The 109,183-nt window shown below is 69.4% G+C and carries 126 protein-coding genes, 2 tRNA genes and 1 pseudogene (2 of these 129 only partly in view); 59 read left to right on the forward strand and 70 right to left on the reverse strand.

Translation table 11 applies throughout. From position 1 onward, the window contains the following. Positions 1-762: the 5' portion of a gamma-glutamylcyclotransferase family protein gene (locus tag ACFFQA_RS11460; protein WP_377851758.1), read on the reverse strand. The gene continues 291 nt to the left of window position 1, outside the view; 762 of the gene's 1,053 nt are visible here — the first part of the coding sequence; it begins with the start codon at positions 760-762; its stop codon lies off the left edge, out of view. Between the two features lie 21 nt (positions 763-783). Here ACFFQA_RS11460 and mtnA point away from each other — a divergent pair, with 21 nt between their 5' ends. Continuing rightward, entirely contained in the window at positions 784-1,791 is a 1,008-nt protein-coding gene (mtnA, locus tag ACFFQA_RS11465) for an S-methyl-5-thioribose-1-phosphate isomerase (protein WP_377851759.1), read from the forward strand. A gap of 176 nt (positions 1,792-1,967) precedes the next feature. Here the strand turns inward: mtnA and ACFFQA_RS11470 are convergent, their stop codons facing one another. Further along, positions 1,968-3,164, reverse strand: coding sequence for a cytochrome P450 (locus ACFFQA_RS11470; RefSeq protein WP_377851760.1), 1,197 nt, complete (start codon positions 3,162-3,164; stop codon positions 1,968-1,970). Between the two features lie 73 nt (positions 3,165-3,237). Between ACFFQA_RS11470 and ACFFQA_RS11475 the strand changes: the two genes are divergently transcribed. Continuing rightward, positions 3,238-4,437, forward strand: a complete 1,200-nt coding sequence (locus tag ACFFQA_RS11475) for a cytochrome P450 (protein WP_377851761.1) — start codon at positions 3,238-3,240, stop codon at positions 4,435-4,437. Here ACFFQA_RS11475 and ACFFQA_RS11480 read toward each other — a convergent pair. The 13 genes from ACFFQA_RS11480 to ACFFQA_RS11540 all read right to left on the reverse strand — a co-directional run bounded on the left by ACFFQA_RS11480 (position 4,420) and on the right by ACFFQA_RS11540 (position 15,851). Next, positions 4,420-5,475 carry a LacI family DNA-binding transcriptional regulator gene (locus ACFFQA_RS11480; RefSeq protein ID WP_377851762.1) on the reverse strand — a complete coding sequence of 352 codons (1,056 nt, stop codon included), beginning with the start codon at positions 5,473-5,475 and terminating at the stop codon, positions 4,420-4,422. The two genes, ACFFQA_RS11475 and ACFFQA_RS11480, sit on opposite strands and share 18 nt — an antisense overlap. Before the next feature lie 428 nt (positions 5,476-5,903). Continuing rightward, complete coding sequence (locus ACFFQA_RS11485) at positions 5,904-6,572, reverse strand: ceramidase domain-containing protein (RefSeq protein ID WP_377851763.1); 669 nt, start codon at positions 6,570-6,572, stop codon at positions 5,904-5,906. 15 nt (positions 6,573-6,587) lie between these two features. Beyond that, positions 6,588-7,136 carry a PEP/pyruvate-binding domain-containing protein gene (locus tag ACFFQA_RS11490; protein ID WP_377851764.1) on the reverse strand — a complete coding sequence of 183 codons (549 nt, stop codon included), beginning with the start codon at positions 7,134-7,136 and terminating at the stop codon, positions 6,588-6,590. Continuing rightward, the gene (locus ACFFQA_RS11495; RefSeq protein ID WP_377851765.1) at positions 7,136-7,831 is read right to left on the reverse strand and encodes a hypothetical protein; all 696 of its coding nucleotides are present in this window, start codon (positions 7,829-7,831) and stop codon (positions 7,136-7,138) included. The genes ACFFQA_RS11490 and ACFFQA_RS11495 overlap by 1 nt, the downstream gene beginning before the upstream one ends. An 832-nt stretch (positions 7,832-8,663) precedes the next feature. After that, positions 8,664-9,116 (reverse strand): flavodoxin family protein, encoded by a 453-nt coding sequence (locus ACFFQA_RS11500; protein ID WP_377851766.1) that lies wholly within the window; start codon positions 9,114-9,116, stop codon positions 8,664-8,666. Positions 9,117-9,126: 10 nt separating this feature from the next. Next, positions 9,127-9,366, reverse strand: a complete 240-nt coding sequence (locus ACFFQA_RS11505; protein WP_377851767.1) for a hypothetical protein — start codon at positions 9,364-9,366, stop codon at positions 9,127-9,129. Between the two features lie 48 nt (positions 9,367-9,414). Further along, complete coding sequence (locus tag ACFFQA_RS11510) at positions 9,415-10,083, reverse strand: TetR/AcrR family transcriptional regulator (protein WP_377851768.1); 669 nt, start codon at positions 10,081-10,083, stop codon at positions 9,415-9,417. Positions 10,084-10,251: 168 nt separating this feature from the next. Continuing rightward, on the reverse strand, positions 10,252-10,752 hold the full coding sequence (locus tag ACFFQA_RS11515; protein ID WP_377851769.1) for a GNAT family N-acetyltransferase: 501 nt from the start codon (positions 10,750-10,752) through the stop codon (positions 10,252-10,254). A 24-nt stretch (positions 10,753-10,776) separates the two neighbouring features. Beyond that, positions 10,777-11,418: a response regulator gene (locus ACFFQA_RS11520; protein ID WP_377851770.1), complete on the reverse strand. Its 642-nt coding sequence runs from the start codon at positions 11,416-11,418 to the stop codon at positions 10,777-10,779. Next, the gene (locus tag ACFFQA_RS11525; protein ID WP_377851771.1) at positions 11,415-12,500 is read right to left on the reverse strand and encodes a sensor histidine kinase; all 1,086 of its coding nucleotides are present in this window, start codon (positions 12,498-12,500) and stop codon (positions 11,415-11,417) included. Before ACFFQA_RS11525 ends, ACFFQA_RS11520 begins: the two co-directional genes overlap by 4 nt. Positions 12,501-12,518: 18 nt before the next feature. Further along, on the reverse strand, positions 12,519-13,925 hold the full coding sequence (locus ACFFQA_RS11530) for an alpha/beta hydrolase (RefSeq protein WP_377851772.1): 1,407 nt from the start codon (positions 13,923-13,925) through the stop codon (positions 12,519-12,521). A gap of 352 nt (positions 13,926-14,277) precedes the next feature. Beyond that, entirely contained in the window at positions 14,278-15,039 is a 762-nt protein-coding gene (locus ACFFQA_RS11535; RefSeq protein WP_377851773.1) for an SDR family oxidoreductase, read from the reverse strand. A 5-nt stretch (positions 15,040-15,044) separates the two neighbouring features. Continuing rightward, positions 15,045-15,851 carry an alpha/beta fold hydrolase gene (locus ACFFQA_RS11540; protein ID WP_377851774.1) on the reverse strand — a complete coding sequence of 269 codons (807 nt, stop codon included), beginning with the start codon at positions 15,849-15,851 and terminating at the stop codon, positions 15,045-15,047. Between the two features lie 71 nt (positions 15,852-15,922). Between ACFFQA_RS11540 and ACFFQA_RS11545 the strand changes: the two genes are divergently transcribed. Both ACFFQA_RS11545 and ACFFQA_RS11550 read left to right on the forward strand, forming a co-directional pair. Then, positions 15,923-17,248, forward strand: coding sequence for an aminotransferase-like domain-containing protein (locus ACFFQA_RS11545; RefSeq protein ID WP_377851775.1), 1,326 nt, complete (start codon positions 15,923-15,925; stop codon positions 17,246-17,248). A 147-nt stretch (positions 17,249-17,395) separates the two neighbouring features. After that, positions 17,396-17,749, forward strand: coding sequence for a VOC family protein (locus tag ACFFQA_RS11550; protein ID WP_377851776.1), 354 nt, complete (start codon positions 17,396-17,398; stop codon positions 17,747-17,749). A gap of 235 nt (positions 17,750-17,984) precedes the next feature. Here the strand turns inward: ACFFQA_RS11550 and ACFFQA_RS11555 are convergent, their stop codons facing one another. Further along, positions 17,985-18,905: an erythromycin esterase family protein gene (locus ACFFQA_RS11555; RefSeq protein WP_377851777.1), complete on the reverse strand. Its 921-nt coding sequence runs from the start codon at positions 18,903-18,905 to the stop codon at positions 17,985-17,987. A 141-nt stretch (positions 18,906-19,046) separates the two neighbouring features. Between ACFFQA_RS11555 and ACFFQA_RS11560 the strand changes: the two genes are divergently transcribed. From ACFFQA_RS11560 to ACFFQA_RS11570, 3 genes are all read left to right on the forward strand, one after another. Further along, complete coding sequence (locus tag ACFFQA_RS11560; RefSeq protein WP_377851778.1) at positions 19,047-19,622, forward strand: TetR/AcrR family transcriptional regulator; 576 nt, start codon at positions 19,047-19,049, stop codon at positions 19,620-19,622. 20 nt (positions 19,623-19,642) lie between these two features. Next, complete coding sequence (locus tag ACFFQA_RS11565; protein WP_377852248.1) at positions 19,643-21,595, forward strand: ABC transporter ATP-binding protein; 1,953 nt, start codon at positions 19,643-19,645, stop codon at positions 21,593-21,595. 139 nt (positions 21,596-21,734) lie between these two features. Continuing rightward, complete coding sequence (locus ACFFQA_RS11570; protein WP_377851779.1) at positions 21,735-22,232, forward strand: DUF4232 domain-containing protein; 498 nt, start codon at positions 21,735-21,737, stop codon at positions 22,230-22,232. Between the two features lie 271 nt (positions 22,233-22,503). Here ACFFQA_RS11570 and ACFFQA_RS11575 read toward each other — a convergent pair whose 3' ends face one another. Next, positions 22,504-22,926 carry a hypothetical protein gene (locus tag ACFFQA_RS11575; RefSeq protein WP_377851780.1) on the reverse strand — a complete coding sequence of 141 codons (423 nt, stop codon included), beginning with the start codon at positions 22,924-22,926 and terminating at the stop codon, positions 22,504-22,506. 43 nt (positions 22,927-22,969) lie between these two features. Between ACFFQA_RS11575 and ACFFQA_RS11580 the strand changes: the two genes are divergently transcribed. The 3 genes from ACFFQA_RS11580 to ACFFQA_RS11590 all read left to right on the forward strand — a co-directional run bounded on the left by ACFFQA_RS11580 (position 22,970) and on the right by ACFFQA_RS11590 (position 24,373). Beyond that, a complete protein-coding gene (locus ACFFQA_RS11580) occupies positions 22,970-23,152 on the forward strand; it encodes a GntR family transcriptional regulator (RefSeq protein ID WP_377851781.1) in 183 nt (60 codons plus the stop codon). A gap of 132 nt (positions 23,153-23,284) precedes the next feature. Next, on the forward strand, positions 23,285-23,557 hold the full coding sequence (locus tag ACFFQA_RS11585) for a hypothetical protein (protein ID WP_377851782.1): 273 nt from the start codon (positions 23,285-23,287) through the stop codon (positions 23,555-23,557). Between the two features lie 666 nt (positions 23,558-24,223). Next, a complete protein-coding gene (locus ACFFQA_RS11590) occupies positions 24,224-24,373 on the forward strand; it encodes a hypothetical protein (RefSeq protein ID WP_377851783.1) in 150 nt (49 codons plus the stop codon). Between the two features lie 127 nt (positions 24,374-24,500). Here ACFFQA_RS11590 and ACFFQA_RS11595 read toward each other — a convergent pair whose 3' ends face one another. Further along, positions 24,501-25,319, reverse strand: a complete 819-nt coding sequence (locus ACFFQA_RS11595; RefSeq protein WP_377851784.1) for a glycosyltransferase family 2 protein — start codon at positions 25,317-25,319, stop codon at positions 24,501-24,503. A gap of 101 nt (positions 25,320-25,420) precedes the next feature. On the opposite strand from ACFFQA_RS11595, the gene ACFFQA_RS11600 reads away from it, so the two are divergent. Further along, positions 25,421-25,615, forward strand: a complete 195-nt coding sequence (locus ACFFQA_RS11600; RefSeq protein WP_377851785.1) for a site-specific integrase — start codon at positions 25,421-25,423, stop codon at positions 25,613-25,615. Between the two features lie 135 nt (positions 25,616-25,750). Here the strand turns inward: ACFFQA_RS11600 and ACFFQA_RS11605 are convergent. After that, a tRNA-Arg gene (locus ACFFQA_RS11605) sits at positions 25,751-25,826 on the reverse strand. 142 nt (positions 25,827-25,968) lie between these two features. On the opposite strand from ACFFQA_RS11605, the gene ACFFQA_RS11610 reads away from it, so the two are divergent. Together ACFFQA_RS11610 and ACFFQA_RS11615 are read left to right on the forward strand one after the other, a co-directional pair. Then, positions 25,969-26,619: an N-acetylmuramoyl-L-alanine amidase gene (locus tag ACFFQA_RS11610; protein WP_377851786.1), complete on the forward strand. Its 651-nt coding sequence runs from the start codon at positions 25,969-25,971 to the stop codon at positions 26,617-26,619. A gap of 164 nt (positions 26,620-26,783) precedes the next feature. After that, positions 26,784-27,431 carry a response regulator gene (locus ACFFQA_RS11615; protein WP_030427006.1) on the forward strand — a complete coding sequence of 216 codons (648 nt, stop codon included), beginning with the start codon at positions 26,784-26,786 and terminating at the stop codon, positions 27,429-27,431. Between the two features lie 22 nt (positions 27,432-27,453). Here the strand turns inward: ACFFQA_RS11615 and ACFFQA_RS11620 are convergent, their stop codons facing one another. From ACFFQA_RS11620 to rpmB, 6 genes are all read right to left on the reverse strand, one after another. Next, on the reverse strand, positions 27,454-28,989 hold the full coding sequence (locus tag ACFFQA_RS11620; protein WP_377851787.1) for a tetratricopeptide repeat-containing diguanylate cyclase: 1,536 nt from the start codon (positions 28,987-28,989) through the stop codon (positions 27,454-27,456). A 79-nt stretch (positions 28,990-29,068) separates the two neighbouring features. After that, positions 29,069-29,716 carry a 5,6-dimethylbenzimidazole synthase gene (bluB, locus tag ACFFQA_RS11625; protein WP_377851788.1) on the reverse strand — a complete coding sequence of 216 codons (648 nt, stop codon included), beginning with the start codon at positions 29,714-29,716 and terminating at the stop codon, positions 29,069-29,071. A gap of 26 nt (positions 29,717-29,742) precedes the next feature. Next, on the reverse strand, positions 29,743-29,973 hold the full coding sequence (gene rpsR, locus ACFFQA_RS11630; RefSeq protein ID WP_377851789.1) for a 30S ribosomal protein S18: 231 nt from the start codon (positions 29,971-29,973) through the stop codon (positions 29,743-29,745). 4 nt (positions 29,974-29,977) lie between these two features. After that, the gene (gene rpsN / locus ACFFQA_RS11635; protein ID WP_377851790.1) at positions 29,978-30,283 is read right to left on the reverse strand and encodes a 30S ribosomal protein S14; all 306 of its coding nucleotides are present in this window, start codon (positions 30,281-30,283) and stop codon (positions 29,978-29,980) included. Position 30,284: 1 nt separating this feature from the next. Next, complete coding sequence (rpmG, locus tag ACFFQA_RS11640) at positions 30,285-30,449, reverse strand: 50S ribosomal protein L33 (protein WP_030427001.1); 165 nt, start codon at positions 30,447-30,449, stop codon at positions 30,285-30,287. After that, positions 30,449-30,685, reverse strand: a complete 237-nt coding sequence (gene rpmB, locus ACFFQA_RS11645; protein WP_377851791.1) for a 50S ribosomal protein L28 — start codon at positions 30,683-30,685, stop codon at positions 30,449-30,451. Before rpmB ends, rpmG begins: the two co-directional genes overlap by 1 nt. A gap of 105 nt (positions 30,686-30,790) precedes the next feature. Here rpmB and mrf point away from each other — a divergent pair, with 105 nt between their 5' ends. Genes mrf through rpmF form a run of 3 tightly spaced genes read left to right on the forward strand, consistent with a single transcriptional unit; the run spans position 30,791 to position 32,441 of the window. Next, positions 30,791-32,017, forward strand: a complete 1,227-nt coding sequence (gene mrf, locus ACFFQA_RS11650) for a ribosome hibernation factor-recruiting GTPase MRF (RefSeq protein ID WP_377851792.1) — start codon at positions 30,791-30,793, stop codon at positions 32,015-32,017. After that, on the forward strand, positions 32,014-32,280 hold the full coding sequence (locus tag ACFFQA_RS11655) for a type B 50S ribosomal protein L31 (RefSeq protein WP_377851793.1): 267 nt from the start codon (positions 32,014-32,016) through the stop codon (positions 32,278-32,280). Before mrf ends, ACFFQA_RS11655 begins: the two co-directional genes overlap by 4 nt. Beyond that, positions 32,280-32,441 carry a 50S ribosomal protein L32 gene (gene rpmF, locus ACFFQA_RS11660; RefSeq protein WP_377851794.1) on the forward strand — a complete coding sequence of 54 codons (162 nt, stop codon included), beginning with the start codon at positions 32,280-32,282 and terminating at the stop codon, positions 32,439-32,441. The genes ACFFQA_RS11655 and rpmF overlap by 1 nt, the downstream gene beginning before the upstream one ends. Positions 32,442-32,508: 67 nt before the next feature. Here rpmF and ACFFQA_RS11665 read toward each other — a convergent pair whose 3' ends face one another. Continuing rightward, the gene (locus tag ACFFQA_RS11665) at positions 32,509-33,171 is read right to left on the reverse strand and encodes a histidine phosphatase family protein (protein WP_377851795.1); all 663 of its coding nucleotides are present in this window, start codon (positions 33,169-33,171) and stop codon (positions 32,509-32,511) included. A 23-nt stretch (positions 33,172-33,194) separates the two neighbouring features. Beyond that, positions 33,195-33,659: a GNAT family N-acetyltransferase gene (locus ACFFQA_RS11670; RefSeq protein WP_377851796.1), complete on the reverse strand. Its 465-nt coding sequence runs from the start codon at positions 33,657-33,659 to the stop codon at positions 33,195-33,197. A gap of 62 nt (positions 33,660-33,721) precedes the next feature. On the opposite strand from ACFFQA_RS11670, the gene ACFFQA_RS11675 reads away from it, so the two are divergent. From ACFFQA_RS11675 to ACFFQA_RS11685, 3 genes are all read left to right on the forward strand, one after another. Beyond that, positions 33,722-34,327 (forward strand): trimeric intracellular cation channel family protein, encoded by a 606-nt coding sequence (locus tag ACFFQA_RS11675; RefSeq protein WP_377851797.1) that lies wholly within the window; start codon positions 33,722-33,724, stop codon positions 34,325-34,327. 90 nt (positions 34,328-34,417) lie between these two features. Then, positions 34,418-35,113 (forward strand): response regulator transcription factor, encoded by a 696-nt coding sequence (locus ACFFQA_RS11680; protein ID WP_377851798.1) that lies wholly within the window; start codon positions 34,418-34,420, stop codon positions 35,111-35,113. A gap of 14 nt (positions 35,114-35,127) precedes the next feature. Further along, positions 35,128-36,525 carry a sensor histidine kinase gene (locus ACFFQA_RS11685; protein WP_377852250.1) on the forward strand — a complete coding sequence of 466 codons (1,398 nt, stop codon included), beginning with the start codon at positions 35,128-35,130 and terminating at the stop codon, positions 36,523-36,525. Positions 36,526-36,621: 96 nt separating this feature from the next. Here the strand turns inward: ACFFQA_RS11685 and ACFFQA_RS11690 are convergent, their stop codons facing one another. Together ACFFQA_RS11690 and ACFFQA_RS11695 are read right to left on the reverse strand one after the other, a co-directional pair. Then, complete coding sequence (locus ACFFQA_RS11690) at positions 36,622-36,984, reverse strand: alpha-galactosidase (RefSeq protein ID WP_377851799.1); 363 nt, start codon at positions 36,982-36,984, stop codon at positions 36,622-36,624. Next, a complete protein-coding gene (locus ACFFQA_RS11695) occupies positions 36,951-37,091 on the reverse strand; it encodes a hypothetical protein (protein ID WP_377851800.1) in 141 nt (46 codons plus the stop codon). Before ACFFQA_RS11695 ends, ACFFQA_RS11690 begins: the two co-directional genes overlap by 34 nt. A gap of 271 nt (positions 37,092-37,362) precedes the next feature. On the opposite strand from ACFFQA_RS11695, the gene ACFFQA_RS11700 reads away from it, so the two are divergent. The 5 genes from ACFFQA_RS11700 to ACFFQA_RS11720 all read left to right on the forward strand — a co-directional run bounded on the left by ACFFQA_RS11700 (position 37,363) and on the right by ACFFQA_RS11720 (position 41,557). Further along, on the forward strand, positions 37,363-38,169 hold the full coding sequence (locus tag ACFFQA_RS11700) for a DeoR/GlpR family DNA-binding transcription regulator (protein ID WP_377851801.1): 807 nt from the start codon (positions 37,363-37,365) through the stop codon (positions 38,167-38,169). Between the two features lie 14 nt (positions 38,170-38,183). Next, on the forward strand, positions 38,184-39,272 hold the full coding sequence (gene galT / locus ACFFQA_RS11705; protein WP_377852252.1) for a galactose-1-phosphate uridylyltransferase: 1,089 nt from the start codon (positions 38,184-38,186) through the stop codon (positions 39,270-39,272). A gap of 70 nt (positions 39,273-39,342) precedes the next feature. Continuing rightward, positions 39,343-40,713: a S1C family serine protease gene (locus ACFFQA_RS11710; protein WP_377851802.1), complete on the forward strand. Its 1,371-nt coding sequence runs from the start codon at positions 39,343-39,345 to the stop codon at positions 40,711-40,713. Between the two features lie 171 nt (positions 40,714-40,884). Then, on the forward strand, positions 40,885-41,382 hold the full coding sequence (locus tag ACFFQA_RS11715; RefSeq protein ID WP_377851803.1) for a MogA/MoaB family molybdenum cofactor biosynthesis protein: 498 nt from the start codon (positions 40,885-40,887) through the stop codon (positions 41,380-41,382). Between the two features lie 7 nt (positions 41,383-41,389). Continuing rightward, positions 41,390-41,557 (forward strand): hypothetical protein, encoded by a 168-nt coding sequence (locus tag ACFFQA_RS11720; protein WP_377851804.1) that lies wholly within the window; start codon positions 41,390-41,392, stop codon positions 41,555-41,557. Positions 41,558-41,682: 125 nt separating this feature from the next. Here the strand turns inward: ACFFQA_RS11720 and ACFFQA_RS11725 are convergent, their stop codons facing one another. The 5 genes from ACFFQA_RS11725 to ACFFQA_RS11745 all read right to left on the reverse strand — a co-directional run bounded on the left by ACFFQA_RS11725 (position 41,683) and on the right by ACFFQA_RS11745 (position 44,231). Next, positions 41,683-41,976, reverse strand: a complete 294-nt coding sequence (locus tag ACFFQA_RS11725; RefSeq protein ID WP_377851805.1) for an antitoxin — start codon at positions 41,974-41,976, stop codon at positions 41,683-41,685. 29 nt (positions 41,977-42,005) lie between these two features. Beyond that, a complete protein-coding gene (mscL, locus tag ACFFQA_RS11730; RefSeq protein WP_377851806.1) occupies positions 42,006-42,407 on the reverse strand; it encodes a large-conductance mechanosensitive channel protein MscL in 402 nt (133 codons plus the stop codon). Between the two features lie 48 nt (positions 42,408-42,455). After that, positions 42,456-43,085 carry an SAF domain-containing protein gene (locus ACFFQA_RS11735; protein ID WP_377851807.1) on the reverse strand — a complete coding sequence of 210 codons (630 nt, stop codon included), beginning with the start codon at positions 43,083-43,085 and terminating at the stop codon, positions 42,456-42,458. Between the two features lie 117 nt (positions 43,086-43,202). Next, on the reverse strand, positions 43,203-43,550 hold the full coding sequence (locus ACFFQA_RS11740; RefSeq protein WP_377851808.1) for an FmdB family zinc ribbon protein: 348 nt from the start codon (positions 43,548-43,550) through the stop codon (positions 43,203-43,205). 96 nt (positions 43,551-43,646) lie between these two features. Beyond that, positions 43,647-44,231, reverse strand: coding sequence for a 5-formyltetrahydrofolate cyclo-ligase (locus ACFFQA_RS11745; RefSeq protein ID WP_377851809.1), 585 nt, complete (start codon positions 44,229-44,231; stop codon positions 43,647-43,649). Between the two features lie 37 nt (positions 44,232-44,268). Here ACFFQA_RS11745 and ACFFQA_RS11750 point away from each other — a divergent pair, with 37 nt between their 5' ends. The 5 genes from ACFFQA_RS11750 to ACFFQA_RS11770 all read left to right on the forward strand — a co-directional run bounded on the left by ACFFQA_RS11750 (position 44,269) and on the right by ACFFQA_RS11770 (position 48,149). After that, a complete protein-coding gene (locus ACFFQA_RS11750; protein ID WP_377851810.1) occupies positions 44,269-45,159 on the forward strand; it encodes a UTP--glucose-1-phosphate uridylyltransferase in 891 nt (296 codons plus the stop codon). A gap of 6 nt (positions 45,160-45,165) precedes the next feature. Then, positions 45,166-46,389 (forward strand): molybdotransferase-like divisome protein Glp, encoded by a 1,224-nt coding sequence (gene glp, locus ACFFQA_RS11755; RefSeq protein WP_377851811.1) that lies wholly within the window; start codon positions 45,166-45,168, stop codon positions 46,387-46,389. Continuing rightward, complete coding sequence (locus tag ACFFQA_RS11760) at positions 46,382-47,041, forward strand: GNAT family N-acetyltransferase (RefSeq protein WP_377851812.1); 660 nt, start codon at positions 46,382-46,384, stop codon at positions 47,039-47,041. The genes glp and ACFFQA_RS11760 overlap by 8 nt, the downstream gene beginning before the upstream one ends. A 150-nt stretch (positions 47,042-47,191) precedes the next feature. After that, positions 47,192-48,016: a divisome protein SepX/GlpR gene (gene sepX / locus ACFFQA_RS11765; protein ID WP_377851813.1), complete on the forward strand. Its 825-nt coding sequence runs from the start codon at positions 47,192-47,194 to the stop codon at positions 48,014-48,016. Between the two features lie 60 nt (positions 48,017-48,076). After that, positions 48,077-48,149 (forward strand) — tRNA-Ala (locus ACFFQA_RS11770). A gap of 75 nt (positions 48,150-48,224) precedes the next feature. On the opposite strand, the gene ACFFQA_RS11775 is transcribed toward ACFFQA_RS11770, so the two are convergent. Continuing rightward, positions 48,225-48,350, reverse strand: a complete 126-nt coding sequence (locus ACFFQA_RS11775; protein WP_377851814.1) for a hypothetical protein — start codon at positions 48,348-48,350, stop codon at positions 48,225-48,227. Between the two features lie 369 nt (positions 48,351-48,719). Between ACFFQA_RS11775 and ACFFQA_RS11780 the strand changes: the two genes are divergently transcribed. Further along, complete coding sequence (locus ACFFQA_RS11780) at positions 48,720-49,088, forward strand: hypothetical protein (protein WP_377851815.1); 369 nt, start codon at positions 48,720-48,722, stop codon at positions 49,086-49,088. A 136-nt stretch (positions 49,089-49,224) separates the two neighbouring features. Here ACFFQA_RS11780 and ACFFQA_RS11785 read toward each other — a convergent pair whose 3' ends face one another. After that, positions 49,225-49,908, reverse strand: a complete 684-nt coding sequence (locus ACFFQA_RS11785) for a tyrosine-type recombinase/integrase (RefSeq protein ID WP_377851816.1) — start codon at positions 49,906-49,908, stop codon at positions 49,225-49,227. A gap of 287 nt (positions 49,909-50,195) precedes the next feature. Between ACFFQA_RS11785 and ACFFQA_RS11790 the strand changes: the two are divergent. From ACFFQA_RS11790 to ACFFQA_RS11800, 3 genes and pseudogenes are all read left to right on the forward strand, one after another. Continuing rightward, a pseudogene (locus ACFFQA_RS11790) lies at positions 50,196-50,360 on the forward strand (winged helix-turn-helix domain-containing protein); the annotation flags it as partial. A 36-nt stretch (positions 50,361-50,396) separates the two neighbouring features. Continuing rightward, positions 50,397-50,894: a GntR family transcriptional regulator gene (locus ACFFQA_RS11795; protein WP_377851817.1), complete on the forward strand. Its 498-nt coding sequence runs from the start codon at positions 50,397-50,399 to the stop codon at positions 50,892-50,894. Positions 50,895-50,905: 11 nt separating this feature from the next. Continuing rightward, positions 50,906-51,568: a YdcF family protein gene (locus ACFFQA_RS11800; RefSeq protein WP_377851818.1), complete on the forward strand. Its 663-nt coding sequence runs from the start codon at positions 50,906-50,908 to the stop codon at positions 51,566-51,568. Positions 51,569-51,711: 143 nt separating this feature from the next. Here ACFFQA_RS11800 and ACFFQA_RS11805 read toward each other — a convergent pair whose 3' ends face one another. Next, a complete protein-coding gene (locus ACFFQA_RS11805) occupies positions 51,712-52,302 on the reverse strand; it encodes a DUF3558 domain-containing protein (protein ID WP_377851819.1) in 591 nt (196 codons plus the stop codon). Then, on the reverse strand, positions 52,302-52,727 hold the full coding sequence (locus tag ACFFQA_RS11810) for a hypothetical protein (RefSeq protein WP_377851820.1): 426 nt from the start codon (positions 52,725-52,727) through the stop codon (positions 52,302-52,304). Before ACFFQA_RS11810 ends, ACFFQA_RS11805 begins: the two co-directional genes overlap by 1 nt. Before the next feature lie 1,040 nt (positions 52,728-53,767). Here ACFFQA_RS11810 and ACFFQA_RS11815 point away from each other — a divergent pair. Further along, the gene (locus ACFFQA_RS11815) at positions 53,768-54,499 is read left to right on the forward strand and encodes a hypothetical protein (protein WP_377851821.1); all 732 of its coding nucleotides are present in this window, start codon (positions 53,768-53,770) and stop codon (positions 54,497-54,499) included. A 1,069-nt stretch (positions 54,500-55,568) separates the two neighbouring features. Then, positions 55,569-56,021 carry a hypothetical protein gene (locus ACFFQA_RS11820; protein WP_377851822.1) on the forward strand — a complete coding sequence of 151 codons (453 nt, stop codon included), beginning with the start codon at positions 55,569-55,571 and terminating at the stop codon, positions 56,019-56,021. Between the two features lie 366 nt (positions 56,022-56,387). Here ACFFQA_RS11820 and ACFFQA_RS11825 read toward each other — a convergent pair whose 3' ends face one another. Next, a complete protein-coding gene (locus tag ACFFQA_RS11825) occupies positions 56,388-57,023 on the reverse strand; it encodes a TetR/AcrR family transcriptional regulator (protein WP_377851823.1) in 636 nt (211 codons plus the stop codon). An 81-nt stretch (positions 57,024-57,104) separates the two neighbouring features. On the opposite strand from ACFFQA_RS11825, the gene ACFFQA_RS11830 reads away from it, so the two are divergent. The 3 genes from ACFFQA_RS11830 to ACFFQA_RS11840 all read left to right on the forward strand — a co-directional run bounded on the left by ACFFQA_RS11830 (position 57,105) and on the right by ACFFQA_RS11840 (position 60,342). Beyond that, entirely contained in the window at positions 57,105-57,941 is an 837-nt protein-coding gene (locus ACFFQA_RS11830) for an NAD(P)H-binding protein (protein WP_377851824.1), read from the forward strand. A 108-nt stretch (positions 57,942-58,049) separates the two neighbouring features. Continuing rightward, entirely contained in the window at positions 58,050-59,054 is a 1,005-nt protein-coding gene (locus ACFFQA_RS11835; protein ID WP_377851825.1) for a hypothetical protein, read from the forward strand. Between the two features lie 109 nt (positions 59,055-59,163). Further along, complete coding sequence (locus ACFFQA_RS11840) at positions 59,164-60,342, forward strand: MFS transporter (protein ID WP_377851826.1); 1,179 nt, start codon at positions 59,164-59,166, stop codon at positions 60,340-60,342. On the opposite strand, the gene ACFFQA_RS11845 is transcribed toward ACFFQA_RS11840, so the two are convergent. Next, positions 60,293-61,849 (reverse strand): dolichyl-phosphate-mannose--protein mannosyltransferase, encoded by a 1,557-nt coding sequence (locus ACFFQA_RS11845; RefSeq protein ID WP_377851827.1) that lies wholly within the window; start codon positions 61,847-61,849, stop codon positions 60,293-60,295. The two genes, ACFFQA_RS11840 and ACFFQA_RS11845, sit on opposite strands and share 50 nt — an antisense overlap. Before the next feature lie 103 nt (positions 61,850-61,952). On the opposite strand from ACFFQA_RS11845, the gene rsmI reads away from it, so the two are divergent. Further along, entirely contained in the window at positions 61,953-62,819 is an 867-nt protein-coding gene (gene rsmI / locus ACFFQA_RS11850; RefSeq protein WP_377851828.1) for a 16S rRNA (cytidine(1402)-2'-O)-methyltransferase, read from the forward strand. A 4-nt stretch (positions 62,820-62,823) separates the two neighbouring features. Here rsmI and ACFFQA_RS11855 read toward each other — a convergent pair whose 3' ends face one another. From ACFFQA_RS11855 to ACFFQA_RS11880, 6 genes are all read right to left on the reverse strand, one after another. After that, positions 62,824-63,192, reverse strand: a complete 369-nt coding sequence (locus ACFFQA_RS11855; RefSeq protein WP_377851829.1) for a DUF8711 family protein — start codon at positions 63,190-63,192, stop codon at positions 62,824-62,826. 41 nt (positions 63,193-63,233) lie between these two features. Continuing rightward, positions 63,234-64,223, reverse strand: a complete 990-nt coding sequence (locus ACFFQA_RS11860; protein WP_377851830.1) for an ABC transporter ATP-binding protein — start codon at positions 64,221-64,223, stop codon at positions 63,234-63,236. Beyond that, positions 64,220-65,017 carry an ABC transporter permease gene (locus ACFFQA_RS11865; RefSeq protein ID WP_377851831.1) on the reverse strand — a complete coding sequence of 266 codons (798 nt, stop codon included), beginning with the start codon at positions 65,015-65,017 and terminating at the stop codon, positions 64,220-64,222. Before ACFFQA_RS11865 ends, ACFFQA_RS11860 begins: the two co-directional genes overlap by 4 nt. Beyond that, on the reverse strand, positions 65,010-65,804 hold the full coding sequence (locus ACFFQA_RS11870; RefSeq protein ID WP_377851832.1) for an ABC transporter permease: 795 nt from the start codon (positions 65,802-65,804) through the stop codon (positions 65,010-65,012). The genes ACFFQA_RS11865 and ACFFQA_RS11870 overlap by 8 nt, the downstream gene beginning before the upstream one ends. Positions 65,805-66,156: 352 nt before the next feature. Further along, a complete protein-coding gene (locus tag ACFFQA_RS11875) occupies positions 66,157-66,342 on the reverse strand; it encodes a hypothetical protein (RefSeq protein WP_377851833.1) in 186 nt (61 codons plus the stop codon). A 454-nt stretch (positions 66,343-66,796) separates the two neighbouring features. Next, entirely contained in the window at positions 66,797-67,795 is a 999-nt protein-coding gene (locus ACFFQA_RS11880; RefSeq protein ID WP_377851834.1) for a medium chain dehydrogenase/reductase family protein, read from the reverse strand. A 91-nt stretch (positions 67,796-67,886) separates the two neighbouring features. Between ACFFQA_RS11880 and ACFFQA_RS11885 the strand changes: the two genes are divergently transcribed. Continuing rightward, positions 67,887-68,549, forward strand: a complete 663-nt coding sequence (locus tag ACFFQA_RS11885) for a TetR/AcrR family transcriptional regulator (RefSeq protein ID WP_377851835.1) — start codon at positions 67,887-67,889, stop codon at positions 68,547-68,549. On the opposite strand, the gene ACFFQA_RS11890 is transcribed toward ACFFQA_RS11885, so the two are convergent. After that, positions 68,523-68,960, reverse strand: coding sequence for a winged helix-turn-helix transcriptional regulator (locus ACFFQA_RS11890; protein ID WP_377851836.1), 438 nt, complete (start codon positions 68,958-68,960; stop codon positions 68,523-68,525). The genes ACFFQA_RS11885 and ACFFQA_RS11890 overlap by 27 nt on opposite strands. On the opposite strand from ACFFQA_RS11890, the gene ACFFQA_RS11895 reads away from it, so the two are divergent. Continuing rightward, a complete protein-coding gene (locus ACFFQA_RS11895; RefSeq protein ID WP_377851837.1) occupies positions 68,946-69,296 on the forward strand; it encodes a YybH family protein in 351 nt (116 codons plus the stop codon). The genes ACFFQA_RS11890 and ACFFQA_RS11895 overlap by 15 nt on opposite strands. On the opposite strand, the gene ACFFQA_RS11900 is transcribed toward ACFFQA_RS11895, so the two are convergent. The 6 genes from ACFFQA_RS11900 to ACFFQA_RS11925 all read right to left on the reverse strand — a co-directional run bounded on the left by ACFFQA_RS11900 (position 69,297) and on the right by ACFFQA_RS11925 (position 75,595). Further along, entirely contained in the window at positions 69,297-70,127 is an 831-nt protein-coding gene (locus ACFFQA_RS11900) for a metal-dependent hydrolase (protein WP_377851838.1), read from the reverse strand. It abuts the gene before it with no gap. 321 nt (positions 70,128-70,448) lie between these two features. Next, positions 70,449-71,087 carry a response regulator gene (locus ACFFQA_RS11905; protein WP_377851839.1) on the reverse strand — a complete coding sequence of 213 codons (639 nt, stop codon included), beginning with the start codon at positions 71,085-71,087 and terminating at the stop codon, positions 70,449-70,451. After that, positions 71,084-72,346 (reverse strand): sensor histidine kinase, encoded by a 1,263-nt coding sequence (locus ACFFQA_RS11910; protein WP_377851840.1) that lies wholly within the window; start codon positions 72,344-72,346, stop codon positions 71,084-71,086. Before ACFFQA_RS11910 ends, ACFFQA_RS11905 begins: the two co-directional genes overlap by 4 nt. A 5-nt stretch (positions 72,347-72,351) precedes the next feature. Then, positions 72,352-73,095, reverse strand: a complete 744-nt coding sequence (locus ACFFQA_RS11915) for an ABC transporter permease (RefSeq protein ID WP_377851841.1) — start codon at positions 73,093-73,095, stop codon at positions 72,352-72,354. Then, the gene (locus ACFFQA_RS11920) at positions 73,092-73,994 is read right to left on the reverse strand and encodes an ABC transporter ATP-binding protein (RefSeq protein WP_377851842.1); all 903 of its coding nucleotides are present in this window, start codon (positions 73,992-73,994) and stop codon (positions 73,092-73,094) included. Before ACFFQA_RS11920 ends, ACFFQA_RS11915 begins: the two co-directional genes overlap by 4 nt. A 98-nt stretch (positions 73,995-74,092) precedes the next feature. Next, positions 74,093-75,595: an FAD-dependent monooxygenase gene (locus tag ACFFQA_RS11925; protein WP_377851843.1), complete on the reverse strand. Its 1,503-nt coding sequence runs from the start codon at positions 75,593-75,595 to the stop codon at positions 74,093-74,095. A 94-nt stretch (positions 75,596-75,689) separates the two neighbouring features. Here ACFFQA_RS11925 and ACFFQA_RS11930 point away from each other — a divergent pair, with 94 nt between their 5' ends. The 5 genes from ACFFQA_RS11930 (at position 75,690) to ACFFQA_RS11950 (ending at position 79,527) form a co-directional block, all read left to right on the forward strand. Beyond that, positions 75,690-76,181: a MarR family winged helix-turn-helix transcriptional regulator gene (locus ACFFQA_RS11930; RefSeq protein ID WP_377851844.1), complete on the forward strand. Its 492-nt coding sequence runs from the start codon at positions 75,690-75,692 to the stop codon at positions 76,179-76,181. 114 nt (positions 76,182-76,295) lie between these two features. After that, positions 76,296-77,513, forward strand: coding sequence for an NADP-dependent isocitrate dehydrogenase (locus ACFFQA_RS11935; protein ID WP_377851845.1), 1,218 nt, complete (start codon positions 76,296-76,298; stop codon positions 77,511-77,513). Between the two features lie 183 nt (positions 77,514-77,696). Then, positions 77,697-78,011: an SH3 domain-containing protein gene (locus tag ACFFQA_RS11940; RefSeq protein ID WP_377851847.1), complete on the forward strand. Its 315-nt coding sequence runs from the start codon at positions 77,697-77,699 to the stop codon at positions 78,009-78,011. Between the two features lie 27 nt (positions 78,012-78,038). Continuing rightward, positions 78,039-78,680 (forward strand): LysE family translocator, encoded by a 642-nt coding sequence (locus ACFFQA_RS11945; protein ID WP_377851849.1) that lies wholly within the window; start codon positions 78,039-78,041, stop codon positions 78,678-78,680. A gap of 46 nt (positions 78,681-78,726) precedes the next feature. Further along, positions 78,727-79,527 carry an exodeoxyribonuclease III gene (locus ACFFQA_RS11950; RefSeq protein ID WP_377851850.1) on the forward strand — a complete coding sequence of 267 codons (801 nt, stop codon included), beginning with the start codon at positions 78,727-78,729 and terminating at the stop codon, positions 79,525-79,527. 486 nt (positions 79,528-80,013) lie between these two features. Here ACFFQA_RS11950 and ACFFQA_RS11955 read toward each other — a convergent pair whose 3' ends face one another. Then, positions 80,014-80,610 carry a hypothetical protein gene (locus ACFFQA_RS11955; RefSeq protein WP_377851851.1) on the reverse strand — a complete coding sequence of 199 codons (597 nt, stop codon included), beginning with the start codon at positions 80,608-80,610 and terminating at the stop codon, positions 80,014-80,016. 134 nt (positions 80,611-80,744) lie between these two features. Between ACFFQA_RS11955 and ACFFQA_RS11960 the strand changes: the two genes are divergently transcribed. The 4 genes from ACFFQA_RS11960 to ACFFQA_RS11975 all read left to right on the forward strand — a co-directional run bounded on the left by ACFFQA_RS11960 (position 80,745) and on the right by ACFFQA_RS11975 (position 85,855). Then, positions 80,745-83,252 carry a bifunctional FO biosynthesis protein CofGH gene (locus ACFFQA_RS11960; RefSeq protein ID WP_377851852.1) on the forward strand — a complete coding sequence of 836 codons (2,508 nt, stop codon included), beginning with the start codon at positions 80,745-80,747 and terminating at the stop codon, positions 83,250-83,252. 168 nt (positions 83,253-83,420) lie between these two features. Continuing rightward, a complete protein-coding gene (locus ACFFQA_RS11965; RefSeq protein WP_377851853.1) occupies positions 83,421-83,699 on the forward strand; it encodes a hypothetical protein in 279 nt (92 codons plus the stop codon). Positions 83,700-83,723: 24 nt separating this feature from the next. Beyond that, positions 83,724-84,758: a tryptophan--tRNA ligase gene (trpS, locus tag ACFFQA_RS11970; RefSeq protein WP_377851854.1), complete on the forward strand. Its 1,035-nt coding sequence runs from the start codon at positions 83,724-83,726 to the stop codon at positions 84,756-84,758. 56 nt (positions 84,759-84,814) lie between these two features. Then, positions 84,815-85,855, forward strand: coding sequence for a YhjD/YihY/BrkB family envelope integrity protein (locus ACFFQA_RS11975; protein WP_377851855.1), 1,041 nt, complete (start codon positions 84,815-84,817; stop codon positions 85,853-85,855). On the opposite strand, the gene ACFFQA_RS11980 is transcribed toward ACFFQA_RS11975, so the two are convergent. From ACFFQA_RS11980 to ACFFQA_RS12005, 6 genes are all read right to left on the reverse strand, one after another. Next, positions 85,830-86,552 carry an ESX secretion-associated protein EspG gene (locus ACFFQA_RS11980; RefSeq protein ID WP_377851856.1) on the reverse strand — a complete coding sequence of 241 codons (723 nt, stop codon included), beginning with the start codon at positions 86,550-86,552 and terminating at the stop codon, positions 85,830-85,832. The two genes, ACFFQA_RS11975 and ACFFQA_RS11980, sit on opposite strands and share 26 nt — an antisense overlap. 2 nt (positions 86,553-86,554) lie before the next feature. Continuing rightward, entirely contained in the window at positions 86,555-87,712 is a 1,158-nt protein-coding gene (locus ACFFQA_RS11985; protein WP_377851857.1) for a hypothetical protein, read from the reverse strand. 16 nt (positions 87,713-87,728) lie between these two features. Beyond that, positions 87,729-88,331 (reverse strand): DUF3558 domain-containing protein, encoded by a 603-nt coding sequence (locus ACFFQA_RS11990; RefSeq protein ID WP_377851858.1) that lies wholly within the window; start codon positions 88,329-88,331, stop codon positions 87,729-87,731. Continuing rightward, positions 88,328-88,717, reverse strand: coding sequence for a hypothetical protein (locus tag ACFFQA_RS11995; RefSeq protein ID WP_377851859.1), 390 nt, complete (start codon positions 88,715-88,717; stop codon positions 88,328-88,330). The genes ACFFQA_RS11990 and ACFFQA_RS11995 overlap by 4 nt, the downstream gene beginning before the upstream one ends. A gap of 133 nt (positions 88,718-88,850) precedes the next feature. Beyond that, positions 88,851-90,143 carry a D-alanyl-D-alanine carboxypeptidase family protein gene (locus ACFFQA_RS12000; RefSeq protein WP_377851860.1) on the reverse strand — a complete coding sequence of 431 codons (1,293 nt, stop codon included), beginning with the start codon at positions 90,141-90,143 and terminating at the stop codon, positions 88,851-88,853. A gap of 75 nt (positions 90,144-90,218) precedes the next feature. Further along, positions 90,219-91,520: a D-alanyl-D-alanine carboxypeptidase family protein gene (locus ACFFQA_RS12005; RefSeq protein WP_377851861.1), complete on the reverse strand. Its 1,302-nt coding sequence runs from the start codon at positions 91,518-91,520 to the stop codon at positions 90,219-90,221. 60 nt (positions 91,521-91,580) lie between these two features. Here ACFFQA_RS12005 and ACFFQA_RS12010 point away from each other — a divergent pair, with 60 nt between their 5' ends. Together ACFFQA_RS12010 and ACFFQA_RS12015 are read left to right on the forward strand one after the other, a co-directional pair. Then, positions 91,581-91,835 carry an SCO4848 family membrane protein gene (locus tag ACFFQA_RS12010; protein ID WP_377851862.1) on the forward strand — a complete coding sequence of 85 codons (255 nt, stop codon included), beginning with the start codon at positions 91,581-91,583 and terminating at the stop codon, positions 91,833-91,835. A 28-nt stretch (positions 91,836-91,863) separates the two neighbouring features. After that, positions 91,864-92,211 carry a hypothetical protein gene (locus ACFFQA_RS12015; RefSeq protein ID WP_377851863.1) on the forward strand — a complete coding sequence of 116 codons (348 nt, stop codon included), beginning with the start codon at positions 91,864-91,866 and terminating at the stop codon, positions 92,209-92,211. Here ACFFQA_RS12015 and ACFFQA_RS12020 read toward each other — a convergent pair. The 5 genes from ACFFQA_RS12020 to sdhC all read right to left on the reverse strand — a co-directional run bounded on the left by ACFFQA_RS12020 (position 92,208) and on the right by sdhC (position 96,371). After that, complete coding sequence (locus tag ACFFQA_RS12020) at positions 92,208-92,825, reverse strand: hypothetical protein (protein ID WP_377851864.1); 618 nt, start codon at positions 92,823-92,825, stop codon at positions 92,208-92,210. The genes ACFFQA_RS12015 and ACFFQA_RS12020 overlap by 4 nt on opposite strands. A 130-nt stretch (positions 92,826-92,955) precedes the next feature. Then, complete coding sequence (locus ACFFQA_RS12025; RefSeq protein WP_377851865.1) at positions 92,956-93,732, reverse strand: succinate dehydrogenase iron-sulfur subunit; 777 nt, start codon at positions 93,730-93,732, stop codon at positions 92,956-92,958. Then, positions 93,732-95,483 (reverse strand): succinate dehydrogenase flavoprotein subunit, encoded by a 1,752-nt coding sequence (gene sdhA / locus ACFFQA_RS12030; RefSeq protein WP_377851866.1) that lies wholly within the window; start codon positions 95,481-95,483, stop codon positions 93,732-93,734. The genes ACFFQA_RS12025 and sdhA overlap by 1 nt, the downstream gene beginning before the upstream one ends. 25 nt (positions 95,484-95,508) lie before the next feature. After that, complete coding sequence (gene sdhD, locus ACFFQA_RS12035; RefSeq protein ID WP_377851867.1) at positions 95,509-95,934, reverse strand: succinate dehydrogenase, hydrophobic membrane anchor protein; 426 nt, start codon at positions 95,932-95,934, stop codon at positions 95,509-95,511. Positions 95,935-95,936: 2 nt separating this feature from the next. Continuing rightward, positions 95,937-96,371: a succinate dehydrogenase, cytochrome b556 subunit gene (sdhC, locus tag ACFFQA_RS12040; protein WP_377851868.1), complete on the reverse strand. Its 435-nt coding sequence runs from the start codon at positions 96,369-96,371 to the stop codon at positions 95,937-95,939. 544 nt (positions 96,372-96,915) lie between these two features. Here sdhC and ACFFQA_RS12045 point away from each other — a divergent pair. The 6 genes from ACFFQA_RS12045 to ACFFQA_RS12070 all read left to right on the forward strand — a co-directional run bounded on the left by ACFFQA_RS12045 (position 96,916) and on the right by ACFFQA_RS12070 (position 103,909). Further along, positions 96,916-98,052, forward strand: a complete 1,137-nt coding sequence (locus ACFFQA_RS12045; RefSeq protein WP_377852254.1) for a BMP family lipoprotein — start codon at positions 96,916-96,918, stop codon at positions 98,050-98,052. A 144-nt stretch (positions 98,053-98,196) separates the two neighbouring features. Then, complete coding sequence (locus ACFFQA_RS12050) at positions 98,197-99,765, forward strand: ABC transporter ATP-binding protein (RefSeq protein ID WP_377851869.1); 1,569 nt, start codon at positions 98,197-98,199, stop codon at positions 99,763-99,765. Next, positions 99,762-100,874 (forward strand): ABC transporter permease, encoded by a 1,113-nt coding sequence (locus tag ACFFQA_RS12055; protein ID WP_377851870.1) that lies wholly within the window; start codon positions 99,762-99,764, stop codon positions 100,872-100,874. The genes ACFFQA_RS12050 and ACFFQA_RS12055 overlap by 4 nt, the downstream gene beginning before the upstream one ends. A 5-nt stretch (positions 100,875-100,879) precedes the next feature. After that, entirely contained in the window at positions 100,880-102,157 is a 1,278-nt protein-coding gene (locus ACFFQA_RS12060) for an ABC transporter permease (RefSeq protein WP_377852256.1), read from the forward strand. 74 nt (positions 102,158-102,231) lie between these two features. Then, positions 102,232-102,636: a cytidine deaminase gene (locus ACFFQA_RS12065; protein WP_377851871.1), complete on the forward strand. Its 405-nt coding sequence runs from the start codon at positions 102,232-102,234 to the stop codon at positions 102,634-102,636. Next, complete coding sequence (locus ACFFQA_RS12070) at positions 102,629-103,909, forward strand: thymidine phosphorylase (RefSeq protein WP_377851872.1); 1,281 nt, start codon at positions 102,629-102,631, stop codon at positions 103,907-103,909. The genes ACFFQA_RS12065 and ACFFQA_RS12070 overlap by 8 nt, the downstream gene beginning before the upstream one ends. Before the next feature lie 75 nt (positions 103,910-103,984). Here ACFFQA_RS12070 and ACFFQA_RS12075 read toward each other — a convergent pair whose 3' ends face one another. Then, the gene (locus ACFFQA_RS12075) at positions 103,985-105,211 is read right to left on the reverse strand and encodes a hypothetical protein (RefSeq protein WP_446681677.1); all 1,227 of its coding nucleotides are present in this window, start codon (positions 105,209-105,211) and stop codon (positions 103,985-103,987) included. Positions 105,212-105,585: 374 nt separating this feature from the next. On the opposite strand from ACFFQA_RS12075, the gene ACFFQA_RS12080 reads away from it, so the two are divergent. Next, entirely contained in the window at positions 105,586-106,674 is a 1,089-nt protein-coding gene (locus tag ACFFQA_RS12080) for an adenosine deaminase (protein ID WP_377851873.1), read from the forward strand. A gap of 67 nt (positions 106,675-106,741) precedes the next feature. Here ACFFQA_RS12080 and ACFFQA_RS12085 read toward each other — a convergent pair whose 3' ends face one another. From ACFFQA_RS12085 to ACFFQA_RS12100, 4 genes are all read right to left on the reverse strand, one after another. Beyond that, positions 106,742-107,995 carry a SatS C-terminal domain-containing protein gene (locus ACFFQA_RS12085; protein WP_377851874.1) on the reverse strand — a complete coding sequence of 418 codons (1,254 nt, stop codon included), beginning with the start codon at positions 107,993-107,995 and terminating at the stop codon, positions 106,742-106,744. 64 nt (positions 107,996-108,059) lie between these two features. After that, entirely contained in the window at positions 108,060-108,527 is a 468-nt protein-coding gene (locus ACFFQA_RS12090; RefSeq protein ID WP_377851875.1) for a YbaB/EbfC family nucleoid-associated protein, read from the reverse strand. Continuing rightward, complete coding sequence (locus ACFFQA_RS12095) at positions 108,524-108,856, reverse strand: hypothetical protein (RefSeq protein WP_377851876.1); 333 nt, start codon at positions 108,854-108,856, stop codon at positions 108,524-108,526. Before ACFFQA_RS12095 ends, ACFFQA_RS12090 begins: the two co-directional genes overlap by 4 nt. Positions 108,857-108,938: 82 nt before the next feature. Continuing rightward, on the reverse strand, positions 108,939-109,183 hold the end of the coding sequence (locus ACFFQA_RS12100) for a C40 family peptidase (protein ID WP_377851877.1). The gene runs 943 nt beyond the window's last position; the window shows 245 of its 1,188 coding nt (coding positions 944-1,188); the start codon falls outside the window, past its right edge; its stop codon occupies positions 108,939-108,941.

Consider the following 109,183-nt stretch of genomic DNA (forward strand, 5'->3'; position numbering starts at 1 on the left):
CCGCCACGCCGATGCGCCCGGCTGGAGCGTGCCGTAGACGAAGAGCCGGTTCGGCCACTCGTCAGGCTCCGGAACTCCATCCACAAAGGACACATTGAGCCCGTGGTGCCCGGTGGTTCCCCGGAGCGCGAGAGCCGCGTACTGGTCGACCTCCGCGCATCGCACCATCTCGCCGTCGCGCAGCAGCGGCATGCGGATCTCGGTCAGGCCGACGTAGCTCACCGCACCGTCCACAATGGAGCCGTTGTCGAGCGTGATCGTGCCGCTGCGCACGCGGGCGAGCCCGTACCGCTGGCCGCGCCCCTCGCACACGTCCAGCACCCTGATCTGTTCCGGCGTCGCCATCCACACCGCGTGCGTCTCGACGACGCCCGGCATGGCCGCCAGGGTGGCCGGGCGCGCCCCGTCGCGCTTGCGCAGGCCGTTCGCCCACACAGCGGCCAGGTCGCCGCACCTCGCTCGCAGGACGACGGCCGGACCCGGCAGCCGCAGCGTCTCGCGGAGCCAGGTGATCTTCGACGGGCACTGGTTCGAGCCGTAGACCAGCACGGGAACCCGCTCGGCCAGCGGTGCGTGCCCGCGGTCGGCCAGCCAGGCGTCCAGCTCGCTGTCCGAGTCACCGAGCAGCCACGATCCGGCACCCGGCCGCAGCATGACGCCGCGCCCGTTCTCCTCGTGCAGGAAGGAGCCGTCGGGGCGCGCGCCGGGGTAGGGATCGGCCGGGAAATCAGAGTCCCTGAAGGAGCTGAACGGCGGGGGCATCCCCGGTACCGTACGGAACCCGTGGAACGGACCACCATCACCTGGGTCGACGGGCACGTTGAGACGATCGACCAGACCATGCTTCCCGAACTCCGGCTGCTTCGACTGTCCACTGTGGATGAGTTGGTCGACGCGATCAAACGCCTGGTCATCAGAGGAGCGCCGTTGCTCGGCGCCGCTGGTGCCCTTGGCGTGGCGCTGGCGGCGGCCGTCTCGGAGCGGTCGGGCTACGACGCGGAGCGGGTGCGCCGCGACGCCGAGCTGATCGCGTCGGCCAGGCCGACCGCGGTGAACCTGCGCTGGGGTGTCGAGCAGGTGCTCCCCCTCGTCGACGAGGGGGCGGACGCGGTGCTGCTCGCCGCGCTGGACCTGGCCGCCGCCGACGTCACCGCGAACAAGGCACTCGGCAGGCGCGGCGCGGACTTCCTGCGCGAGCAGCTCGGTGATCGGCCGCTCGCACTGCACACCCACTGCAACGCGGGCGCGCTGGCCTGCGTGGGCTGGGGCACCGCACTGGGCGTCGTGCGCTCGCTCCAGGAGGACGGGCTGGTGCGCATGGTCTTCGCCGACGAGACCCGGCCGCTGTTCCAGGGCTCGCGGATCACCGCGACCGAGCTCGCCGAGCTGGGGCTGCCGCACCGGGTGGTCGTGGACGGCGCCGGGGCGGGGCTGATCGCGCGCGGCATGGTGGACGCGGTGATCGTGGGCGCGGACCGGATCGCGGCCAACGGCGACGTGGCGAACAAGGTCGGTACCTATCCGCTCGCGCTGGCCGCGGCCCGCGCGGGCATCCCGTTCGTCGTCGCGGCCCCTGAGTCCACTGTGGACGCCGCGACTCCCGAGGGCTCCTCGATCGAGATCGAGGAGCGCGACCCCGAGGAGGTGCTCGTCGTCGGTGGAACCCGGATGGCTCCCTCGGGCACCGGTGCGGTCAACCCCGCCTTCGACGTCACCCCCGCCGACCTGGTGACCGCGATCGTGACCGAGCGCCGGGTGATCCGTCCCGCGCAGGGAGAGCGGGCAAGCTGAACTTTGTCCGTATTTGACGCTTGACTCCGGGGGCCGCTCGGGTCACTCTATGAGAGCGCTCACACAGGGCGCGGCGGAGGCCCCGGTCCCAGACAGGGGTCACCACAAGGGTTCGGGGGGATTGGCCCCAAGGCGGCGGAGGCCAATCCCCCTGACCCCGCACCCGCCTCACCGCCTCACCAGGCGACGGGCAGCTCCCGGACCCCGTAGAACGGCGCGTCCATCTGGAACTCCAGGTCCCGCAACGCGACGCTGACCCGCAGTCCCGGTGCCCTGCGCACCAGCGTCCGCAGCACCACGTCCAGCTCCAGCCGGGCCAGGTGCTGCCCGATGCACTTGTGCATGCCCCAGCCGAAGGTCATGTGGTCACTCGCGGGGCGGCAGACCTCCAGCCGGTCGGCGTCGGCGAAGTGCTCCGAGTCCCGGTTCGCCGAGGACAGCGCGAGGATCACGCCCTCACCCGCTCTGATCGTGCGCCCACCGACCTCGACGTCGGCGACCGCGGCCCGCACCACCCCATGCTGGGCGAGTCCCAGGTACCGCAGCAGCTCGTCGGCAGCGCCCGCGGCGCGGTCCGGCTCCGCCAGCAGCGCGGCCCACTGCTCGGGCTGCTCGTGCAGCGCCAGCACGGAGAGCGCGATCGCGTTGGCCGTCGTCTCGAAGCCGCCGACGAGCAGCAGCACCGACATGCCGACGAACTCCTCCCGCGTCAGCTCCCCGGTGCGCAGGTGCCGCACGGCCAGCCTGCTGAGCAGGTCGGTGCCGGGATCGTCCACGCGCGAGAGGACCAGCTCGTCGAGGTAGCCCTCCAGCTCCGCGAGCGCGGTGCCCACCTGGTCGGCGGGCAGCGAGCGGTCGAGGTGGCGGCGGCTGCGGTCGATGAAGAACTCGCGGTCGGACTCGGGCACCCCGAGCAGCAGGCTGATCACCCTGGCCGGCACGGGAACCGAGACCCTGCGCACCAGGTCGGCGGGTCGCGGGTCGGCCAGCAGGTCGTCGACGCAGTCGTCGACGATCGCCGAGACCGCCGGGCGCAGCGCCTCCACCCGCGCCGCGCTGAACTCCGCGGCCAGGATGCGGCGGTACCTGGTGTGCTGCGGGGGATCGGTCACCAGGAAGCTGCCCGGCCTCGCCGCCTCGTCCACCACCGGCCGCAGCTGCGGGTAGCCCGGTTTCGCCGGGTCGGAGCTGAACCGCGCGGGATCGCTGAGCACCCGCCGCACGTCGGCGTAGCGGGTGACCAGCCAGGCCGTCTGCCCGTGCCGCAGGCGGACCGGGGCGACCGGCAGCTCCGCGCGCAGCCGCTCGTACTCGGCGGGCGGGTCGAAACCCGGGCAGCGCGCCATCGGGAAACGGGGGATCTCATCAGTCACGTCAGCCCTCCTGAAGTGATCCTCACACCCGGGACCGGCACCGTGGCCATGGGAAATCTCGCATGATGGCGAGGTGGGCGACGACGAGGCGGTGCTGGACTACCCGATGCGGCGCGGCGATCCCTTCGACCCGCCGCCGGACTACGTCAGGCTGCGCGCGGAGCTGCCGGTGTCGCGGGTCCGGCTGCGCTGCGGCCAGCTGGTGTGGTTCGTGACCAGGCAGGCCGACGCCCGCGTGGTGCTCGGAGACCCCGCGTTCAGCTCGGTGCCCAACGCGCCGGGCTACCCGCAGATCCGCCCGCTCCCCGAGGGCCCGCCGCCGCCGGGGGTCTTCCTGGCGATGGACCCGCCGGACCACACCCGCTTCCGCAGGATGCTGACGGGGGAGTTCACCGTCCGGCGCGTGGACGCGCTGCGCCCGGTGATCGACAAGGTGGTCGCGGAGTGCCTCGCCGACCTCACCGCGGTGGACGGTCCGGTCGACCTGGTCGAGGTCTTCGCCCGCCCGGTGCCGTCCCTGGTGATCTGCGAGCTGCTCGGAGTGCCCTACGCCGACCGCGACTTCTTCGCCGAGCGCAGCCAGGTCCAGCTCGACCGGTCCGCGTCGGCCGAGGACGTCGCGCGGGCCGTTGAGGACCTGCGCGACTACCTCGACGGCCTGGTTCGCGCCAAGACGGGGAGCCCGGGCGACGACCTGCTCGGTCGCCTTGTGGCACAACGGGTCCACACCGGCGAGCTCACCCACGAGGAGCTGGTCGGCATCGCCCGCCTCCTGCTCGTCGCCGGGCACGAGACGACGGCGAACATGATCGGCCTCAGCGTGCTGACCCTGCTGACGCAGCGAGAGCGCTGGGCGGAGCTGTGCGCCGACCCCGGCCTGGTGCCGGGAGCGGTCGAGGAGCTGCTGCGGTTCTCCAGCGTCGTCCAGCAGGGGGTGGCGCGCGCCGTGACCTCGGACGTCGAGGTCGGCGGGCGGCTGATGCGCGCGGGCGACGGGGTGATCGTGGCGCTGGCCTCCGCCGACCGCGACGAACGGGTCTTCCCCGATCCGGACACCCTCGACCTGCGCCGTCCGGCCAACCGCCACATCGCCTTCGGCTTCGGCGTGCACCAGTGCCTCGGCCAGATGCTGGCGCGCGCCGAACTGGTCGCGGCCCTGACCGCCCTGACCCGCGAACTGCCGGCGCTGTCCCTGGCGATCGACCTCGCCGACGTGGAGTTCCGCCAGGACATGGCCGTATACGGGATCTCCGCCCTACCCGTTGTCCGCTGACCCGTCGGGCGGGGGTGGCGCGGTCGAGGCCCTGACCACCAGGGTCGGCGGCGGGTCGGTGATCATCACGCGGCTGGGCTTGTCGCCGCTGAGCGAGCTCAGCAGCATCTGCGCGGCGCGGCGGCCCAGCTCGCGTTGCGGCGTCTGCACCGTGGTCAGCGGCGGGTTGGTGTGCTCGGCGACGATGTGCTCGTCTATCGCGATCACCGACAGGTCGCCCGGCACCGTGAGGCCGAGGTCGTGGACGGCGCTGAGCGTGCCGAGCGCGCTGATCAGGTTCGCCACCACCAGCGCCGTCGGGCGCTCCTCAGCAGGAACGTCGAGGATCTCGCGCGCCGCCTGCTGGCCGCCCGTCCAGTGGAAGCCGCCGTCGGCGATCCACTCCGGGCGGACCGCGAGCCCGTGCTCGCGCATGGCCGCGGCGAACCCCTCCTGGCGGCGCAGGCCGGTGTCGGTGCGCAGCGGCCCGCTGACGTGGCCGATCCGCCGGTGGCCCAGCTCGACGAGGTGCTGCACCATCACCGCGACGTTGCGCTGCTCGTCCATCACCACGGAGGCGGGGTAGCTCGGCGTGCCGCGCTGGACCAGCACCATCGGCAGCCGCTCGCGCTCCGCCCACTCCTGGACGTTCGGGTCGTCCATGCTGGCGAAGGCGACCAGGATGCCGTCGACCCGGCCCTCCAGGCCGAGCCGCTCGTAGCTGATGCCCCCGCCCTCGCCCGCGCCCGCGCCCGCCTCGACCAGCATGAGCGTGTACTCCTGCTCGGCGGCGACCTCCTGGACGCCGCGCAGGATCTGGGTGAAGCCGAAGTTGTCCAGGTCGGGCACGAGCAGCCCGATCGCCTGCTGCCGTTGCAGCCGCAGCGCGCGGGCCTGCTGGTTGGGGCGGTAGCCCAGCTTCTCCGCGGCGTCGAGCACGCGTTGCCTGGTCTCCGCCCGGTACGGCATGTCCTGGCCGCGCAGCAGCCGGGACGCCGTTGAGACGTCCACACCCGCCGCCGCCGCGACCTCGCGCAGCGTCGGCCTTCCGCGTCGCACCGCCGGAACCGGTGTCGCGACGCGATCGCCTTCCGGTCGGTCGGCCGCTGACCTGGTGCCCACTTCACAACCCCCTCGACGGCGCCGAACCGGTGCCACTCTAGGGGCTTGTCCGTGCCGGTCGCGGAATGCCGAACGCGATCACTCGGATGGCTGCCGGACATTCGGTTGTTCGATTCCGAAGTGCTGCACAAGATGGTCACGAGCTGGTCAAACAGCCGGACAAATAGCCGCGGCCGCGGCCACGGACATCCGGTCCCCCCGAACCGGACCGCGTCCGTGCCGCGCCGCGACTCCCCCTTGTTCCCCGCGCCCCCCGGCGCGTCCCCCCGGCCTTTGTCGGAGCGGAGGTGCGACCCCTCGGCGTACCCCCGCCCGCTGAGAGAAATCCTGCCGAAGCCGACCCCCCACAACATCGGGAGAAACCCCTAAACCTGGGGGAGGGGTTCGGTGGCGCGCGCCACGGCGGCGCGTCCCACCAGGTACAACACGCACGCGTTCATGGCGTGCCAGAGGAAGTGCGTCCCCGGGGTGAACGTGGGGCACACCGCGATGTCGACCGAGCGCAGCAGCAACGAGGCGGCGAACACGCCGGTCGCCGTGCCGAACCAGATCCGGTAGCGCGCCAGCGCCGCGTCGCGGCTCACCGACAGCGCCACGGTGAACCCGGCGAGCCCGGCGAGCGCGGGCAGGTAGGACGCTGAGCCCTCGCCGCCGGTCACCGCCGTCATCAGCAGGTTGAACAGCGCGAAGGCCGGTGCGCCGAGCCACGCCAGCGACCACCGCACGCCGTAGAACCAGTGGAGGAAGCAGACCACGTACACGTGGATGAACACGGCGATGAAGAAGACGTCGAGGAACTGCGCCCAGCCGGTCGCGACGGTGTGGAACGCGCCGCTGCCCAGCCCGATCAACGCCAGCAGGACGACCAGCAGGTGCAGGCTGGCCGGGCGCGACGGCGCGGAGCGGCGGACGGCGAGCCACAGTGCGAACGCGGCGGCCAGGAACGCCAGGTTGCTGATCGCGTTGAGCGGCTCGGCGAACAGGCCCGGCGCGGTTCGTTCGCAGTAGTCGTCGATGTAGTCGCTCCAGGCCATCGAACCCCCGGTTCGCTAGTGGCGGGCCACGGCGGTCCGCTGCACGCCGACCGCGACCCGGATGGCGCGCAGGTCCATTCCCCGGTGCCGGGCGTGCAGCAGAGCCTGTGGTGAGAAGACCGACGCGTAGCAGTCGGCGACCCGGTCGAGCAACTGGTGCCGGGGGATGTAGTGGTAGGTGTCGCTGATGCCTTCGAAGGAGTTGCCCGCGCTGTCGTGCCCGCCGAAGACACAGGCCCGGACCGTCACCAGCCCGTCGGCGCCGACGAGCCGGTCGAACTCGGCACGCAGGTCCACCGCGAGCTCGTCGTCGACACCGGTCGCCCTGATCTCCTTGCCCGCCGACTCCGACCAGGTCAGCAGGTCCGGGTAGCAGGGGGGCGGTGGCACGGCGAGCCGGTCCAGCACCGAGCCGATCACGTGCTCCAGCGCGGCGGCGGGCACGCAGAAGAAGGCCGGCACGCCGAAGCCCTGTCTGTGCAGCGCGGCCTGCCGGGCGAAGCGGTGCCCGACGACGGACGGGTCGAGCAGCGCGGGCAAGTCCACGGTGACCAGGCGCGGCATCAGGCGACCCGAGCCACGTTCCGCCAGCGGGGGACCGTGGCGCTCGCGGCCAGCCAGTCGAACCGGACGTGCCCCAGGCGCACGCCGCCCTTGCCGAGCAGGTGGACCGCACTCCCGACCCCGCCGGACTCCGGCTCGCAGGTCAGGGTGAGTGGAAGCCGGCGCGGCAGGCCCCTGTGCAGCTCGGCGCGCATCCCGAGCAGCACCGAGGCGTCCGGCTGGCACCGGACTCCGCCCTGGGCGATGGCGAACCGCCGCGCCGCGTCCACGATCTCGGTAACACCGAGCACGTCCTCGTCATGCCCGGTCGGCACGGTGACGGTGGCCTCGGTCAGCTCGACCGTTCCCGAACAGCCGACCCTGTTGTCCTGCACCGCGCGCACCGCCCACGACGCGCCGTCGAGAGCGGGGCGCACGCGGAGCTCGGTCGTGGTGCTCGCGCACAGCGGTCGGCGCATCCGCAGGTCGAGCAGCATGCGGTTGCGGTCCAGCCGCTCGAAGTCGGCGCCGGACACGCCGCGCACCAGGTCGAGCAGGCCGCCTGCCAGCACCGCGTCCGGCAGGCGCTCGGCGCCGGGCACCGGCGCGAGCGTGGCGACCCAGTCCGCTCCATCCATCTCGGGCAGACCGGCCAACGGGGTGCCGGTCGCGTGGTGGGCCAACTCCTTGGGAAACTCCTCGGCAACGGACGTCATCTACCTGCCCCCAGGTCATGACCTGGCGCACGGTCGCCCTCTGGGCCTGGCCCTCGCCGCCGCCCCTCAACAGCGGCGCGACCGGTCCTATTCGCTTTGGCACCTTTGCGCCTGCTCGGTGAACGAATTAACAGGGTATGACCTGGTGATGGCGAGTCAACCGATCACTCTCGCGCCCCGTTTGACAGTCCTGATGTGAAATCTGTCCACCTATCGTTCTACGAGCTCATGCATTTACTGATTCGGCTTGCATACGGCGCCTCACCGGGCTTGTTCGGGCAGAAGGGCGGCCGTCTCGGTGAGCGGGACCGGCGCTGCCCCGAGGAATCCGATGTCCGGTTCAGGGGATGCCGGATCGTTATTTCTCCTGGCCATGAGTAGCCGTGTCCGGCTTTTCCCACGTATTGAATTCGCGCCGCGCCGCTCTCCCCGGAGAGTGCGGTGAACCCGCCGACGTCAAGGGCGCGCAAGTCCGGTCAACCAGACCTTCGATGCAGGTGGGCCGGGCAGAGGAGCAACCTGTGCGGCCGAACGTCCTAGCGTCGCGTCGGGCCGGGCCGGTTGTTCGGGCATCAACCCGGTGGCCACTGCACGCCGAGAGGTGCCGGGGTGACGCGGTCGATCCGCCGGGGCGCGCCTGCGGGGGACGGCCGTGGTCGACGGGGATGGTGTCGTGGGCGTCGACGGCGTGCGCTCCCGCGTCCCCCGGGCTCCGCCAAGAACACGACCATGGTCAGGCTCCGGTTGCTGACCGCCTTGAGCAGCGGTCCTCCGTGGTGCTCCAGCCCTTGGTCACGGGCACCACGCCAACGCCCGCCGAGCCCCGAGCGCCTCAGGGCATCAGGGTGGCCGCGACCGTCGCGCCCAGCTCCCAGCAGGCGCGAAGCTCGTCCTTCGTCGGTCCCGCCGTGACCGAGACCGGTGCGGCGACGCGTTCCCACGCGAGCCCGGTGGTGATCTTCTCAACGCCCCGGACCGCGCCCGCCGTGTCGTCGTTGCCGTGGACGTAGAGCCCGTACGGCCGCCCGCGCGTGGCGTCCAGGCACGGGTAGTACGCCAGGTCGAAGAAGCACTTGAGCGCGCCGCTCATCATCCCGAAGTTCACCGGTGTCCCCAGGATGAAGCCGTCGGCGGCCAGCGCGTCCTGGGCGGTCGCGGCCAGTGCGGGCCTGCGCACCAGCTCCACGCCCTCGATCTCCGGGTCGGTCGCGCCCGAGACCACCGCCTCGAACATGGCCTGCAGGTTCGGTGAGGGCGTGTGGTGGACCAGAAGCAGCCGGCGCATCTGGCAGAGGCTAGGTCAGGTCGCGGGTCAGCCGCAGGCGCGCGGTGCGCACCCGCTGCGTGTACGCCGGGTCGAAGACGTCGATGACCTGGTCCTCCAGGGTGGCGGCCAGGCTGGAGAGGGCGACCCGCTCCGCGTGGTCCTCGGTCAGCGGGTCCAGACCGCCCTGGTCGTCGGTGCGGGAGATCCAGTCGAAGAGCACGAGCGCCTCGTCGGGGCTCAACCTGATGGTGACCTCATCACTCGTCACCCCAAAGAAGTTATCGACTACCCACCCGTTCGGGCGACCCCCGGTTGATCACCTGGTAGGCAGGTCCCGGGCACAGGGCACGCTCACGGCGATCCCGTCGAGCACGATCTCCAGCTTGCGGGCCGCCCACGGCCGGTGGTCCTGCCGCACCAGCCCGGTCACCAGCCGCAGCGTCTCCTGGTCCGCCGGGTCCGACCATGCCCGCGTCAACGCGTCTTTCACCTGGCCGGTCTTCGTCCGGTGCAGCCGCGCGGCGGTGCCGCCCGAGGCCCGCGCGAAGTCCACCACGATGTCGGCGACCAGCACCGCGGACTCCACGTCGAAGCCCGCCTCGCACAGCCGCCGGATCAGGGTGATCGTCCGGCCGACGAAGACCTCCCTCGCGGCGGGCACGGCGCAGAGCACCTGGTCGACACCGGGGTTGTCGGCGTACATGTCCCACAGCGCCCAGGTCTCGGTCTCCAGCAGTGTGCGCCAGTCGAGCGGGCCGGCGGGCGGTGGAAGCCCGGCGACCAGGCGTTCCACCGCGGCGACCACCAGGTCGTCCCGGTCGGCGACGTGCCGGTAGAGCGCGGCGTGGGTCGCGCTGAGCCGCTCGGCGACCGATGCCAGGGTCAGGTCGGTGAACCCGACCGCGATGGCTGCGTCGGCGATCAGCTCACGGTTCAGCCTCGGTGGTGGTCCCGGGCGGCGGCGCGACGACGGCTCACTGCTCACGAGGTCAACCTAGCTGGCCGCGAGGTGAGCTCGGATTGCCTCTTGGCTATCTGTTACAGGTTGTAATAATCTCGGGACAGATCGCCGTTCTGCTCGACCTGGGGGTGTGCAGAACGATCCGGTCGGCGCGGGTGACGCTGTCGGGGGACGGTGTGTTGCCCGCGCCGGTCAGGTCGACTCGCGCGGTCGGAGGTAGTAGTGGACCAGCGCCCGCTCACCATCGGGCAGCGTCCAGTCCATGCGGGCGCTGGCCACACGCCGCCAGCCGGTGCGCTCGTAGAAGGCGATCGCGTCCTGCCCGATGTCGGCGACGTCCAGGGCGACGCGCAGCTCGCCCGCCGCGGCGACGGCGGTGTCCACGAGGGCCTTCGCCACGCCTCGCCGCCGTGCCCGCGGTGAGACGAACAGCCTGGTGATCGCGGCCAGCTCGTCCGGAACCGCGACGTGGGCCCGTGCGCTGTCCGGGAAGCGTTGCAGCGCGACGTGCCCGAGCACCTCACCGTCCTCAACGGACACCCAGCAGCCGAGGAGCTCGTCCGGGGTCAGCCAGCGCTCCGGATCGGTGGGCCAGTTCGAGGGGTAGCCGTCCTCGGCGTGCACGTCGGCCATGGTCTTCACACAGGCGGGCAGGTCCTCCGGGGTTCGTCGCCGCACGACGGGAGTGGTCATCGCGCGAGCCTGGCAGGCAGGCGGTCAGTCGCGCATCAGGATTCCGTGCTCGTGGGCGTAGATCACCGCGTGCACCCTGGTCCGCAGCCCGAGCTTGGACAGCACGCGCACCACGTGGGTCTTGACCGTGCCCTCCTCGATCCACAGCTCGCGGGCGATCTCGGCGTTGCTCAGGCCGCGCGCGAGCTGGAGCAGCACCTCGTGCTCCCTCGGGGTGAGGCGGTCCAGCTCCTCGGTGGCCGGGCGCGGGCTCAGCCGGGCGAAGCGGTGGATCAGCTTGTGCGTCACCTGGGGGTCGATCAGCCCGTGCCCCCGGTGCGCCGCGCGGACGGCGTCCAGCAGCAGCCGGGGCTCGGAGTCCTTGAGCAGGAAGCCGGTGGCTCCCGCCCGGAGCGCGCCGAAGAGGTAGTCGTCGAGGTCGAAGGTGGTCAGCGCGATGATCTTCGTGCTGGAGCCGGCCAGCCTGGTGATCGCGCCGATCCCGTCGAGCCGGGGCATCCGGATGTCGAGCACCAGCACGTCCGGCCGCCGCTCCTCGGTCCGGCGCACCGCCTCCGCGCCGTCGGCGGCCTCGGCGACCACGTCGATGTCCGGCTCCGCGTCGAGCACCAGCCGCAGCGCCGCGCGGACCTCGGCCTGGTCGTCGGCGACGAGCACCCGGATCATCGCTGCCCCGCGCGCACCGGCAGCACGGCCCGCACCCGCCAGCCGTGCGGGACCGCCGCGCCGATCGTCAGGGTCCCGCCGAGCAGCCGTGCGCGCTCCCGCATCCCCCTGATGCCCGAGCCCTCGGCGACCCCGCCGTCCGGCGGCGTGCCGGGCCCGTCGTCCTCGACGGTGATCGTGACGGCGTCGGCGTCGCGCGCGACGGTCACCGCGACCGTGCTCGCCCCCGCGTGCCTGACCGCGTTCGTCAACGCCTCCTGCGCCAGCCGGTACCCGCCGTGGTCGACGAGCGCGGGGAGCCGGTCCAACCCGGACGGCAGCTCGACGGTCACCTTTCTGTCCGATGTGGACAGAAGATCGACCAGGTCGGCGACCTCGGTGATGCGTGACCCAGAGGGCCTGTCCCGCAACGTCTCCAGCATTTCCCGTACCTCACTCAGTGCCCGTGCGGCCACGTCGTTGATCGTGTCCAGCGTCGTGGTCGCCACCGGTGGCGCGTTCGTCAGCACGTGCCGCGCCGCTGCCGCCTGCATCCGGATCGCGGTCAGGTGGTGGCCAACGGCGTCGTGCACCTCGCGGGCGAGCCCCGCTCGTTCCTCGGCGACCGTTCTGGCCGCCTCCGCTCTGTGCAGCCGCGCCAGCTGCTCCGCTCGCTCGCCGCGCAGGCGCACCGCGTAGCCCACCACGGCGGGCGCGATCGCCGTGATGATCATTTCGGTCAGCACGGTGGTGGTGCCCATCGGTTTGGCCGCGACGAACGCGGGCACCAGCAGGAATCCCAGCACCGAGATCGCCAGCACCCCGGCGAGCCGGTTCGGCCGGTGGTAGGCGGCCGAGGCGCACGCCGCCATCGCCACGAGCTTTCCCGACCAGCCGGGCACGGCGAAGCCGAGCAGCGCCACCAGGACCGACAGCCCGGCCGAGGTGAGCGGCAGCGTCTTGCGTGCCATCAGCGGCGCCACCACGCCGACGCTGAGCACGGCGAGCGCCATCGGCTTGGCAGGGGAGCCCTCCGCGAGCGCCGCGCCGAAGACGAGTGCGGCGGTCGCTGTGCAGAGGAGGACGTCCCGGCTCGAAGGCATGCTCCGTTGGTACACCAGTCAGGCCGCGCAGTGGCTGCCGGGCGCGGGCAGCTCGCCGGAGGTGAGGTAGCGGTGCACCCGGTCGCGGACGCAGGCGTTGCGGCCGCCCCAGTACTGCGCGTGGCCGCCTTCGGCACTGAGGTAGCGCGAACCGGGCAGCTGCGCCGAAACCCGCTTCGCGTGCTCCGGCGTCGTGGCGTCGTCGTAGGTGCCGCTGGCGACCAGGATCGGGGGCAGGTTCTTCGCCTTGATCGGCTTCGGTGGGTAGACGCCGATCTTCGGCAGCCCGGCGCAGTGGTAGCCCATCAGCCACACCAGCCGGTAGCCCACCCGAGGCGCCCGCGCCTGTACGTCGCTCTCCACCCGCTTGAGGCCGTCGTAGCTCACGTCGTACGGGAAGTCAGAGCACAGCGCGATCCTGGACAGGTCGGGGTCCTTCGCGCCGCGCCGCTGCGTGGCGAACAGCGTCGCGTCGCCCTTGTCGGCCTGGGCGAGCGCCTTGGCGAAGTCCGGCCACGCGGCCTCGAAGCCCGATGGCGCGAGCGAGACGATCTCCGACGCGGTCACGACCCTGCCCGGCTCCGCGCCGGGGGCGGGGATCGGCTCGCGTTCCGCCGCCGCGATCACCCGGTCCCAGGTCGCGAGTACGTCCCTGCCGTGCAGCGCGGAGGTCGGCTCCCGCTCGGCCCACTTCGCGAAGCGGTGCAGATTCCCTTCCGCGACAAGGGCTCCCGACATCGCCCACGACCGGTGGTCACGGTTGGAATGGTCGAACACGCTGTCGAGATACATCCGGTTCACCTTGTCGCCGAACAGTTCCACGTAGTTCTGCGCGTAGACGGTTCCGAAGGAGTTGCCGTAGTAGTTGAGCTTGCGCTCGCCCAGCGCCATCCGGATCGCATCGAGGTCGTGTGCGCCTTGCCAGCTGTTCAGCTTGTCCCGCAACGCTCCCAGCGCCGGAGTGCAGTTCTCGGCGAAGTGCCGGTTCGCCTCGGCGTAGCGCTCGTAGGGGGTGCGCTCGGTCGGTGGCCAGTGCGCGAAGTCCGGGACCGGCGCCGGGGTCGGGCAGGACACGCCCTGACTGGCGCCGAACCCACGCGGATCGAAGATGATGACGTCGAACCACTGAGTCAGCTCGGCGAAGCTGTCCTTGAACTGCGGCAGGTACTGCACGGTCGGGCCGGGGCCGCCGAGGTTGGCGACGAGAGGACCGAGCTTGCGGGACTGGTCGCGCGCGGGCAGCTTCGCCAGCCCGATGGACGTCCGCGGGCCGTTCGGCCGGGCCCAGTCCACCGGGACGCTGACGTCGGCGCACTGGATGCCGTCCCCGCAGGTCCGCCAGGTCACGCGTTCCCCGGCGGTGGCCGCCGTGGCGAGCCCGGCCAGCAGGCCCGCGACGGCGGTCATGGTGATCATTGCCCTCATGACGTCGAGCCTGGCCTCGCCGAGGCGCTGAACTCGTCCATCTTTCGATAGATCCCGGCCACCAGCCGCGGCGCCGCCACTCCTCGACGTCCGGTCGCTCCAAGCCGGCCGTGGTGTCCGACCTCAAGCGTCTCGCCACCCGCGAGGTGCTGGTCGAACCGCCAGCAGTTCCCCGGTCGCCGTCCCCGCGTCGACGTGGCCGTTGACCCGGAGGAAGTCCAGCTCGTCCCTCCGTTGGGCCTCGTCCGCGCGGTGCCCGAGGACCGGGGCCCTGTGGCGGCACCGGGACCAGGTCGCCGTCCTCGCTGCCGAGTCGTGACACCACGCCGGCCCACCACCAGGGCAAGTGTCTCTAGCTCTCGCGGTGGACCTGGAAGGCCGCGAAGCTCTGCGCCACCGGCATGAGCTCGATGGTGTTCACGTTGAAGTGCGGAGGCTGTGCGGAAACCCAATGCACCGACTCCGCGATGTCCTCCGCGCTCAACGGCTTCATGCCCGCGTAGACGTTGTCCGCCTTGCTCTCGTCGCCGTCGAAGCGCACGACGGAGAACTCGGTGCCGCCGCACATGCCCGGCTCCACGCAGGTCACCCGGACGCCGGTCCCGTGCAGATCGCTGCGCAGGTTCAGGCTGAACTGGTGCACGAACGCCTTGGTCGCGCCGTAGACGTTGCCGCCGGGATAGGGGTAGGTCCCCGCGATCGACCCGAGGTTGATCACGTGGCCCCGCCCGCGCGCCACCATGCCGGGCAGCAGCGCGCGCGTGCAGTACACCAACCCCTTGCAGTTGGTGTTGACCATCTGCTCCCAGTCGTCCAGGTCCGCCTTGTGCGCCGGCTCAAGGCCCTTCGCCAGTCCCGCGTTGTTCACCAGCACGTCGACCTCGGCGAACTCCGCGGGCAAGGTGGCGACGGCGGCTTCGACGGCCGCGCGGTCCTGCACGTCGAGCTCGATCGGGAGCACGTTCGCGCCCAGCTCGTCCGCGAGTTCGGCGAGCTTGCCCGCCCGCCGGGCGGTGGCGACGACGCGGGCGCCCTCCGCGACGAATCGGCGCACGATGGCGGCCCCGAATCCTGCGCTGGCGCCGGTGACGAACACGGTCTTCTGCCTGGTCACAAAGATCACCGTTCTGTGCGGGCTGCGATGCGGTCGAGGAAAGTGTGCAACGCCTGGTTGAACACCTCGGTGCGTTCGAGGTTCGGCATGTGCGCGGCACCTTCCACGACGGTCAGTGTGGAGTCCGGCAGTCGCTCGTGCATGAGCCGGGCGTCGCCGATCGGGGTGTACTCGTCCTCGGTGCCGACCACGACGAGCGCGGGCACCGCGACCCGGCCGAGCATCTCGACGTAGTCCGGCCGTTCCGCCCGACCCAGCAGCGCCGCGGCGGCGCCCTCCGGCGGAGCGTTCAGCATCATCCGCAGCACGTGCTCGGCTGCGACCTCGCCGTTGCCGGGGGCGACCATCTTCCAGAGCACCTCCTCGGAGTATGGGCGCATTCCCTCTCGGAGCAATCGCGCTGCCATCTCGGCACGGTTGCGCCTCCCGTCCGACGTCTCCGCCTGCGCTGAGGTGTCGGCGAGCACCAAGCCGCTGATCCGCTCCGGGAACTGCCGGTGGCACTCCATCACGATCTGCCCGCCCATGGACAGGCCGCCGAGCACGAACCGCTTGACGCCGAGGTGGTCAAGCAGCGTCGCTATGTCCCTAGCGAACGTGCTGAGCAGCGTTTTTCCAGGAACAACCGTGCTTTCGCCGTAGCCGCGAAGGTCCGCCGCGATCACTCGGCGGCCCAGTGAGGAGAAGTGCTCGACCTGGGGCCGCCACATGCTGCGGTCGAAGGGGTGGCCGTGCACGAGGACGAGCGCCTGCTCGCCCTCTCCCAGGTCGTCGTAGCCGAAGGTGATGCCGCCGAGGGTTACAGTGCTCATGTCATCGACGCTAAGCAACGGCATAATCGAGTGCAATAAGAGCAATGTTCTCGAAGCAATAAGGCGGGGCAGTGGACGACTACCGGGTGATCGCCGACGCGATCGCGGCCGACATCGCCAGCGGCCGCCTCCGGCCGGGCGAGCGGTTGATCCCGCAGCGGCAGTTCGCGCGCAGGCACCGCATTGCGAACTCGACGGCGGCGCGCGTCTACGGCGAGCTCGTGCGTCGAGGGCTGGCCGTTGGCGAGGTCGGCAGGGGCACGTACGTCCGCGCGGGCAAACCACCACTGGAGACCGCGCTCGCCGAGCCCGGCGAAGCACGGGTCGATCTCGAACTGAACTTCTCGGTGTTGCCGGAGCAACCCGCGCTGCTCGCCCGCAGCTTGGAGCGCCTGATGCGCCCCGACGTGTTCGGCTCGGCGCTGCGACCCGTTGCCGCGACGGGGAATCCGGCCCTCAGGGAGGCTTCGGTCGCCGCGTTGAGCCGCACCGGCTGGGCACCGGACCCACAGAACCTGGTCTTCGCGGGCAACGGCCGCCAGGCGATCGCCGCCGCCGTCGCCGCACTCGTGCCAGTGGGTGAACGCCTCGCCGTCGAAGCGCTGACCTACCCGGTGGTCAAGGCGATCGCGGCGCGGCTCGGCATCACCCTCGTGCCGCTGCCGGTGGACGAGCACGGCATCGACCCGGACGCCCTGCGCTCCGCCAACGTGCGCGCGGTCTACCTGCAACCGACGCTGCACAACCCACTGGGCTTCTCGATGCCGGCCAGCCGCCGCCAGGAGATCGCGGAAACGTTGCGGCGCTTGGACATCCACGCGATCGAGGACACCATCTACACGTTCCTCCGTGACGAGGTCCCGCCTTTGGCGGCGTTCGCCCCGGAGCGCACGATCCTGGTCGACAGCCTGTCCAAGCGGATCTCGCCCGGTCTCACGGTCGGTTTCGTGGTCGCCCCGCAGGAGCTGACCGACCGCGTGGCCGGAGCCGTCCGCTCGGGCGTCTGGTCCGCCCCCGGCTTCGCGCTCGACGCTGCGGAGTGCTGGATGTCCGACGGCACCACGAAGGTGATCGAGGAGGCCAAGCGCGCCGACGCGGCGACCCGTCAGAAGATCGTCCGCGACCACCTCGCCGACTTCACGATCAGCGGCGATGCCCAGGCGTACCACTGCTGGTGGGAGCTGCCGGAGGAGTGGCGCGCCGAGACCTTCGTCGCCGCGGCGGCCCGCAGGGGCATCGCGGTCAGCCCCGCGGCGGCCTACACCGTCGGAGCGGGCCGCGCCCCCAACGCGATCCGCCTCGCCACCTCGGCCCCACCCCCGGACACCCTCGCCGCCGCACTCCGCACCCTCGCGGCCATAGCCCGCAGCTCGCCCGACTCCCTCGGCATCGACTAACCCCCGACCCTCGTTTTCGCGTTTTGTCACCTAAATGCGAAATGGGAGCGCTCTTTCGTGCATTTAGGTGACAAAACGCGAAGAACCGCGCCGGCCCAGGCCCTTCCGGGTAGGACCAAGATCGGGGAGAAGGGGGGCGGGGTTCCGATGAGGTTGCACCACGTGCAGATCGCGATTCCGGTTGGCGCGGAGGACGAGTGCCGCCGGTTCTACGTCGATGTGCTCGGAATGCGGGAGGTCGCCAAGCCCCCGGTGTTGGCCGCGCGGGGCGGATTGTGGGTGGGCTGCGCCGAGGTGGAAATCCACCTCGGCGTCGAGGAGGACTTCCGGCCCGCTCGCAAGGCGCATCCCGGCATCCAGGTCGAGGACGTCGACGCGCTCGCCGAGCGATTGAGCACAGCGGGGATCGCCGTTGCCTGGGACGAGAACCTTCCCGGCTACCGCCGGTTCCACGTGTTCGACTGCTTCGGGAACCGCTTGGAGTTCTTGCAGCCAGTCTGAGCCGGACGCTGGTGTGGCGTGACAACAGGAAGCCGAGCTGGTCGGTGACGATCTTCTCGTGCGCGCGTGGGCTGGCTGGCGTGGTCGGGGTTTGCGCGTTTTGTCACCTAAATGCGCGAAAGAGCGCTCTCATTTCGCATTAAGGCTACAAAACGCGAACCCCGGGGGGGCGGGGGGCGCGTGGGTGAGGGCGTCAGGGGGTGGTGAGGTGGTGTTACCACTTGCGGGACACGGCTTAGCCGATCAGTCGGACCGAAGATGCCTGGCGCACATGGAAAACGACGTCGAACCAGCCCGCGAACGAGCCACCGGCCAGGTGGTGGTCGGCGTCGTTGTCGAAGTCGTAGTGCGGTCCGATGAGCCGGGTCTTGGTCGGCGTGTGGAGCCACGCGTCCACCGGCGCGGGGTGGTCGCCGCGCAGGTCGAGGAAGAACGCGTCCAGGTCCACGTCGCCCAGGGCCGACTCGGCGAACTCGGCGGGCGGTGCGGGTACCCGGTAGGGCACGTCGCCGTGGTGGAACGTCATCCCGATCGACACGAAGCCGGAGCCGAAGCGCTCGCGGAGCCAGCCTCCGGCATTGCGGCTCGTTTCTGTTGGCGTTGAGGGAGAAACCGTTCTCGGATCGCCCTTCGAGACGTGTGCCGTGCCGCCCCAGTAGACGATCTTGTGCTTCGTGCTGTCGTGCCACTTGATCGTGTTCTGCGCCAGCAGGCGCTCGATCTCGGTGAGGCTGCCCAGCTCGGCGGGGAAGTGCGACGGGTGCGCGATGCGGACCGGATCGCCGGGATGCCGCTCGTTGTAGGAGCGCACCCAGCGGACCATGCCGAGGATTTCCTCGGTGCGCCAGAAGGAACGCGCTTCGGCGAGGATCTCCTCGGGGTCACCGACGCCGCTTCGCACGTAGTCGTCGAGGTAGACGCTCGACATGTCGTCACCTTCAAGCACCACTGACCGAAAACCCTTGTGCTCCACCAGGAATCTCAGGATTCGGTGAGAGAGAAGCGACAGCTCGCGGGCCTGGCGGCTGGACTGGCTCAGTGCCACGACGACGGCGTCACCCACCAGGTCGCCCAGCGGCAGCAGGTCGGCGGACTCCGCTGAAGGGGTCGGTGCGACAGGGTGGGCGTGCTCGTTGAGCCAGTCGGTGATCGTCATGGCCGCCAGCGTCGTACCTCAACAGCGGTTCAGGTCAAGGCGTGGCGCGGCCGGACGGGAATCTCATTGACGGAGTGAGCGCTCACTCCGCACACTGGTCGCATGACACCAGAGGAGAGCACCCGGCGGAGAGCCCCGGGCATGAGCGTCGAACAGCGGCGCTCGATGATCGTGCACGCGGTGCTGCCGTTGCTGATCGAGCACGGCGCGGCCGTCACCACCAGCCAGATCGCCCGCGCGGCCGGTATCGGAGAGGGCACGATCTTCCGCGCTTTCAAGGACAAGGACGAGCTGTTCGACGCGTGCACGCTGGAGGCGCTGCGCCCGGACTCCGTCCTTGACGCGATCGCCGAGATTCCCGTCGACCAGCCGCTGGCGGAGCGGCTCGTCGAGGCCGCGGAGGCGCTCGGCGCCCACCTGGAGCGGATGAGCGCGCTGATGGCCGCCCTGCACCCGACCGGTCGGGGGCGCCGCCGCGACCCGAGCCAGCCAGGACGCGGAACCGGTGGTCGCCGCGCGTCGATGACCGCGATGCGGGGAGCCATGACCGAGCTCTTCGATCCGGAGAAGGACCGTCTGCGGCTGCCCGCCGACCAGCTCGCGTCGCTGTTCCTGTCCCTGCTCTTCAGCCGCAGCAGGCTGAACCCCGATGACGGAGGCCCCAGCATCCGCCAGGTCGTCGATGTCTTCCTGCACGGCGCCGTGGAGGTCGCGTGATACCAGAGGGAGGCGGGGGACTGGAGTTCATGCTCGCGCGCCGCGGCAAGAGGCGCGCGGCGGCGACCGTCCCCGACAGCGGGCTGACCGGCCCGGTGGACATTCCGGAGGCGCCGTCCCCGGAGAAGCCGAAGGACCTGAAGTCGCGGCTTGCCCGTATGCGCACGTCGATCGCGGGCACGGTGCGCGGACTGCCGAAGGTTGCCAGGCTGACGTGGCAGGCGAGCCCCGCGCTGACGATCCTGATCACGCTGATCACGTTGCTGTCCGGTCTGCTGCCGACAGTCACCGCCTACGTCGCGAAGCTCCTGTTGGACTCCGTCGTCGCGGCGATCCAGCACCAAGCCACCACGACCGACATCGTGCGGGTCGCTGTGATCCAGTTCGGGGTGCTGGCACTGACGGCGATCAGCAGCGCGCTCACGACGGTCGCTCAGACACTGCTCCAAGAGCGCATGACCCTGACGGTTCGCCACCAGGTGATGGCGCACGCCAGTGAGCTCCACCTCGCCTACTTCGAGGGCTCAGCGTCCTATGACGTGCTCCGCCAGGCCGCGCAGGAAGCGCCGCGCCGCCCGCTGTCGATGATGAACTCCGCGCTGGGCCTGGTGCGCATGACGATCACGTTCAGCAGCATGATCGTGCTGCTCGTGGTGATCAGCCCGGTTCTCGCCGTCGTCGCGCTGCTGGCACCGATCCCGGCGTTCCTCTCGCAGTCCAAGTACGGCGCGCGCACCTTCTGGCAGACGTTCCTGATGTCGCCGATCAAACGCCGCATGGACTATCTGTCCTCTTTGGTCACAACGGACAACTACGCCAAGGAGACCAAGCTCTTCGGCCTCGGGCCGTACTTCGTCGACCGCTTCCGCAAGCTCGGCGAGGTTTCCTATGAGCGGCAACGGAAGCTGACGGTCAAGAGCAATGCGGCCTCGACAACGTGGGGGTTGCTGAGCACGCTGACGGGTTCGGTGATCGCCCTCTACATCGCACTGGAGGCGGTTGGCGGCCGACTCACCCTCGGCGACCTCGCGCTGTACACGGCCGCGGCGACGGCGGTGCAGACGTCCGTCTCCGGTCTGTTCACGGCTTTCTCCGGGATGTACGAGAACAACCTCTACCTCGACACGCTCTACAAGTTCCTCGACACCAAGCCGGAAATCAGCGCTCCCGCCGAGCCGCGGCCATTTCCATCCACAGTGGACGGTCACATCGAGTTCCGGTCGGTGACCTTCACCTACCCCGGAGCGGACGAACCGGCGCTCGACGGCGTGAGCTTCGAGATCCGGCCCGGCGAGACGGTGGCGGTGGTCGGCCGCAACGGCGCGGGCAAGTCGACCCTGTTCAAGCTGCTGTGCAGGCTCTACGACCCGACCAGCGGCCAGATCCTGCTGGACGGCGTGGACATCCGCGAGTACGACCCGGTCGAGCTCCGCCGCCAGATCAGCGCGATGTTCCAGGACTACGTGACCTACCAGGGAACCGCGGCCGAGAACATCGGCCTCGGCGACCTGGACCGCCTGGAAGACCGCCCCCACATCGAGGAGTCGGCGCGCCGCGCGGGCACGGACGAGCGGATCGAGCGCCTGCCTCGTGGCTACGACAGCCCGCTCGGCCGCTGGTTCGACCAGGGCGTGAGCCTGTCCGGCGGCGAATGGCAGAAGATCGCCCTTGCGCGGGCCTTCCACCGCGAAGCCCCACTGCTCATCCTCGACGAGCCGACCTCGGCCCTGGACGCCCAGGCGGAGCACGACCTGTTCTCGCGGCTGCGGGAACTGGCCTCCGGCCGAACCACGCTCTACATCTCCCACCGGTTCTCGACCGTGCGCCAGGCGGAGCGAATCCTGTTGCTGGAAAATGGAAAAGTCGCCGAGTACGGCACGCACGAAGAGCTGATGGCGGCGAAGGAGGGCTACGCCGAGCTGTTCACGCTGCAGGCCCGGGCGTACCTGGACGAGGTCCCAGCCGGTTGTTGATCCACGGGGGATCGCCTGCGTGCGACCGTCCGAAGTGGACCGTGTCGTGTGTTCTGGGTCACACGGATTCGTCCCAACTCTTCTCCCGGTGGCGGCATCGCACCTGATGTCAGCGTCACTGAGACCGAGGAGGAGTTCGATGAACCGTCCGATGCGGACCGCCGCGCTCGCCGCCCTGCTTGTCCCGATGTTCGGCCTGGGTGTGGGAGCTGCCTCGGCCAACGCCGCGGAGCTGCCGCGCTGCGAGGCGGCGGACGTCGAGGTCACGATGGGGATGACGGGGGAGGGCAACCAGGCCAGCGCCCAGTTGCTGCTCACCATCGTCGGCGAGCGGGCGTGCACCTTCGAGGGCTTCCTGACCGACCTGCGGTTCACCGGCGCAGACGGCAAGCCGCTGACCACCACGCCCATGGAGACCCAGAGCGGCCCGGTCGAGAAGGTCGGCGGCGAGCCCGGCTACGTCGCCGCGGTCGACACCACCTGGACCCGGGGCTTGGGGCAGGGCGACGTGGTCCCGGCGAAGCTGACGCTGCGCCTGCCGGGCGCCGAGCAGCTCAGCGAGGTCGCGTGGTCGGGCGGTGCGATCGGCAACAACGGTGCGATCGCGCACTCCGTGGTCGGCCCCGCCGTGGGCTGACCCCGGCGGGAGCTTGCTGCCGCGGCTTGCGCCTCGCCAACGGCGACGAAAGAGATCAAGCCCTGACCAGCTCGCTGGTCAGGGCTTGCTCTTGTGGCGCCCGTGGCAGGCACTTCAGGTTTTGATCTTCGACCTCGCCGTGCTCCGGCCGGCCACGGGCGGCAGCCGAAGTCGTTGGTCGAGGGGCGCGATGCGCGCTTCGGTGAGCGTTTCCGTCACCGGTCGGAGCACGGACTCTCCGGCGATGACCGCTTGCCGGTGGTACAGATCCTCATTCTCGCCCGACGGCGAGCGTCCGGCGAGCGCGGTTGCCGCGCGCGGACGCCAGTGCGAGCCACGCCATCCCTCGCACCACCAGGAATGCCACAGCGACCAGTACGACAACGGTGACGTCCGGCAGCGCTTGGAATGCCACGTCCAGCGGCAGCCAGCCGCCGTAGCCGAGTGCGCCGACCCCGCCGAACACCGCCGCGTACAGCACACCAGCCGCCACCACGTGTCCCACAAGAGAATGCACTGCCACGCGCCCGAACCCCTTGTCGTGCAAGGCATCTGGCAACCTTCGAGCGCGGCGGACCTGGCTGCGGGTGGCCAGCGCCATCGTGACAAGGACCACGAGGGCGACCGCGGCGATGATGCCGTAGGTCACCAGGAAGGCGTTGCCTGTCGCAGGGGTCGGTGCGCCCGCGAGCATTGCAGCGCGCTCGTGCGCGGGATAGCCGCGACGCGGGGACACAATGATCGGTGGGGAGCGCGCGATCCTCCGGAAGATCGCGGCGCAGCTGATCCGGCTGATCGAGGTCGGCGACCTTGCGCTGGGCGCGCCCATGCCGTCCGAGTCCGAGCTTGCCGCCCGGTTCGAGGTTGCCCACGACAGGCTGTTCGTCGTGAAGCCCGGTCGAGGCTGTTTCGGTTGTTGAATGTCCTTGACTTCGAGTCTTGCCCGGTCGAGTTTTGGCATGTTTCTCGCACGAGAGACTCAGCGGTAAACAAGGAGATTCATGTCTAAACTAACGCGAGTGATTATTTCGTTCGGGGCGATATCCGCTCTGATGAGCGGCGTCGTGGGCTTCAGCGGGTCTGCGGCCGCGGGCTCACAGCGCTCCGTGCTGGACTGTTACGGGAACCCGAAGTCCCCGAACGGTGCGACGGGAGTCTGCTACGGCGTCCCGGCCGGATGGCAGTACCGGACCTGGGTCAGGTGCGGCAACACGAACTACAAGAACGTCGGTCCGTGGGTGGTGAACCGCCAGTACAGCGACGCGTGGTGCAACTGGGACGACGAGCGTCGCGACCGCGGTGTCGAGGAGAGGTTCATCGGCTGACAAGACTCGTCCTGGCCACAAGCCAGGCAGCACAACAAAGCCCCCGCGACCGGTTCGTGCTGGTAACGGGGGCTTTATGCTACGAGTGGAGAATAGAGAACTCGAACCTCTGAAGTTTTCGCGACGGATTTGCAGTGCGCCGCACTGCAAGGCTCTTGCCAGCGAAAGTCGAGTCTTGAGACACCTCTTCGCATCGTTTCGGCACGCAGTCGTTGGACGCGTTGGGGGAGCCACGGCTGAGCCCACGCAGCCGCCCGACAGGTGTGGGCTGAAGCGCGTCCCTGGATATTGGGGCAGCCTTCGCATCATGCCCGCTTAGGTCAGGTAAGGGGCGGCCCGTCCTATCGTTGCTAGGTCTTACGCATGCTTACCATGCAGATTTCGCAGCAATACTTTTCGGCCGCTTGATGATCGCCTTGTCGGGCTGTCACTCAGAGAAACTCTTCTCGGCTCAGCTGTTGACTTCCCCGGCTGACATCAGTCCGTGAGGAAGAGTCGATTCCCAGCTGACGCGCTTCCTGTCCGGCAGGAGATCATCCGCCTGAGGTCTCACCGTCCACGTGGCACCGCGTATGGACGGGAGCACGTGAGCGCGCCTTTACGCCGGAAGTCGTTGCGTCTCCGCTCGCGGAGCGTCCCTACGACCTGCGGCATGCGGCGCTCTCCATGTGGCTGCTGACGACGGGGGACCTGGCGCTCGTGGCGAGCTGGGCGGGCAACTCGATCGCGGTGCTTCAGGAGGTCTACGCGCAGGTGTTGCACGGCCAAGACGCCCTGCGGCGCAAGAAGGTCACGGAGGCCCTGGGGTGGGGATGACCGTCCCGAACTTCGGGGCGTATTCGGGAAGAACGGCCGCCTAGGGTCGCTCGCGGCCGCATACAACCGCACAACACGACGAAGGCCCCTCACCGGGTTATGCCTGGTGAGGGGGCTATTTTTCGTTTCACGCCTTGGGCTGTTGTTTGATCGCCGGGCCAACGTCAACCGAATGCACGTCGTGACCGAAGCCTGTTGCTCGGTTGGTGCCGAACCGCGAATCCATTAGTCGCACTGCCTTCACGCGTTGCATTGCAAGGCGTCGGCAATGCTCGCTCAAGTGTCGCGTGCTGGCGGATCGGGTGATTTGCTGAGGGTGCTGCCGGTAGAGCCAGGTCACTCCATCGAAGTTGTACCCGTCTGCTATCTCGGAGAGCGCGGCAAACATGGCAATATCCTCATCTGAGGGCAAGCCGACCCATCCGCCAATCGCCCTCAAAGAAGTCGCGCGAAGCGCTAGTCCTGCACAGTGAATGGGCCAATTCCCCTCGTGCTTCTCGGCCCACTTGTTGACTTCACCTGCTGATACCAATCCGTAGGGGAGGGCCGATTCCCAGGAAACGCGCTTCCCGTCCGGCAAGAGATCATCTGCCTGGCCGACTGCCCAATGGACGCGATCGTCCTCGAAGCAGGGGATCACCGACGCGAGTGCCCCCGGAAGTAGTACGTCATCGGAGTCGAGTACCTGAATCACGTCACCCGATGCCCGAGACAGGGCCAGGTTTCTCGTCGCTGCAATTCCCAGCTGGGCACCGCTGGCCTCGTAGGAGACGTGAGGCACCCCGGCGAAATGGTGAGCGAGCGACGGGGTTGCACCATCCTCTTGGACAATCCACTCCAACGTCCAACCCGCTGGCAAATCCTGCTGTTCGACGCTGCTAATAGTTTCACCCAGGTAGGCCGCACTAGGAGCGTAGGCAGCCGTGATTATCGAGATCGTGGGCATAAAGCTTCCGTCCTGGAGGAGTTACAGTCTCGGCCTCGACGTGGCACCGGGTCTGGACGGGCGCCCGCAAGCGGACGTTCACCCCGGAGGTGTTCGCCTCGGTGCTCGTCGAGCGTCCGTACGACCTGCGGCATGCGTGCCTCTCCATGTGGCTGCTCGTGACGGGAGACCTCCCGTTGGTCGCACAGTGGGCCGGAAACTCAGTCGCGGTGCTGCAAGAGGTCTACGCGCAGGTGCTTGACGGCCAGGATGCCCAGGCGCGCAAGAAGATCACAGCGGCCTTCGATGCCCGCTGAGCCGCAGGACGTCCCGCGTCGTCCCTGCCGAACTTCGGCACGTATTCGGCAGGGACGACGCGGGACGCCGCTCAGGGCCGCACAGCACGACGAAGGCCCCTCACCGGGTTTTGCCTGGTGAGGGGCCTTCTTGCGTGGTGCCCCCGGCAGGAATCGAACCTGCGACACACGGTTTAGGAAACCGATGCTCTATCCCCTGAGCTACGAGGGCGTGCTACCGACTAGATCATACGACCGCCGCGAAGCCGGGTGGCGGGAGGGCTGTCCAGCCGCATCAAAGGTTGCTCATTGACCAAGAGGGCGCCGGGTGGGAAAAAGTTTGGCAACCTTGTTTCCGAACCGCGGAGGTTCCGATGGAGATCGAACTGTCCCGCCGCACCCTGCTCCGTGGCGTCGCAAGCGCCGGCCTGGTCGTGGGGGCCGGGCTGTACGCCGCGACCCCCGCACTCGCCGTCCCCGCCCCGAGCATCGCCAGCTGCTCGACCTGGGGAGCCCGGCCCGCCAAGTCCACGCCGCAGCTGCTCGACCACAAGCCGACCGTGCTGATCGTGCACCAGACGGAGGGGCCGAACTCCACCGACCACAGCAAGGCCCACGCCTACTCCATGGCGCGGTCGATCCAGAACCACCACATGGACAGCAACCGCTGGATCGACAGCGGGCAGCAGTTCACGATCAGCCGAGGCGGGCACGTCCTGGAGGGCAGACACCGCAGCCTGAGCGCGCTCAAGGGTGGCAAGCAGCACGTTCTCGGTGCTCACGTGGGCGGGCACAACGACACGCACATCGGGATCGAGAACGAGGGGACCTACCACACGGTCACGCCGCCGGACCAGCTGTGGGCCTCGCTGGTGACCATGTGCGCCTACATCTGCCAGCAGTACGGAATCAAGGTGTCCAACATCAAGGGGCACCGCGACTACAACGACACTGACTGCCCTGGCAACAAGCTTTACAGCATGTTGCCAAAGCTGAGGCAGGAGGTCGCCCAGAAGCTGGGATGACGCACGTGGCTCGCCGCTCGTAACACTCCGTTTGTCGCTCTTCCCCGACTGGGTGTCGCGCCGGAGCCCCTGACGTGGTGAGATAACCGGACCGTAACGCCGGTGGGTGATACTGCTCGCCGGTACTAGCCCGTGAACACGACGCGTCAGTCGGGGAGGCGTCCGTGATCAAAGTTCTGTTGGTGGATGACGAGGACCTCGTTCGATCCGGCCTAAGAATGATCTTGTCAAGTGCCGGTGACATCGAGGTTGTCGGAGAGTGTGACGACGGTTGCCTGGTGGTGGACCGGGTGCGGCAACTGCGCCCGCACGTGGTCCTGCTGGACATCCGCATGCGCACCACGGACGGCCTGTCCGCCCTGCGACGGCTGCGTGCGCTGCCGGACCCGCCTCGGGTCGCGATGCTGACCACCTTCGACATCGACGAGTACGTCAGCGAGGCCCTGCGCCTCGGTGCCAGTGGTTTCCTGCTGAAGGACACCGAGCCCGCCCAGCTCGTCCGGGCGGTGCGCGACGTCGCTCGGGGCGGCGCCGTGCTCGATCCCGGGGTGGCCGCGCGGGTGCTGGCCGCGGTCGCCAACGGCGAGCGCGCCGCCGAGCCCGCGCGGACGCTGCTCGGGTCCCTGTCCGAGCGCGAGCGGGAGGTGCTCGCGCTCATCGGGCAGGGCATGTCCAACGCCGAGATCGGGGGCGCCCTGCACCTGTCCGAGGCCACGGTGAAGGGCTACGTCTCCTCGGTGCTCGGCAAGATAGGAGCCGTCAACCGGGTGCAGGCCGCGCTGGTCGCGTACCGCGGAGGACTGATCGCTTGATCGGGTGACCCGTCGGTCTGGGCTACTCCAGGCCGGCGGGTTGCCCCGCTCCGGGCAGCGGTGCGGCCGTCCCGTCCCCGCCGCCCACCGTCGGGTGGACCTCCACCCGGTTCCTGCCGTGCCGTTTCGCCCGGTAGAGCGCGATGTCGGCGGCCGCGAACAGCTGGTCCAGCTTGGCCGGTCCCGCCGCGACGCCGATGCTCACCGTCGGCCTCCTGATGCTGCCGACCACCATCGACCAGTCGTGGTTGTCCACCGCGGCGCGGATCCGTTCGGCCACCACCGGGCCGACGTTGTGCCGGTCCTCGGTCGCGTCCACCAGCAGCACCACGAACTCGTCGCCCGCCCAGCGCGCCACCAGGTCGTCGGTGCGGCACTCGCGCCGCAGCAGCTGGGCGATCTCGCGCAGCGCCGCGTCCCCGGCCGCGTGGCCCGCGTCGTCATTGACGCCCTTGAACCAGTCCACGTCCACCAGGACCAGCCACGGCAGCCGTCCGCGCGCCGCCGTGCGTTCCAACAGCTGAGGCGCGGCGCGTTCCAGTCCGAGCCGGTTCGCCAGCCCGGTCAGCGGGTCACGGGCCGCCGCCTCCTGGGCCGCCATCGCCAGCCGCTGCGCCTGCACGGCGAGTCTGCGCTGCTCAAGGGCCTGGCCGAGCCCTTCCTGCAACGTCTCGACGGCCTTGCGGCTGGACTTGAGGCTCCTGCGCAGCGCCTCCGCCTCGCCGACCGCGTCGCCGAGTGAGTTGCAGATGTCGGCAAGGTCCAGGGAGAACCGGAACAGCAGCGAGGTGTCGTTGATCCGCTCCGCCTCGGTGACCGCCCGCGCGGCCAGCGTGCGCGCCTCCGACAGCTCGCCGCGCTCGCGCTGGACCGTGGCGAGCACCCAGTGGCTGACCGCCTGGCCCCACCAGTCCTCGACCCGCCGCGCCAGCTCGCCCGCGCGGATCGCGGTCTTCTCCGCCTGGTCCAGGTCGCCGATGCCCGCGAGCGAGCGGGAGTAGGCGCCGAGCAGCGCGCGGTGCACGTAGCCCTCGCTGATCAGCCCAAGGCCCTGCTCCAGCAGCGTCGCCGCCTCGCCGAAGATCTGCCTCGCCGTCTCCGGCGGGGCGTCGACGGCGCGGAAGTTGAGGGTTCCGCCCAGCCGTTGCAGGCAGTGGGCGAGTGTGTGGTCGTGGCCAGCCTCCCTGGCGACCTGCACCGACAGCCGCATCATGTCCAGCGCGGCGCGGCGGTGGCCGATGCCGTCGAGCAGGTAGCCCAGCATGCCGATGGTCTGCGCGGCCGGGGCGCCCTCGGGGCGCTCGGCGTCGAGCTCGGTCCAGCCCTCGGCGGCCAGTTCGAGCGCGAGCGGGATGCGGCTCAGCCGCCAGGCGACCACCGCGCGGTAGACCAGAACCGTCGCCCTGCGCCAGCGGTTGCCGCCCGCGGCCGGGGTGCGCGCGACGACGTCGTCGAAGAGCGTGTTGGCCTCCGCGACGCGGCCGGAGTCCAGCAGGAACCGCACCTCGCGGTCCTGTCGCGGGATCTGTCCCGCTGCCAGCGGCTCGTCGTGATCCACTACGCCCTCGGCATCCCCTGACCCCGGCTATCGCGACCGTCCTTGCCCTCACCAGGCGCGACCTGCCGACAGGCTACCTTCACAGTCGCTGCCCGTACCGCTCGTGGTGCACAACGTCATGAAGTGGTAGCCGGCTGCGCCATCCGTGGCGCTCCAGGTCGGGCGTGCCGGCGAGCCGGGCGACGGGGCCGAGGCACAGCCAGGCCACCGGCCGCACGGTCGCCGGAATCCCCAGGAGCCGCCGCAGGAAGTCCTCGCGGTAGAAGCTGACCCACCCCACGCCGAGGCCCTCCGCCGTCGCCGCGAGCCACAGGTTCTGGATCGCCAGGCACACCGAGAACAACCCGGCGTCGGCGATCGCGTGCCTGCCGAGCACCGCGGGGGAGCCCCGGCCGGCGTCGTAGGTGACCACGACGCCGAGGGTGGACTCCAGGACGCCCTCGACCTTGATCCGGGAGAAGGTCTCCGCGCGCTCGCCCTCCAGCGACGCGGCGAAGACGCTGCGCTCCGCCTGGACGTGGTCCCGGAAGGACCTGCGGGTGTCGCGGTCGCGCACCAGCACGAAGTCCCAGGGCTGGGACAGCCCGACGCTGGGGGCGGCGTGGGCCGCCCCCAGGACACGGTCGAGCACGTCCTCCGCGAGCGGTGCTCCGGTGAACTCGCCGCGGACGTCGCGGCGCCGGAAGAGCACGTCGTAGAACTCGGCTACCTCGGTCGGTGCGGACACCCGCACGACGCTACCCCTGTCCAGGCTTATCGCCTGGCCGGGCTGGGGTAGGGCAGCAGGGCCATCTCACGGGCGTTCTTGATCGCCTTCGCGATCGAGCGCTGCTCCCGCGGGGTCAGGCCGGTCACCCGGCGCGAGCGGATCTTGCCCCGGTCGGAGATGAACTTGCGCAGCAGCGCGGAGTCCTTCCAGTCGATCTCGGTGACCCCCTCGCGCTTGAGCAGGTTGGGCTTCTTCTTGCCGATGGCGCGCTTCATGCCGTCACCAGCTCGACTTGCTCACGCCGGGCAGCTCGCCCGCGTGCGCCATCTCCCGCAACCGGATGCGGGACAGGCCGAAGGCCCTGAAGTACGCGCGCGGCCTGCCGTCGACGGAGTCGCGGTTGCGGACCCTGGTCGCGCTCGCGTCACGGGGCTGGCGGCGCAGCTCCCGCTCGGCCGCGTCGCGCTCGGCGGCCGAGGACCTCGGCGAGCGCAGGATCTCCTTGAGCTCCGCGCGGCGCTCGGCGTAGCGGGCCACCACGACCCGGCGCCGCTCGTTCCTGGCGATCTTGGACTTCTTGGCCATCTCAGCGCTCCTCCTTGAACTCGACGTGCCTGCGCACCACGGGGTCGTACTTGGTGAGCCGCATGCGGTCCGGGTCGTTGCGCCGGTTCTTGCGGGTCACGTACGTGTAGCCGGTGCCAGCGGTCGACCGGAGCTTGATGATCGGCCGGACATCGTTGCGCGCCATCAGACCTTCTCTCCACGCGCGCGGATCTCGGCGACGACCGCCTCGACGCCGCGCTTGTCGATCGTCTTGATGCCCTTGGTGGACACCCGCAGCGAGACCCACCGGTTCTCGCTGGCCAACCAGTAGCGCCTGCGCTGGATGTTGGGGTTCCAGCGGCGCGAGGTGCGCACGTGGGAGTGCGAGACCTGCTTGCCGAAGCCGGGTTCGCGGCCGGTCACCTGACACCTGGCGGACACGGGGCCTCCTCGGGAATGAAAACGATACCGATTTTCGTTAGGACCGTCGCCAGGGTAGCCTGAGCCAGGTTGAAAGTGGAAATCGTTGTCAACAAGGGAGCCGACGTGACCGATCAGCGCGTGCCGGTGGTGCTGCTCTCCGGCCTCGCCGCCGACGCGGTGGCCGAGGTCGCCCGCCACGCCGCCGTGGACCCGGCGACCGCGGTGGTCCACCACGACCTGCGCGAGGTCGTCCAGGGCGTGGTGCGGCGGACGCTGACCCACGGGGCGTTCCAGGCCACCGAGGTGCTCGAACTGGCCCACGGTTGCGTCTCGTGCACGCTCCGCGAGGACCTGCTGCCGCTCGCGCTGCGGCTGGCGGACGCGCCCGACGTGCGGCGGATCGTGCTGCACCTGGACCCCTCGCTGGAGCCCGAGGCGGTCTGCTGGGCGCTGCACCACGTCGTGATCGACGGCCGGGTCGCGACCGAGCGGCTGCGTGTCGAGGCGGTGGTGAACACCGTGGACGCCGCGACCTGGTTCACCGACGCGACCGGTGAGGAGGCGCTGTTCGAGCGGAGCCTCGCCGCCAGCGCGGACGACGAGCGCACCGTCGCCCAGGTCGTCGTCGCGCAAGTGGAGTTCGCCGACGCGATCGTCCTGGCCGGGTCCGCGCCCGACGCGTGGACGGCGGCACGCGTCGACGCGGTGCTCGACCGGCTCGCCCCGGAGCTGCCGCGCGCGGATCTGCCAGGCCTCGACCTCGACGCCCTCGTTGCCGCCGTCCCCGAGCGTGCGCGCAGGGGCGAGGTCGGTGACGCGCACGAACCGCTGCTGCGCGGGCAACCGCCGCTGGAGCCGGACTGCGGGGTTTCCGTCGTGCTCTTCGACGAGCGCAGGCCGTTCCACCCGGAGCGACTGCACGACGCGTTGGACGTGTTGCTCGAAGGCGTCGTGCGCGCGCGGGGCCGCGTCTGGGTGGCCAGCCAGCCGGACGCCGCGCTGTGGCTGGAGTCGGCGGGCGGTGGCCTCCGGGTCGCCCACGCCGGTCCCTGGCTGGCGACCAAAGAGGACTGGTCCGATGTGGACTCCGAGCGCGTTGCGATGGCGTCGCTGCGCTGGGACCCCTACTACGGCGACCGCGAGCAGCAGCTCGTGGTGATCACGCATCTCGCGTCGCCGGAGGAGATCACCGAGGCGCTGCGCGCCGCACTGCTCACCGACGAGGAGCTGGCAGGGGGAGACGAGGTCTGGCGGACCTACGAGGACCCGTTCGGCTCCTGGCACTCCGATCCGTGTGAGGACTCGGGCGACCGGGACTCCGCGCTGCGAACAAGAAAGGAAGAAGGATGAAGACTGGGATCCACCCCGAGTACCACCCCGTGGTCTTCAAGGACTCCTCGACGGGGACGGCGTTCCTCACGCGGTCGACGGCGAGCTCCGACAAGACCGTCGAGTGGGAGGACGGCAACACCTACCCGTTGATCGTCGTCGACGTGACCAGCGACTCGCACCCGTTCTGGACGGGCAACCAGCGGCTCGTGGACACGGCGGGCCGGGTCGAGAAGTTCCGCCGCCGCTACGGCGACCGCGCCGGCCGGGGCGGTGGCAGCTGATGGCCGTCCCCAAGCGCAGGATGTCGCGCAGCAACACCCGCAGCCGCCGGTCGCAGTGGAAGGCCGCGCCGGTCGCGCTGGTCCCCGTCACCGTCGACGGCGAACGCCTGCTCGTCCCGCCCCATCTGGTCCAGGCGTTCCGCCGCGGATACGCGACCTGAGGGTTATTCGGGTGAATGGCCTGTTCGAGATCGTGAATGTCCCGAACAGGCCATTCCCTGTTTTCTTCTAGGCCACCTGGGTGATCTGCGTTTCGCCGTCCGGGGACTCGCGCCACTGCGTGAACGGGCGGTCCATGTGCCACCGGCCGGTGGAGTCGCGTTCGAGAACCCGGAAATCACAGGTCGGCGGGTTCGACAGCGATTCGAACAGCTCGATGCTCCAGTTGAACAACCGGCGGCACAGCAGTCGCATCGTGAGCCCGTGCGAGACGATCACCACGTTCTTCGGGTGCGCGGGGTCGTTGTCCACCCGCCGCTCCAGCTCGGTGAGGAAGCCCGCGACGCGGTCGTCGACGTCCGCGCCGGACTCCCCGTGGGCGAGCCGGAAGAAGAAGTGGCCGAAGGCATGCCGCTCCTGCTTCTGTCTTTCCTGGTCAACCGGGTCCTGGAGGTTGCCCCAGTCCTGCTCGCGCAGGCGCGGCTCCGGCACTATTCGCTCGATCAGGTGGCCGAGCTCCATCAGCTCGAAGGTCTGCCGCGTGCGCAGGTAGGGGCTCACGTAGGCGGCGACCGGCCCTGGTTCGAGCAGGCGGCGCATGCGCGGTGCGATGGCGCGCGCCTGTTGCACGCCCCGCGGTGTCAGCGGCAGGGCGTGGTCCGGTATGCGGCAGTAGGCAAGCTCATCGACGTTGCCGAGGCTTTCCGCGTGTCGCAGCAGGATGATCCGCACGTCTCTATCGTGCCTTTTTTCCTCTACTCCATCAGCGGGAACATCAGTTGACGCAGCGTCCGACCGGGTAAAGAACCTGATGTAACCACCCCAATAACCCGGGCTCCCATCGCGAAATAGAAGCCTTCGGCGTAGGGCTCGGCGTCCAGCACGAGCTCCGTCCATCCCAGAATCCGGGCGCGACGCACCGCGTCCGTCCACAACAGCCTGCCGAGACCGGTGCCGATGTGCGGCGGATCGACCCACAGGTTGCCGAGCTCGCCCCGGGGGCCAGCCCCGTCGAGGCTGTGGAACCCGAGCACCTCTCCGTCCCGCTCGGCGACGGTGAACCGGCGCGCGGCCACCTGATCGGGCGTGAAGGTCAGCTCCGCGCGGACCGCGGCCATGAACTCCGCGTCGTAGCCCCAGTGCGCCTTCGACCGCTGCGCCAGCTCGCTCAGCAGGCCGCTCTCGGCGGGTCCGGCCCGCCGCAGTGTGATCCCGTCCACCTGCCGATCTTCGCGGGCAGCATCACGTCGCCGCACGCCGTTTCCTGGGGGAGGATCACCGGGTGTTGCTCGTGGTCTTGGAGCTGGTCGGGATCGCCGTGTTCGCCGCGTCCGGCGCGCTGGCAGGGGTCCGCGCGCGGCTGGACGTCTTCGGTGTGGTGATCCTGGCGATGACCACCGCGCTCGGCGGCGGGATCATCCGCGACGTGCTGCTGGACGTCAGCCCGCCGACCAGCCTGCGCGACTGGCGCTACCTGCTGGTGACGGCGGTGACCGGCCTCGTCGTCTTCTGGTTCCACCCGCACATGGCGAAGCTGCGGCGCGCCATGCTGCTCGCCGACGCCGTGGGGCTGGGGCTGTTCACCACCGCGGGCACGATCACCGCGCTGGACCTCGGAGCGCCTCCCTACACCGCGTGCCTGATCGGGATGACCACCGGCATCGGTGGCGGGGCACTGCGCGACGTGCTGATCCGGGAGATCCCGGTGGTGTTGCAGCGGGAGATCTACGCGGTCGCCGCGCTGCTCGGCGCGGTCGTGGTCGTCGTGGGGCAGCGCGCAGGACTGCCGCTGGTGCCGACCGCCATCGTCGGGGCCGGGCTGATCCTGACGATCCGGGTACTGGCGCTGTGGCGGAAGTGGAACGCACCGCTGCCGCGCGAATCGTGACACCGGCGGTGTGAGCTGCGTGAAAAGAAAGTTTGTCGCCACTCAGCACCTTCTCAGGCACTTCTCAGGGCCGCCGGTCAGACTACGACCATGCGCATCCTCGTAGTCGACGACGATCGAGCCGTACGCGACTCACTGCGGCGGTCGTTGCAGTTCAACGGCTACCAGGTCGAGATGGCCAGCGACGGTCTCCAGGCGCTGGAACAGCTCAGCGCCAGCAGGCCCGACGCGATGGTGCTCGACGTGATGATGCCGAGGCTGGACGGCCTTGAGGTCTGCCGCAGGTTGCGCAGCACCGGAGACGACCTGCCGATCCTGGTGCTCACCGCCCGCGACGCCGTGTCCGACCGGGTCGCCGGGCTGGACGCGGGTGCCGACGACTACCTGCCCAAGCCCTTCGCGCTGGAGGAGCTGCTGGCCAGGCTGCGCGCGCTGCTGCGGCGCACCGGCCCCGGCCAGGAGGAGGCGGGCGCGGCCACCTCGGCGCTGCGCTTCGCCGACCTCGAACTCGACCCCGGCACCAGGGACGTGCGCAGGGGCGAGCGGCCGATCAGCCTCACCCGCACCGAGTTCTCGCTGCTGGAGCTGTTCCTCGCGCACCCGCGCCAGGTGCTCACCCGCGGCCGGATCCTGGAGGAGGTGTGGGGCTACGACTTCCCGACCTCCGGCAACGCGCTTGAGGTCTACGTGGGGTACCTCCGCCGCAAGACCGAGGCCGAGGGCGAGCCGCGGCTGCTGCACACCGTGCGCGGCGTGGGCTACGTGCTGCGCGAGACCGCTCCGTGACGCTGCCCAACGGGATGGCCCTGCCCAACGGGATACGGCAGCGCTTCTCGCTCCAGTCCAGGATCACCGCGCTGGCCGCGATCGGTGTCGGCATCGCGGTCGCGCTGGTCTCCCTCGCCGCGTACGTCACGGTGCGCTCCAGCCTGTACAACCAGCTGGAGACCAAGCTGGAGAACCAGGCGCGCCAGGCGATCAACACCACCATCGCGCAGAGCGACTCGATCGTGCGCATTCCCGGCGACCTGTTCACCGCGCTGGGCCTGAAGGTCGGCCTGCTCGAAGTGGACGCGACCGGCAGCGCCACGCTCAAGGTCGGCAGTGGTGGGAGGAGCACAGGTCCCGCCGTCGGCGCCGACGAGATCGCGGTCGCGGTCGGCACCATCGACTCCTACAGCCGGGTCGACACCAGGACCGACACGCAGATCGCCGCGGTGAACATCCGGCCCGGCCTTGCGATGGTCCTCGGCGAGCCGCTCGGGCCGATGAAGGCCACGCTCAACCAGCTCGGCGTCGTCCTCGTCGTGGTCGGCGGAGCGGGAATCCTGCTCGCCGCGGCGGCCGGGACGGCGGTCGCGCGGGGCAGTCTCCGGCCGGTGAAGCGGCTGACCGAGGCGGCCGAGCACGTCGCGCGCACCGGTGAGCTCCGCCCGATCCCGATCACCGGGGACGACGAGCTGGCCCGGCTCACCCAGGCGTTCAACTCGATGCTGGCCGCGCTCTCGGAGTCGCACGAGCGCCAGCGGCGGCTGGTCGCCGACGCCGGTCACGAGCTGCGGACGCCGCTGACCTCCTTGCGCACCAACCTGGAACTGCTGCTGGCCTCGCAGCGCGCCGACACCCCGAACCTGTCGGAAGAAGACCGATCCGAGATCTACGCCGACGTCCGCGCTCAGGTCAACGAACTGTCCACTTTGGTCGGAGACCTGGTCGAGCTGGCCCGCGACGACGCGCCGGGCGTTGTGCACGAGCCGGTGGAGATGGTGGACGTCGTGGAGCGGGCGCTGGAACGCGCCCGCCGCCGCGCGCCGAACCTGGAGTTCGACGCGCGGCTGCGTCCCTGGGTCCTCGACGGCGACGCCAACGCGTTGGAGCGCGCCGCGCTGAACCTGCTCGACAACGCGGCCAAGTGGAGCCCGCCGGGCGGCCGCGTCCGCGTCGAGCTCCGCCAGGCCGGGCAGGGCGTCGGGCTGCTGGAAGTCGCCGACGCGGGCAAGGGCATCGCCGAGGCGGACCTGCCGCACGTCTTCGAACGCTTCTACCGCTCCTCCGAGGCGCGCACCCTGCCGGGCTCCGGGCTCGGGCTGGCGATCGTCAAACAGGTCGCCGAGCGGCACGGCGGCACCGCCACCGCGGGCCACGCCCCCGAAGGCGGTGCCCTGATGTCCCTCTGGCTGCCCGGCCGCCCCGGCTGATCCGCGGACAGCGGTGCCAGACGAAGCGCGCCGAGACCGGCTCGGTCAGCGGGCGGCGTGTGGTCTCCGGGCCCCGCAAGCGGTCCGACAACGCACTCAGGCCGCCGTTGGCGCCGAGGTTGCGAGAGGTTGCCGGAGTCCGGTGCGTACTCCAGCGCGATGTCCGGGCTCACGCGCGCCGCGACCGAGCGGGTACGCGTCCGGCCCGATCACTTCGCGGATCAGCTCCACCCCTGGCGGTACGCCGCGATCCCGGAGACCTTCGACGGACTCGCCGTTCTCCTTGCGCACCAACCAGTCCGGGTGTTCGGCCGCCAGTTCGGAGCGCGCACCGACCAGAAGCGGCGCGGGCCAGATCCCGGCTCTCCGCCCGTGGTCGCGGATACGGGCGAACAGGCCCGGCACGTCGGCGAAGCGACCGGAGGTCAGCCAGTCGCCGACCTCCCGTCGGTGGCCCACTCGGCCGGCGCGCCGGGGACGTCGCCGGTGTGTTGCCGGATCTCCACCGAACCGTTGGCGGTGATCACCAACCGATCGCCGTGCCGGACCGCGAGGATGGTGGGCACCGCGGTGGCGCTGCTCGTCCGGCCTCTCTGTTCGCTTGTTCACAAGTCCGCTCGCCACCGAACGAACTCGAACAAATCACCCCACGTCGTGACGAGAGTCATGTTAGGCCGGAATCCTCGGGTTTCAGCGGCGTTTCCGGTTTCGTGACAATCATCTGACGTCGGCAAAGGGCACATTCTGCACAGAGCTTCATGTTGGACTGTGTTGACGTTCGGCCTCGGCCTGGGTCACGCTGGAAGCCGTTCGGCCGTCCGAGGGAAGAGGTGCGCGGTGCTGGCGCGGCAACGACAGGCGGTGATCCTCGAAGAGGTGCGCCGGACCGGCGCGGTCCGGGTCAGCGACCTCGTGACGAGGCTCGGCGTCTCCGACATGACGGTGCGCCGCGACCTCGACGCCCTCGCCCAGCGCGGGCAGGTGGAGAAGGTCTACGGCGGCGCGACCTCGGCGACCGGTCGCAGCACGGACGAGCCGGGCTTCGAGGCCAAGTCCGTGCGCCAGCTGCCGGAGAAGGAGGCCATCGCCGCGATGGCCGCTGGACTGGTCCGGCCGGGCACCGCGATCGGCCTGTCCGCGGGCACCACGACGTGGACGCTGGCCCGCTTCCTCGACGACGTCGCCGACCTGACCGTGGTCACCAACTCGATCCGGGTGGCCGACGTGCTCCAGCAGCGCGGCCGCACCGACCGGACCGTGGTGCTCACCGGCGGTGTCCGCACGCCGTCGGACGCGCTCGTCGGGCCGGTCGCGGTGCAGGCGCTGCGCTCGCTGCACCTGGACCTGGTGTTCCTCGGCGTGCACGGGATGGCGCCGAACGCGGGCTTCACCACGCCCAACCTCAACGAGAGCGAGACCGACCGCGCGCTGGTCGACGCCGCGAGCAACCTCGTGGTGCTCGCCGACCACACCAAGTGGGCCACGGTCGGCATCTCCACCATCGCCCAGCTCGACGAGGCGCACGTCCTGGTCAGCGACGAGGGCCTGGACCAGCACGCGCGCGAGGTCCTCGCCGAGCACGTCGACGAGCTGGTGCTGGCCCCGGTCCCCGCCCGCAAAGGACAGCCGGAGGTCGGGGAGTGAACGAGCTCGCCCGCGTGCGGCGCACCGCCAACCACCTCGCCGACGGCCGGGAGATCATCTACTTCGACGACACCGAGACCGCGCCGCGCACGGCGGTGGACTCGCGCGACCTGCCCGCGCAGGCGCCCCGCTCGGAGATCCGCCGCGACCCGCTGACCGGTGAGTGGGTCGGCATGGCCGCCCACAGGCAGACCCGCATCTACAAGCCCCCGGCCGACCTGTGCCCGCTGTGCCCGACCTCGCGGGGGCGGCCGACGGAGATCCCCGAACCCTGCTACGACGTCGTGGTCTTCGAGAACCGCTTCCCGTCCTTCGCGCAGGGCGTCCCGGCACTTCCCTCCACTGTGGACGGTATGCCCATGGTGGAGCAGGCCGGTGGGCTCGGTCGGTGCGAGGTCGTCTGCTTCACCTCCGACCACGACTCCTCCTTCGGCCGCCTCAGCCCGGCTCGCGTGCGCACGGTCGTCGAGGCCTGGGCGGACCGCACGGAGCGGCTGAGCGCGCTGCCCGGCGTCGAGCAGGTCTTCTGCTTCGAGAACCGGGGCGAGGAGATCGGCGTGACGCTGCACCACCCGCACGGCCAGATCTACGGCTACCCCTTCGTCACCCCGCGCACGGAACGCATGCTGGCCACGGCCCGCGAGTACCACGCCGAGCACGGCCGCCACGTCCTCGGTGACGTGCTCGCGGCCGAGCGCGCGGCACAGGTCCGGCTCATCGGCTCCACCGAGCACTGGACCGCCTTCGTGCCCGCCGCGGCGCGGTGGCCGGTCGAGGTGCACGTCGTGCCGCACCGCCAGGTGCCGGACATCCCCGCGCTGACCGACGCCGAGCGGGACGACTTCGGGCACCTCTACCTGGACGTGCTCGGCAGGCTCGACGGCCTCTACGGCAAGCCCCTGCCCTACATCGCGGCCTGGCACCAGGCGCCGGTGCGGGTCGGGCGGGAGCACTCGTGGCTGCACCTGCAGGTGTTCTCGGTGCTGCGAACCGCCGACAAGCTGAAGTACCTTGCGGGGTCGGAGTCCGGCATGGCGGTCTGGGTCAACGACGTCACTCCCGAGCAGGTCGCCGAGCGACTGCGCGCGGTCCGGGTGAACTGACGGGGTATCCATAAGGGAACCCCAGGCGTGTCTAAGCCTCTTCTCAGGTCGGGGCACCACAGTGGTTCCCATGACGGACAACACCTCCGGCGCCTCGGGCGGACAGCCTGAGCGCCCGCAGCAGCCGACCGAGGGCACCACCCCGCAGCAGGGGATGCCGGAGGCCAACGCACCTCAGGGGCAGCCGCAGTTCGCGGCGCCGCAGCAGCCGTACCCCAACCACGGCGGCCCGCAGCAGCCCTACCCCGGCGCGGCCAACGGCCCGCTGACCAACCCGATCGGCGTGCCGGTGCAGGGGCACCCGCAGCAGGTGCGGACCCAGGCCAAGTCCTCGACCGGCCGCGGCAGGCTCGTGGCGGGCGCGCTCGTGTTCGCGCTGATCGGCGGCGTCGCCGGCGGCCTCGGCGGTGGTGTGCTCGGCTACAACCTCGCGCTGGACTCCAGCTCGGTCAACGCGCTGGACGCGCCGAGGCCGGGCGCAACCGACATCAACAGCCCCGCGCCCGCCGGGTCGGTGGAGAGCGTCGCGCAGAAGGTGCTGCCGAGCGTCGTGCAGCTGCAGACCGAGAGCGGTTCCGGCTCGGGCGTGGTGCTCAGCTCCGACGGCATGATCCTGACCAACAACCACGTGGTCCAGGACGCCGCGGACGGCGGCCGGATCCAGATCCTGTTCAAGGACGGCAAGACCGCGCCCGCCAAGATCGTCGGCCTCGACCCGACCTCCGACCTGGCCGTGGTGAAGGCCGAGGGCGTCTCCGGGCTGACCCCGGTCGAGCTCGGCCGCTCCGCCAACCTGCGGGTCGGCCAGCAGGTGGTGGCCATCGGCGCCCCGTTCGGCCTGAGCAACACGGTCACCAGCGGCATCGTCAGCGCGCTGCAGCGCCCGGTCCGCACCGGCAGCGACTCGCGCGACCAGACCACGGTGATGGACGCGGTGCAGACCGACGCCGCGATCAACCCCGGCAACTCCGGCGGTCCGCTCGTGGACATGAGCGGCAAGGTCATCGGCATCAACTCGGCGATCAAGACGGCCAGCGGCGGCGGCCAGCAGCAGGCCGGCGGCTCCATCGGCCTCGGCTTCGCGATCCCGATCGACCAGGCCGTGCGCATCGCCAACGAGCTGCGCACCAACGGCAAGGCCACGCACGCGGTCCTCGGTGTCAACCTGCCCCAGCAGCAGCCAGGGACCACGTCGCGCTCCACCGTCACCGGCGCGGTCGTCGGCAGCGTCGAGACGAACTCGGCGGCCGAGGCGGCCGGGATCAGAGCGGGTGACGTGATCACCAAGCTCGACGGCAGGCGGATCGAGGACGCGGACTCGCTGATCGCGGCGGTCCGGTCGCACGATCCCAACTCCAAGGTCAAGGTCACCGTGAACAGCGGTGGTGCCGAACACGAGGTCGAGCTGACGCTGGGCAGCAGGGTGCTCAGCGGAGGCTGACCTCCTCGAAGGGACGCGGGTTCCCGGCCTGCCCTCGGGCCGGGGGCCCGCGCTCCGTTGTCTGTGCCGGGAAGGGCGGTCATGGAGACATTCCCGAGGTTGGTCGAGCAGCGGATCGGTGGTCCGGAACCGTGCGCGCACTTCGCGCCCGAGCCGACTAACGTGATCCGCATGGAACGCACCGCGAAGCTCGGCCGTGCCCTCGTCGTGCTCGTCGACGACCGCTTGGCACATGGGGAACACGAGGACACCACCGGGCCGCTGGTCACCGAGCTGCTCGAAGAAGCGGGTTTCATCGTGGACGGCACCGTCGCGGTGGCCGGGGAGATCGTGGAGATCCGCAACGCGCTCAACACCGCCGTGATCGGCGGCGTCGACCTGGTGATCACCGTCGGCGGAACGGGCGTGTCCCCGCGCGATGTCACTCCCGACGCCACGGTCGGCGTGCTGGACCGCCCGGTCCCGGGCATCGCAGAGGCCCTGCGCGCCTCCGGCCTCGCAGCCGGAGCGGTGGACGCGGGCATCTCCCGCGGCGTCGTCGGGGTCTCCGGCAGCACTCTGGTGGTCAACCTCGCCTCGTCCCGCTCCTCGGTGCGCGACGGCATGGCGACCCTGACCCCGCTGGTGCAGCACGTGATCGAGCAGCTCTCCGGTCTCGAAGAAGCCTGAGAACGCGATGGGCGGCGAACGGGACAAGGACCAGGAGCGGCGCAGGAAGCTGGACGAGCTCTTCGGCGACGTGCTCCCGGAGACCACCAGCGACGAGCGCGACCCGGCTGACCGAGCCGACCGCCGCTCGGACGACTGGTACTACGAGAACCGCCCGCCACACCACGACGCGTAGCCCCGTCATGAGTACGAAACGGTGGTCGCCAACCCACGAGGCCGGCGCTCAGCGCCTCGCGGGGGAGGGCGGTGCGAACGCGAAACGGCCGTTCGCGGGTGTTGTCCGCGAACGGCCGTGCGGCGCTACTTCTTGCGGTCCGGGTCGAGCACGCCTTCGAGCTTGCTGCTGACGTTCTCGATCTTGTCGTGGTACTTGCCGCCCGTCGCCTTGTTCAGCTTCTCGGCGGCGATGTCCACGCCCCGGGCCGCCGCGTCGCCCGCCTTCTCCGCGAGCGGGCCCGCCTTCTCCCTGGCTTGTTCGGCCAGGGGGCCGACCTTCTCCTTCGCCTGGTTGGCGAGTTCCTTGGCCTTGTCCAGGAAACCCATCGCCCTCTCCGTCCACCGCTGCGGTGTGCCGACGGATTCGACGCTACCCACGTCGGCCCACCGCCGCAGCGGCACGGAGGTCAGCGCTGGGACTTCTGGGCCTGCAGCAGGTCGCGGATCTCGGTCAGCAGCTCGACGTCGGTCGGCTTGGACGGACCGGCCTCCTTGCCGCGCTCGCGCCGCTCCTGGATCTTCTGGATCGGCAGCACCAGCACGAAGTAGACGACCGCGGCCACGATCAGGAAGTTGATCGCCGCGTTGATCACGGTGCCCAGGTCGATGAACGTGGACGGCTTGTCGCTGATGATGTTGAAGCCGAGGCCCTTGGCCGGGTCCGAGCCGCCGACGGTGTTGATCAGCGGCTTGATCACGCCGTTGGTGAACGCGGTGACGATCGCGGTGAACGCGCTGCCGATGACGACCGCGACGGCCAGCTCGACCACGTTGCCGCGCATGATGAAGTCTTTGAAGCCCTTAAGCACTGCTGCCCCTTTTAGTCCTTTGCCCATTGGCCCGCACAGAGTAAACAGTCACTTCCGGAGGGTGATCGCGACCGGTCGGGTCAGCGCCGCCGCCGCGACACGGGTGGCGTCGTCCCTGGCCAGCGAGAGGACAACGAGGCGCCCGCCGCGCGCGGCTGGGAGACGTCCCTCGTTCTCGGTACGGACCGCGAGCACCGTGGCGTTCTCCGCGAGCACGGCGGAGTCCTGTGCGACCACGTCGACCCGGCTGCCCGCGCGGAGCAGGTCGGCAACCCCGGGGTCGGCCGGGCGCAGCGCCACCGACGTCGCGTCCACGTCGCCGGTCGTCAGGCCGCTCAGTTCCGGGCCCGCCAGGCGCAGATCGGTCAAGGGTTCGCCGCGTCGTGCCGCGCCCACGAGTAATCGGCCCGACACGGCGGCGGTGACGGGGAGCGCACCGTCGGGAACGGTGTCGGCGGAGAACGCGTGCGGGCGTACGTCGCCGGCGCTCAGGACCGCGCCGGGAGCCAGATCCCGTGCCGCCACAAGGACCCGCACGCTCTCCGCCCGCGGCGCGAAGGCCAGGAACGCCGCCAGGGCAACGAGAACGGCGGTGAGCAACCTACGCAGCGCGAGGGAACGGCCGCGCAGCAGACGGCCGAGCCGGTCGCGGGGGAGAGGCGCCAGCGTCCCGCCCATCGGTCCTCCCGAAGTCGTTGTGGGTCAACGGCTTCGACGTTAGGCGGGGATGGGCCGGGACTCGGCTCGCCGAGGGGAAGTTGTGGACAACCGGTGCGGTTGTGGACAACTCCGGGCTCAGGAGGCCGCCGCGGCCTTGGCGCCCGAGGAGCTGGTGGAGGATGAGGAGCTGGACTTCGAGTCGCTGGACGAGCTCGACTTCGACTCCGAGGAGCCGGAAGAGGAGGACGACTTGCTGTCCGAAGAGGACGAGGAGTCCGAGGAGGCGCTGACCGTGGAGCTGCCGCCGGACCTGCTGTCGGTGCGGTAGAAGCCGCTGCCCTTGAACACGATGCCGACGGAGCCGAACAGCTTGCGGAGCTTGCCCGAACACTCGGGGCACACGGTGAGCGCGTCGTCGCTGAACGACTGGAACGCCTCGAAGCGGTGCTCGCACTCGGTGCAGGCGTACTGGTAGGTCGGCACGACGTCCCTCCGCGAACTGTCGTCATTGGCACTCAGAGGTGACGAGTGCTAACACGATGATGCGCCAAATTCGCCCCGGAGCGCAAACACGCCGGGTCAGAGAGTTCTCACACCGGCGTGTGGAACGAGCACGGCGGTCATCCGAACGTCGTGCTCCTCGCCAGGCAGTTCGTCGACGAACTCGTCCGGGTGCACCACCGCGACGAGGGGCACACCCGCGCGGACGAGCGGCAGCGAGCGGTCGTAGTGCCCGGCGCCACGCCCGAGCCGGACGCCTCGCCGGTCCACCGCGAGAGCCGGGACCAGCATCGCGTCGGCCTGCCCGATCGCCGACGCCTCCAGCGGTGACCCGGTCGGCTCCAGCAACCCGTGGGCGGCTGGTCGCAACGACCCGTCGTACTCGGCCCAGGCGAGCGGGCTCCTGCCGGTCACCACGGGCAGCAGAACTCGGCAGCCTGAGTCGGCCAGCGCGGACAAAAGCGCAGGTGAGCCAGGCTCCGTGCCGACAGGGACGTAGGCGCAGACCGTCCCGCCGGAGAACTCCTCCGCCCAGTGGGCCACGCCGATGGCGAGCGCCTCCGCGCGCTCCGCGAGCACCTCCGCGGACAGTGCCCGGCGGGCGTCGAGCAGCCGGGTGCGCCATTCCCTCTTCGCCCGCCGGACGAGGTCTTCCGAAGCCACGAAAAGTGAGCTTAGGCACGCCGGATAGGCTCCGGCCATGAGCTCGTCGAGCGCCTTCCGCACCGCAATCGTGCCCGCAGCAGGTCTTGGCACCCGCTTCCTGCCGACCACGAAGTCCGTGCCCAAGGAACTGCTGCCGGTCGTCGACACCCCCGCCATCGAGCTGGTCGCCACCGAGGCGGCCGAGGCGGGAGCGAGCAAGCTGGTGATCGTCACCTCGCCGGACAAAGCGTCCGTCGGCAAGCACTTCCAGCCCGCCCCCGAGCTGGAGTCGACCCTGGACAAGCGCGGCAAGACCGAACTGCTGGAGAAGGTCCGCCGCGCGCCGAACCTGATCGACGTCGAGGTCGCCATCCAGGAGCAGGCGCTGGGCCTCGGGCACGCGGTCGCGTGCGCGGAACCCAACCTGACCGGCGAGGACGAGGCCGTCGCGGTGCTGCTGCCGGACGACCTGATCCTGCCCAACGGCGCGCTGAACGCGATGTCCGCGGTGCGCGAGCGCTTCGGCGGCAGCGTGCTGCTGGCCATCGAGGTCCCGCGCGAGCAGGTCTCCGCCTACGGCGTGTTCGACGTGGACGACACCGACGAGCCGGACGTGAAGCGGCTCAAGGGCATGGTCGAGAAGCCCGCGGTCGAGGACGCGCCGTCCAACCTGATCGCCCCCGGTCGCTACCTGCTGGACCGGGCGATCTTCGACGCGTTGAAGCGGATCACGCCGGGCGCGGGCGGCGAGCTCCAGCTCACCGACGCCATCGCGCTGCTGATCGCCGAGGGCCACCCCGTGCACGTGGTCGTGCACCGCGGCGAGCGACACGATCTGGGGAATCCCGGTGGCTTCCTCAAGGCCGCTGTGGACTTCGCGCTCAAAGATCCCGCGTATGGGCCCGGCCTGTTGCAGTGGCTCCGTCAGCGCGTTGCCGCATCCTAGGAAGTTATGAGGTCCGTAGACGAGCAGCTGGCCCGCGTCCTCCGCGCCGCGGTGCAGCCGTCCCCAGTACGGGTGGCCATCTCCGAGGCGCAGGGCCTGCTGTGCGCCGAGGAGGTCGTGGCGGAGCGGGCGTTGCCCGGCTTCGACCAGGCCGCCGTTGACGGCTACGCGGTACGCAGCGTCGATGTGCAGCAGGCAGGCCACGAGCCGGTCGTGCTGCCCGTGGTCGGGGAGATCCAGGCGGGCTCCCGCCAGCCCAGCCGCCTGCAACCGGGGCAGGCCGTGCGGGTGGCGACCGGTGCTCCGCTGCCGACGCTGGCAGACGCGGTCGTGCCGCTCGCCTACACCGACGAACACCCGGCCAGGGTCACCGTGCAGCGCCCGGTGCCCTCTGCCGCGTTCGTCCGCCGCACCGGCGAGGACGTGCAGACCGGCGACGTCGCCGTCCGGATGGGCGCCGCGATCGGCTCGGCCCAGGTCGGGCTGCTCGCGGCGGTCGGGCGCAACAAGGTGCTCGTGCACCCGAGGCCCCGCGTGTCGATCATCTCCATCGGCGAGGAGCTGGTGGACATCGACCGCACGCCCGGCCCCGGCCAGGTCTACGACGTCAACTCCTACGCGCTCGCCGCCGCGGCCCGCGACGCGGGCGCCGAGGTCAGCCGGGTCGGCGTGGTCACGACCGAGCCCTCCCGCTTCGCCGAGATCGTCGAAGGCCGCCTGCTGATCTCCGAGATCGTGGTGATCGCGGGCGCGATCGGCGGCAACTGCGGCGAGGAGATCGTCAGCGCCCTGTCCGACCTCGGTGAGCTGGACGAGACCCGCGTCGCCATGCACCCCGGCTCGGTGCAGGGCTTCGGGCGGCTCGGCCCCGACGAGGTGCCCACGTTCCTGTTGCCCAGCAACCCGATCAGCGCGCTCGTGGTGTTCGAGGTGCTGATCAGGCCGTTGATCCGCACCGCGCTCGGCAAGCGCAACCCGCACCGCCGCCGGGTCACCGCGCGGCTGGTCTCCCCGGTCACCTCGACCAAGGGGCGCAAGGGTTTCCTGCGCGGTCAGCTGATGCGCGACACCGAGACCAACGAGTACCTGGTCCAGCCGCTCGGCACCTCCGGATCGCACCTGCTGGCCTCGCTCGCGGAGGCGAACTGCCTGATCCTGCTGGACGAGGACACCACGGACGTCCTGGTCGGCGAAGAGGTGGCGGTGAGCTTCCTGGCCCAGCGTGGCTGACCTCCAGTACCCCGAGGGACGGCACCCCGGCTGGCCGGTGCGGCTCGGTCCGCTGGCCGTCGCGGCGGGCACCCTCGAACTGCGTCCGCCACGCCTGCGCGACGGCGGCACCTGGAGTTCCACCCGTTCGCGTGACCGGGTCCACTTGGAACGGTGGGAACCCACCGCGTACGGGCAGAGCTGGGACGAGCGCAACTCGCTGCTGGCCTGGCCGCCGCAGTGGGCGGCGCTGCGCTCCCTCGGCAGGCGCGGGCTCGCCCTGCCCTTCATGATCGTCGTGGACGGCAGGCTCGCCGGGCAGGTCACCGTCGGAAGCATCCAGCGCGGCGCGCTGCGCTCCGGCTGGGTCGGCTACTGGGTGGCAAGCGACCTGACCAGGGGCGGAGTGGCCACGGGAGCGGTCGCGCTGGTCGTCGACCACTGCTTCGGGCCCGCCCGGCTGCACCGGCTGGAGGCGACCGTGCGGCCGGAGAACGAGGCCAGCCTGCGCGTCCTGGACAAGCTCGGGTTCCGCCGGGAGGGGCTCTACGAGCGCTATCTCGACGTCGGCGGGACCTGGCGCGACCACGTCAGCCTCGCGCTGACCGAAGAGGAGACCGGCCCCGGTCTGGTGGCCCGGCTGGTTCAGCGTGGGCTGGCTCGCATTCCCTGATTCCGCCGGATTTCCTCCTCCGTTCGGGTAATGATCGACATACCGCGGGAGTATTGACCGGCGGCGTGGCTCCGACACAGGTGTGACTGGTGTGACTAACGTGGCGTTCACGTATGAATGTCGGGTGTGGTGTGGGGGAGGTGGACAGGCGTGCCGAGCTCGTTGATCTTCGCCGCTCTCGCGGCAGCCTGGCTCGTCGTTCTCGTACCCATGGTGGCGCGGCGACGAAAGCCGGTCGCCAGAACAGCCGACTCTGCGCTCACGGGCAGAGTCGTCCGGCGCGGCGGTGAGACCACGGTCGACACACCGCGCAGGGGACAGCTTCCGGAGGAGAACGCGCAGGAGGTGTTCGCCATGCCCGGACGACGGGCACCGGAGCCCAGCAACCACCGGGACTCCGAGACCGAGGACTACGACAACTACTCCGACGGCCGCACCGACCACTACGCCGAGGACTACGGCGACGAGTCGGTCAACCGCCGCGCCCGCCGCCGCTACCGGCCGGGCAGGGGTGGCTTCGACCCCGAGCTCGCCGCCATGGTCGCGCGCGCCAAGTACCAGTTCCGGCAGCGCGTCGTCCTGGGCATGCTGCTGCTCGCCCTCGCCACCGGACTGCTCGCCGGGTTCGCGCTGCCCGTGCTCTGGTGGGCGCACGGCGCCACCGACGTGATCCTCGTGGGCTACCTCACCTACCTCCGCCGCCAGGTGCGCATCGAGGAGGAGATCCGCAACCGCAGGCTCGCCAGGATCCGCGGCACCGACGACGAGGCCGTGGACACCGCCGACGAGGCTGCCGAGGACGACGAGGACGAGACCTACCAGGTGCCCGCCCCCAAGGCCTCCGCCAAGCCCGCGGGCACCCGCTGCTCCTCCCGCCCCAGCGCCGAGCTGATCGACCTCGACGACGAGGACCCGTCCTTCGAGCACCTCGATCCACCTGCGCAAATGACCTACCGGCGGGCCTCGGGCGAGTAAAGGTGGGGGGTGCGTGAAGCACCCTCCACCTACTGTTATGCTTCCCCCACAACAGAACACGGGGCTGTAGCGCAGTTGGTAGCGCGTCTCGTTCGCATCGAGAAGGTCAGGGGTTCGATTCCCCTCAGCTCCACGCCTGTTGAGAGGCCGTCCACAGTAGATGTGGACGGCCTCTTTGCTGTCTGTACAGCAGCGAAGTACAGCAGTGTCATCCGCCGCCTTCGAGGCTGTCGCCGAGCCGCTTGAGCGCGTCCTGTGTGGACTTGGACGAGGCTTGCGCGTAGATCTCCATCGTGACCGCGATCTGTGTGCCGCAGGATGCGCATTTGATCACGTTCTCAGCTTGTTGCGAACGTCAGTCGAGACGTTCCGTTACTTCTCGGCTGCTTTGTGGTTCTCTCTCCCAGCTTTGCCCTGGCATCGTCGCTGGTCCTTTGAGCCGGGGGAACGTGTCATCCGCCATTGCTCTTTGCTACCTCAACTCCAGCGAAGCCATGATGCTGCCCTCGGGTGTGTTTATCATGAATAGAGCTCGCGTATCTGCCAAGTGGAAGTGGGTGTGGCGGAGGACCTATCTCGTCTGCGGCAACCGAAGTCACGTCTCGCGCGTCTTCATATACGTTGGCTAGCTCAGCCTTGCCGGACGCGAGTGCCTGACCGCTGGAAAACTGAAGCAAGCCAGATCGTTGACGAAAGGTGAGAAATGCTCTCCCATGTTCTTAGTCGTGGCTCATTGGCTGCGGCACTGGCAGGCGTTGCTCTGCTGGCGGTCGTCCCCACGGCTTCCGCAGCTGAAAAATGTAGCGGCTGGGGTCCAGGCGGGCACGCGGTGTCGAGCTTGAAGGTTTGCGCTTCTGTTGCCGACGGCAAGGTCATCGGCAAGGGCTACACCAAGACTGATTCGAATGGTGCAATCGTATGGATTCAGGCTGTTAACGTGTCCACCGGCAAGAAGTACGGCACTCGCATGGGAAAGACTCTTTCCGTGAAGGTGCCGAGCGGTCGCTATCAGGTGGATTTCTACCGTGGCGATGGGAAGGGTGTCATCACGAGCCCTACGGTGAAGGTCTGATCTCGGTTCCTGTTGCGGTGGGTCGTTGGCCGATTGATGGGCAACGACCCACCGCTTGGCTCAAATATATTGCGGTGCGACCGTTCTGGTTTTAAATTATGTCAATTTGTGTGCTCTGGAATGCTGCGCAGCAGTGTCAGTCACTGCCTTCGAGGCTGTCGCCGAGCCGCTTGAGCGCGTCCTGTGTGGACTTGGACGAGGCTTGCGCGTAGATCTTCATCGTGACCGCGATCTGCGCGTGCCGCAGGATGCGCATGATCTGACGCGGGTGCACGTCGAGGTCCACGAGCAGCGTTCCACAGGTCCGGCGGCCATCGTGCACGGTGATTCGCCGAACGCCCGCCCGCTCACACCGGTTCGTCCACGAGCGGTTGAAGTTTCGCGGCTCGATCGGCGTCCCGAGCTTGGTCGTGAAGACCAGGCCCGAGCGCTGCCACTCGTCACCTGCCCGCTTCCGGTCGGCGTCCTGCTGATCCTTGCGCTGACGAAGCACGGCAGCGCTGAAGCCAACCATCGGAAGCGTGTCGTCGGACGCCGCCGTCTTCGTCTCCCGGTGCAGCAACTCCCGGCTGACCCGCTGCAACTGGAGGCCCACGGACAGCTCCCCGCCGTCGAAGTCCACGGCGTCCCAGGTCAGGCCCAGTACCTCGCCGAGGCGCAGGCCGAGCACCAGGACCAGGACGTACGCCGTGTACATCGGGTCGCCTTCGCGCCGGGCCGACTCCAGGAACCGGCGTGCTTCCTCGCTGGTCCACGCCTTGCGCTTCTTCTTGCGAGGTGTCGGGAGGGTGACCAGCGCGGCGACATTCTTGGAGATCACCTCTGTTCGAATCGCGTGCGAGAGCGCTGAGCGGAGGCACGTCCGAATGTCGCTGATGGTTCGCGCTGAGGGGGCTTCCTGACAGCACGAACCAATCGCACAACACCGCCTTTTGATCTTGGAACGTCGGGCGTCTTTGCCCTGCGCGCAGCACTGGCAGATATCCGGAATGCGGTTGAGCCATTGCTGAACGTCACGGACCTGAGGCCGGTCAAGCCGCTTCCCGCCGATCCCCGGATTGATGTAGAGCCGACAGAACAGCTCGTAATTAGCGAGGCGACTACCCGCCGGGCGGCACCCTGCCCAAGCAAGAGGAGATCGCGGCTCAGTACGGCGTGAACATCAACACCGTGCGCAAGGCCGTTGCCGTGCTCGAAGCCGAGGGCTTGGTGACCCCGGTCCGCCGCCGGGGGACTGTCGTGCGCGAGCGGCCCGCCATGAAGAGGCTCTGAGCCGAGCGCTACGCCAAGAGCAAGTGGAAGTTCGGCTTGGTCGCGTTCGCCGCCGATCGCGAGGCATCGGGCCGGGAGTGGAAGCCGGGCGACCAGACCAACACGGTCGGCAAGACCACGGCCGATGCTGAGATCGCCGAGGTGTTGGGTGTTGAGGAAGGTAGCGAGGTCTACGAGCGTTCCCGCCTGGTGAAGGACGGCGAGACCCCGACGCACACGCTCACGAGCTACTACCGACCTGAGCACGTCGAGGGCACGCCGCTCGTGGACCCGACGCCCGGTCCGGCTGGTCGAGGTGGCGGGTTCGCTGTATTGACCATGCGGGGCTTGGAGCCGGATGCGATCACCGAGACCGTGTTCGCGCGGATGCCGAGCCCGGATGAGATCGAGCTGCTGAAGTTGCCCGCAGGGGAGCCGGTGATGGTGCTCAAGCGCCGCACGGTGACCAAGGACGGCGTCCCGGTGGAGTTCGCGCGGGGCGTGCACGCGGCGAGCAGGTTCGCCTGGTCCTACAACTTCCCGATCCCTGACTAGGAGCGCGCGCGATGGGTGAGCGGTTGTCCGCCGAGGTGTTGGCCGACGTCCAGGTGTTGTGGGACTACAACCACATGGGCCACGAGCTGCGCCCGTGCGATGTCGGGATCGGGCTCGGAAGCCGCGATCTCGGCGTCGCCACCCAAGCCGCGGAGCTGTTCCACTCCGGCTACTTCCCGCTGCTCGTCTTCAGTGGTGCAAACGCTCCGACCACGATCGACCGCTTCCCACGCGGGGAAGCCGTGCACTATCGCGAGCACGCTCTTTCCCTTGGCGTGCCCAATGACGCGGTGTTGGTGGAGCCCGCCGCGAAGCACACCGGCGCGAACATCGAGCTGTCCCGTGCCCTGTTGGAGTCGCGCGGTATTCCGGTGCGGTCGGTCATGCTGGTCTCGCGTCCGTACCAACAGCGTCGTGCGTATGCCGCTTGCCGGAAGGTCTGGCCCGAGGTCGAGGTGATCTGCGCTTCGCAGGACATCGGCTTGGTGGATTACTTGGCCGGGATCGGCGACGACGCCCGGGTCATCAACACCATCGTCGCGGACACGCAACCCATCAAGGTCTACGGCAACCAGGGGCATGCCATGCCGCAGGAGATGCCCGCCGAGGTGTGGTCCGCCTATGAGCGCCTGGTCCAGGCTGGATACGACAAGCGCGTCATCCCCAACGTCTAGCCTGGAGCCCGTCTTGACGGACATCGCTCTACGTCTGGCTTCGGGGCAGAGTGCCTCACTCCCACTGTTCCCTTGAAGCGGTCCAGCTTCTCAGTTCATCGGCTCTCTCACGGTCTCCGCGCCGCATGCTGTTAGTGATCGGCTCAGTTCGGTACCTTGAGCTTCTCCAACACCCACAACGCCACCCGGTCTGACGCCTTGCACGGCTGCTCATAGTCCGGATTCGGGCGGTAGGCGCGAGCTCCTGCCCTGTAAGCCACTGACGGCGCGACCCCCACCACGGTTTCACAGTCCCCGGATGGAGTGGTTCGCCCGACCGGCTTCTTATTGTCGGCATGGGCCGCCGGGTAGTCACCGATCTGGGTTTCGGAGAAGTACCCACGGTTGCGGTTGCGGTACGCCCCATCCAGGCCAGCGGAAGAGGTCATCAACGTCACGCTGACAGCGGTGTCGGTGGTCTCGTCTGCTTGCCACAAGCATCGGTTGCCAACGGGGCTGGTATCGACCTTGCCCGGATCACGGGTGATACCGATAGCGGCAAGCTGTTCCCGGGTAAGCACATCGCACGGTCGGGAGAGGAAGCGTTCGAACGACAGGTGGGGTTGGGGAATTGGCGGGGCGACGCTGCTGTCAGGACTCTGGGGCGGCAGGGTCTCCGGCTGGCCCACCATTTGTTGGCTGCACCCCGTGATTGCCAACATCGCTGCCGCAATGACCAGTACCCGAGGACGCATCACATGCCCTTCCGCTTGATGGTGTCACGGTTGCGTTTCTCGGTGTCCTGATACGCCTTCAACGACGCCTTCAACTTCTCAATCAACGTCGTGAGCTGGTCAGTTGCCGCCCTGTTCGCATAGGCGTAGCCACCCGGTTCGTCTCCCAACCTGCGCCGGATAGCCTCCGCAGCGGCGATGCTGTAAGGATCGCCATCAGGCGGCGAGACATAGTCAAGGTCTCGGTGGAGGCTCTGAAGCTCGTACAGCTTTGCGCGGGCGTCTTCCAGGGCTTGGATCAGTCGCGGGGCACGTTCCGGATCAACCGTGTAACCACCACTCGCTGTCCCGCCCCCGATGCTGACCTGTGGGATCTCCGCAACTTCGTACTCCGGGACTTCCCACTGAGCGCCCGACTCCGAGCCAGATCCCGACACAACCCCCACCCCCGACTGCACGAGCTCGCGAAGCCTCGGAACTCTAGCGAAGCTAGCTCACCCCGACACCTCATCGTGCGGGAACAGCCATAGAACGTCACCCAGCAGAACACGGCAGCTCCGCTCAACACCGATCTACATCAAGTCCGCCGAGCGGCAGCCACGACGTCCCTAACCTCGTCAGCCCATCCCACTTGGGTCTGTCGGGCCAGCGTGTTCAGAGTTTCTTTTCTTCATCAAGGCGGCCCCTGCGGGGCCGCTCGGCCGCGTGCTGTTCCCGCGACGCGGAGCCGCCGCCGTGCTGTGTGTCGGTCCACGCCCAAGGCGGCTGCCGCCGCCGGGCGTGGACAGCGAGGCACAACGGCGTCGGCCCGCTGCGGGGGAGCGGCCGAGCGACCCCACAGGAGCAAAGGGGGATGCACTACGAAGTTTCCGGCTGGGTTGAGTCGGGACGATCGCTCGTGTGGCTGAGTTAGCCACGTGGTCGGGGCGATCGGCTGCCGCACCTATGGACAGCTCGACCCCGTGCCGGGATCGACCAGCCCACAGGCTTGCCCTCGAAGTTGTGCTAGCTGGGGCAGCCGCTCCGATCAGTGACACCATCTGTCATATTTCGCTAGATCGATCCGTGGCACCTGGGTGAGCAAGTGCCTCTTAACGAACGTGTCATCAATACCGTGTACTTCTGGTGACACCCGGGGCGTGGGAAGTTCGTGTGGACCAAAGTGGTAGGTATGGAGCAAGATGCCAAGGCGTCACGAAGAGTGGTGGAAGCAGTCCTTAAGCTCCCATTCGGACTGCCCCTTTCTTCTGACTGCTTGGGTTTGTCTTACCCGACTGGAATCGGTGCTGTTCGTATAGAGGTAGCGCTCCCCGCTCTTGGTGCTTGCTCTGGTATTCGGGGGAGGCCCCCGGAACTTGTTGCACCTCAAATCGGCTCAGTTCGTCCTGATGTAGATTGGTCTGAGCATTTTCGTGAATGGCGTCCCTGGGGTCTCGTTGTTAGTTGGCATGAAGATGCTGAAAAGATCACGCCTACGATGGTTTCTGTGACCAGGCTATTGCTCAAGCTGGAGCTAGCTGAGCCTTCCTTGGGGCAAGATCATCGACTGCAGGCCGAAGAGGCCGGGTTGCAGCTTAAGGAAAATCTCGAATCATGGCGGATCAATCTTCGCGATTGGATCGAAGTGGGTACTCGGATCAGCCTCTCGCAAGCTAGTGTTGAGAGGTTTGATGCGCATGATGAACTGCAGTTGTGGTATTCGAATCAAGAGGGTGGGCACACATTACCCCTGGGAAGCGTTATGGGGCCCGCTATCGAGTTGTCATCGGCTGCAGTAAGTAGAGCGTGTTGGCAAAGTGTGCTGGAGAAAGCTCGCATAGGTGAACGTCCTCCAGCTGAGCATTTGTTCTTGAGGGACGCTAGGGTAAATCTGAAGAAGATGGACTTTCGTAGGTCTGTTCTCGACTCTGCTACTGCGACCGAGTTAGCGTTGGTGGGGCTAATTAAAAGAGAGGCTGACGGCTTTCCTGGCGCCTTCGGGTCTGTGATGGTCGATTTCGTTCGAAGTTCTCATGGTGGGATTGCGGGTTACTTGGATTTCCTGAAGAGCCTTGGGGTTCGGCTGTCGGGGCGCATTAAAAGTTGTGTGGCCGGACCAAGAAATTTAGCAATTCATACGGGGGATATGCTGGGACGTGAAATCGCATTGAAAGCGCTGGAGGTCGCATCAGAAGTTGTCGATCTCCTTCATCCCCGCTCCAGCTTGCTGGCCCAGTAGTTGAGCTGAGAAGAGACGAGCTCCTAGCGGGTTGCTGTACAGCAGCGAAGTGCAGCAACCGGGCTGCCCATGGCCGACCTTGGATGCCCTTCGCTGGCTGCTTCACCTCGTCGTTGGCCCTGGTCAACCGGGTGGCGGCTAGTTCGCATCGAGAAGGTCAGGGGCGATTCCCCTCAGCTCCACACCTGTTGAGAGGCCGTCCACAGTAGATGTGGACGGCCTCTCTGCTTGCCTGAGCTGCTTGAGCGCGTCCTGTGTGGACTTGGACGAGGCTTGCGTAGATCTCCATGGGCCGCGGGAGATGCGCGCCGAGGTGTGGGCCGTCCAGGCCGGGTATGACGAGTGCGTCATCCCCAACGTCCAGTCCTAGTGCCTCGTCGCGGCGGGCGTGTTCAGAGCTTTTTCTCTTCAGTTCGGCGGCCCCTGCGGGGGCACTCGGCTGCCGCACTTGTGGACAGCCGCCGCGCGACGCGTCGCCAGGCTGGTGGTCTGGTTGGCTGAGTCGGCTGTATACGCCTAGGGGCGGTCCAGGGGGCTATTCTTGATGCCGCGGCGGTTCCACGTATTGTCAGCAGCTGGGGCAAGATGAGTCTCTGGTGATTTCTCCGGGTGGCTTTCGGTGGGCTGCCTGCATCTTCTATGCGATTTCAACGAGAGCATGCTGCGTCGTCTTCGCCTCACTTTTGAGGCGCTACAGGATGACTGTGCGCAACTGGTTCGCCTGGCGGGGAGAGCTAGGGGGAGTTACTGGCGTTTGCATGCATCAATGTGAGGGTGTTTTGGGTCAGGGGCTGCGGGAGCGGCGGGCAAGACGATCAGTGTTGCCATCTCTGGGACGACGGGGTCAGAGTTGCCGTTGTGAGCGCCTCGCTCGGCGACCAGTATCAGAAGACCAATACGGTACGGCCGGGTGTGCATCGCCGGTGTTGAAACGGGGAGAGGTGTTTGTCATGTTTCCTCGGGGCAACTTCGTGTTCTTCAACGTCGACGGCAACAAGGTCATGGCGTTCACCCCAGTTGGGGTATTTTGCGACGTGCACACGGATTGGTGACGACAAGGGAGACGCTGATGGTGAACAGGCGTGCCGCTTCTCTAGTTATCGCAGCGGCCATCATGGTCGCGATGGTGTCGTGTACCAGTCCGTCAGCTTCGGAAACCAGTTCACCGTCGTCGCCTACTGGCTCATCGGCGCAGTCTCGTTCTCCGCAGGATCCGATCCTGGGAGTGGTCACACCTCCGGATGAGCCGCCCAGGGAATGCCTGTCCTCGGTGGTGCAGCGGAAGAAGAATGTTCCGACGGCGGAGCTGGCCATCGAGGGGCAGCCTGGCGATGTGTTCGCGTATGAGATTTCCAAGAAAGACGGAACCGCTGTCGCGGGAAAGAGTGAACCCTTCGGTGATGTGCAGCGGAGCGCGATCTTCACCACCGGTGTCCGCAACGACGAGATCAAGCTCGTGACGATCTCCGTCACCGGAAGGATCGGCATCCCCGGGAAGTGTGTCATCACCACGATCACCTAGCGCCTGTCCTGCAATTCGTCCCGCTGCCCCGAGGTGGCGCCATCCCCGTGCCCCGGTGTGCGCGTGGGCTGGCCGGCGTGGTCGGGTTTTCGCGTTTTGTCACCTTAATGCTCGAAAGAGCGCTCCCATTTCGCGTTAAGGCTACAAAACGCGAACTGGGGGCACGGGGGTGAGGGGGCCAGGGGGCAGGGGGTCGATTCCCCTCAGCTCCGCCCCTGTTGAAGGCCCCTGGGGGCCTTGACCAGCTGCTGATGGAGTACGTCGCGCTGTTACCCCGGCCGGGAGTCATCCAAAGAGGCGGTGTGGCGCGTGTTGTGGAGGAATCAATGGGCGAGCATTACGCCTGCCCGCATGGCGACGGCATGCTCAGGGTTTCTCATCTTCGGGATGGTCCCGGTGGGGAGTGCCGGAGAGCTTGTTGAGGATCAGGCGGATCTGGTTTCCGTAGCGTTCCTCGAACTCCGGGCTTGTGGGGTCCGAGCCGAACAGGCGCCTCGTGACGTCCGGCATCACGATCGGGGCGCTGATCGCTCCCATCATCATCAGGAGGATCGCCGCCGGGTCCAGGTCGGGGTCCAGTTCCTCGTCGTGCTGGCGTTCGCGGACGTAGGCGAGGTCCTCGTCGATAGGGGACTCGTCCGGGGGGAACTCCTCCGTGGTGAGGCCGCGCCAGACCATCAGGCGGATTCCCCTGGGGTCCGAGAGCGCCTCGTGGAGGTAGCGGACCGCCAGTTCCGCCAGCGGTTGCTCCGGGGTGTTGAAGGTGGCCTCGCGGTCCAGCCAGTCCTGCTGGAGCTCCTTGTACAGGCCCGCCTTGCCACCGAAGTAGTAGTTGATCAGTTGCTTGTTGACGCCGGCACGGGCGGCGATCTCGTGGACGCGTGCGCCCGCGTAGCCCTTCGCCGCGAACTCGTCGAAGGCCGCCGACAGGAGCAGGCGCCGTGACCGGTCCGCGTCCTGGCGGCGTTCGTCTGGGGCGGGCGCTCGCCTCGGTGCAGGCACTCTTCCTCCTCGGATCGGTGCCCGAGGTTATCAGTCAACTATTTGGTTGACTTCATCATCCAGGTGGTTGATGCTCGGGTCATGACGATTCTGGTGACTGGCGCGACCGGCAACGTCGGCCGCAACGTGGTCGAGATGCTGCTGGCCGAGGGCGCTCCGGTGCGGGCGACGAGCCGCGTGCCGGAGACCTCCGGGCTGCCCGCCGAAGCCGATGTCCGCGCGGCCGACCTGACCCGGCCCGAGACCCTCGCGGACGCACTGTCCGGAGTGGACAAGGTCTACCTGTTCCCCGAACCGGAGACGGTCGGCGCTTTCGTGGAGCTGGCGCAGGGCGCGGGAGTGCGGCACGTGGTGCTGCTGTCCTCGTTGTCCGCCAAGGAACCCGGCGCCGAGTCCGACGCGATCGGCAGGCGGCACGTCCTCGTCGAACGCGCGCTCGAAGCGTCCACTATGGACTGGACTTTCGTTCGTCCCGGGGCGTTCGCTGCGAACACGTTGCAGTGGGCGAAGTCCATCCGCGAGGAGGGCGTCGTCCGCGCTCCGTATGCCAACGCCAACATCGCGCCGGTGCACGAGAAGGACATCGCCGCCGTGGCGGTCCGGGCGCTGCTGGACGACGGCCACGCGAAGAAGGCGTACGAGCTGACCGGGCCGGAGTCACTGACGCAGCTGCGGCAGGTCGAGCTCATCGCTGAGGCGGTCGGGCGGCCGGTCCGTTTCGACGAGCTCACTCCGGAGCAGACCCGCGAACAGATGTCGCGGTGGGTGCCGCAGGGGGTTGTCGACTCGCTCCTGGGTTATCTCGCCGAGGCTGAGCAGCGAACCGCTGAGATTTTCGACATCACCGAGAAGATCACCGGCCGGCGCGCACGTACATTTGCCGATTGGGCCGCGGATCATGTGGACGATTTCAGGTAGGGCGAATTTATAGGGGTTCGCTTCGATCTCAACGGTCGCTAGCTTCAGGTTCCTGGAGCGCATCTCCCAATTGACGGGGAGCGCGAAGGGTTGCCTGAGGGGGTAATCATGAGATCGGTTCGATTGGCGTTGCCGGCGGTCGTGGCCGTGGTGGCCGCCGTTGTTGTCGGGCCCGGGACGGCAGTGGCGGCGGCGTGTACGTGGAAGTCCGCGGCGTTGCCACTCCCCGACGGCATTACGCAGGGGCGGGCCACCGCCAGCGACAACGAGGGCGGCTACGCCGGGGTCGCGATGGGCATGCCGGAACGCGTTGTGCTCTGGAAGCCGGGAAAGATCGTTGACTACGGTCGAGTTCCGTTCGCTCCGTACCTGGTCACTGTCGCCGACGTGAACCGCTCCGGCACGATCGTCGGTCATGCCATGCGGGACGTGTACTCGGCGGGAGCTTTCCGTTCCGTCGGAACCCGGATCGAGGCACTGCCCGTTCCCGCCGCCGCTCACGCCTCCCGAGCCGTCGCGGTGAACGATCGCGGCGACATCGTTGGCCAGTACGTGCCGAAGCTGGGTGAGCTGAGCAGGGCCGTGATGTGGCCCGCCGACCGTCCGGGACAGATGGTCGAGCTGACCGGGCTGCCCGCCTCGGAATCTTTGGTGGTGAGCGGGATCGACGAGGACGGCACCGTACTGGTCGAGGCGACGGGGAACGGTGTGTCGACCTCCTACCGGTGGCGGGACGGCGTCGCCATGAAGCTGGTCCCGCCGGTTCCGGCGCAGAGCGTCTTCGCGAACGGGATCTCGGCGGGACGCGTCGTCGGCACGTTGGTTCCGCAGGGGCAGCCCAACGAGCTCCGCGCGGTGCAGTGGGACGCCTCGGGCAACGCGAGCCTGCTGCCCGAGGGGAGAGCCGCGAATAGTGTGAACCGCGATGGACTTGTTGTCGGCGACGGTCAATCGTTCCAGATCGGCGCGCTTGTCTGGCGTGGCGGCAAGGTCGAGGCCAAGCTCCCGAGCAGCCCCCAGCTGTTCGTCGGTTCCATCGGGGACGACGGCGGCATTCCGGCCTACACCCGCCTGAACAGCAAGGACACCCCGGTCGTCTACAGCTGTAGCTAAGCCGCCATTCGCGGGCTTATAGACCTTTTCGAACTCCTTAACGTGTTCATAAGCCCGCGAATGGCCCTGTTTGGACGGTGAGTTTGGCGTTGTGCCAAGCTCAGCGCTTGTGACTGGCAACGCGATGCGGATCACTCCACTCGGTGTCCTGGCGATTTGCGTGCTCTCCGCGGTGGAGGGCGGCATCACCTCGGTCTTCGGGCCGCTCACCGGTTACCTGGACCGCGCGTACGGGGTCGGGCCGGAGGGCGTCGGGATCGCGCTCAGCGTGAAGTTCGCCGGTTCCCTGATCGGCATGCTGCTGACGATCTTCGCCCTGGAGCGCCGCCCGGTGCGCGGCCCCATGGTGATCGCGTCGGTGGTCGGCTGCGCCGGGCTCGTGGTGTGCCTGCTCGGGGTGAGCTGGCCGGTGCTGCTCACCGGGATCTTCCTCGCGGGCGGCGGGTTCGCCGCTGTCACCTTCGGCACGATGCAGGTCCTCGCGCACGCGGCCGGGACGCGCGGCCCCATGCTGCTCAACCTCAGCGGGGCCGTGTTCGGCGCGGGTGCGATGGCCGCCCCGATGCTCGCGGTCCAGCTGCCGGACGCGCGGTTGCCGATGCTGGTCGGCGGCGGACTGGTGCTCGGCCTGATCGGGCTCGTGAGCCTTCAGGGCCTGTCCGGCACGCTGCCGTCAGCGCCACGTGAGGCGGGCGGGTTCGTGCGCGGCATCGGACTCACCCCGGTCGTCGGCGGGTTCGTGCTCGCCTACATCTGCTACATCGGCACCGAGTCCGGCATCGCCGCGTGGCTGCCGACCCACCTTACCGCCGACGGCATGGCGCTGGAGACCGCCGCGACCTTCGCCACCGGGTTCTGGGGCGCGACCATCGTCGGACGCGTGGTCTCCGGTGTGCTCTCGCGGTGGCTGCCGGTGTCGGCGATCCTGCTCGGCAGCGGCGTGCTCATCTGCCTCGCGATCGGGCTGACCACCATCCCCGCGGTGGCCCCGCTGGCGTACGTGCTGGTCGGCGTCGGTGTCGGGCCGGTCTACCCGTGCGGCGTCGCCTGGCTCGCCGAGCTGGAGCCGGGGCGGCCGCGCACCACGTCGTGGCTGCTGATGTCGGCCATGATCGGCGGCGTGGTGTTCCCGCCGCTGGTCGGCTCGACGATCACCGCGTTCGGCACCTCGTCGATCCCGGCCGTGCTCGGCGTGCTGGCGATCGGCTCGGTCGCCTCCTTCGCCGTCGCCGGGCTGGTCATCGCCAGGAGGGCAGCCACAGCTCGGCGTTCCACCGCCACGGCGTGATCGAGTCGCCGACCAGCACCGGCCACAGCCAGGCGAAGTTCGCGACGACCAGCCCGATGTAGAGCGCGACCACGAGCAACCCGGTCCGGCGCCGCTCGAAGCCCGCGCGCGCCTTGCCCAGGATCTCGCCGAGCGCCATGGTCAGGCCCAGCACCAGGAACGGCGCCATCGCGGTGGCGTAGAAGAAGTACATCTGCCGGTCGATGTCGAAGAACCACGGCACCCACGCCGCGCCGTAGCCGACGAGCACCGCCGAGTACCGCCAGTCCAGCCTGCTGACCGCGCGCCACACGGCCCAGCCGAGCATCGGGAACGCCAGCCACCACATCGCGGGCGTGCCGATCAGCATCACCGCGCCGACGCAGTCCTGGCGGCCGCAGCCCATCGCGCCCGCGCCGGACTCGTAGTAGTAGAGCATCGGCCGCAGCCCCATCGGCCAGGACCACGGCTTGGACTCCCACGGGTGCGGGGTCGCCGGCGTGTTCAGTCCGGTGTGGAAGCTGAGCACGTTGCTGTGGAAGTAGAGCAACCCGCGCAGCGAGTCGGGCAGGAACGGCAGGAACGTGTCCACGGTGAGCTTGATCGAGGCGGCCCAGCGGTCGGTGCCGGTCTCGCTGGCGAACCAGGCCCACCAGCAGCCGAAGTAGACCAGCACGGGCGTCAGCGCCAGCGCCCACAGCGCGGGGGCGAGGTCCCTGGCGATGGTGCCGACCCACGGCCTGCGCACTCCGGCCGTGCGGCGCGCGGTCACGTCCCAGACCACGTTGAGGATGCCGAAGGCGACGATGAACCACACGCCCGACCACTTCACGGCGCACGCGAGGCCGACGAACACCCCCGCGGCGAAGCGCCACCAGCGGAAGCCCAGCCGCGGCCCGAGCGGACTGTTGCCAACCCAGCCCTCGTTCATCGCCGCGGTCAGCCGCGCCCGGACCTGGTCGCGGTCCACCAGCAGACAACCGAAGGACGCGACCACGAACAGCGCCAGGAAGATGTCGAGCATGCCCACGCGCGAGGACACGTGGCTCACGCCGTCGGCGATCAGCAGGATCCCGGCGACCGCGCCCAGCATGGTGGAGCGGGTCAGCCTGCGGGCGATCCGGACGATCAGCAGGACGCACAGGGTGCCGAACAGCGCGGCGGTGAACCGCCAGCCCCAGCCGTTGTAGCCGAAGATCCACTCACCGAACGCGATGAGCTGCTTGCCCAGAGGCGGGTGCACCACCAGCTCGTAGCCGGGGTTGTCCTCGTAGCCACCGTTGCGCAGGACCTGCCACGCCTGCGGCACGTAGTGCTTCTCGTCGAAGACCGGTGTGCCCTTGTCGGCGGGGTGGCCCAGGTTCCAGAACCGGACGATCCCACCGATCAGCGCCAGGGTCAGCGCCACCGTCCAGCCGCGGAGCCGGTCGCTCGGCGGCGGTGGACCGAACGGCTGCCACGGCCGTTCCGGCTGCACCTCCACGGGAGGCGTGGCTTCTTCGGCCGACGGCGCCGTCGCGAGACTCATCGGGCGCACACCTCTTTCCGCTGATTCACCCGGCCGATCGTAGACAGGGGCGCGGTGGCGGCGCGCGTACGCCGCGAACTCCGCCGCCCTAGGCTCTACGACCATGCACGCCGAATCGGGATCAGGGCGCTTGGTGCTGGCCGCGACGCCGTTGGGGGACTCCAGAGACGCATCGCCCAGGCTGGTCGCGGCGCTCGCCGAGTCCGAGGTGATCGCCGCCGAGGACACCAGGCGCACCAAGTCGCTCGCCGCCGCACTGGACGTGCGGCCCACCGGCAAGGTTGTCAGCTTCTACGACGCCGTGGAGAACTCGCGGCTGCCGATGCTGCTGGAAGCCCTCCGCGCCGGTTCGACCGTGCTGCTGGTGACCGACGCGGGCATGCCGAGCGTGTCCGATCCCGGCTACCGGCTGGTCGCGGCGTGCGCGGCCGAGGGCATCACGGTGACGTGCCTGCCCGGCCCTTCCGCGGTGACCACGGCGCTGGCCGTGTCCGGGCTGCCGTGCGAGCGCTTCTGCTTCGAGGGGTTCCCGCCGCGCAAGCCCGGTGACCGGCGGCGTTGGCTGACCGCCTTGCGCACCGAGCAGCGGGCGGCGGTGTTCTTCGAGGCGCCGCACCGGCTCGCCGCCACCCTCGCCGACGCGGCCGAGGTGCTCGGCGCGGACCGGCAGGCGGCCGTGTGCCGCGAGCTGACCAAGCAGTACGAGGAGGTCCGGCGCGGCGGTCTCGGTGAGCTGGCCGCCTGGGCTGAGGAAGGCGTGCGCGGGGAGATCACTGTCGTGCTCGCCGGTGTGTCGGCGGACGAGTCGGCGGTGACCGACGTGCGCGGCCTGGTGCCGGTCGTCGAGGAGCGCGTCGCCGCCGGAGAGCGGCTGAAGGAGGCGACCGCGGCCGTGGCCGCCTCCTCGGGGATCAGCCGGAAGGCGCTCTACGACGCCGTTCTCGCGGAACGGTCCGCGTCGAGCGGCTGAGCGGCTACAGGCACGCCTGCCGGAGCGCGTCGAGCTGCTTCACCTTGGTCTCGACCCACTTCGGCAGGTTGGCGGCGTCCTCGACGCGCTGCTTGGCCATCTCCACGTAGGAGTTGCCCAGCGTGGTGATGGCGCCGCTGACGTTGCCGTCGTTGACGTTCTTGGCCAGCTCGTGCAGCTTGTTGCCGGTTTCCTGGGTCTCCTTCTGCGCCTTCTCGCCATCGGCGGGGTCCGGGGTGAAGGCCGCGAGGGACAGCGCCTGAGTGCAGACCTGCGCCTTGGAGCTTGCCTCCTGGATCTGCGAGCACGCGCCGAGCGCGGCCATCAGGGGCAGAGCGAGCACGGCGATCGCCAGGCGACGCGTCGTGGGCATGGGGCTCCTCCTCGGGACGTTGTTCTCCTTTCAGAGGTTATTCACAAATCGCCCACAGCGTCAGCCGCGGACGTACGTTTGTACAAACGCCTGATCACCTCGTCGATCTCCGGCTCCGCCACGGACACGTCGTGCACCGCGACCCGGGCGACGACCGCCGAGATCAGCGCCGCCGCCGTGGTCTCGGCGCGGCCGAACACCAGGTGCTGGCGCAGACCGCCCAGCTCCGTGCGCACCTCGCGGACCCCGGGCAGCCCGTCCAACGGCGCGTGCGGCTCGACCAGGTCGACGACCAGGGTCCGTTCGGTCACCACCTCCGCGCGGAGCTCGGCCAGCGGCCCGTCGGCCAGCACCCGCCCGTGGTCGATCACCATCAGCCGCCCGCACAGCCGCTCGATGTCGTCCAGGTCGTGCGTGGTCAGCAGCAACGTGGTCCCGCGCTGGTTGAGATCGGCGAGGAAGGACCGCAGCCGCTCCTTGGACTCCAGGTCCAGCCCGATGGTCGGCTCGTCCAGCACCAGCAGCTCCGGATCGTGCAGCAGCGCCGCGGTGACCTCGCCGCGCATCCGCTGGCCGAGGGAGAGCTGCCGCACCGGTGTGGCCAGGAACGGTGTGAGCTCAAGCAGCTCAACGCACTCGTCCAGCCGTTTGCGGTGGTCCTCCCGCGGCACGCGGTAGATCGAGCGCAGCAGTTCGAAGCTCTCCGACAGCGGCAGGTCCCACCACAGCTGGCTGCGCTGGCCGAAGACCACTCCGATCCGCGAGGCGAGCGCGCGCCGTTGCCGGGCCGGGTCCAGGCCGCACACCGTCGCGCTGCCGGAGGACGGCGTCAGGATTCCGGTCAGCATCTTGATCGTCGTGGACTTGCCCGCGCCGTTCGGCCCGACGTAGCCGACCGCTTCGCCCCGGTTCACCGTGAAGTCCACCGAGTCGACCGCGACCACCTCGGTGCGCCTCCTGCGCAGCAGTCCGGCCCGGTGGGAGAGGTGGAAGCTCCGGCGGAGCCGGTCCGCAACGATGAGCGCGCTCATGATCCAGTTCCTTGGTAGTGGCGGATGGCGAAGCGCCAGACCAGACCGGCGACCCCGGCGGCGGCGAGTGCGGCGAGTGGCGCGCACCAGCCGAGGAAGGCCGGTGCGCCAAGGGGATCAGGCCGGTCCAGCAGAGCGAGGGCGGGGTAGTAGGCGACGAACGCTCCGGGGATGACGAACGCCAGCAACCGCCGCAGCCAGGACGGGTACACGGTGATCGGGTACGAGGTGAACATGTTGCTGCCGTAGGTGACCGTGTTGGCCAGCTCGCGTCCGTCGACGATCCAGAAGCACACCGAGCACGCGACGACCCACACCGACCCGAAGATCACGGCGCCGACGAGCGGAGCGGTGAACGCCAGCAGCAGCTTGGGAAAGCTCCATGCTATGTCCGAAGTGGACAGTACGGTGACGAGCACCGCGAGGCCCGTCGCCACCCGGCCGACCCTGCGCAGCTGGATGTCGCCCGTGGCGATCTGGGCGAGCGGGCTCAACGGGCGCAGCAGCATGACGTCGAGCTGGCCGGTGCGGATCAGCCTCGGCAGGTCGTCGAGCTGGCCGATGACCAGGTCGGCGATGCCGAAGGCGACTCCGGCGATGCCGTACATGATCAGGACCTCGTGCGCGGCGAACCCGCCGAGCTCCTCGGTGCGCCCGAACAGCACGAGGATGGCGACGAGCTCCCCGCCCTGGCCGAGCATCTGCGCCACGAAGTCCAGCACGAAGGACGTCCGGTACGACAGCTGTGCGCGAAACCGTGAGGCGAGGACGTTGAGGTAGACGCGGTCACCCACCCTGGACCACCAGCTTCCGTTCCGCGGCGCGGAGAGCGAACTGCCCGACGGCGAGGATCATGACCGTCCACAGTGTCTGGTGGGCGAGCAGGAGGAAGGGGTCACCGCGTTCGACGAAAACGTCGATGGTGTTCTGCAGCAAGGAAGGGAACGGCGTCCACCACAACGCGGCCTGCGCCCAGTCGGGGAAGAACGCCAGTGGAACGGTCAGTCCGGAGACGATTCCGCCCAGAATCCCGTACATCGCCTGCACCCCTCGCGCGTCCAGCAGCCAGAACGCGCTGAGGCTCAACAGGAACCGCATGGCGAAGCTCATGGTGACGGCGAGGACGACGCTCAGCCCGAACAACGCCCACGTCGATGCTCGTTGCGGCCAGTGCAGGTCGAACAACAGCGCACCGATCGTCATCGGCGGGACGAACCTGATCAGCATCGCGAAGCCCGCGCGCCCGTAGTCCTCGGCGAGCAGCGCCAACTGGAGGTTCCACGGCCGGGAGAGGTCGATGGCGACGTCTCCGCTGCGGACGCGCTCGGTGAGCTCGTGGCCGCCCCAGAGCAGGATGACACCGAGCAGCCCCTGGCCGAGCCACACGTAGCTGGCGATCCGCCCGGAGTCGTAGCCCGCGACCTCGCTCTGGGAGCCGAGCACGCCGAGCAGGACCGCGATGCGCATGAGTCCGAACGCGGAGTTGGTGGTCAGGGCCGCGAGCGCGGCCGAACGGTAGGTGGAGTAGCGACGGAATCCGGCGACGGCGAGGTGTGGATAACACCCGAGCAACCCACGCACGAAGATCGACGATATCCGCCTCCGCAACTCCCTTTTTGGACGATCGGTCCCGCACCGTCCACGGGTCTCCGCTTTGTGGCACCAACTCGCGTCTCCGCTCGCGACGTGGTGCCGCAGCGCTCGCGACGAGGGCAGCAACGCTCGCGTAGAGGTGCCGCAGCGTGAGGTGGGCGGGCGAGGGTGGCTTTCGCCCGTCCCTGGGGATCCCCCATTTCAAGCATCGCCGCTCGCTTCGGCGTGCCACAAGCCGCAGGTGGTGTGCGGGCGGATCCCCACTCATCGCCGTTTCCACCTGACAGCTGCGTGACGTGGAGAAGTCGCGCGAGCCCTGCGAAACGGTTCGGCATTCGGCTCAGGCGACGACGACCTGGTGGGGGCCGCCGTAGATGATCCTGCTCGGATTGTCGGACTCCACCCGGACCCAGCCGATGCCGTGCGCGTCGAGGATCGCCAGGTACCCGGTGACCCGTTCGATCAGATGTACTGCGGAAGACTTGAGCCAGGCCGCAGCGCCGGGGTGGAGCTCCCGGTCGTACACCGAGGGGTCGACGTCCCGGGATCGGTCAGGTTCGCGTGGTACCACGCGTTGGTGACGCGGCGGAACCGCTCTTGGTCCTCGGTGAGCCGCCCTCCCCGGCGAGGCCGTTCACCAGGCCGAAAATCCCGGGTGCCGACCACGACGGTTGCGGTTGACCCCCTGAAATCGCACATATCGATCGTTTCCCACGGCCCGAGCGTTCCAGCCGTGCCGAGCCGGGTCAGCTGAAGGCTGGTGGTGCGGCGAGGCCGTGTCCTGCGAGTGGTGGCGCCACCTCACCGCCCCCGGCGCCCAACACACGTGCCCCGGTTCGCGTTTTGGAGTCTTAGCGCGAAATGGGAGCGCTCCTTTGCGCATTTAGGTGACAAAACGCGAAATCCTGATCACGTCAGCCAGTCAACGCGCGCACTGCGGTGTGGAGTCGGCGGGCCAACTCGGGCGGCTAGCGACTCCTTCAGTGCACGGCTGCTTCGAGGACGATCTTGCCGGTCGCTTGGCCCGTGGTGAGCAGCGTCAGGGCTTGGGCGGCTTCGGTCAGCGGGAGGCGGCGGTCGATGTGCGGGGTCAGCTCGCCCGTCGACACCAGGCGCAGGACCTCGGTCAGCGCCTTCGCGAACCCGGGCCCCGGCTTGACGTAGTACATCGCCGCCTTGCGGCCACGGGTCAGCCCGAACAACCGCCTCAGCTGCCACCACGCCAGTCGGCGGACCGTGCCCACGTACGGCCGCAGCGGGTGGCCCTCGTCCAGCAACGTGCCCGCCGAGCCGTAGTTGGCCAGCACACCACCCGGAGCGAGCAGGCCCCACGACTCGTCGAGGCTCTTGCCGCCCACGTGGTCGAAGACCGCGTCCACCCCGTTCGGCGCCAGTGCGCGCACTTCGGCCGCGACGTTGCCCTTGCGGTAGTCGATCGGTTCCGCGCCCAGTGAGCGCAGCAGGTCGTGCTTGGCCGCCGAGGCCGTGCCGATGACCCGTGCTCCCGCCAGCCGGGCGAGCTGGACGAGCAGGCTGCCGACGCCACCGGCGGCTCCGTGCACCAGGACCGTCTGGCCGGGCCGGACGCGGGCGGTCTCGTGCAGCATCTGCCAGGCGGTCACGCCGTTCATCGCCACCGCGGCCGCGACGCCGGGGTCGACGTCGTCGGCGATCGGGACCGCGATCTTCGCCGGGATCACCACCTGGTCCCGCCAGGCCCCGGTTCTGGTCAGCGCGACCACCCGCTGGCCCGGCCGGAAGCCTTCACCCTCGACCACCCTGCCAACCAGGTCGTAGCCGGGCACGAACGGGAACCCGGGCTGCATCGGGTAGCGGCCGCGCAGCATCTGCACCTCGGCGAAGCTGGCGCCGCTGGCCTCCGTGCGGACCAGGACCTCGCCCTTGCCGGGGCGGGGCGCCTTCCGGTCGTCCACGCGCAGCATCTCCGGGCCGCCCTTGCCGGTGAGCACGATCTCCATGGTCCACTCCAGTGATTGGTTGTTACTTACGTTAGAAGCTCTAACAAGAGCTTGAACCTGTTAGGGTCGTCGTGTCAAGAGAGGGGCCGAAGTGGACCGCAGGCAGCGCTACCGCGAGCAGACCAGGGACGAGGCCAAGCGCATCGCGCTGGAGCAGCTGGCCGAGGCCGGGCCGGGCGGGATCTCGGTCAACGCCATCGCCAAGCGGATGGGTGTCACCGGGCCCGCGCTCTACCGGTACTTCGCCAACCGGGACGCGCTGCTCACCGACCTGATCTTCGACGCGTACGGCGACCTCGCCGACGCCATGGAAGCCGCGGTCGCGGGCAGTCAGCGCTCCGGCCACGCCACGCAGATGCGCGCGGTCGCCACTGCCATGCGGGACTGGGCGGTCGCGCAGCCGCACCGGTACCTGCTGCTCTTCGGCACCCCGGTGCCCGGCTACCACGCTCCGGCCGAGACGATCGCCGCCGCGCACCGCACTATGGCCGCCGTGCTCGCGACGGTGGGGGAGGACGCCGAGCCCGCGAGCCGGCGCACCGCGCTCTACCGCCAGCTCGGCGCGTGGGGCGACAAGATGCAGACCGGCGACCTGACGCCCAAGCAGCTGCACTGGGGGGTCGTGATGTGGGTCCGCCTGCACGGCGTGATCAGCCTGGAGGTCACCAACCAGTTCGGACCGACCGGAGTCGACCCGGAGCTGGTCTTCAAGGCCGAGGTGGAGTCGCTAGTCGTGTGGGGGGAGCGCGGCTAGCACCCGCGAGCCCGTGTCGTACAGCGCGACCAGCAGCGGCCGCAGCTCCAAGCCCGCTTCGGTCAGCCGGTAGCTCGTGCGCACGGGGAAGCCGGGCAGCCGGTCCTTGGCCACCAGGCCCTGGTCCAGCAGCTCGCCGAGCCGCTCGGTCAGCACCTTCGCGGTCAGCGTCGGCAGCCGTGCGCGCAGCTCGCCGAACGAGCACGGCCCGTGCATGAGCTCGCGCAGCACCAGCGTCGCCCACCGCCCGGAGACCGCCGCGAGCGCGACCTCGACCGGGCAGTCCGGCTCCGGCCTGCTGGTGCGGCCACGCGTGTCCGGAACGAGCTCGCCGTCCCACACCCGGCCGTCGGTTTCCGCTTGGTGACCGACGGAAAGCCCCGCTTTGCTGGTGCCATGAGTACCCACCACGACCACAGTGTGCGCCTTCCCGAGCAGTTCCAGGACGCGTTCAACACCGGATGCAGCGACGCGGTCGAGGCCGTCTACGAACCCGGCGGCGTGTTCGTGGACGGTCCCGGCAACCCGGTCACCGGCCTGGAACGCAGGCGCGCCAACGAGAAGATGCTCGAACTCGGCGCACCGATCACGGTCACTCCTCGGCACACCTACGTCGCGGACGACATCGCGCTGCTGATCGTCGACTGGGCGATCGGCGACGTCACCGGCACCGCCACCGACGTCGCCCGTCGCGGACCCGACGGGACCTGGCGATATGTCATCGACAACCCGTTCGGGACCGCGTGATCACTGCTTCGCCACACCGTCGACGACCGTGGTGTCCCACGGCAGCAGGTCGACGCCGAGCCACGGCAGCGCGCCGGTGCTCTGCAGGGCGGCGATGGAGAACCACAGCGCCAGCAGGCTGATCACGGGCAGGACCACCATGTTCTCGACCTTGCCCCCGGTCTTCATCCGCATGATCTTCGGCGGTGCCACCGGGAACCAGGTCTTGCCCGCGATCGGCACCGGCCACAGCATCGGACAGCCCATCTCGGTGATCGCGTCGCCGATGAAGTGCGCGACGCAGCCGATCGTCACGGCGAGCCCGCAGGCGCCCGCCAGCTCCGGTGAGCCGTTCACCCACTGCCAGCAGAGGAACGACAGCCCCGCCGAGGTCAGCGTGATCGCCAGTGCGTCGCGCTTCGGGCACCACTCGTGCAGCAGGCCGCGCACGGCGAGGCCGCAGAAGAAGAACATCACGAACGGCAGCGCGTAGGTGTTGCTGAGCTGGATCAGCGCGGTGGTCGCGATCCCGGCGAGGACGGCGAAGACGATGGTGTGGGTGAAGCCGCGGTGCCCGCCGTGCCGGTTGGAGTCCTTCTTGGTGCGGGTACCGCGGTAGATCTTGTGGCTGACCCAGTTGATCGAGCCGGACATGGCCTTGCTGATCGGGCCGAAGGTGCGCGCCACGGTCGAGCTCGGGTGGTCCAGGTCGGGCAGCAGCGCGGCCCCGGTCGCGAGCGCCCCGCCGACCACCAGCGCGGGCGGGGTGAAGTCACCGAAGTCGTACGCGGCGCCCAGCACCGCGACGCCTCCCCACGCGGCCAGCCCGCTGATGGCGTGCGTCGGCCCCATCGACATCTCGTGCCCCCAAAGATCGTCCGGCTGCGGCCGTGAGGTTAGGCGATCTTCGGCGGGTGGGGGAGGGGCAGGTGCCTCAGCGCCGCCCCGGCGTGATCAGCCCGACCCCGTGCCGCCGTGTGCGCTTGTAGGACTGGCTGGCGTGATCAGGATTTCGCGTTTTGTCACCTTCATGCTCGAAAGAGCGCTCTCATTTCGCGTTAAGGGTCCACAACGCGAAACGAGGGCAGGGGGATGAGGTGGTGCCCCCAAAGATCGTCCGGCCGCGGCCGTGAGGTTAGGCGATCTTCGGCGGGTGGGGGAGGGGCAGGTGCCTCAGCGCCGCCCCGGCGTGATCAGCCCGAGCTCGTAGGCGGTGGCGACGGCGGCGGCGCGGTCGTTCACGCCCAGCTTGGCGTAGACGTGCAGGAGGTGGGTCTTCACGGTCGCCTCGCTGATGAACAGCTTCGCCGCCGCGTCCCGGTTGGTCATCCCGCGCGCGATCAGGCCGAGCACCTCCAGCTCGCGCTGGCTCAGCGGTTCCTTGGCGGGGGAGCGGACCTGGCTGAGCAGCATCGTCGCGATCGCGGGGGCCAGCACGGCCTCGCCCCGCGCGGCGGCCTCGACGGCGCGGAACAGCTCCGTCTTCGGCGCGTCCTTCAACAGGTAACCGGTGGCGCCCGCCTCGATCGCGGGCAGCACGTCCCCGTCGGTGTCGTAGGTCGTCAGCACGAGGACCCGGGTCCGCAGCCGCCGCTCGGCGATCGCGCGGATCGCGGTCACCCCGTCGGTCCCCGGCATCCGGAGGTCCATCAGCGCCACGTCCGGCTCCAGGGCGGCGGCCAGCGTCACCGCCTCCGCGCCGTCCGCCGCCTCACCCACGACGTCGAACCGGGCGTCGCCGGTGAACATGCCGCGCAGTCCGTCGCGCACCACCGGGTGGTCGTCGACGATCAGCACTGTGATCGGGCTCAACGCTGGCCTCCGACGGGAATCGCCGGGACGGTCGCGGAGATCGCGGTCCCCGAGCCCGGCTCGGACTCGATGGCCAGCGTGCCGGAGAGCCCGCCGACCCGCTGCCGCATCGACGTCAACCCGAAGCCACCAGGACCCGAACTGTCCACTGTGGACGAGAATCCCACTCCGTCGTCGCGCACGTCCAGCGTCACCACGTCCTCCATGTACGACAACGTCATCCCCACCCGGCGGGCCCTGGCGTGCTTGCCCACGTTGGCCAGCGCCTCCTGCGCCGTCCGCAGCAGCGCCACCTCGACCTCGGCGTGCAGCGGCCGCGCCGTGCCGGTCGCGGTGAACTCGGCGGTGACGCCGTTGATCTCCGACCACTGTCTCACCACGGCGGCGAGCGCGTCGGGCAGCCTTGCCGACTCCAGCGCCTCCGGCCGCACCGCGTGCACCGACCGCCGCGCCTCGCGGAGGCTCTCCCGTGCCAGCGTCGCCGCGTTGTCCAGGTGGCGGCGCTGCTCCGCGGGCTCGCCCGCGGCCTGGTCAGCTGCCTGGAGCTGGGTGACGATCCCGGTGAGGCCCTGGGCGATCGTGTCGTGGATCTCCCTGGCCATCCGCTGGCGCTCCTCGGTCACCCCCGCCTCCCGCGCCTGCGCCAGCAGCTGGGCCTGCAACCCGGCGTTCTCCCGCATCGCGGCTTCGAGCTGTTCGTTGACCTCGGTCAGCTCGCGGATCACCTCCTGCCGCTTCTGGCTCTCCCCGCCCGCGGCCCACCCGGCGAACGCGAGCGGGACCGCGACGTTCACCAGCACGATGAACGGCGAGGCCTGCTGGAGCCCGCTCAGCCCGGTCTGCGCCGTGAGCCCGCCGACCGAGGCCACCCCGACCGCGAAGACCGCCCAGTGCGCGGGGAACAGCGCGTACGCGTAGGGGTAGCCGAGGGCGCCGAAGATCGAGAAGATCGGAGAGGCGGAGACCAGCGCGAAGATCGACGCGAGGAGCCCGCAGTAGAACACCGCGCCGAGCGCGGGCCTCCCGGCCAGCCAACCGGTGGTGTTCCGCCGGGGGGTGAAGTCCGGTCGGGTGCGCAGCAGCGTTCCGACCAGCAGCCACAGCGCGGCCACGCAGACCAGGGCGAGCACCACGGGCGCGCGGGTCTTCCCGTCGTCGACCAGCCCCCAGAGCAGGGTGGCCAAGGCGAGCACGGCGTACCCGATCACGACCAGCACGAGCTGGCCGTACCTCGCCCAGAACTGCGCCTTGCCCACCATGCTCCCTACTCCCAACGGAACAGCGCGGCCGCGACCGATCCCAGCACCACGGCGGTCCCGGCGAGCACCAGCGCGTGGAACGGCTGGAGACCGACGCCGGACCAAGTGTCGCGCAGCGCCTGCAACGCCGCCCCCAACGGTGTGAAGTCGCCGATCGTGGCGAGCCATGACGGCATCGTCTCCTTCGGTGTCCACACCCCGGCCAGGAACATGCTGGGGAAGAACACCACCATCCCGGACGCGGTCGCCGCCCGAGCGGTCGGGGCGATCGCGGCGATCACCAGGCCGACGGAGAACAGCGCCACGATGCTCAGCACGAGCGTCGCCGCGAACGCCGGAACGTTCGCGGGCAAGGGGATGTCGAGCGCGAGGTGGCCGACCCCGACCACCACCGACGTCGACACCAGCGCGGTTCCCGCCCCCACCAGGATCTGCGCGACCAGCACCATCACCGGGTGCGCGGGGGTCGCCCGCAACCTGCGCAGGATCCCCTTCTCCCGGTAGGTCGCCAGGTAGGTCGGCAGGGAGTTGAAGGACAGCGTGGCCAACGCGAGCGCCAGCGCGATCGACGCGACGAAGTACGCGGCCCTCAACCCGTCGGGATCGGGGCCGGGCGCCGCGCCATCGCGGAACTGGAGCCCGATCGCCAGCAACAGGAACACCGGCAGCACGAGGGCGAACAGCGGCGAGACCTTGTCCCGCAGGAACAACTTCGCCTCGGTCAGGGTGAGCTTGCCCAAGCCGTTCACTTGTCTCCTCCGGTCAGCGTCACGTACGCCTCGTCGAGCGTCGGCTGGTCCAGCCGCAGGTCCGCCACGAGCACGTGCTCCCTGGCGAGCAGCCCGGTCACCTCGTCGGCGAACCCGCCGGCCCCGGTCACCACGACCTGCGAGCCCGCCCGGACGACCTCGCGCACCCCCGGTAGCCGCGCGAGGGCGTTCTCGTCGAACTCGGCAACCGGCCGGAACCGCAGCCGCCGCTCGGAGAGCGTGCTGTCGACCAGCCCCGCCGGGGTGTCCAGCGCGACCACCCGCCCCTTGTCGAAGATCGCGACGCGGTCGCACAGCCACTCCACCTCGTCCATGAAGTGGCTGACCAGCACGACCGTCACCCCCGTCGCGCGCATCTCGGAGATCAGGTTCCAGGTGGCCCGCCGCGCCTGCGGGTCGAGCCCGGTGGTCAGCTCGTCCAGGAACGCGATCTTCGGGTTGCCGACCAGGGCGAGCGCGATGAACAGCCGCTGCTTCTGGCCGCCGGAGAGCGCGGAGAACCTGGTGTTCCGCTTGTCCGCCAAGCCCCACTGCTCCAACAGCTCCCGCCAGTCGCGCGGGTTCCGGTAGAAGGAGGCGTAGAGGTCCAGCGCCTCCCACACCTTCATCAGCTCGGGCAGCTGTGCTTGCTGCAACTGGACCCCGACGGCCTCGCGCAGTTCGCGTTCGTCCTCTGTGGGGTCGAGCCCGAGCACCCTGATCGTGCCGGAATCGGGGCGCCGCAAGCCTTCCACGCACTCGACCGCGGTCGTCTTGCCCGCGCCGTTGGGGCCGAGGATGCCGAAGATCTCGCCTTCCTCGACGGAGAAGGAGACATCGCGCAGTGCCACGTGCTCGCCGTAGCGCTTCCCGAGGCCGCTCACTTCGATGATGGACATGTGAACAGCATCTTCCGCTGCTGAGCTCGGCGAATCGACCGCGCGGCCCCGGTGCGGGAGGGCTGTGGTGGAGCGCGAATCCACCGTTCGGTTGATGCTCAGCGGGCCAGTGCTGTGCGCAGCGCGGCTTCGAGGTCGCCCTCCCCGCGCCAGGCCACGAACCCGTCCGGACGCACGAGCACGGCTCCGTCCCGGCGCACCCCGTACCTGGCGGGGTCCTCCTGGACGTGGTGGATGACAAGGTCGATCCCTAGCTTCCCCGCGACGTCGGCCGCCTTCTCGTCCCAAGTGGACGATGCGGTCAGCAGGACGAAGCTCCGACCGAAGATGTCCACAGTGGACTCGCTGTACGGGACGCGGGAGCCAGGGCGGCCGGTCGGTTCCGCGGGGTGCTCGAACAGGGCTCCGTCGTCGTCGGCCTCGCGCACGATCGCGCCGGTGGGGCAGCGGTAGCCGAGGATCGTCAGTGCGGGGTCGATCAGCTCGGCCTCGCTGCCGTCGGCGAGCTGCGGGCTGTTGCGCTGGACCATGTTGGCGTACTGCTGTTCGACGAGGATCTCCGAGTACGGTCGCCGCTCGCTGTCGTGACTGTCCAGAAGCCCTTGCCCCGCTTGGCCTTTGACCACCATGGCCAATTTCCACGCGAGGTGGAACCCGTCCATGATCGCGCTGTTGCCGCCCATCGCGCCGTGTGGCGGCATGGTGCGCACCGCGTCGCCGATCAGGTGCACGCGTCCGGAGCTGAACCGGTCGGCGACGAGCGCCGAGACGGTCGTGTGGCTGTTCTGCTCGACCAGCTTCGGCTCCAGGTCCGGCAGCCCGGTGGCGATCCGGATCAGTTCGGTCCACCGCTGCTCGTCGACCTCGTCCACCTGGCCGACGCCGATGGCGAAGCGGTTGCGGTGGTCGGTGCTCGTGAGCGCCCCGCCGCTGCCGGGGAGCTCCGGGTTCTGGAGGTAGAACACCACGTTCCGGCCGTCGAAGCCCTCGCCGAGGTCCGCTTCGAACACCGCGTTGACGCTCTCGCTGAGCACGCCGCGCCCGTGCCTGCCGATGCCGAGCCACTCGCGGATCGGGCTGCGGTGGCCGTCCGCGCCGACCACGTAGTCGGCGCGGACTTCGCGGGTGGCTCCGGCGGGCAGTTCGCGCAGCACCGCCGTGACGCCTTCGGAGTCCTGCGCCAGTGACTCGACCTTCGTCGAGAAGCGCACCTCCGCGCCCAGCTCTCGCGCCCTGCGCAGCAGGATGACCTCGGCCTTCTCCTGGCTGGCGTTGGCCCACGCGTTGCGGCTGAACGCGCTGAAGTCCGGGGACCCGCCCGCGAGGATCGTGGTGAACACCGGCCCCGAGGTGCTGGCCGCGATCTTGATCGTGAAGCCGCTGTCGGCGGGCTGCGCGGCGAGGAAGTCCTCGTCGACACCCGCGATCCGCAGCGCCTGCATCGTGTGGGGGAACTGCCCGCGCGCCTTCGGGTGCTGTGCGGTGCTCGGGTGCTTGTCCACCACCAGCGCCGGAACGCCGTGCAGGCCGAGGAAGGTGGCCGCGGACAGTCCGGCGAGGCCCGCGCCGACGACCAGGACGGGAACGTGCTCCGGGTTCATCTGACCCCCGTTGTCGTAAGATGATCCTACGTGTCGGATATCTCGATCTATCGGATATCTCGATGGATCGAAGTATTGGAGCCGGGAGGTGCCGATGTCAAGTGGTGCGTCGTCGTCGCGTGCTGAGCTGCTGGCCGAGATGGAGGGGGTCATGCGGGACAACGCGTCCCGGGGACTGCTCATGCACCAGGCGATAGCCGACCGCTTCGGGCTCGGGCCGACCGACATCAAGTGCCTGGACCTGGCCCGCGACGAGGAGAACCTGACCGCGGGCCGCCTTGCCGAGATCACCGGGCTGAGCACCTCCGCGGTCACCGCGCTGCTGGACCGGCTGGAGAAGGCCGACTTCATCGAGCGCCGCCGCGACCCCAGTGACCGCAGACGGGTGTTCGTGGTGTCCACCGGCCGCCGTGAGGCCGAGACCGCGCGCGCGTTCGCGCCGTTGCGGGAGCTGATGCTGCGCGGGCTGGAGGGCCGCACCGACGACGAGCTCCGGCTCATCCGCGACTTCATGGGCGGCATCACCGAGGGCGTGACCGAGATCGTGCGGCTCTACCGCGCCGAGTCCGCCGGCAAGGGGTCGTAGAACTCGGCTGGCAGGCCGGGAGCGGTCAGCATCACACTGGCCGGGTCAGGCGGTGGGCGGGCTTAGCAGTACGCTTGTCCCGCTTGCACCGTCGCGAGAGGAGCGCTTGGCCGTATGAGCAAGATCAAGGTTCATGGCACCGTCGTCGAGCTCGACGGCGACGAGATGACTCGGATCATCTGGCAGTTCATCAAGGACAAGCTGATCCACCCGTACCTCGATGTGAACCTGGACTACTACGACCTGGGCATGGAGCACCGGGACGCCACGGACGACCAGGTCACCATCGACTCGGCGAACGCCATCAAGCGCCACGGCGTCGGCGTCAAGTGCGCCACCATCACGCCGGACGAGGCGCGGGTCGAGGAGTTCGGCCTGAAGAAGATGTGGCGCAGCCCGAACGGGACGATCCGCAACATCCTCGGTGGTGTCGTCTTCCGTGAGCCGATCATCATCTCCAACATCCCCCGGCTGGTCCCCGGCTGGACGCAGCCGATCATCATCGGCCGCCACGCCCACGGCGACCAGTACAAGGCGACCGACTTCAAGGTCCCCGGCCCCGGCACGCTGACCGTGACCTTCAAGCCCGAGGACGGCTCGGAGCCGATGGAGTTCGAGGTCGCCCGGTACCCGGAGGGCGGCGGTGTCGCCCTGTCGATGTACAACTTCCGCAAGTCCATCGAGGACTTCGCGCGGGCGTCGCTCAGCTACGGCCTGCAGCGCAACTACCCGGTCTACATGTCGACCAAGAACACGATCCTCAAGGCCTACGACGGCATGTTCAAGGACGTGTTCCAGGAGATCTTCGACGCCGAGTTCAAGGCGGACTTCGACGCCAAGGGCCTGACCTACGAGCACCGCCTCATCGACGACATGGTCGCCGCGGCCATGAAGTGGGAGGGCGGCTACGTCTGGGCGTGCAAGAACTACGACGGTGACGTGCAGTCCGACACCGTGGCCCAGGGCTTCGGCTCGCTCGGCCTGATGACCTCCGTGCTGATGACCCCGGACGGCAAGACCGTCGAGGCCGAGGCGGCGCACGGCACGGTCACCCGGCACTACCGCCAGCACCAGGCGGGCAAGCCGACCTCGACCAACCCGATCGCGTCCATCTACGCCTGGACCCGGGGCCTCGCCCACCGCGGCAAGCTGGACAACACCCCCGAGGTCATCGGCTTCGCCAACGCGCTGGAGCGGGTCGTCATCGAGACCGTCGAGAGCGGCAAGATGACCAAGGACCTGGCCCTGCTGATCAGCAAGGACCAGCCGTGGCAGACCACCGAGGAGTTCCTGGCCTCGCTGGACGAGAACCTGCAGAAGAAGATGGCCTGATCTTCTTCCCGCTCGCGCCGAGGGCCGCTCCCGTCCGGGGGCGGCCCTCACGCGTTGTGTCCCCGCTGCCCCCAACGGGTGGAGCCGCCCGCTTCGCGGGGTGCACTTCCCATCCAGGTCTTCGCAGCTCAAGCGGGTAGGCGCTATACCAGGACCAGGCTTCGGCCCGATCTTGGAGGGACCGTGTTCCTGTTCCTACGCCCCATCCTGCTCATCGGCGCGGCCGTCGTGGGCTTCATCGTGCTGTCCAACATGGGCGCGGCACCGCAGCCACCCGAGCTCACCGGGGGCGCCCAGCGCTGCGACTTCAAGGTCACCGCCGACCTGCTCAACATCCGCACCGGCCCGAGCACCCAGTACCCGGTGGTCGCCAAGCTCCGCCGCGACGCGCTCACCCCCGGTTCCGGCGAGCTCGACAACGGCTTCCGCAAGCTCGGCAACGAACGCTGGGCGGCCGACCAGTTCCTCACCGCGGACAAGCTCAACACCTGCCGCTGACCGGGGTCGCCGTGCCAGGCTGAGCCCATGTTCCCGTCGGTCTTCGATGCCACGACCATGGCGACCTACGTCGCGGCCTGCTTCGCGCTCGTCCTCGTCCCGGGGCCGGCGCAGGCCCTGGTCCTGGTCCGCACCGCGAACGGCGGCAGGCGCGCGGGCGTCACGACCACGCTCGGCCTGAGCATCGGCACCCTCGTGCACACCGCCGCGGCGGCCGTCGGCCTCTCCGCGCTGCTCGCGGGCTCGGCGGTGGCGTTCTCGGTGCTGAAGTACCTCGGCGCGGCCTACCTGGTCTACCTCGCCTACCGTGCGTGGCACGAAGGCTCCCGCCCCGTCGCGGAGCTCGACTCGTCGGGCGTCCCGGCGCGCAAGGTGTTCACCAGCGCGGTGCTGACCGGTGTGCTGAACCCGAAGACCGCCCTGTTCTTCCTCGCCTTCCTCCCGCAGTTCGTGCACCCCGAGCGCGGCTGGGTGGTGCTCCAGTTCCTGGTGCTCGGCCTGGTGCTCGCGGTCGTCGGCGTGCTGACGGACTGCGTGCTCGCGGTGGCGGCGGGCGCGCTGACCACCCGGCTCAACCGCAACCGCCGCTTCCACCTGTGGCGCCAGCGGGTCACCGCCACGGTTTTCCTCGCACTCGGCGTCCGCCTCGCCCTGACCGAGCAGTCGTAGCCGCGTCGCGGCCGATCATGTCGGGGGTCGGGGTTAGGCTCGCGCCGTGCTGACCGTGTCCACCGTGAACGTCAACGGCGTGCGCGCCGCCGCCAAGAAGGGCTTCGTCGAGTGGTTGGCGACGACCCCGGCCGAAGTGGTGTGCCTCCAGGAGACCAGGGCCGAGCCCGGGCAGATGCCCGCCGAGGTGCGCGAGCCGGAGGGCTGGCACGTCGTGCACGCCCACAGCGACCAGAAGGGGCGCAACGGCGTCTCCATCCTCACCAGGCAGCAGCCGGAGGCGGTGCGGATCGGCTTCGGCGCCAAGGAGTTCGAGCACAGCGGCCGCTACGTCGAGGTCGACCTGCCCGGCCTGACCGCGGCCAGTCTCTACCTGCCCAGCGGTGACGTGGGCACGCCGCGCCAGGAGGAGAAGGAGCGCTTCATGGACGCGTTCCTGCCCTACCTGGTGAAGCGGAGGAAGGCCGCGAAGCGGCAGGGGCGCGAGGTCGTCGTGTCCGGGGACTGGAACATCGCCCACCGCGAGATCGACCTGAAGAACTGGAAGAGCAACCAGAAGGAGTCCGGCTTCCTGCCGGAGGAGCGCGCGTGGATGGACCGCGTGTTCGACGACGCCGGATACGTCGACGTCTTCCGCAGGGTGCACCCGGAGGGACCAGGGCCGTACTCGTGGTGGTCCTACCGGGGCAAGGCTTTCGACAACGACTCCGGCTGGCGCATCGACTACCAGATCTCCACCCCCGGACTGGCCGAGTGCGTGAAGGAGGCGCGGGTCGAGCGCGCGGAGACCTACGACGCCCGCTGGTCCGACCACGCACCGGTGACGATCACTTACGATTTCGCCTAGTCGCTGAGCGGATTTCCGCGGTGATCCTGGAACGCGTCGTGTCGGCCCGGGGGGCTTTTCAAGAACGTCGACCCAGAAAAGCCACCCGGGCCGGAAGTCACGCGAGATCGCCGCCGCGTCTCACCAGTACTTGATCTCCACGCCCGGCGCGCCGAGGCGCAGACCTTGCCGTTCGGGAACAAGGCCGAGCTGGTGGTCCAGGTGTACGAGGTCCCCTCGCCGCCCCTCCTGGGAGCGGAGCGGTAAGAGCTTCCCCGCGTGTCCAGGATGAAGACCCAGTCGGACGCAGTGCCCGGCACCGCGAGACCTGCGGCCAGAACCGCTGCCAGAGCCGTTGCCGCGGTCTGCGGGCGCAGGCGGAAGCTGCTCGTCGTTTCGCGAATTTCCCAGTTTCCGCAGAACGTGCGGGCAATGCCGCGGAAACGCTAGCAGCGACCGTCTCGGCAATCTGGCGGTGAATGCGGGTTCCGCGCTGGTGTCACCTTTTCAGGGGTCGACCTCCAGGCGGCGCAGGATGTGGCCGTAGCCGACGTGCCGGTCCAGCGGCCGCGCGATCACGCACACCCCGGTGGCCACGTCGAGCCGCACGGTGAAGCGCTTGGCGGGTTTGTGCGGTGGCTGCTGCACGTGACCGCGCGCGCCGTCCAGCAGCGGGCAGCACGGGCACAACGGGTCGTAGTCGTCGGTCGGCTGGACCACCGCGTCCAGCATCTCCCGGCCGCCCGAGCTGATCATCGCCAGGCGCTTGAACCGTAACGGCCCCGGCAGCGTCTCCGGCTCCTCACCGGGCCACGACCAGCCGAAACCGTCGGCCAGCTCACGGGGCGCCAACAGTGACGGACCGTGGTAGCTGTCCCACATCGGCACGCCGAGCCGGGGTTCGAGCAGGTCCTCGCCCGGCTCGCGGGCCACCCACTCGCCGTCGGCCCAGTCCTCCACCCGCACCGAGCCCTCGCGCGTCAGGTCGATGCGCTGGCGGCGGTCGCGGAGGTCGTCGCGGAACACGTCGAGCTCGAAGCGCAGGCGCGACCAGCCGCGGGGCGTCTCCCTGGCCAGCCGGCGGAAAAGTGCGGTCTCCGTCACATTCTGCAGACTCTGCCCCAGTGGGCCTCGTTGATCGGGGATGACGCACCGGAAACAGCCGAAGTGGTGATCATCGCAAGGAATCGGCGTTCCCACGGGGCGAAACCGCCGGAGCGCGAACCTAGGCTGGGAAGGTGAGCGAAATTCAGCAGCCCGCGCCCTCCGACGCGGCGATGCGGCGAGCACTGCGCCGGGCGCGGGACGGCGCCACCCTCGACGTCACCGAAGCGACCGTGCTGCTCGCGGCCCGCGGCGACCACCTCGACGAGCTGCTGGCCGCCGCGGCCACCGTCCGGGACGCCCACCTCGCCGCCGAGGGGCGCGATGGCGTGATCACCTACAGCCGCAAGGTGTTCATCCCGCTCACCCGGTTGTGCCGCGACCGCTGCCACTACTGCACCTTCGCCACCGTTCCGCACCGCGTTCCCGCCGCCTTCCTCGAACGCGACGAGGTGCTCGCCATCGCCCGCGAGGGCGCGGCGGCCGGGTGCAAGGAGGCGCTGTTCACCCTCGGCGACCGGCCGGAGGAGCGGTGGCCGCAGGCCCGCGAGTGGCTGGACGCCCGCGGCTATTCGTCCACTGTGGACTATCTGCGCTCGGTCGCCGTCGCGGTGCTGGAGGAGACCGGCCTGCTGCCGCACCTCAACCCCGGAGTGCTGAGCTGGGAGGAGTTCCAGCGCCTCAAGCCCGTCTCGCCGAGCATGGGCATGATGCTGGAGACCACCGCGACGCGGCTGTGGAGCGAGCCGGGCGGTCCGCACTACGGCAGCCCCGACAAGGAACCCGCCGTCCGGCTCCAGGTGCTCACCGACGCCGGACGCGTCGGAGTTCCTTTCACCACGGGCATTCTGATCGGCATCGGCGAGAACCTCACCGAGCGGGCCGAGTCGCTGCTGGCGATCAGGCAGAGCGCGCGGCAGTACGGCCACGTCCAGGAAGTCATCGTGCAGAACTTCCGCGCCAAGCCGGACACGGCGATGCGCGGCATGCCCGACGCGGACCTGCGCGAGCTGGCCGCGACCGTGGCCGTCGCGCGGCTCCTGCTCGGCTCCGGCGTCAGCGTCCAGGCCCCGCCGAACCTCATCGGCGATGAGCACGAACTGTTGCTGCGCGCGGGGATCGACGACTGGGGCGGGGTCTCGCCGATCACCCCGGACCACGTCAACCCGGAGCGCCCGTGGCCGCACATCGACGCACTCGCCGCGCGCACCGCCGCCTCCGGGTTCGAGCTCCGCGAGCGGCTCACGGTCTATCCGCGCTACGTCCGCGCCGGGGCGCCGTGGATCGACCTCCGCGTCGCCGGGCACGTCGCCGCGCTCGCCGAGCCGGACGGCCTCGCGCGGGCGGACGCGATCCCGGTCGGCAGCACGTGGCAGGAGCCCGACGGCGGCCTGGAATCCAGTGGCCGCACCGACCTGCACGCCAGCATCGACACCGAGGGCCGCACCGAGGACCGCCGGGCCGACTTCGACAACGTCTACGGCGACTGGGACGAACTGCGTTCCGCGCTGCCCGCGATCAGCGCGCCGGAGCGGCTCGACGACGACGTGCGCGCCGGGCTCAGGCTCGCAGAGTTCGATCCGGCAGCGTTGCTCGACGAGGCCAACTCCGTTGCGGCGCTTGCGTTGTTCAACGCCGACGGCGCGGCGCTGGAAGAGCTGGCCAAGCTCGCCGACCAGCTGCGCGCGAGTGTCGTCGGCGACGACGTCACCTACGTGGTGAACCGGAACATCAACTTCTCCAACGTCTGCTACGTCGGCTGCCGGTTCTGCGCCTTCGCCCAGCGCGAGCGCGACGCCGACGCCTACCGGCTCTCCGCCGAGGAGGTCGCCGACCGCGCGCAGGAGGCGCACGAGGCGGGCGCGACCGAGGTCTGCATCCAGGGCGGCATCGACCCCAGGCTCCCGGTGACCGGCTACGCGGACCTGGTGCGCGCCATCAAGTCCCGGGTGCCCGCCATGCACGTGCACGCCTTCAGCCCCATGGAGATCGTCAGCGGCGCGTCCAAGGCGGGCGTGAGCGTGGCGGAGTGGCTGACCGAGCTGCGCGACGCCGGGTTGGACACGATTCCCGGTACCGCGGCGGAGATCCTCGACGACGAGGTGCGCTGGGTCCTCACCAAGGGCAAGCTCCCCGCCAAGACGTGGATCGAGGTCGTCAGCACGGCGCACCGGCTCGGCATCCGCTCCAGCTCCACGATGATGTACGGCCACGTCGACCACCCGGGGCACTGGCTCGGACACCTGCGCACGCTGGCCAGGATCCAGGACGAGACGGGTGGCTTCACCGAGTTCGTGCCGCTGCCCTTCGTGCACCGCAGCGCGCCGATCTACCTCGCCGGGCTCGCCCGGCCGGGGCCGACCCTGCGGGACAACCGCGCCGTGCACGCCATGGCCCGGCTCGCCCTGCACGGCCGCATCCACAACATCCAGTGCTCGTGGGTGAAGCTCGGGGACGACGGGACCGCGCACATGCTCCGCGGCGGTGCCAACGACCTGGGCGGCACGCTGATGGAGGAGACCATCAGCAGGATGGCCGGCTCCGAGCACGGTTCGGCCCGCACCATCGAGCAGTTGGAGCGGATCGCGACCTCGGTCGGGCGCAGGGCGCGGCAGCGTACCACCACCTACCACCCTTCATGATCGAAATGGGGGTAACGCGCGCTCAAACCGTGACCGCTACGCTCGGCCGCCGTTACCAACGCGTTGCCCCACCCCCCTCCTCACGGGATGGCGCGTTGGGTAGTTTCTCGGCCGTGTCCGTGGTTTCCCCCACAAGGCGGGGGAACCTCCGTCAAGGAGGCACTTGAGTTGCGCAGCCGGATCGCTCGACGTGCAGCGCGTTTGCTGACCGTGCCCACCGCCGTGCTCGTCGGGGTCCTCACCGCGGGCACGGCGTCCGCCCAGGGGGAGCAGGTGACCCTGGCCGCCCCGACCCTGTCCGCGAGCCTGGTGCCGATCACCGCCGTCTCGCTGGGGATCGGTGGCCTGCTGCTGGGGATCATCCGCCGCAGGAAGAACGTGGCCACGGTCGACCCGGCCAACGAGCGCCGCGAGCCGGAGATGGTGGGATCGGGCGCTCGGCGCTGAACTGGGCTCTGCGAGAATCCACCCGTGGCAAGCCCGACGCAGACCCAGGACCAGGCCGCTCGCCGGCCGAGGGTGCTCTCCGGCATCCAGCCGACCGCCGACTCGTTCCACCTCGGCAACTACCTGGGCGCGTTGCGGCAGTGGGTCGCCATGCAGGACACCCACGAGGCGTTCTACGCCGTGGTCGACCTGCACGCGATCACCGTCGAGCAGGACCCCAAGCAGCTGCGCCAGCGCACCAGGGTCTCCGCGGCCCAGTTGCTGGCGCTGGGCATCGACCCCGACCGGTCGACGCTGTTCGTGCAGAGCCACGTGCCCGAGCACGCGCAGCTCGGCTGGGTGATGCAGTGCCTGGCCGGGTTCGGCGAGGCCAGCAGGATGACCCAGTTCAAGGACAAGTCCGCCCGGCAGGCCGTGGACCGGGTCAGCGTCGGCCTGTTCACCTACCCGATCCTGCAGGCCGCGGACATCCTGGTGTACCGGGCGAACGAGGTTCCGGTCGGTGAGGACCAGCGGCAGCACCTGGAGCTGACGAGGGACCTGGCGCAGCGGTTCAACTCCCGCTACGGCAAGACCTTCGTGCTGCCGCAGCCCTACATCGTCAAGGACACCGCGAAGATCTACGACCTGCAGGACCCGACGTCGAAGATGAGCAAGTCGGTGCCCGCTGGCGTGGTCGAGCTGCTCGACGAGCCCAAGGTCAGCGCGAAGAAGATCCGCTCCGCCGTGACCGACCTTGAGCGCGAGGTCCGCTACGACACCGAGAAGAAGGCCGGGATCAGCAACCTCCTGGTGATCTACTCGGCGCTGACCGGGCGCGGTGTCCCCGACCTGGAGCGGGACTACGAGGGCAAGGGCTACGGCGACCTGAAGAAGGACCTCGCCGAGGTGGTCACCGACTTCGTCACCCCGGTGCGCGAGAAGGTGCGGTCCTACCTCGACGATCCGGCGGAGCTGGACAAGATCCTGCTGCAGGGTGCCGAGCGGGCCCGCGAGGTCGCGTCCAGGACCCTGGAAGCGGTCTACAAGCGGGTCGGGTTCCTCGCGCCCGCGGGCTGAGCCGAACGGGCCACCGTTGTCCGGCGGCCTCCCCGTGATCGGGGTAGCGTCCGGTCGTGGCGGAGGTTGAAGACCAGGCGAAGCTCTCGTGGTTCGAACGCAAGCGGAAACAGCACCGCTGGTTCGACCACCTCGTGCGCTCCGGCGGTCGCTACGTGGACAACTACGGCGACCACTACGCGGCGGCGATCACGTACTTCTCGATCCTGGCGCTGGTGCCGATCCTGATGGTCGCCTTCTCCATCGCCGGAGTCGTGCTCGAAGGCAACGCCGAGCTGCTCAACGCGCTGAAGAACGAGATCGCCGCGTTGGTGCCCGGTGGCGCGAGCGAGTCGGTGGACCACATCCTCACGACGGTGCTCGCGGGGCGCCAGACGATCGGTTACATCGGTTTCGTCGTCGCCCTCTACTCCGGCTACAGCTGGATGGTCAGCCTTCGTGACGCCCTGACCGCGCAGTGGGGCACCGGCCGGCCGGAGCTGCCCTTCTTCCGCACGATCCTGATGGACTTCCTGGCGCTGATCAGCCTGGGCGCCGCGTTGGCGATCTCCTTCGGCCTCACCGTCGCGGGCAGCGGAATGGCGGAGACGATCCTCGGCTGGGTGGGCCTGGCCGACCAGGGCTGGGCACAGGCCCTGATCCGCGTGCTGAGCATCGTGCTGTCGTTCGCCGCGAACTGGCTGGTGTTCCTGTGGGTGCTGGCCAAGCTGCCGCGCAAACCGGTCACGTGGCGCAGTGCCATGCGCGGCGCGATCTTCGGCGCGGTCGGTTTCGAGCTCCTCAAGCAGGTCGGGACGATCTACCTCGGCCAGGTCACCAAGTCCCCGGCCGGAGCGGTCTTCGGCTCCGTCCTCGGTCTGTTCATCTTCGTGAACCTGGTGGCGCGCCTGCTGGTCTTCTCGGCGGCGTGGACGGCGACCTCGCGGGACAACGTGATCCCACCGGCCGTCGCGCCGCCGCCCCCCGCGGTCATCCGACCGACCGTGGAGGTGCACGACGGCCCGAGCCCGAAGACGGCGGCGGGCCTGGTCGGCGCGGGCGCGGTGGTCGGGCTCGCGCTGGGGAGGCTGCTCAGACCCCGGCGAACAAGCCGGTGAGCTCTCCAGAGAGCCGTGTGGCGTCCACGGGCGCGACGGTGAGGTAGTCACCCCTGCGGAGGGCGAGATAGCGGCCAGAGGCGTTCTCGTGGAACCCGACCACGTGCCCCGCCCGCTCACGACTCCCCTGTGACGTGCGCCACGTCGCCGCGAACTGCCCCCGTCGGGTGATGCCCTCGCACATAGACACCAGGACCCGCGCGTCGCTGAGAGACAGCCCGTCCCGCGCCAACGCCTCGGCGATGTCGCTGCCCCGGTGCTTCTGCCCGGCGGCGGCGAAGCTCGCGACGGGCACGTTCACCGAGACCCCGCGCCCGGCGGGGACATCGGGCAGCACAGACACGATCCGGCCCGCCAGGTCGGTCGACGGCAGCGAGCGCAGTGTGCAGCCGCCCTGTGCCAGCACCGCAAGCACCGCTGAGTCCCCATCGGCGCTGAGCAGCACCCGGACCTCACCGTCGAGCCACGCCCGCAACTCGAACGAACGCCGCCCCGTCGCGGGTGTTCGCAGCTGATCCTGCACAACGGCGGTCGGTACACCCCGTTCGGCGAGACCGTCCCAGGTCCGCCGCACGATGTGCGCGCGCTCGGCATGGGTCGCGCCGGGCGAGGGCACATCGAGGACGAGTGGCGGCTCGCCGAGGTCCACCGACTCCCACAGCACGTCGAGCTCCACCTCGGACAGCCAGACGTCCACGGTCAGTCCTCACCGATGACCGGCGGCGCGACGAGCCGGTCATCGTCGAAGAGATCGCTGCCGGGCACCCAGTACTTCCGCTGGTGCTCGGAGTCCTCCGCCCGCTGAGCACCGTTGGCAGGCTGAAGAAACCCTTGCTGCCCAGGCGTTCCAGCCGCACGCGCCGCCACCCCGCCGACAGCGCCGGGCGGCACGGCACCAGGCGCTCCGACCCCGCCCCGCCCCGCGTTGCCACCGCCATGCGCGTCATTGGGTGTCGGGGACACGAGGCCACCCCCACCGCCGAAGGAGCCTGCTCCGCCACCGGAGAAGCCAGTCCCGCCCGACCCCCGTTCCGGATCCGGGCTCCACACCAGCTCGCTGCGCTCCGGTGGCGTGACCGGTCCAGGCTGAGGAGACGGTATCGGCGCCGGAATCGGCTTGCCCTCAACGAAATCGCCCGGCTTCGCCTCAGGCCGCCGTTGCCCGTCACCCCCACCGTCCCGGCCGCTCCCATCGCCAGCTCCACCGCCGACCGAGCCGCCTTGTCCGCCGCTGGTGGAACCACCGCCGGGACGGCGATCCCGGACCCGCGGCGGAACGGGCGGCCCTGGCGGCGGAGCAGGAGGCGGAGGCACCTCGGTGTTGAGCACGATCTTCGGAACAGGCTGCAGCACAGGCATGCTGGCCACCCGCTGCCGCGTGTAGCTGGTGTGCTGCTCCATGACCTCCTGAGCCCGCCGCTCCGCATTCCGCGCCGAGGCCTCCCGCACCTGCCAGTCCACCGTCTGCTTGAGCACGTCACCGATCGAAAACCCGGTCGGCCGCGTGGGGGCCGGCCCAGCCTTCTCCACCGGAGGCACGGCCTTGCGCGCCCAGTCCGAAGTCCCCGCCTGCCCCATGGTGCTGTTGCGGGAGCTGTCACTGGTGAGCGCCAGCCCATCGGTGTACTGCCGCAACGCCTGCATCCCGGCGGTAGCCCGCGCGGCGGCCGGGCCCTGCCAGACGGCTCCCGCCGCCTCCAGCGTCTTGGCCACAGCCTTCACCGAAGCGACCAGTCGCTTGTTGATGTCTTCCAGAACCTGCTCGGCTTCGGCACTCGCCTTCGCGCCCGGGCCGGCATGTGCCCAGTCCCAGATCTGCTGATGCGAGACGCCCTTCCAGCGCATGTCGAGGTTCACGGCGTTCCCTTCGGAGTCACTTGCGTGCGCTCAACGTCCTTATTGCCATTTCCGCGATCGTTTGCGATTGTGTGCAGAAGGGTTCCGGGTTTTCGCTCCGTGCGCCGGTGGCGGAGTTGGTCAAGATGTCGAGATGTTGTCCGTCCGCAACGTCCACAATTATCTGGCAGTTGTCTTTGAAAGTCTTGCCCGTCAACTTCAGCGCGGGGAAGTCCTCGATTGTCGTCCTGAGATTGGAGGCAATGTCTCCTTGGCGCTCCGGTGAGAGCCAGACACTCGCATCTTCGCTGGTGGAAACCGTGATCAGAGTTCCGTAGTTGGGTGCGGAGCCGAACTGGTTCGCCACATCACATTGCGACTCTCCGGTCCGGTTGTTCGCTACCGGTGAACGCTTCAGGCTGTACCCGAGCTGCCGCAGCTGGTCATCGGTGAGCACTTGGCACGCGTCGACACCGGCGAGTGGAATATCCCGTGGTCGTGGCGGAAGCGCTCTTGATGGACGCGTGGTGGTGGGTTCGCCGGTTGTGATGCTTGATTCCCCCTGGACCACAGCGCCACCGCACGCTGTCACCGAGGCGAGCAGGGCAACACAAACAAGTATTTCCCGGCAGCGGGTCACTGTAACAGTCCTCGTTCCATCAGGGCGGCGTTGGTTTCTTCGGTCACCTTGTAGTGCTTTGCCGCCGACATGAGAGCGTCGTAGTGGGCCTCGTACTCGGTGTGAAGCGTCATCAAGACGTTGATCAGCGACAACGGACTGTCGGCAAGGTGTTCGTTGAACCGCTTGGCGGCCTCGGCGCTCACCGGGTCACCGAGCCACGGCGTGCCGATGCGCAGAAGGCGGAATGCCCGCCTCAGCTGCGTGCCGAGCAAGTTGGCCTGCTCGGCGAAGGTGGCCGCCAAGAGCGGGATCATGCTCGGATCCACGTCGATCGTGAGCGTCCCGCCATCGCCAGAAGGTGGTTGGCGGCGTCCTGCGTCGTCCCCCTCGTGCACTGCGACCATCTTCGGCTCCCCCCGGATGCGGACCACAGCACATCGATGCTATCGGGCGACTATTTGCCAGGGGCGCAAAATTGGGTGAAGACAGAGAAGTGCCCGACCGATCACGCGGATCGGTCGGGCACCGGGAGAAGAATCAGCGAGCGGCCATTGCCCGCGCGCGCTTCGCCTTTTTCTTGCGGAGGTACAGCAGCAGGCCCATCAGGCCCAGGACTCCGGCGACCACGGTGAGCGGGCCGCCGACGTTGCCGAAGGCCGTGGGGGCCGCGCTCGGGTCGAGGCCGTCACCGGCCGCGCCGTCCGGCTTGGCCTGGCCGGTGGTCTGGACGCCGTTCTCGCCAGGGGCGCGCTCGACGAGCTGGCCGACCGGCTTCACGTCCGGCTTCATCGCGAAGCCGTAGTCGAGCAGGCGCGCACCCTGCTGCCACGCCTCGACCGGCTGCTTGGGGGTGAACAGCACGACGGTGACCAGGCGACGGCCGTTCTTGCTGGCCGCGCCGACGTAGGTGTGCTTGGCGTCGTCGGTGAAACCCGTCTTGCCGCCGAGGGCGCCCGCGTAGTTCGCCAGCAGCTTGTTGTCGTTGAAGACGTCCACGTCGGGCTTGCCGTTCTGGCCGGGGATGACCATCTGGCGGGTCTTCACGGCTTCGGCGAAGTCGGGGTTGCGCATGGCCGCGCGGTAGATCAGGGCGAGGTCGTAGGCCGAGGTGCTCATGCCGGGACCGTCGAGGCCGTTGGGCGTCGCCGCCCTGGTGTCCAGCGCGCCGAGGCTGCGGGCGAGACTGTTCATCTTCTTCAGCCCCTCCTCGACCCCGCCCTGGCCGCCGGTGGTCCTGGCGAGCGCGTAGGCCGCGTCGTTGCCGGACTTCATCAGCATGGCGCGGACGAGCTGGCGGACGGTGTACTTGCCGCCAGTCACCAGGGGCACGCACGTGCACTCGCGGCCGGTGTCCTCTTTGGTGGCGGTGATGGTCGTTTCCGGGCTCAGCTCCTGGAGCGCCGTCAGCGCCGTCAGCACCTTGATGGTGGAGGCGGGGCGGTGTCTGCCGTGCGGGTCGTGTGCGGCGAGCACGGCGCCGGTGTCCAGGTCGGCGACGATCCACGAGGCCGCCGCGATCTGCTTCGGCAGGGCGGCGGCCTTGTCGGGGAGCACGTCACCGCACTCCGACAGGCGCGGTCCGCCGACCGGCCGTTCCGGGACCGGCAGGGGAGCCGGGGCGGACTTGCCCGGCGGGGGTTGCTCGGAGGTGTCCACCGGCGGCGCGGGAACGCTGCGGTAGGCGCACGAGTTGGACGGGGGCGACTGCGCGAGGGCTGGCGTTGCCTGCTGCCGAGCCACGGCGGTGGCCGCCGAGGCAGGGGCTGCGGTCAGCAGCGCGCAGACGGAAACCACCAGCACCGCAACGGGGCGATGAGCGGTGAGACGCACGCAGGCAGGCTAGTCACCTCGTCTCGGCCGCGATAATCGGGTTGGCTCTACGGAGTCGTCCGGTCGCGCTCGGTGTCAGCTGGAGGACAGTGCCCGAGCCCGCTTCGCCCTCTTCTTGCGCAGGTAGATCAGCAGGCCGGCGACGAGCAGCACGCCCGCGGCGCCGGTCAGCGGACCACCCACGTTGCCGAAGGCGGTGGGGGCAGCGCTCGGGTCCAGTATCGGCTCGCCGTTGACGTCGCGTGCGCCTTCCGGCCTCGCCTGGGCGGGGGTCTCCGGGTTGGTGCTGGAGGCGGGCGCGCGCTCGACGAGCTGGCCGACCGGCTTCGTGTCGGACTTCATGGCGAAGCCGTAGTCGAGCAGCTTGCCGGCCTGGAGCCAGGTCGCGACCGGCCGCGGTTCACCGCGCAGCAGCACCGTCACGAGGCGGCGCCCGTTCTTCGAGGCCATGCCGATGACCGTGTTGCCCGCGTTGGGGGTGAAGCCGACCTTGCCGCCGATCGCCCCCGAGTAGTTCGCCAGGAGCTTGTTGTCGTTGGTGACCGTGAACGCCGACTTCGACCCGGTGGAGGGGAAGGTCGTCGTGCGGGTCTTCATGATCTCGGTGAAGTCCGCGTTGCGCATGGCCGTGCGGACCATCAGCGCGATGTCGTAGACCGAGCTGCTCATGCCGGGGCCGTCCGCGCCGGAGGCCGTCGCGGCCCTGGTGTCCAGCGCGCCGATCTGCGCGGCGAGCGCGTTCATCTTGGTCAGGGTGGCCTCGGTGCCGCCGAGCTGGCGGGACAGCGCGCTCACGGCGTCCGGCGCGAACTCGGTCATCAGCATGCCGCGCAGCAGCTGCTTGACGGTGTACTTGCCGCCGGCCGCGAGGCCGATCTCCTCGCCGTTCTGCTCGGCGTCCTCTTTGGTCACCGTGACCGTGGCGTTCATGTCCAGTTCCTGGAACGCCGTCATCGCGGTGAGCACCGTGATCGCGGAGGCGGGGCGGAGCCGTGCGTGCGGGTCGTTGGCCGCGAGCACCGCGCCGGTGTCCAGGTCGGCGATGATCCACGCGGCCGCGTTCACCTGGCTGGGTACCGCGGCCGCCTTCTCCGGCAGCACGTTGTCGCACTCGCCGAGGCGCGGCCCGCCGACCGGGCGGTCCGGGACCGGCAGCGGGGGCGGGGCGGACTTGCCGGCCGGTGGCTGCTCCGACGAGTCGACCGGAGGCGGTGGCACGTTCTGGTTGCCGCACGAGAGCTGCTGGGTCATCGCTGGCGTCGTCTGCTGCTGGACCCGGCCGGGTAAAGCCCATGCCGGACTCAGCACGGCCGCTGTCGGCACCGTGCAGACGGAGACCACCAGCGCCGCAGCGAGGCGGTGGGCGGTGAGACGCACGCAAGGCAGGCTAACCACCCCGCGCCGTCGGCGGTACTCGAAGCATCGGATACTTCATTGGTGAAGCTCACCCGCCGTGCCTCCTTGTTCCTGCTCGCGTTCGCGGTGTGGACCTGGCTGATCTGGCCGAACTTCATGCTCAACATCGCGAAAGACCCTCGCTCTTTCGCCGAGAGCGGCGCTCCCACGACGTTCTTCACGGTTCATTTGGTGCTTGTTCTCACGTCGCTGGCACTCGGGACTGTGATCGGGGTCATCGGCTGGCGGGGCTTCCGCGCCGACCGGGCCGACCGCGCCGCGAGCAGCACCGACTGACTCCCACCACCACCCCAGGAGACGACCCGTGGAGTTCCTCCGGCTTGCCCTTGTCTTCCTGCACCTGCTCGGCATGGCCGTGCTCGTCGCCATGCTGCTGCTGCAGCGCAGGACCGCACCGGACGGCCCGCTGAACAAGGGCTGGCTGCACGGCAGCCTGTTGCAGCTGGTCACCGGCCTGGGCCTGGTCGCAATCGCGGAGATGGGCGAGCCCCCGGTCAACCACGCCAAGATCGGGGTGAAGCTGCTGGTCGTGCTGGTGATCCTCGGCCTCGTCGCGATGAACCTCCGCAAGGAGAAGTTCGCGGGCTGGCTGGTGCCGACCCTCGCGGCGCTGGTCGTGCTCAACACGGGCGTCGCGGTCTTCTGGGTCTAACGCGGCTCGCGCCACAGCGTGGCCAGTTCGGGACCGTCCGGAATGGACACGTTGCCGCGGACCTCGCAGCCGAGGCGCTCGCAGTGCTTCACCATCTCGGGGTTCGAGGTTTCGAAATAGAGCGGTAGTCCCTTTGCATCGCACTGGTTGACCACCGAACGGAGCAACCGGGCGCCGACCCCCTTCGCCGTGCGATCGGGGTCGGCCCCGAGGAACCGCGCGTACCAGTGCGTGTCGCTCGGCCGAGCGGCCTCCAGCAGCTCCAGCGCCTTGAGCACCTCGCCCGCGCGCCTGCCCGCGATCCTGGCCAGCCGCAGCCGCAGGAAGAGCTCACGCGGCAGCGCCGCCCCCAGTGAGGTCCCCTCGCCCGCGTGCAGGTTCGCGCCCTGGATCACGCTGTTCTGCTCCGCCACTTCGAGGCTGCCGAGCCGGAAGTGCTCGTCGCGCACGTTCAGCGCGAAGAACCTCGGCAGCTGCCTGCGCCTGCGCCTGTCGTCCGGCAGCATCCACGCCATCAGCGGGTCGCGCTGGAAAGCCCTGCCGAGGACGGCGGTGATCCTCGGCAGGTCCGCTCTGGTCGCGGTGCGGACGACGATTCCCCCTGTGCTTGCCATGCACCAACCGATAGCGGCGGGTCAGTCCTTGGTCAACACGAGCCAAAGAAATCTGCGTCGCAGGCCACCCCCGTAGAGAAAACGGGCCGTCCCGCGGTAGCGGAGACGGCCCGTCCTCTGTGGAACGTGGTCAGCGGCGGAACAGCAGCGCGCGCTTGACCTCCTGGATCGCCTTGGTGACCTCGATGCCACGAGGACAGGCGTCCGTGCAGTTGAAGGTGGTGCGGCAGCGCCACACGCCGTCGACGTCGTTGAGGATGTCCAGTCGCTCCTCGGCGGCCTCGTCGCGGCTGTCGAAGATGAACCGGTGCGCGTTGACGATCGCCGCCGGGCCGAAGTACGAGCCCTCGCTCCAGAACACCGGGCACGAGGTCGTGCAGCAGGCGCACAGGATGCACTTGGTGGTGTCGTCGAAGCGCTCGCGGTCCGCGGCGGACTGGATGCGCTCCTTCGACGGCTCGTTGCCGTAGTTGATGAGGAACGGCTTCACGGCGCGGAAAGCCTCGAAGAAGGGCTCCATGTCCACCAGCAGGTCCTTGTGGACCGGCAGGCCCTTGATGGGCTCGATGGTGATGGTGGTGTGCTTGCCCTTCTTCATCAGGTCCTTCACCAGGACCTTGCAGGCGAGGCGGTTCACGCCGTTGATGCGCATGGCGTCGGAGCCGCAGATGCCGTGCGCGCAGGAGCGGCGGAACGTCAGCGTGCCGTCCAGGTACCACTTCACGTAGTGCAGCAGGTTCAGCACACGGTCGGTGGGCAGCGCCGGGACGTCGAAGGTCTCCCAGTACGCCTCGCCGTTGTTCTGCTCCGGGTTGAGCCGGTAGAGCTTCACGGTGACGACGGTCGAACCCTCAGGCGCGGGCGGACGCGAACCCCGGATGCCGGTCTCTTCAACAGTCGCAGTCATCAGTACTTGCGCTCCATCGGCTGGTACCGGGTGATGGTCACCGGCTTGTAGTCCAGGCGGATGTCCGCCGTCAGACCCTCACCGTGCTTGTAGGCCATGGTGTGACGCAGGAAGTTCACGTCGTCACGGGCCTGGTAGTCCTCACGCGCGTGGCCGCCACGGGACTCCTTGCGGGCCAGCGCGCCCTGGACCAGGATCTCGGCGAGCTCCAGCAGGAAGCCGAGCTCCACAGCCTCCAGCAGGTCGGTGTTGAACCGCTTGCCCTTGTCCTGGATGGAGATTCCGGCGTAGCGCTCCTTGAGCGCCTGCACGTCGGTGAGCGCCTGCTTGAGGGTCTCCTCGGTGCGGTAGACCGACGCGTTGAGGTCCATCGTGGTCTGGAGCTCGCCGCGGATGTCCGCGACGCGCTCGCCACCGTGCGCCGAGCGCAGGTTCTCCACCATGGACTCCACCAGCGCCGCCGGGTCCTCCGGCAGGTCGGTGTGGTCGCGGCCGAGCGCGTACTCGGCGGCGGCGATGCCCGCGCGGCGGCCGAAGACGTTGATGTCCAGCAGCGAGTTGGTGCCGAGTCGGTTCGCGCCGTGCACCGACACGCACGCGCACTCACCGGCGGCGTAGAGGCCCGGGACGATGTTGTCGTTGTCCCGCAGCACCTCACCGCTGATCTTGGTGGGGATGCCGCCCATGGCGTAGTGCGCCGTCGGGTACACCGGAACCTGCTCGGTCACCGGGTCGATGCCGAGGTAGGTGCGGGAGAACTCGGTGATGTCCGGCAGCTTCGCGTCCAGCACCTCGGCGCCGAGGTGGGTCAGGTCGAGGTAGACGTAGTCCTTGTGCGGGCCGGCGCCGCGGCCCTCGCGCACCTCGGTGGCCATCGCGCGGGCGACCATGTCGCGCGGCGCGAGGTCCTTGATCGTCGGGGCGTAGCGCTCCATGAAGCGCTCGCCGTCGGCGTTGCGCAGGATGCCGCCCTCGCCGCGGGCGCCCTCGGTGAGCAGGATGCCCAGGCCCGCCAGGCCGGTCGGGTGGAACTGGTAGAACTCCATGTCCTCCAGCGGCAGGCCCTTGCGGAAGATGATGCCCATGCCGTCGCCGGTCAGCGTGTGCGCGTTCGAGGTGGTCTTGAAGACCTTGCCGAAGCCGCCGCTGGCGAACACGACCGCCTTGGCCTGGAAGACGTGGATCTCGCCGGTCGCCAGCTCCAGCGCGACGGCGCCGGTGCAGACCGGGCCGTTGTCGGTCTCGGTCAGGCAGATGTCGAGCACGTAGAACTCGTTGTAGAACTCGATGCCGTGCTTGACGCAGTTCTGGTACAGCGTCTGCAGGATCATGTGCCCGGTGCGGTCCGCGGCGTAGCAGGCGCGGCGGACCGCGGCCTCGCCGTGGTTGCGGGTGTGGCCGCCGAAGCGCCGCTGGTCGATCTTGCCCTCGGGCGTGCGGTTGAACGGCAGGCCCATCTTCTCCAGGTCGAGGACCGCGTCGATGGCCTCCTTCGCCATGATCTCCGCGGCGTCCTGGTCGACCAGGTAGTCACCGCCCTTGACCGTGTCGAAGGTGTGCCACTCCCAGTTGTCCTCCTCCACGTTGGCCAGCGCGGCGCACATGCCGCCCTGCGCCGCGCCCGTGTGGGATCTGGTGGGGTAGAGCTTGGTCAGCACCGCGGTGCGGGCCCGCTGGCCGGACTCGATCGCCGCGCGCATGCCGGCGCCGCCGGCACCGACGATCACGACGTCGTACTTGTGGAACTGCATCTTCTCTGAACTCCCCGTGGCCCGCTCAGTGCCCGATGTTCGGGTTGAAGGTGAACAGCGTGTAGGTCCCCAGCACGACGGTGAGCACCATCGAGACGGTCAGCAGGACCTTCAGCCAGAACCGGGTGCCGTCCCTGCGGGCGTAGTCGTTGATGATCGTCCGCAGGCCGTTGCCACCGTGGATGGCGGCCAGCCAGAGCATCGTGAGGTCCCAGACCTGCCAGAACGGCGAGGCCCAGCGTCCGGCCACGAAGGCAAAGTTGATCTTGTGCACGCCACCGTCGAGGAACAGCATGATCCCGAGGTGGCCGAGCACCAGGAAGACCAGCACCATGCCGGAGATCCGCATGAACAACCAGCTCTGGAGCTCGAAGTTGCTGCGGCGCGCGGGCTTGCGCTGGCCGGACCGGCCCTGGGGGCTGCGCGGGGCTGCCAGGTTCACCGTGGACATCCTCAGCTACCTCCGAACAGCATCGAGAGCGCCTTGCTGACCAGGTAGTAGGTGCCCGGGATCATCACGACCAGCCAGACGACGATGATCGTCCAGAGCATCGGGCGCTGCAGACGAGGTCCCTTCGACCAGAAGTCGACCAGCATGATCCGCACGCCGTTGAGGGCGTGGAACAGGATCGCCGCGACCAGTCCGAGCTCGAAGAGCACGAAGAACGGTTCCTTGTACAACGAGATGACCCCGTCGTAGGCCTCCGGGGAGACCCGCACCAGCGCGGTGTCGATCACGTGGACGAAGAGGAAGAAGAACGTGAGTACGCCGGTGATCCGGTGCGCGACCCACGACCACATTCCCAGGTCTCCGCGATAGAGCTTGCCGCCGCCCGGGGACTTGTTCCCGGAGCTGGGCGCCCCCGCCGCGGCGGTGGTGCTGGCCATGGTGGACTGGCCTCCAACATCGCTGGTGGATGAGGGCCCGGGACACGAGTGGGACCTGTATCCGAAAATCAAGATCCCCGCGAGACGGACCCCGGCTCCGGCGTTCATCACGGAGCCTTCGATTCGGGGAACTGTAGCCCCGGCGGCGCGGCGCGGCCCACTCGGCACAGGGCTGTGTGATCGACCAGACAGGCGGGTCCCCCGGCCCGGGCGAGAAGTTAGTGCGGCCTTACCCCGCATCGGGTTCGCCCGGACGAGGGTTTCGAATTCAGGATCTTCACCGCACGTGAAACGTGTTCTTCAATTGGCGGAAACGTGTTTGGCCGCCCGCTCTGTGTGGTCGTTCTCGCATCCGGGGCCGCTTCGGCGAACGATTCGGTCACGTCGGTCACTTCGGGGGGCGGCATTCCACGTACCTGCGGGTACGGTTGCGCGTCCGATATTCCCCGGCAACGCCGCCGCAGACCTGGACAACGGGTCCGGCTCGTCCCCCGGGGTGGCACTGCTCATCTGAGCAGGGAGGGAGACATACGCCGTGCGTCGTATGCGTGGCACCGTTCTGGCGGCCGTGGCGGTTACCGCCGCCCTGACGCTTGCCGGTTGTGCGAAGGACTCTGGTGCCCCGTCGGGCGGTGGCACCGCTGCCGGCAGCCCGTGCAAGCTCGCGCCGAAGCCGCCCGCCGCCGCTGCGGGCACCTCGGGGTCCAAGACCCCCGAGAAGGCCGACGGCAGCGCCCTCAAGGTGGGCCTGGCCTTCGACATCGGCGGTCGTGGTGACGCGTCCTTCAACGACTCCGCCGCCGCTGGGGTCGACAAGGCGATCACCGATCTGGGTGTGAAGAAGGAGAACGTCAAGGAGCTCTCGGCGGGGCCGAACGAGTCCGAGGACGCCAAGCAGACCCGGCTGCGCCAGCTCGCCTCCGACGGCGTGAACCCGATCATCGCGGTCGGCTTCGCCTACGCGGATGCCCTCAAGGCCGTCGCCCCGCAGTTCCCGAACACCAAGTTCGCCATCGTCGACGCCTCCGTCGAGGGTGCGCCGAACGTGACCCCGCTGGTCTTCGCCGAGGAGCAGGGCTCGTTCCTCGCCGGTGTGATCGCGGCCTACAAGACGCAGAAGTGCAACGTCGCCTTCGTCGGTGGCGTGGAGACCCCGCTGATCCAGAAGTTCGAGGCGGGCTACTACCAGGGCGCCAAGGCCGCCGCGCCGGACATCAAGCTCGACAAGAAGTACCTGACCCCGGCGGGCGACTTCACCGGGTTCCAGGACCCGTCCAAGGGCAACGCGGCGGCCAACGGCCTGATCGACCGCGGAGCCGACGTGCTCTACCACGCGGCGGGTGCCTCCGGTAAGGGCGTGTTCAGCGCGGCCAAGGCGAAGGGCGTCATGGCCATCGGCGTCGACTCCGACCAGTACAACCAGAAGACCGTCGAGCAGGAGCGGGACGTGATCATCTCGTCGATGCTCAAGCGGGTCGACGTCGCGGTCTTCGACTACCTGCTCGCGGTCGCCAAGAACGACCTCGCCGCGCTGCCGAAGGTCTTCGACCTCAAGGTCGACGGCGTCGGCTACTCCACCTCGGGCGGCAAGATCGACTCCGAGCTGCAGGCCGTGCTGGAGGGCTACAAGGCCCAGATCATCGCCGGCCAGATCAAGGTTTCCGACAAGCCGACCAGCTGACCGAGCGGAAAACCATGATATGAGCTACGGGCCCGGAGGGGCATGTTCCCTCCGGGCCCTATGCTCGCCCACCGCCGACAGTGCTCTCGACCGCGCCCTCGACAACGAAGTCGAGCCTTCACCTCTTGCTACGGAGCTGACACGATGACAACTCCGACCGCCGCCACGGAGGGTGGTGTCGGCCAGCCAACAGGCGGGGCCTGCGCCGTCCGCCTCTCCGGGATCACCAAACGGTTTCCCGGGGTCGTCGCCAACTCCAACGTCCACCTGAGCGTCGCCCACGGTGAGGTGCACGCGCTGTGTGGGGAGAACGGCGCCGGCAAGTCGACCCTGATGAAGATCCTCTATGGGATGCAGAACCCGGACGAGGGCACCATCGAGGTCAACGGCGAACAGGTGCACTTCAAGTCGCCCTCCGACGCCATCCGCGTCGGGATCGGCATGGTGCACCAGCACTTCATGCTCGCCGACAACCTCACGGTCCTGGAGAACGTCGTGCTCGGCGCCGAGGCGCTGCACGGCATCGGCGGCAAGGCCCGCAAGCGGGTCGCCGAGCTCGCCGCGCGCACCGGGCTGGACGTCAGCCCGGACCAGCCGGTCGAGGACCTCGGCGTCGCCGACCGGCAGCGGGTGGAGATCCTCAAGGTCCTCTACCGCGGCGCGAAGATCATCATCCTGGACGAGCCCACCGCCGTGCTCGTGCCGCAGGAGGTCGACGAGCTGTTCGAGACCCTGCGCGGGATGCAGCGGCAGGGCTACACGTTCCTGTTCATCTCGCACAAGCTCGACGAGGTCAGGGGCATCGCCGACAGCGTGACCGTGATCCGGCGCGGCACCACCGTCGGCACCGCGGACCCGAAGCGGATCAGCTCCCGGCAGCTCGCCGAGATGATGGTCGGCAGCGAGCTGCCCAGCCCGGAGACCCGCGACTCCACGGTCACCGACCGCGAGGTGTTGGTCGTGGAGGACGTGCGGCTGTGCAGCCTCGGCGCTGACCGCCCGGTGCTCGACGACATCACGCTGACCGTGCACGCCGGTGAGGTGCTCGGCATCGCGGGCGTCGAGGGCAACGGCCAGACCGAGCTGGTCGAGACGATCATGGGCATGCGCAGGGCCGACGCCGGGCACATCCGCCTCGGCCACGTCGACCTGACCCGGCTCGGCACGCTGGCCCGCCGCGAGGCCGGTATCGGCTACGTGCCCGAGGACCGGCACCGGCACGGCCTGCTGCTCAGCCAGCCGTTGTGGGCCAACCGCATCCTCGGCTACCAGACCCGCAGGCCAACGGCCAAGGGCGCGTGGCTGGACATCGAGGGCGCCAAGGACGACACCCGCCGCATCGTCGAGGAGTTCGACGTGCGCACCCCGGGCATCGAGGTCGCCGCGGCGGCGCTGTCCGGTGGCAACCAGCAGAAGCTGGTGGTCGGCCGCGAGCTCTCCGGCGACCCGAAGCTGCTGATCGCCTCGCACCCCACCCGCGGCGTCGACGTCGGCGCCCAGGCGGTGATCTGGGACCAGATCCGCGCGGCGCGGGCCAACGGCCTCGCGGTGCTGCTGATCTCGGCCGACCTGGACGAGCTGATCGGCCTGTCCGACACGATCAAGGTGATGCTGCGCGGCCGGTTGGTGGCCGACGCCGACCCGAGCACCGTCACCCCGGAGCAGCTCGGCTCCGCCATGACCGGTGTCTCCGGGGAAGGGGACGAGGAGTGAAGCTCAACCTGCGTTCCGTCGTACTGCCGCCGGTGCTCGCCGTCGCCTTCGCCGCACTGCTGTGCGGCCTGGCGCTGCTGCTCTCCGGAGCCAACCCGCTCCAGGCCTTCGGTGCCATGGTGGCGCAGGTCGGCGAGGGCACGACGGCGGTCGACATCGTCAACAGCAGTGCGACCTACTACCTGATCGCACTCGCGGTGGCGGTCGGCTTCCAGATGAAGCTGTTCAACATCGGGGTCGAGGGCCAGTACCGGATCGCCGCGGTCACCGCGATGATCGTCGGTGGCTCGATCAGCCTGCCCGCCGGCCTGCACTCCCTGGTGATCATCCTGGTCGCCGTCGTCGCGGGTGCGCTCTACGCGGCGATTCCCGCGCTGCTCAAGGCCTACCGCGGGGTCAGCGAGGTCATTTCCACGATCATGCTCAACGCGATCTCGCTGGGCATCGTGGCCTTCCTGATCAAGCCGGACGTGTTCGGCGTGCTGCGCTCCAACAGCCTCAGCACCGCGGAGCTGCCCGAGTCGGCCTGGGTGCCGGGGATCTCCCTCGGCGCGGCCGGAACGGTCTTCGGTCTCGGCCTGCTCTCGGTGCTGGCCGGCGTCGGCTACTGGGTGCTGATGAACCGCACCCGGTTCGGCTTCGAGCTGCGCGCCTCCGGCGAGTCGGCCACCGCGGCCACCGCCGGCGGCGTCAACGCCAAGCGGATGATCATCGCGGCGATGCTGTTGTCCGGGGCGGTCGCCGGGCTCACCGCACTGCCCGAGCTGCTCGGCCGCGACCACACCTTCACCCAGAACTTCCCGCAGGGCTACGGCTTCAGCGGCATCGCGATCGCGCTGCTCGGCCGCAACCACGCGGTCGGCATCGCCTTCGGCGCGCTGCTGTGGGCGTTCCTGGACAAGTCCGCGCTCGCCCTGGACAACATCGGCGTGCCCAAGGAGATCGTGACGATCATGCAGGGCGCGATCGTGCTCTCCGTTGTCGTGGCCTACGAGATCGTCCGCAGGGTGCAGCTCGCCGCCGAGCAGCGTCGCGTCGGCCAGCAACTGGGCACGACAAACGGCGAGGACAAGCAACCGGCGACGACCGCTGGTGGAGGTGCTGCGTGACTTCCCTGATCTCGAAGGACCCCGCCGACGGCGGCGCGGTCCCGGCGTCCGCTCCCCAGCGGCGCGGCGCGAAGAAGCTGCCCGGCTGGACGCGGGGCTTGATCTGGCTCGCCGCGGTGGTCGGCGCGCTGTCGACGGCGTCCTACCTGACCGGCTACCCGCAGCTGACCGCCTCCGGCACGCTGCAGACCGCGCTGCTGCTGGCGATCCCGATCCTGCTCGCCGCGCTCGGCGGCCTGTGGGCGGAGCGCGCCGGTGTGATCAACATCGGCCTCGAAGGCATGATGATCATGGGCACCTGGGGCGCGGCCTGGGCCGGCTACCAGTGGGGCCCGTGGGCCGCGCTGCTGGCCGCCGCGGTCTTCGGCGCGCTCGGCGGCCTGGTGCACGCGGTCGCCACGGTCACCTTCGGTGTCAACCACATCGTCTCCGGTGTGGCGATCAACCTGCTCGGCGCCGGCCTGACGAAGTACCTGTCCACGCTGATCTTCCAGCCGCTGTCGAACAACCCGCGCGAGTCGCCCGCGGTGCCGAAGTTCGACACGTACTCGGCGCAGCCGCTGTCGGACTGGCTCGCCGACCTGGAGAACATGCAGCGGGTCGGCCTCTCCGACGTCGCGGGCGTGCTGCGCGGCCTGGTCACCGGCGTCTCGCCGCTGACCATGCTGGCGCTGTTGCTCGTCCCGGTCAGCTACCTGGTGCTCTGGCGCAGCCGGTTCGGCCTGCGGCTGCGCTCCTGCGGTGAGAATCCGGTGGCTGCGGAGTCCCTCGGCGTCAACGTCTACGTGCACAAGTACGCCGCGGTGGTCATCTCCGGCGCGCTCGCGGGCCTCGGCGGCGCCGCGCTGGTGCTCAACCCCGGCCAGCCCGGCTACCTGGAGGGCCAGACCGGCGGCCGAGGCTACATCGGCCTCGCCGCGATGATCTTCGGCAACTGGCGCCCCGCCGGCCTGCTCGGCGGCTCGGCGCTGTTCGGCTACGCCGACGGCCTCCAGCTGCGCAGCGGCGGTGCCACGGTGATGGCGCTGTTCTACGCGGCGGTGCTGGTGCTGGTCGGCATCGCGGTCTGGCTGGTGGCGCGGAAGAAGCTGGTCGCGGCGGGCATCACGCTCGTCGGGGCGGCCGCGCTCTACCTGATCTACCTGTCGGTGGACGAGATGCCGAGTCAGCTCTCCACCTACCTGCCGCACATGGTCACCCTCGTGGTGCTGGCGGTGGCGGCGCAGCGCCTGCGCCCGCCCGCCGCCAACGGCGATGAGTACAGGCGGGGCAGGGGCCACTAGGCCGCATTTCGTTCGAAAGCCCGAAAGTGGGTCGTGCGTACCACTTTCGGGCTTTCGTTTGCGAGGATGCCGTAGTGGTCGCCGTCGATTGGGAAAACCTGCGCTCCGCCGCCGTCGCCGCGGCGAAGCTCGCCTACTGCCCGTACTCCGGGCTCCGGGTGGGCTCCGCCGCCATCTGCGACGACGGGCGGCTGGTCCAGGGCTGCAACGTGGAGAACGCCTCGTACGGGCTGGGGCTGTGCGCCGAGTGCGCCATGGTCGGCCAGCTCCGGCTCACCGGGGGCGGGCGCTTCGTCGCCGTCGCCTGCCGCGGTGGCGGCGGCGAGCTGCTGATGCCGTGCGGCCGGTGCCGCCAGCTGCTGTTCGAGATGGGCGGGCCGGACTGCCTGCTGGACACCCCGCGCGGCGTGCTGCCGATGCGGGACGTGCTGCCCGACGCGTTCGGGCCCGATGACCTGCCTGGGAGAACCAATGGCTGAGCTGTTCGCGGCCGTCGACGTCATCCGCGCCAAGCGGGACGGCAAGCGGCTCACCGACTCCCAGATCGACTGGGTGATCGACGCCTACACCAGGGGAGCCGTCGCCGACGAGCAGATGAGCGCGCTGGCGATGGCGATCTTCCTCAACGGCATGGAGCCGACCGAGACCGCGCGCTGGACCCGCGCCATGGTCGAGTCCGGCGAGCGCCTGTCGCTGTCGGTGGACCGGCCGACCGTGGACAAGCACTCCACCGGGGGCGTCGGCGACAAGATCACGTTGCCGCTGGCCCCGCTGGTCGCCGCCTGCGGCGCGGCCGTCCCGCAGCTGTCCGGCCGCGGCCTCGGCCACACCGGCGGCACGCTGGACAAGCTGGAGTCGATCCCGGGCTGGCGCGCCCAGCTGAGCACGGCGGAGATCTCCGAGCAGCTGCGCAAGGTCGGCGCGGTGGTCTGCGCGGCCACCGAGGGCCTGGCGCCGGCCGATCGCAAGCTCTACGCGCTGCGCGACGTCACCGGCACCGTCGAGGCGATCCCGCTGATCGCCAGCTCCATCATGAGCAAGAAGATCGCCGAGGGCGCGGGAGCGCTCGTGCTGGACGTGAAGTTCGGCTCCGGCGCCTTCATGAAGTCCGCCGACGACGCCCGCCGCCTCGCCGAGGCCCTGGTCGGCATCGGCGTCGAGCACGGCCTGAAGGTCAGCGCGCTGCTCACCGACATGTCCGTCCCACTGGGCCGAGCGGTCGGCAACGCCCTTGAGGTCGCCGAGTCGGTGGACGTGCTGCGCGGCGGTGGCCCCGCCGACGTCGTGGAGCTGACCGTGGCCCTGGCCAGGGAGATGCTGTCGCTGGCGGGCATCTCCGCGGACCCGGCCGCCGTGCTGGCCTCAGGCGAGGCGTACGACACGTGGTCGCGCATGATCGCCGCGCAGGGCGGTGACCCGGAGGCGGAACTGCCGAGGGCTTCGCACGTGCACGTGGTCGAGGCGCCCGCCGACGGTGTCCTGGCGACGCTGGACGCCTACGCGGTCGGCGTCGCGGGCTGGCGGCTCGGGGCGGGCCGCGCGCGCAAGGAGGACCCCGTGCAGGCGGGGGCGGGCGTGCTCTGCCTCGCCAAGCCGGGCGACGAGGTCCGCAAGGGCGAGCCGCTGCTGGAGCTGCACACCGACACCCCGGACGCGGTTCCCGCCGCGCTCAAGGACCTGGAGGGCGGTTTCTCCGTCGCCGACTCCGCGCCGGTGCGGGAGTCGCTCGTGCTGGACGTGATCCGGGGCTGATCCTGGGCATAGCAAAGGGGCGCACTCGGCAGAAGGTCCGTGTGCGCCCCTTTTTCGACGGTTGGTCTCAGGGGATCAGGCGTCGACTTCCTCGGGGAGGTCGATGTCGGACTTGTCGTCGCCGCCGCGCGACTTGCCGTTCACCTTCTGCTGCCGGGCGCGACGCTGCGGCCGGGGCAGCTGCGCCGGCGGCGGGGGCGGGGTCGGCGCGCCGCCGCCGAGGATCAGCTCGGCGAAGGTGGCCATGGCCTCGTCCAGCTGCGCGGCGTTGCGGCGCTCGGTCTCCTCGTTGGCCTTGCGCACCAGCGAGAGCAGCGAGTCGTTGGTCGGCCGCTCGGCGACCGCGCCCGCCAGCTTGTCCAGGTACTGCCCGGTGGCCGCGCCCAGCTCGTCGAGCTGCTTGCCGAGGTCGCTCTCGACGCCGTCGATCCGGCTGTCCACGCCCTCCAGGCGGTTGTTGACCGTGTCCAGGCGCTCGGCCAGCGCGTCGAGCTGGTCGGTGTGGTCGACCGCCGGGCGGGCCAGCACCTCCTCGAAGCGGCCCTGGAGCGCGTCGTGGGTCTCGTTGACGGAGTTCTGCAGCGAGTCGCGGGTGTCGGCGACCGAGCCCTCCAGGGAGGAGCGGGCGTCGCTGACGGCGCCCTCCAGCGAGGTGCGGGCCTGACCGACCTCGGCGCGCAGGCCGTCGGTGCTCTCGGTGAGCGAGCGCTGCAGGGCCTCGCGGGTGCCGTCGAGGTGCTCGTGCACGCCCTCGTCCACCTCGTCGATGCGGCCGCGCAGAACCGTCTCCAGCGCTTCGAGGCGCTCGCGCATCGGACCCGTCACCAGGCCCGGCACCGCCTCGGTCTTGCCGTCCTGCTTGTCCAGGTGCAGGTCGAGGTCGTCGAGGCGCTTGTGGATGTGCGCCAGCTTGTCCTCAAGGCCGTCCATCCGGACGTGGACGCCCTCCATGCGGCCGGACACACCGTCGAGGCGGCCGTCGAGCTGGGTGAAGGGGACGGCGAGCTTGTCGACGAGACCGTCGACGGCGCGCCCGAGGCCGGCGATGGCGCCGTCCTGGGCCTCAAGCTTCGCGAGGGCCTCGTCGAGGCGCTCGGCCAGCACGCTGACCTCGGTGCGGTCCGGCAGCTCCGAGATGCGCTTGCGGACCGCGCCCAGGGACTCCAACGGGGACATCCTGGCGTGGATCTCGTCCAGCGCGTCAAAGATCTGCTGCTGCTCGCTCTCACGGATCTCTGCGGCGCGAACGAGCATGTTCCGCATCCGATCGAAGGACATCGTCGAGTGGTTGTTCTCGCTCACGGCAGGTGACCTTCGTCCGATGGGGAGGGGAAGAGGACGACGCGAGCGTAGCCAGTCCCCCGATTAGTGGTTCAAGAGACCCCGCCGAGGGATCAGAAGTCCCAGGGAGGGTTAACCCGATCGGGTGACACCGCAGGATAGGCGGCGGCGAAGTGAAGGAGCAAGGGATGGTTCAGTTCGAGAGCGCGAACCCCATTCGAGTTACAAAAACCCCGACTTTGATTGCGTTCCGTCGCGAAGTAGTCCGCTCGGGGGCGCCAATGGCCAACCGACAGTGTGGAGTTTCGCACGCCACGCACAGGCCAGGATGATCATATCGTGAGCCCAACCGGCGTGCGACCCGAGCTTCCGCAGGTGAGGGGTACCGTGTCGTCATGTCAACCCCGGTGACCCTGGAGAGCATCCGCACCGCACCCAAGGTGCTCCTGCACGACCATCTCGACGGCGGCCTGCGCCCGCAGACGGTGATCGACCTGGCCCGCGAGAACGGCTACGACGCACTGCCCACCACGGACGCCGGTGAACTCGGCGCCTGGTTCCGGGACGCCGCCGACTCCGGCTCGCTGGAGCGCTACCTCGAGACCTTCGCCCACACCGTCGGCGTGATGCAGACCCGCGACGCCCTCGTGCGCGTCGCCGCCGAGGCGGTCGAGGACCTGGCCGCCGACGGCGTCGTCTACGCCGAGGTCCGCTACGCCCCCGAGCTGTTCACCGAGGGCGGCCTGACCCTCGACCAGATCGTCGAGGCGGTCGAGGAGGGCTACCGCCTCGGTGAGCGCCGCTGCGCGGAGGCGGGCAAGCGCATCCGGATCGGCACGCTGCTGTGCGCGATGCGGCAGAACGCCCGTTCGCTGGAGATCGCCGAGCTGACCGTCCGCTACCGCGACGCGGGCGTCGTCGGCTTCGACATCGCCGGCCCCGAGGCCGGCTTCCCGCCCACCCGCAACCTCGACGCCTTCGAGTACCTGCGCCAGCAGAACGCCCACTTCACCATCCACGCGGGCGAGGCGTTCGGGCTGCCGTCGATCTGGGAGGCCATCCAGCACTGTGGTGCCGAGCGGCTCGGCCACGGTGTGCGCATCATGGACGACATCAAGGTCGACGACGACGGAACCGTCCACTTGGGACGGCTCGCGAGTTATGTCCGCGACCGCCGCATTCCGCTGGAAATGTGCCCGAGTTCCAACATCCAGACCGGGGCGGCGACCTCGATCGCCGAGCACCCGATCGGCCTGCTCGCGAAACTGCGCTTCCGCGTCACGGTCAACACGGACAACCGGCTTATGAGCCACTGCACCGTTTCCGGCGAGTTCGCCGCGCTGCACGAGGCATTCGGTTATGACTGGGCCGACATGCAATGGTTCACGGTGAATGCGATGAAGTCGTCTTTCCTCGGTTTCGACGAGCGGCTCGAACTCATCAACAACGTGATCAAGCCGGGATACGCCGCACTGATGGGCTGACGCTCCTGGCGACAACGACGAAGGGCCCCGCCGACGTGGCGGGGCCCTTCGCGTGTCACGGCTCGGGTCAGTGCGTGCGCAGCCGGTCCTCGAGGTTGCCGACCAGCTCCTGCCAGACGCCGACCTCGGCGGTGAACGGCGCGCTCGGCGCCAGGCGCGTGGGGTCGGGCCGCAGCACGAAGGACACCATCCAGCCCAGCGGCTCCGAAGTGGACAGTGCGTTGGCGACCCGGTCGTCGTCGGCCCACTCGGCGGCGTCGGTCAGCAGCTCGACGGCGAGCTCCAGCTGCGTCGGGTCGACCGACTCCGGTCCCTCGGCGAGGTCGTCGGCGACACCGTTGAGCACGTAGGTGTTGTCCTGGTGGACGTCGATCTCCAGCTCGCCGCCGGTGGCCTTGGCGAGCACGTCCTCCCACGTGGAGACCTCGGCGAGCTGGTTCTTCGTCGGGTCCGCCGCCGCGCTGTCCGCGAGGTGCCGCGCCAGGGCGCGCCCGGAGCTGAAGACGTCGATCTGCCCGTCGGAGCCGAGGAAGACCGGCCGCTCCTCGTCGTCGCCGGAAGGCAGGTAGCAGCGCAGGGTGTAGTACTCGGCCTGACTGGTGATGATCTTGATTGGGTCGATGCCGACCTCGCCCCAGAAGCCCACCGGCTCGTCGTCGTCCGAAGTGGACTCGTCGTCGACGTCCTCGGGCTCACCGGCCTCGGCCTCGGCGGCCGCCTCCTCGTAGGCGGCCAGCTCCTCCCGTGCCGTGGCGAGCGCGGTCGCGTCCGTCTCGGGCGTGCTGATCAGCCCGTCGACGGCGTCGAGCACCTCGTCCCAGCGCTCCGCGACGACCTTGGCGACCTCGTTCCACCGGGCCTCACCCTCGCGGCCGGTGAACGGGAAGGTCCCCTGGTGCAGCACGGTGAAGCCCGCGGCCGCGTCGAGCACCTCGTGCACGACCTCCAGGTCGCACACGTCCGCCAGCGAACGCAGGATCGCGACGATGTCGGCCAGCTCGCCGATCGTCCAGGTGTCCGGCTCCTCCGCGACCAGCTCGGGCACGCCGACCAGGTCGTAGCGGTTGTCGTCCTCGGGCACCAGCTCGCCGACCGACAGCGCGGGCACCACGTGCCACGCCGGGTGGTCGATGAGGTCGTGCTCGGTCGCCGTGCGCGTGTACGCGGCCAGCTGCGCCGCGTCCGGGAAGGCGTAGAGGTCCTCCTCGTGTCCGAGGAACGCCTCCCACTCCTCGCCGTCCTCGCGCCAGCGCGGTGCCCACAGGGTGAGCAGGTCGCCCTTGGGCAGGACGAGTTCGATCGGGACGATGTCCTGCGCCATCCATGCCTCCGGGTCAGCGGACTCTTCCGAGGCGCAGCCTACGGGGTGGCCAAGATCATGCTGCTCACCGGTCCGACCGCAGCGACGACGCGTCGAAGGTCAGTACGTCGTCCTCGTCCTCCTCTCCGCCGGAGTCCCCGGCCGTCCCCATCGGAGCCCACGAGACCGGAACGGACTCGGACGTGCGCGCTCGTTCCGGAACGGGTCCCGCCATGGCCTCGATCGCCGCGGTCAGCTCGTCACCGAGCACGGGCGCCAGCACGTTGTAGGACCGCTGCGCCGCGTCGTCGGCCGCCCGGCGGGCGACGTCCACGATCGCGTCGCCGAGGGCGGGGCCGAGCCGCACCGCGTCGGGGTGCAACCGCAGCCCGACCAGTCGGCCGCGAGCGGTCACCGTCGCCGACACCATGCCGTCGGCGCCGGTCGCGGTCCCAGTGACGGCGGCCATGGCGCGCTCCACCTCGGCGGCCTGGAGCTGTCGCTGCTCCGCCGCCGCGATGAGCTCGGCCGTCGAGGGCTCCGGCACGGTCACAGTGGCCTCCGCAGCAGTGGGGCGAACTCGTCGTCCTCGTCGTCCCTGGGGTCCTCACGCGCGATGCCGAGCCCGACGAGCTCATCCCGCGCCGCGCTGTCGAGCACGCCGCCGACCCCGTGGTGCAGCCGCCCGCCCGCAACCCGTTCGGCCCGACCGGCGAGGCTGATGATCTCCCTGGCCAACGCGTCGACGTCCATCCGCAGCGCGGCCGGACCGAGCCGGACGTCGTGCAGCCCGCCGCCGGGCAGCACCTCCACGACGACCTCGCCGTCGCCGGAGGCCGCTCGCCCCACGACCGGTCCGGTGCGGGCGAACCTGTCGGCCACCCGGTCCTCGGTCGTCCTGATCTGTCCGGCGACTCGCGCGATGTCGCCGTCGATGTGGTCGTTCAGGTTCCGCTCCCTTCACTCAGCCCGTCGGCCGGTAGAAACCGACGAAGGGCATGCCGGAGTTGGTCGTGCGCAGCGGCCGGATCTGCACCGGGTCCCCGGCCTCGACCATCTGGCCGTTGCCGATGTACATGGCCACGTGGCCCCGCCAGACCACGAGGTCACCGGGCAGCAGCTGACCCGGGGGCACCGAGGCGCCGACCGCCTGCGCGGCGGAGTGCCGTGGCAGGTCGAGCCCCGCGTTGCCGTACGCCCACTTCGTCA

The organism is Allokutzneria oryzae (assembly GCF_042429765.1).
Lineage (GTDB): Bacteria > Actinomycetota > Actinomycetes > Mycobacteriales > Pseudonocardiaceae > Allokutzneria > Allokutzneria oryzae.

Excerpts from the sequence above, each read along its gene's own strand:
- ACFFQA_RS11485 (WP_377851763.1), bottom strand. The coding sequence starts at position 6,572 with ATGGCCTGGAGCGACTACATCGACGACTACTGCGAACGAACCGCGCCG.
- ACFFQA_RS11490 (WP_377851764.1), bottom strand. The coding sequence starts at position 7,136 with ATGCCGCGCCTGGTCACCGTGGACTTGCCCGCGCTGCTCGACCCGTCC.
- ACFFQA_RS11495 (WP_377851765.1), bottom strand. The coding sequence starts at position 7,831 with ATGACGTCCGTTGCCGAGGAGTTTCCCAAGGAGTTGGCCCACCACGCG.
- ACFFQA_RS11500 (WP_377851766.1), bottom strand. The coding sequence starts at position 9,116 with ATGCGCCGGCTGCTTCTGGTCCACCACACGCCCTCACCGAACCTGCAG.
- ACFFQA_RS11515 (WP_377851769.1), bottom strand. The coding sequence starts at position 10,752 with ATGACCACTCCCGTCGTGCGGCGACGAACCCCGGAGGACCTGCCCGCC.
- ACFFQA_RS11520 (WP_377851770.1), bottom strand. The coding sequence starts at position 11,418 with ATGATCCGGGTGCTCGTCGCCGACGACCAGGCCGAGGTCCGCGCGGCG.
- ACFFQA_RS11525 (WP_377851771.1), bottom strand. The coding sequence starts at position 12,500 with ATGCCTTCGAGCCGGGACGTCCTCCTCTGCACAGCGACCGCCGCACTC.
- ACFFQA_RS11530 (WP_377851772.1), bottom strand. The coding sequence starts at position 13,925 with ATGAGGGCAATGATCACCATGACCGCCGTCGCGGGCCTGCTGGCCGGG.
- ACFFQA_RS11540 (WP_377851774.1), bottom strand. The coding sequence starts at position 15,851 with ATGAGCACTGTAACCCTCGGCGGCATCACCTTCGGCTACGACGACCTG.
- ACFFQA_RS11550 (WP_377851776.1), top strand. The coding sequence starts at position 17,396 with ATGAGGTTGCACCACGTGCAGATCGCGATTCCGGTTGGCGCGGAGGAC.
- ACFFQA_RS11555 (WP_377851777.1), bottom strand. The coding sequence starts at position 18,905 with ATGACGATCACCGACTGGCTCAACGAGCACGCCCACCCTGTCGCACCG.
- ACFFQA_RS11560 (WP_377851778.1), top strand. The coding sequence starts at position 19,047 with ATGAGCGTCGAACAGCGGCGCTCGATGATCGTGCACGCGGTGCTGCCG.
- ACFFQA_RS11570 (WP_377851779.1), top strand. The coding sequence starts at position 21,735 with ATGAACCGTCCGATGCGGACCGCCGCGCTCGCCGCCCTGCTTGTCCCG.
- ACFFQA_RS11575 (WP_377851780.1), bottom strand. The coding sequence starts at position 22,926 with ATGCTCGCGGGCGCACCGACCCCTGCGACAGGCAACGCCTTCCTGGTG.
- ACFFQA_RS11580 (WP_377851781.1), top strand. The coding sequence starts at position 22,970 with ATGATCGGTGGGGAGCGCGCGATCCTCCGGAAGATCGCGGCGCAGCTG.
- ACFFQA_RS11585 (WP_377851782.1), top strand. The coding sequence starts at position 23,285 with ATGAGCGGCGTCGTGGGCTTCAGCGGGTCTGCGGCCGCGGGCTCACAG.
- ACFFQA_RS11590 (WP_377851783.1), top strand. The coding sequence starts at position 24,224 with ATGTGGCTGCTGACGACGGGGGACCTGGCGCTCGTGGCGAGCTGGGCG.
- ACFFQA_RS11595 (WP_377851784.1), bottom strand. The coding sequence starts at position 25,319 with ATGCCCACGATCTCGATAATCACGGCTGCCTACGCTCCTAGTGCGGCC.
- ACFFQA_RS11610 (WP_377851786.1), top strand. The coding sequence starts at position 25,969 with ATGGAGATCGAACTGTCCCGCCGCACCCTGCTCCGTGGCGTCGCAAGC.
- rpsR (WP_377851789.1), bottom strand. The coding sequence starts at position 29,973 with ATGAAGCGCGCCATCGGCAAGAAGAAGCCCAACCTGCTCAAGCGCGAG.
- rpsN (WP_377851790.1), bottom strand. The coding sequence starts at position 30,283 with ATGGCCAAGAAGTCCAAGATCGCCAGGAACGAGCGGCGCCGGGTCGTG.
- rpmG (WP_030427001.1), bottom strand. The coding sequence starts at position 30,449 with ATGGCGCGCAACGATGTCCGGCCGATCATCAAGCTCCGGTCGACCGCT.
- ACFFQA_RS11655 (WP_377851793.1), top strand. The coding sequence starts at position 32,014 with ATGAAGACTGGGATCCACCCCGAGTACCACCCCGTGGTCTTCAAGGAC.
- rpmF (WP_377851794.1), top strand. The coding sequence starts at position 32,280 with ATGGCCGTCCCCAAGCGCAGGATGTCGCGCAGCAACACCCGCAGCCGC.
- ACFFQA_RS11680 (WP_377851798.1), top strand. The coding sequence starts at position 34,418 with ATGCGCATCCTCGTAGTCGACGACGATCGAGCCGTACGCGACTCACTG.
- ACFFQA_RS11685 (WP_377852250.1), top strand. The coding sequence starts at position 35,128 with ATGGCCCTGCCCAACGGGATACGGCAGCGCTTCTCGCTCCAGTCCAGG.
- ACFFQA_RS11710 (WP_377851802.1), top strand. The coding sequence starts at position 39,343 with ATGACGGACAACACCTCCGGCGCCTCGGGCGGACAGCCTGAGCGCCCG.
- ACFFQA_RS11715 (WP_377851803.1), top strand. The coding sequence starts at position 40,885 with ATGGAACGCACCGCGAAGCTCGGCCGTGCCCTCGTCGTGCTCGTCGAC.
- ACFFQA_RS11720 (WP_377851804.1), top strand. The coding sequence starts at position 41,390 with ATGGGCGGCGAACGGGACAAGGACCAGGAGCGGCGCAGGAAGCTGGAC.
- ACFFQA_RS11735 (WP_377851807.1), bottom strand. The coding sequence starts at position 43,085 with ATGGGCGGGACGCTGGCGCCTCTCCCCCGCGACCGGCTCGGCCGTCTG.
- ACFFQA_RS11750 (WP_377851810.1), top strand. The coding sequence starts at position 44,269 with ATGAGCTCGTCGAGCGCCTTCCGCACCGCAATCGTGCCCGCAGCAGGT.
- glp (WP_377851811.1), top strand. The coding sequence starts at position 45,166 with ATGAGGTCCGTAGACGAGCAGCTGGCCCGCGTCCTCCGCGCCGCGGTG.
- ACFFQA_RS11780 (WP_377851815.1), top strand. The coding sequence starts at position 48,720 with ATGCTCTCCCATGTTCTTAGTCGTGGCTCATTGGCTGCGGCACTGGCA.
- ACFFQA_RS11800 (WP_377851818.1), top strand. The coding sequence starts at position 50,906 with ATGGGTGAGCGGTTGTCCGCCGAGGTGTTGGCCGACGTCCAGGTGTTG.
- ACFFQA_RS11805 (WP_377851819.1), bottom strand. The coding sequence starts at position 52,302 with ATGCGTCCTCGGGTACTGGTCATTGCGGCAGCGATGTTGGCAATCACG.
- ACFFQA_RS11820 (WP_377851822.1), top strand. The coding sequence starts at position 55,569 with ATGGTGAACAGGCGTGCCGCTTCTCTAGTTATCGCAGCGGCCATCATG.
- ACFFQA_RS11830 (WP_377851824.1), top strand. The coding sequence starts at position 57,105 with ATGACGATTCTGGTGACTGGCGCGACCGGCAACGTCGGCCGCAACGTG.
- ACFFQA_RS11835 (WP_377851825.1), top strand. The coding sequence starts at position 58,050 with ATGAGATCGGTTCGATTGGCGTTGCCGGCGGTCGTGGCCGTGGTGGCC.
- ACFFQA_RS11845 (WP_377851827.1), bottom strand. The coding sequence starts at position 61,849 with ATGAGTCTCGCGACGGCGCCGTCGGCCGAAGAAGCCACGCCTCCCGTG.
- rsmI (WP_377851828.1), top strand. The coding sequence starts at position 61,953 with ATGCACGCCGAATCGGGATCAGGGCGCTTGGTGCTGGCCGCGACGCCG.
- ACFFQA_RS11855 (WP_377851829.1), bottom strand. The coding sequence starts at position 63,192 with ATGCCCACGACGCGTCGCCTGGCGATCGCCGTGCTCGCTCTGCCCCTG.
- ACFFQA_RS11860 (WP_377851830.1), bottom strand. The coding sequence starts at position 64,223 with ATGAGCGCGCTCATCGTTGCGGACCGGCTCCGCCGGAGCTTCCACCTC.
- ACFFQA_RS11880 (WP_377851834.1), bottom strand. The coding sequence starts at position 67,795 with ATGGAGATCGTGCTCACCGGCAAGGGCGGCCCGGAGATGCTGCGCGTG.
- ACFFQA_RS11895 (WP_377851837.1), top strand. The coding sequence starts at position 68,946 with ATGAGTACCCACCACGACCACAGTGTGCGCCTTCCCGAGCAGTTCCAG.
- ACFFQA_RS11900 (WP_377851838.1), bottom strand. The coding sequence starts at position 70,127 with ATGGGGCCGACGCACGCCATCAGCGGGCTGGCCGCGTGGGGAGGCGTC.
- ACFFQA_RS11910 (WP_377851840.1), bottom strand. The coding sequence starts at position 72,346 with ATGGTGGGCAAGGCGCAGTTCTGGGCGAGGTACGGCCAGCTCGTGCTG.
- ACFFQA_RS11920 (WP_377851842.1), bottom strand. The coding sequence starts at position 73,994 with ATGTCCATCATCGAAGTGAGCGGCCTCGGGAAGCGCTACGGCGAGCAC.
- ACFFQA_RS11925 (WP_377851843.1), bottom strand. The coding sequence starts at position 75,595 with ATGAACCCGGAGCACGTTCCCGTCCTGGTCGTCGGCGCGGGCCTCGCC.
- ACFFQA_RS11930 (WP_377851844.1), top strand. The coding sequence starts at position 75,690 with ATGTCAAGTGGTGCGTCGTCGTCGCGTGCTGAGCTGCTGGCCGAGATG.
- ACFFQA_RS11935 (WP_377851845.1), top strand. The coding sequence starts at position 76,296 with ATGAGCAAGATCAAGGTTCATGGCACCGTCGTCGAGCTCGACGGCGAC.
- ACFFQA_RS11945 (WP_377851849.1), top strand. The coding sequence starts at position 78,039 with ATGTTCCCGTCGGTCTTCGATGCCACGACCATGGCGACCTACGTCGCG.
- ACFFQA_RS11995 (WP_377851859.1), bottom strand. The coding sequence starts at position 88,717 with ATGGTCGCAGTGCACGAGGGGGACGACGCAGGACGCCGCCAACCACCT.
- ACFFQA_RS12020 (WP_377851864.1), bottom strand. The coding sequence starts at position 92,825 with ATGGCAAGCACAGGGGGAATCGTCGTCCGCACCGCGACCAGAGCGGAC.
- ACFFQA_RS12025 (WP_377851865.1), bottom strand. The coding sequence starts at position 93,732 with ATGACTGCGACTGTTGAAGAGACCGGCATCCGGGGTTCGCGTCCGCCC.
- sdhA (WP_377851866.1), bottom strand. The coding sequence starts at position 95,483 with ATGCAGTTCCACAAGTACGACGTCGTGATCGTCGGTGCCGGCGGCGCC.
- sdhD (WP_377851867.1), bottom strand. The coding sequence starts at position 95,934 with ATGTCCACGGTGAACCTGGCAGCCCCGCGCAGCCCCCAGGGCCGGTCC.
- sdhC (WP_377851868.1), bottom strand. The coding sequence starts at position 96,371 with ATGGCCAGCACCACCGCCGCGGCGGGGGCGCCCAGCTCCGGGAACAAG.
- ACFFQA_RS12045 (WP_377852254.1), top strand. The coding sequence starts at position 96,916 with ATGCGTGGCACCGTTCTGGCGGCCGTGGCGGTTACCGCCGCCCTGACG.
- ACFFQA_RS12050 (WP_377851869.1), top strand. The coding sequence starts at position 98,197 with ATGACAACTCCGACCGCCGCCACGGAGGGTGGTGTCGGCCAGCCAACA.
- ACFFQA_RS12070 (WP_377851872.1), top strand. The coding sequence starts at position 102,629 with ATGGCTGAGCTGTTCGCGGCCGTCGACGTCATCCGCGCCAAGCGGGAC.
- ACFFQA_RS12080 (WP_377851873.1), top strand. The coding sequence starts at position 105,586 with ATGTCAACCCCGGTGACCCTGGAGAGCATCCGCACCGCACCCAAGGTG.
- ACFFQA_RS12085 (WP_377851874.1), bottom strand. The coding sequence starts at position 107,995 with ATGGCGCAGGACATCGTCCCGATCGAACTCGTCCTGCCCAAGGGCGAC.